The organism is Streptomyces afghaniensis (assembly GCF_044327915.1).
Lineage (GTDB): Bacteria > Actinomycetota > Actinomycetes > Streptomycetales > Streptomycetaceae > Streptomyces > Streptomyces afghaniensis.
The window spans coordinates 1-113736 of record NZ_JBIRGJ010000010.1 but is presented as its reverse complement, the minus strand read 5'-3'; the positions used below and the strand labels follow the sequence as shown (position 1 = coordinate 113736).

General features: G+C 70.6%; 108 protein-coding genes and 1 pseudogene (1 of these 109 only partly in view). 34 read left to right on the top strand and 75 right to left on the bottom strand.

The window, feature by feature from the left end:
• Together ACH4G3_RS34845 and sigE are read right to left on the bottom strand one after the other, a co-directional pair.
• Positions 1-596 carry the 5' portion of an anti-sigma factor family protein gene (locus ACH4G3_RS34845; protein WP_397628237.1) on the bottom strand. 331 nt of this gene lie to the left of the window's left edge, so the window shows 596 of its 927 coding nt (coding positions 1-596); it begins with the start codon at positions 594-596; its stop codon lies off the left edge, out of view.
• A gap of 71 nt (positions 597-667) precedes the next feature.
• A complete protein-coding gene (gene sigE, locus ACH4G3_RS34840; protein ID WP_229875547.1) occupies positions 668-1438 on the bottom strand; it encodes an RNA polymerase sigma factor SigE in 771 nt (256 codons plus the stop codon).
• Between the two features lie 163 nt (positions 1439-1601).
• Between sigE and ACH4G3_RS34835 the strand changes: the two genes are divergently transcribed.
• Positions 1602-2300, top strand: coding sequence for an O-methyltransferase (locus tag ACH4G3_RS34835; RefSeq protein ID WP_397628479.1), 699 nt, complete (start codon positions 1602-1604; stop codon positions 2298-2300).
• 118 nt (positions 2301-2418) lie between these two features.
• Here the strand turns inward: ACH4G3_RS34835 and ACH4G3_RS34830 are convergent, their stop codons facing one another.
• The gene (locus ACH4G3_RS34830) at positions 2419-2586 is read right to left on the bottom strand and encodes a DUF3117 domain-containing protein (RefSeq protein ID WP_003966491.1); all 168 of its coding nucleotides are present in this window, start codon (positions 2584-2586) and stop codon (positions 2419-2421) included.
• A gap of 154 nt (positions 2587-2740) precedes the next feature.
• Positions 2741-2905: a hypothetical protein gene (locus tag ACH4G3_RS34825; RefSeq protein ID WP_397628236.1), complete on the bottom strand. Its 165-nt coding sequence runs from the start codon at positions 2903-2905 to the stop codon at positions 2741-2743.
• 66 nt (positions 2906-2971) lie between these two features.
• On the opposite strand from ACH4G3_RS34825, the gene chcB reads away from it, so the two are divergent.
• Positions 2972-3775, top strand: coding sequence for a 2-cyclohexenylcarbonyl CoA isomerase (gene chcB / locus ACH4G3_RS34820; RefSeq protein WP_020270831.1), 804 nt, complete (start codon positions 2972-2974; stop codon positions 3773-3775).
• Positions 3776-3790: 15 nt separating this feature from the next.
• Here chcB and ACH4G3_RS34815 read toward each other — a convergent pair whose 3' ends face one another.
• Complete coding sequence (locus ACH4G3_RS34815) at positions 3791-4381, bottom strand: DNA-3-methyladenine glycosylase I (protein WP_397628235.1); 591 nt, start codon at positions 4379-4381, stop codon at positions 3791-3793.
• Complete coding sequence (locus tag ACH4G3_RS34810) at positions 4378-4779, bottom strand: DivIVA domain-containing protein (RefSeq protein WP_397628234.1); 402 nt, start codon at positions 4777-4779, stop codon at positions 4378-4380. The genes ACH4G3_RS34815 and ACH4G3_RS34810 overlap by 4 nt, the downstream gene beginning before the upstream one ends.
• 135 nt (positions 4780-4914) lie before the next feature.
• Here ACH4G3_RS34810 and folP point away from each other — a divergent pair, with 135 nt between their 5' ends.
• Positions 4915-5775 (top strand): dihydropteroate synthase, encoded by an 861-nt coding sequence (gene folP, locus ACH4G3_RS34805; protein ID WP_397628233.1) that lies wholly within the window; start codon positions 4915-4917, stop codon positions 5773-5775.
• 72 nt (positions 5776-5847) lie between these two features.
• On the opposite strand, the gene ACH4G3_RS34800 is transcribed toward folP, so the two are convergent.
• The gene (locus ACH4G3_RS34800; RefSeq protein ID WP_397628232.1) at positions 5848-6606 is read right to left on the bottom strand and encodes an LOG family protein; all 759 of its coding nucleotides are present in this window, start codon (positions 6604-6606) and stop codon (positions 5848-5850) included.
• A 118-nt stretch (positions 6607-6724) separates the two neighbouring features.
• Positions 6725-7804, bottom strand: a complete 1080-nt coding sequence (gene dapE / locus ACH4G3_RS34795; RefSeq protein WP_397628231.1) for a succinyl-diaminopimelate desuccinylase — start codon at positions 7802-7804, stop codon at positions 6725-6727.
• A gap of 84 nt (positions 7805-7888) precedes the next feature.
• On the opposite strand from dapE, the gene ACH4G3_RS34790 reads away from it, so the two are divergent.
• A complete protein-coding gene (locus ACH4G3_RS34790) occupies positions 7889-8872 on the top strand; it encodes a VldE C-terminal domain-containing protein (protein ID WP_397628230.1) in 984 nt (327 codons plus the stop codon).
• 344 nt (positions 8873-9216) lie between these two features.
• Positions 9217-9663: an ATP-binding protein gene (locus ACH4G3_RS34785; protein ID WP_397628229.1), complete on the top strand. Its 447-nt coding sequence runs from the start codon at positions 9217-9219 to the stop codon at positions 9661-9663.
• A 67-nt stretch (positions 9664-9730) separates the two neighbouring features.
• Here ACH4G3_RS34785 and ACH4G3_RS34780 read toward each other — a convergent pair whose 3' ends face one another.
• Together ACH4G3_RS34780 and fdxA are read right to left on the bottom strand one after the other, a co-directional pair.
• A complete protein-coding gene (locus ACH4G3_RS34780; protein WP_397628228.1) occupies positions 9731-10828 on the bottom strand; it encodes a bifunctional succinyldiaminopimelate transaminase/glutamate-prephenate aminotransferase in 1098 nt (365 codons plus the stop codon).
• Between the two features lie 127 nt (positions 10829-10955).
• A complete protein-coding gene (fdxA, locus tag ACH4G3_RS34775; protein ID WP_010047804.1) occupies positions 10956-11273 on the bottom strand; it encodes a ferredoxin in 318 nt (105 codons plus the stop codon).
• 140 nt (positions 11274-11413) lie between these two features.
• Here fdxA and ACH4G3_RS34770 point away from each other — a divergent pair, with 140 nt between their 5' ends.
• Complete coding sequence (locus tag ACH4G3_RS34770; RefSeq protein ID WP_397628227.1) at positions 11414-12430, top strand: GNAT family N-acetyltransferase; 1017 nt, start codon at positions 11414-11416, stop codon at positions 12428-12430.
• Between the two features lie 30 nt (positions 12431-12460).
• On the top strand, positions 12461-13312 hold the full coding sequence (locus ACH4G3_RS34765; protein WP_397628226.1) for a transglutaminase family protein: 852 nt from the start codon (positions 12461-12463) through the stop codon (positions 13310-13312).
• A 90-nt stretch (positions 13313-13402) separates the two neighbouring features.
• Here ACH4G3_RS34765 and ACH4G3_RS34760 read toward each other — a convergent pair whose 3' ends face one another.
• The 10 genes from ACH4G3_RS34760 to ACH4G3_RS34715 form a co-directional block, all read right to left on the bottom strand.
• The gene (locus ACH4G3_RS34760; RefSeq protein ID WP_397628225.1) at positions 13403-14017 is read right to left on the bottom strand and encodes a response regulator; all 615 of its coding nucleotides are present in this window, start codon (positions 14015-14017) and stop codon (positions 13403-13405) included.
• Positions 14014-15177, bottom strand: coding sequence for a sensor histidine kinase (locus ACH4G3_RS34755; RefSeq protein ID WP_397628224.1), 1164 nt, complete (start codon positions 15175-15177; stop codon positions 14014-14016). Before ACH4G3_RS34755 ends, ACH4G3_RS34760 begins: the two co-directional genes overlap by 4 nt.
• A complete protein-coding gene (locus ACH4G3_RS34750) occupies positions 15174-15914 on the bottom strand; it encodes an ABC transporter permease (RefSeq protein ID WP_397628223.1) in 741 nt (246 codons plus the stop codon). Before ACH4G3_RS34750 ends, ACH4G3_RS34755 begins: the two co-directional genes overlap by 4 nt.
• On the bottom strand, positions 15911-16822 hold the full coding sequence (locus ACH4G3_RS34745) for an ABC transporter ATP-binding protein (RefSeq protein WP_397628222.1): 912 nt from the start codon (positions 16820-16822) through the stop codon (positions 15911-15913). Before ACH4G3_RS34745 ends, ACH4G3_RS34750 begins: the two co-directional genes overlap by 4 nt.
• A 92-nt stretch (positions 16823-16914) precedes the next feature.
• Complete coding sequence (locus ACH4G3_RS34740) at positions 16915-17712, bottom strand: hypothetical protein (RefSeq protein ID WP_397628221.1); 798 nt, start codon at positions 17710-17712, stop codon at positions 16915-16917.
• A 206-nt stretch (positions 17713-17918) separates the two neighbouring features.
• Entirely contained in the window at positions 17919-18323 is a 405-nt protein-coding gene (locus tag ACH4G3_RS34735) for a peptidase inhibitor family I36 protein (RefSeq protein ID WP_397628220.1), read from the bottom strand.
• Between the two features lie 259 nt (positions 18324-18582).
• A complete protein-coding gene (locus ACH4G3_RS34730; protein WP_397628219.1) occupies positions 18583-21345 on the bottom strand; it encodes a hypothetical protein in 2763 nt (920 codons plus the stop codon).
• 156 nt (positions 21346-21501) lie between these two features.
• Positions 21502-21912, bottom strand: a complete 411-nt coding sequence (locus ACH4G3_RS34725) for a DUF6113 family protein (RefSeq protein ID WP_397628218.1) — start codon at positions 21910-21912, stop codon at positions 21502-21504.
• Positions 21909-22769, bottom strand: a complete 861-nt coding sequence (gene mshB, locus ACH4G3_RS34720) for an N-acetyl-1-D-myo-inositol-2-amino-2-deoxy-alpha-D-glucopyranoside deacetylase (RefSeq protein ID WP_397628217.1) — start codon at positions 22767-22769, stop codon at positions 21909-21911. The genes ACH4G3_RS34725 and mshB overlap by 4 nt, the downstream gene beginning before the upstream one ends.
• A gap of 26 nt (positions 22770-22795) precedes the next feature.
• Positions 22796-22990 (bottom strand): hypothetical protein, encoded by a 195-nt coding sequence (locus ACH4G3_RS34715; protein ID WP_030842840.1) that lies wholly within the window; start codon positions 22988-22990, stop codon positions 22796-22798.
• Positions 22991-23170: 180 nt separating this feature from the next.
• On the opposite strand from ACH4G3_RS34715, the gene ACH4G3_RS34710 reads away from it, so the two are divergent.
• Positions 23171-25294, top strand: coding sequence for a S9 family peptidase (locus ACH4G3_RS34710; RefSeq protein WP_397628216.1), 2124 nt, complete (start codon positions 23171-23173; stop codon positions 25292-25294).
• A 122-nt stretch (positions 25295-25416) separates the two neighbouring features.
• Here the strand turns inward: ACH4G3_RS34710 and ACH4G3_RS34705 are convergent, their stop codons facing one another.
• The 8 genes from ACH4G3_RS34705 to ACH4G3_RS34670 all read right to left on the bottom strand — a co-directional run bounded on the left by ACH4G3_RS34705 (position 25417) and on the right by ACH4G3_RS34670 (position 36574).
• The gene (locus ACH4G3_RS34705; protein WP_397628215.1) at positions 25417-25638 is read right to left on the bottom strand and encodes a VOC family protein; all 222 of its coding nucleotides are present in this window, start codon (positions 25636-25638) and stop codon (positions 25417-25419) included.
• Positions 25639-25784: 146 nt separating this feature from the next.
• Positions 25785-26933: an ABC transporter ATP-binding protein gene (locus ACH4G3_RS34700; protein ID WP_397628214.1), complete on the bottom strand. Its 1149-nt coding sequence runs from the start codon at positions 26931-26933 to the stop codon at positions 25785-25787.
• Positions 26926-27984 (bottom strand): ABC transporter ATP-binding protein, encoded by a 1059-nt coding sequence (locus ACH4G3_RS34695; protein WP_397628213.1) that lies wholly within the window; start codon positions 27982-27984, stop codon positions 26926-26928. Before ACH4G3_RS34695 ends, ACH4G3_RS34700 begins: the two co-directional genes overlap by 8 nt.
• Positions 27985-27995: 11 nt before the next feature.
• Positions 27996-28964 (bottom strand): ABC transporter permease, encoded by a 969-nt coding sequence (locus tag ACH4G3_RS34690; protein ID WP_037667683.1) that lies wholly within the window; start codon positions 28962-28964, stop codon positions 27996-27998.
• Positions 28957-29883, bottom strand: coding sequence for an ABC transporter permease (locus tag ACH4G3_RS34685; RefSeq protein WP_354741216.1), 927 nt, complete (start codon positions 29881-29883; stop codon positions 28957-28959). The genes ACH4G3_RS34690 and ACH4G3_RS34685 overlap by 8 nt, the downstream gene beginning before the upstream one ends.
• A 146-nt stretch (positions 29884-30029) precedes the next feature.
• The gene (locus tag ACH4G3_RS34680) at positions 30030-31670 is read right to left on the bottom strand and encodes a peptide ABC transporter substrate-binding protein (protein ID WP_397628212.1); all 1641 of its coding nucleotides are present in this window, start codon (positions 31668-31670) and stop codon (positions 30030-30032) included.
• 658 nt (positions 31671-32328) lie between these two features.
• The gene (gene typA, locus ACH4G3_RS34675; RefSeq protein ID WP_397628211.1) at positions 32329-34236 is read right to left on the bottom strand and encodes a translational GTPase TypA; all 1908 of its coding nucleotides are present in this window, start codon (positions 34234-34236) and stop codon (positions 32329-32331) included.
• 148 nt (positions 34237-34384) lie between these two features.
• Positions 34385-36574 (bottom strand): ABC transporter family substrate-binding protein, encoded by a 2190-nt coding sequence (locus tag ACH4G3_RS34670; protein WP_397628210.1) that lies wholly within the window; start codon positions 36572-36574, stop codon positions 34385-34387.
• 288 nt (positions 36575-36862) lie between these two features.
• Here ACH4G3_RS34670 and ACH4G3_RS34665 point away from each other — a divergent pair, with 288 nt between their 5' ends.
• From ACH4G3_RS34665 to ACH4G3_RS34650, 4 genes are read left to right on the top strand one after another with little or no spacing between them, the layout of a single operon-like run.
• Entirely contained in the window at positions 36863-37153 is a 291-nt protein-coding gene (locus tag ACH4G3_RS34665) for a hypothetical protein (protein WP_020277543.1), read from the top strand.
• A 54-nt stretch (positions 37154-37207) separates the two neighbouring features.
• The gene (locus ACH4G3_RS34660) at positions 37208-38044 is read left to right on the top strand and encodes a hypothetical protein (protein WP_397628209.1); all 837 of its coding nucleotides are present in this window, start codon (positions 37208-37210) and stop codon (positions 38042-38044) included.
• Positions 38045-38060: 16 nt separating this feature from the next.
• On the top strand, positions 38061-40025 hold the full coding sequence (locus ACH4G3_RS34655) for a fumarate reductase/succinate dehydrogenase flavoprotein subunit (RefSeq protein ID WP_397628208.1): 1965 nt from the start codon (positions 38061-38063) through the stop codon (positions 40023-40025).
• The gene (locus tag ACH4G3_RS34650; protein WP_397628207.1) at positions 40022-40798 is read left to right on the top strand and encodes a succinate dehydrogenase/fumarate reductase iron-sulfur subunit; all 777 of its coding nucleotides are present in this window, start codon (positions 40022-40024) and stop codon (positions 40796-40798) included. Before ACH4G3_RS34655 ends, ACH4G3_RS34650 begins: the two co-directional genes overlap by 4 nt.
• On the opposite strand, the gene ACH4G3_RS34645 is transcribed toward ACH4G3_RS34650, so the two are convergent.
• From ACH4G3_RS34645 to ACH4G3_RS34610, 8 genes are all read right to left on the bottom strand, one after another.
• A complete protein-coding gene (locus tag ACH4G3_RS34645; protein WP_397628206.1) occupies positions 40773-41768 on the bottom strand; it encodes a phosphotransferase family protein in 996 nt (331 codons plus the stop codon). The two genes, ACH4G3_RS34650 and ACH4G3_RS34645, sit on opposite strands and share 26 nt — an antisense overlap.
• Entirely contained in the window at positions 41765-42871 is a 1107-nt protein-coding gene (locus ACH4G3_RS34640; RefSeq protein ID WP_397628205.1) for a glycoside hydrolase family 18 protein, read from the bottom strand. Before ACH4G3_RS34640 ends, ACH4G3_RS34645 begins: the two co-directional genes overlap by 4 nt.
• A gap of 68 nt (positions 42872-42939) precedes the next feature.
• The gene (locus ACH4G3_RS34635) at positions 42940-45576 is read right to left on the bottom strand and encodes a SpoIIE family protein phosphatase (RefSeq protein WP_397628204.1); all 2637 of its coding nucleotides are present in this window, start codon (positions 45574-45576) and stop codon (positions 42940-42942) included.
• Positions 45577-45828: 252 nt separating this feature from the next.
• The gene (locus ACH4G3_RS34630; protein WP_397628203.1) at positions 45829-46287 is read right to left on the bottom strand and encodes an ATP-binding protein; all 459 of its coding nucleotides are present in this window, start codon (positions 46285-46287) and stop codon (positions 45829-45831) included.
• 109 nt (positions 46288-46396) lie between these two features.
• Positions 46397-46834 (bottom strand): (deoxy)nucleoside triphosphate pyrophosphohydrolase, encoded by a 438-nt coding sequence (locus ACH4G3_RS34625; protein ID WP_397628202.1) that lies wholly within the window; start codon positions 46832-46834, stop codon positions 46397-46399.
• 46 nt (positions 46835-46880) lie between these two features.
• A complete protein-coding gene (locus ACH4G3_RS34620; protein WP_243379440.1) occupies positions 46881-47075 on the bottom strand; it encodes an SPOR domain-containing protein in 195 nt (64 codons plus the stop codon).
• A 341-nt stretch (positions 47076-47416) separates the two neighbouring features.
• On the bottom strand, positions 47417-48169 hold the full coding sequence (locus ACH4G3_RS34615; protein ID WP_397628201.1) for a GntR family transcriptional regulator: 753 nt from the start codon (positions 48167-48169) through the stop codon (positions 47417-47419).
• A 147-nt stretch (positions 48170-48316) separates the two neighbouring features.
• Entirely contained in the window at positions 48317-49474 is a 1158-nt protein-coding gene (locus tag ACH4G3_RS34610; RefSeq protein WP_397628200.1) for a DUF4190 domain-containing protein, read from the bottom strand.
• Between the two features lie 329 nt (positions 49475-49803).
• Here ACH4G3_RS34610 and ACH4G3_RS34605 point away from each other — a divergent pair, with 329 nt between their 5' ends.
• Positions 49804-50016, top strand: a complete 213-nt coding sequence (locus ACH4G3_RS34605; protein WP_397628199.1) for a hypothetical protein — start codon at positions 49804-49806, stop codon at positions 50014-50016.
• A 387-nt stretch (positions 50017-50403) separates the two neighbouring features.
• Here ACH4G3_RS34605 and ACH4G3_RS34600 read toward each other — a convergent pair whose 3' ends face one another.
• Positions 50404-51984 (bottom strand): S8 family peptidase, encoded by a 1581-nt coding sequence (locus ACH4G3_RS34600; protein ID WP_397628198.1) that lies wholly within the window; start codon positions 51982-51984, stop codon positions 50404-50406.
• Between the two features lie 173 nt (positions 51985-52157).
• Positions 52158-52310, bottom strand: a complete 153-nt coding sequence (locus tag ACH4G3_RS34595) for a hypothetical protein (protein WP_020277521.1) — start codon at positions 52308-52310, stop codon at positions 52158-52160.
• Positions 52311-52480: 170 nt separating this feature from the next.
• On the opposite strand from ACH4G3_RS34595, the gene ACH4G3_RS34590 reads away from it, so the two are divergent.
• The gene (locus ACH4G3_RS34590) at positions 52481-56185 is read left to right on the top strand and encodes a tetratricopeptide repeat protein (RefSeq protein WP_397628197.1); all 3705 of its coding nucleotides are present in this window, start codon (positions 52481-52483) and stop codon (positions 56183-56185) included.
• 37 nt (positions 56186-56222) lie between these two features.
• Here the strand turns inward: ACH4G3_RS34590 and ACH4G3_RS34585 are convergent, their stop codons facing one another.
• Positions 56223-57053 carry an oxidoreductase gene (locus ACH4G3_RS34585; protein ID WP_397628196.1) on the bottom strand — a complete coding sequence of 277 codons (831 nt, stop codon included), beginning with the start codon at positions 57051-57053 and terminating at the stop codon, positions 56223-56225.
• Positions 57054-57142: 89 nt separating this feature from the next.
• Here ACH4G3_RS34585 and ACH4G3_RS34580 point away from each other — a divergent pair, with 89 nt between their 5' ends.
• Both ACH4G3_RS34580 and ACH4G3_RS34575 read left to right on the top strand, forming a co-directional pair.
• Entirely contained in the window at positions 57143-58048 is a 906-nt protein-coding gene (locus ACH4G3_RS34580; protein ID WP_397628195.1) for a LysR family transcriptional regulator, read from the top strand.
• Between the two features lie 85 nt (positions 58049-58133).
• Positions 58134-58934 (top strand): TSUP family transporter, encoded by an 801-nt coding sequence (locus ACH4G3_RS34575; protein WP_397628194.1) that lies wholly within the window; start codon positions 58134-58136, stop codon positions 58932-58934.
• Positions 58935-59211: 277 nt separating this feature from the next.
• On the opposite strand, the gene ACH4G3_RS34570 is transcribed toward ACH4G3_RS34575, so the two are convergent.
• The 8 genes from ACH4G3_RS34570 to ychF all read right to left on the bottom strand — a co-directional run bounded on the left by ACH4G3_RS34570 (position 59212) and on the right by ychF (position 66075).
• On the bottom strand, positions 59212-60213 hold the full coding sequence (locus ACH4G3_RS34570) for an SMP-30/gluconolactonase/LRE family protein (RefSeq protein ID WP_397628193.1): 1002 nt from the start codon (positions 60211-60213) through the stop codon (positions 59212-59214).
• On the bottom strand, positions 60210-60518 hold the full coding sequence (locus tag ACH4G3_RS34565) for an SDR family NAD(P)-dependent oxidoreductase (RefSeq protein ID WP_397628192.1): 309 nt from the start codon (positions 60516-60518) through the stop codon (positions 60210-60212). The genes ACH4G3_RS34570 and ACH4G3_RS34565 overlap by 4 nt, the downstream gene beginning before the upstream one ends.
• A 36-nt stretch (positions 60519-60554) precedes the next feature.
• Positions 60555-60758: a putative quinol monooxygenase gene (locus ACH4G3_RS34560; RefSeq protein ID WP_397628191.1), complete on the bottom strand. Its 204-nt coding sequence runs from the start codon at positions 60756-60758 to the stop codon at positions 60555-60557.
• 13 nt (positions 60759-60771) lie between these two features.
• A complete protein-coding gene (locus ACH4G3_RS34555; RefSeq protein ID WP_397628190.1) occupies positions 60772-61545 on the bottom strand; it encodes an SDR family NAD(P)-dependent oxidoreductase in 774 nt (257 codons plus the stop codon).
• A gap of 87 nt (positions 61546-61632) precedes the next feature.
• Positions 61633-62613, bottom strand: a complete 981-nt coding sequence (locus ACH4G3_RS34550) for an aldo/keto reductase (RefSeq protein WP_397628189.1) — start codon at positions 62611-62613, stop codon at positions 61633-61635.
• 223 nt (positions 62614-62836) lie between these two features.
• The gene (locus ACH4G3_RS34545; RefSeq protein WP_397628188.1) at positions 62837-63349 is read right to left on the bottom strand and encodes an aldo/keto reductase; all 513 of its coding nucleotides are present in this window, start codon (positions 63347-63349) and stop codon (positions 62837-62839) included.
• A gap of 214 nt (positions 63350-63563) precedes the next feature.
• Positions 63564-64451 carry a helix-turn-helix transcriptional regulator gene (locus ACH4G3_RS34540; RefSeq protein ID WP_397628187.1) on the bottom strand — a complete coding sequence of 296 codons (888 nt, stop codon included), beginning with the start codon at positions 64449-64451 and terminating at the stop codon, positions 63564-63566.
• A gap of 535 nt (positions 64452-64986) precedes the next feature.
• Positions 64987-66075 (bottom strand): redox-regulated ATPase YchF, encoded by a 1089-nt coding sequence (ychF, locus tag ACH4G3_RS34535; protein WP_397628186.1) that lies wholly within the window; start codon positions 66073-66075, stop codon positions 64987-64989.
• Positions 66076-66244: 169 nt separating this feature from the next.
• On the opposite strand from ychF, the gene ACH4G3_RS34530 reads away from it, so the two are divergent.
• Entirely contained in the window at positions 66245-66832 is a 588-nt protein-coding gene (locus ACH4G3_RS34530; protein WP_397628185.1) for a DUF6542 domain-containing protein, read from the top strand.
• A gap of 540 nt (positions 66833-67372) precedes the next feature.
• On the opposite strand, the gene ppgK is transcribed toward ACH4G3_RS34530, so the two are convergent.
• Complete coding sequence (gene ppgK, locus ACH4G3_RS34525) at positions 67373-68119, bottom strand: polyphosphate--glucose phosphotransferase (RefSeq protein ID WP_397628184.1); 747 nt, start codon at positions 68117-68119, stop codon at positions 67373-67375.
• A 69-nt stretch (positions 68120-68188) separates the two neighbouring features.
• Entirely contained in the window at positions 68189-69214 is a 1026-nt protein-coding gene (locus ACH4G3_RS34520; RefSeq protein WP_397628183.1) for a 4-hydroxy-3-methylbut-2-enyl diphosphate reductase, read from the bottom strand.
• A gap of 142 nt (positions 69215-69356) precedes the next feature.
• Between ACH4G3_RS34520 and xseA the strand changes: the two genes are divergently transcribed.
• From xseA to ACH4G3_RS34505, 3 genes are all read left to right on the top strand, one after another.
• Positions 69357-70565, top strand: coding sequence for an exodeoxyribonuclease VII large subunit (gene xseA, locus ACH4G3_RS34515; protein WP_397628182.1), 1209 nt, complete (start codon positions 69357-69359; stop codon positions 70563-70565).
• A gap of 9 nt (positions 70566-70574) precedes the next feature.
• Entirely contained in the window at positions 70575-70820 is a 246-nt protein-coding gene (locus tag ACH4G3_RS34510; protein ID WP_020275876.1) for an exodeoxyribonuclease VII small subunit, read from the top strand.
• Between the two features lie 120 nt (positions 70821-70940).
• Positions 70941-71531, top strand: coding sequence for a malonic semialdehyde reductase (locus tag ACH4G3_RS34505; protein ID WP_397628181.1), 591 nt, complete (start codon positions 70941-70943; stop codon positions 71529-71531).
• 83 nt (positions 71532-71614) lie between these two features.
• Here the strand turns inward: ACH4G3_RS34505 and ACH4G3_RS34500 are convergent, their stop codons facing one another.
• On the bottom strand, positions 71615-72139 hold the full coding sequence (locus ACH4G3_RS34500) for a DUF4245 domain-containing protein (RefSeq protein WP_397628180.1): 525 nt from the start codon (positions 72137-72139) through the stop codon (positions 71615-71617).
• A gap of 126 nt (positions 72140-72265) precedes the next feature.
• Here ACH4G3_RS34500 and glpX point away from each other — a divergent pair, with 126 nt between their 5' ends.
• Positions 72266-73300, top strand: a complete 1035-nt coding sequence (gene glpX, locus ACH4G3_RS34495) for a class II fructose-bisphosphatase (RefSeq protein WP_020275873.1) — start codon at positions 72266-72268, stop codon at positions 73298-73300.
• A 90-nt stretch (positions 73301-73390) separates the two neighbouring features.
• Here glpX and ACH4G3_RS34490 read toward each other — a convergent pair whose 3' ends face one another.
• Together ACH4G3_RS34490 and ACH4G3_RS34485 are read right to left on the bottom strand one after the other, a co-directional pair.
• Entirely contained in the window at positions 73391-73765 is a 375-nt protein-coding gene (locus tag ACH4G3_RS34490) for a WhiB family transcriptional regulator (RefSeq protein ID WP_078945338.1), read from the bottom strand.
• 174 nt (positions 73766-73939) lie between these two features.
• Complete coding sequence (locus ACH4G3_RS34485; RefSeq protein WP_397628179.1) at positions 73940-74626, bottom strand: DUF1707 SHOCT-like domain-containing protein; 687 nt, start codon at positions 74624-74626, stop codon at positions 73940-73942.
• Positions 74627-74801: 175 nt separating this feature from the next.
• Here ACH4G3_RS34485 and ACH4G3_RS34480 point away from each other — a divergent pair, with 175 nt between their 5' ends.
• The 4 genes from ACH4G3_RS34480 (at position 74802) to ACH4G3_RS34465 (ending at position 81170) form a co-directional block, all read left to right on the top strand.
• Complete coding sequence (locus ACH4G3_RS34480; RefSeq protein WP_397628178.1) at positions 74802-76472, top strand: fumarate hydratase; 1671 nt, start codon at positions 74802-74804, stop codon at positions 76470-76472.
• Between the two features lie 78 nt (positions 76473-76550).
• Complete coding sequence (locus ACH4G3_RS34475; RefSeq protein WP_397628177.1) at positions 76551-77954, top strand: class II fumarate hydratase; 1404 nt, start codon at positions 76551-76553, stop codon at positions 77952-77954.
• An 83-nt stretch (positions 77955-78037) separates the two neighbouring features.
• The gene (fomD, locus tag ACH4G3_RS34470; protein ID WP_397617347.1) at positions 78038-78730 is read left to right on the top strand and encodes a cytidylyl-2-hydroxypropylphosphonate hydrolase; all 693 of its coding nucleotides are present in this window, start codon (positions 78038-78040) and stop codon (positions 78728-78730) included.
• A gap of 295 nt (positions 78731-79025) precedes the next feature.
• Positions 79026-81170, top strand: coding sequence for a SpoIIE family protein phosphatase (locus tag ACH4G3_RS34465; RefSeq protein ID WP_397628176.1), 2145 nt, complete (start codon positions 79026-79028; stop codon positions 81168-81170).
• A gap of 101 nt (positions 81171-81271) precedes the next feature.
• On the opposite strand, the gene ACH4G3_RS34460 is transcribed toward ACH4G3_RS34465, so the two are convergent.
• Complete coding sequence (locus ACH4G3_RS34460; RefSeq protein WP_397628175.1) at positions 81272-83572, bottom strand: transglycosylase domain-containing protein; 2301 nt, start codon at positions 83570-83572, stop codon at positions 81272-81274.
• Positions 83573-83833: 261 nt separating this feature from the next.
• Here ACH4G3_RS34460 and ACH4G3_RS34455 point away from each other — a divergent pair, with 261 nt between their 5' ends.
• From ACH4G3_RS34455 to ACH4G3_RS34435, 5 genes are all read left to right on the top strand, one after another.
• Positions 83834-84769, top strand: a complete 936-nt coding sequence (locus ACH4G3_RS34455; protein WP_397628174.1) for an SPFH domain-containing protein — start codon at positions 83834-83836, stop codon at positions 84767-84769.
• Positions 84766-85011: a type II toxin-antitoxin system antitoxin gene (locus ACH4G3_RS34450; protein ID WP_397628173.1), complete on the top strand. Its 246-nt coding sequence runs from the start codon at positions 84766-84768 to the stop codon at positions 85009-85011. Before ACH4G3_RS34455 ends, ACH4G3_RS34450 begins: the two co-directional genes overlap by 4 nt.
• A 111-nt stretch (positions 85012-85122) precedes the next feature.
• Entirely contained in the window at positions 85123-85647 is a 525-nt protein-coding gene (locus ACH4G3_RS34445; RefSeq protein ID WP_010045868.1) for a PadR family transcriptional regulator, read from the top strand.
• A complete protein-coding gene (locus ACH4G3_RS34440; protein ID WP_397628172.1) occupies positions 85644-86333 on the top strand; it encodes an ABC transporter ATP-binding protein in 690 nt (229 codons plus the stop codon). Before ACH4G3_RS34445 ends, ACH4G3_RS34440 begins: the two co-directional genes overlap by 4 nt.
• Entirely contained in the window at positions 86330-88669 is a 2340-nt protein-coding gene (locus tag ACH4G3_RS34435) for an ABC transporter permease (RefSeq protein WP_397628171.1), read from the top strand. Before ACH4G3_RS34440 ends, ACH4G3_RS34435 begins: the two co-directional genes overlap by 4 nt.
• Positions 88670-88685: 16 nt before the next feature.
• Here the strand turns inward: ACH4G3_RS34435 and ACH4G3_RS34430 are convergent, their stop codons facing one another.
• The gene (locus tag ACH4G3_RS34430) at positions 88686-89636 is read right to left on the bottom strand and encodes a LysR substrate-binding domain-containing protein (protein WP_397628170.1); all 951 of its coding nucleotides are present in this window, start codon (positions 89634-89636) and stop codon (positions 88686-88688) included.
• A 133-nt stretch (positions 89637-89769) separates the two neighbouring features.
• On the opposite strand from ACH4G3_RS34430, the gene ACH4G3_RS34425 reads away from it, so the two are divergent.
• Together ACH4G3_RS34425 and ACH4G3_RS34420 are read left to right on the top strand one after the other, a co-directional pair.
• A complete protein-coding gene (locus ACH4G3_RS34425; protein WP_020276563.1) occupies positions 89770-90324 on the top strand; it encodes a peroxiredoxin in 555 nt (184 codons plus the stop codon).
• A gap of 6 nt (positions 90325-90330) precedes the next feature.
• Positions 90331-90864, top strand: a complete 534-nt coding sequence (locus ACH4G3_RS34420) for an alkyl hydroperoxide reductase (protein ID WP_397628169.1) — start codon at positions 90331-90333, stop codon at positions 90862-90864.
• Between the two features lie 95 nt (positions 90865-90959).
• On the opposite strand, the gene ACH4G3_RS34415 is transcribed toward ACH4G3_RS34420, so the two are convergent.
• From ACH4G3_RS34415 to ACH4G3_RS34400, 4 genes are all read right to left on the bottom strand, one after another.
• Positions 90960-92276, bottom strand: a complete 1317-nt coding sequence (locus ACH4G3_RS34415; RefSeq protein ID WP_397628168.1) for an AI-2E family transporter — start codon at positions 92274-92276, stop codon at positions 90960-90962.
• Positions 92277-92413: 137 nt separating this feature from the next.
• Complete coding sequence (locus ACH4G3_RS34410; protein WP_274818989.1) at positions 92414-93115, bottom strand: aggregation-promoting factor C-terminal-like domain-containing protein; 702 nt, start codon at positions 93113-93115, stop codon at positions 92414-92416.
• 417 nt (positions 93116-93532) lie between these two features.
• Positions 93533-94858: a PhoH family protein gene (locus ACH4G3_RS34405; protein ID WP_020276567.1), complete on the bottom strand. Its 1326-nt coding sequence runs from the start codon at positions 94856-94858 to the stop codon at positions 93533-93535.
• Positions 94859-95349: 491 nt separating this feature from the next.
• Positions 95350-96123 carry an isoprenyl transferase gene (locus ACH4G3_RS34400; protein ID WP_010045850.1) on the bottom strand — a complete coding sequence of 258 codons (774 nt, stop codon included), beginning with the start codon at positions 96121-96123 and terminating at the stop codon, positions 95350-95352.
• A 732-nt stretch (positions 96124-96855) separates the two neighbouring features.
• On the opposite strand from ACH4G3_RS34400, the gene ACH4G3_RS34395 reads away from it, so the two are divergent.
• On the top strand, positions 96856-98127 hold the full coding sequence (locus ACH4G3_RS34395; RefSeq protein WP_397628167.1) for a winged helix DNA-binding domain-containing protein: 1272 nt from the start codon (positions 96856-96858) through the stop codon (positions 98125-98127).
• A 23-nt stretch (positions 98128-98150) separates the two neighbouring features.
• Here ACH4G3_RS34395 and ACH4G3_RS34390 read toward each other — a convergent pair whose 3' ends face one another.
• The 9 genes from ACH4G3_RS34390 to ACH4G3_RS34350 all read right to left on the bottom strand — a co-directional run bounded on the left by ACH4G3_RS34390 (position 98151) and on the right by ACH4G3_RS34350 (position 105244).
• Positions 98151-98936 (bottom strand): methyltransferase domain-containing protein, encoded by a 786-nt coding sequence (locus ACH4G3_RS34390; RefSeq protein WP_397628166.1) that lies wholly within the window; start codon positions 98934-98936, stop codon positions 98151-98153.
• A 3-nt stretch (positions 98937-98939) separates the two neighbouring features.
• Entirely contained in the window at positions 98940-99395 is a 456-nt protein-coding gene (locus ACH4G3_RS34385; protein WP_397628165.1) for a GNAT family N-acetyltransferase, read from the bottom strand.
• Between the two features lie 80 nt (positions 99396-99475).
• A complete protein-coding gene (locus ACH4G3_RS34380; protein WP_397628164.1) occupies positions 99476-100354 on the bottom strand; it encodes an LLM class flavin-dependent oxidoreductase in 879 nt (292 codons plus the stop codon).
• A 78-nt stretch (positions 100355-100432) separates the two neighbouring features.
• Positions 100433-101080, bottom strand: coding sequence for a hypothetical protein (locus ACH4G3_RS34375; protein ID WP_397628163.1), 648 nt, complete (start codon positions 101078-101080; stop codon positions 100433-100435).
• A gap of 2 nt (positions 101081-101082) precedes the next feature.
• Entirely contained in the window at positions 101083-101748 is a 666-nt protein-coding gene (locus tag ACH4G3_RS34370) for a malonyl-ACP O-methyltransferase BioC (protein WP_397628162.1), read from the bottom strand.
• Complete coding sequence (locus ACH4G3_RS34365) at positions 101745-103121, bottom strand: hypothetical protein (protein WP_397628161.1); 1377 nt, start codon at positions 103119-103121, stop codon at positions 101745-101747. Before ACH4G3_RS34365 ends, ACH4G3_RS34370 begins: the two co-directional genes overlap by 4 nt.
• A complete protein-coding gene (locus ACH4G3_RS34360) occupies positions 103118-103441 on the bottom strand; it encodes a hypothetical protein (protein ID WP_397628160.1) in 324 nt (107 codons plus the stop codon). Before ACH4G3_RS34360 ends, ACH4G3_RS34365 begins: the two co-directional genes overlap by 4 nt.
• A gap of 127 nt (positions 103442-103568) precedes the next feature.
• A complete protein-coding gene (locus ACH4G3_RS34355) occupies positions 103569-104585 on the bottom strand; it encodes a hypothetical protein (protein WP_397628159.1) in 1017 nt (338 codons plus the stop codon).
• Complete coding sequence (locus ACH4G3_RS34350) at positions 104585-105244, bottom strand: hypothetical protein (protein WP_397628158.1); 660 nt, start codon at positions 105242-105244, stop codon at positions 104585-104587. Before ACH4G3_RS34350 ends, ACH4G3_RS34355 begins: the two co-directional genes overlap by 1 nt.
• 318 nt (positions 105245-105562) lie before the next feature.
• On the opposite strand from ACH4G3_RS34350, the gene ACH4G3_RS34345 reads away from it, so the two are divergent.
• Positions 105563-105931 (top strand): DUF192 domain-containing protein, encoded by a 369-nt coding sequence (locus ACH4G3_RS34345; protein ID WP_397628157.1) that lies wholly within the window; start codon positions 105563-105565, stop codon positions 105929-105931.
• A gap of 230 nt (positions 105932-106161) precedes the next feature.
• On the opposite strand, the gene ACH4G3_RS34340 is transcribed toward ACH4G3_RS34345, so the two are convergent.
• The 8 genes and pseudogenes from ACH4G3_RS34340 to ACH4G3_RS34305 all read right to left on the bottom strand — a co-directional run.
• Positions 106162-106710 (bottom strand): hypothetical protein, encoded by a 549-nt coding sequence (locus tag ACH4G3_RS34340; RefSeq protein ID WP_397628156.1) that lies wholly within the window; start codon positions 106708-106710, stop codon positions 106162-106164.
• Positions 106711-106888: 178 nt separating this feature from the next.
• Positions 106889-107545 (bottom strand): hypothetical protein, encoded by a 657-nt coding sequence (locus ACH4G3_RS34335; protein WP_397628155.1) that lies wholly within the window; start codon positions 107543-107545, stop codon positions 106889-106891.
• 100 nt (positions 107546-107645) lie between these two features.
• The gene (locus tag ACH4G3_RS34330) at positions 107646-108080 is read right to left on the bottom strand and encodes a hypothetical protein (RefSeq protein WP_397628154.1); all 435 of its coding nucleotides are present in this window, start codon (positions 108078-108080) and stop codon (positions 107646-107648) included.
• A gap of 61 nt (positions 108081-108141) precedes the next feature.
• Complete coding sequence (locus tag ACH4G3_RS34325; RefSeq protein ID WP_397628153.1) at positions 108142-108873, bottom strand: hypothetical protein; 732 nt, start codon at positions 108871-108873, stop codon at positions 108142-108144.
• A 15-nt stretch (positions 108874-108888) separates the two neighbouring features.
• Positions 108889-111228 carry a Tox-REase-5 domain-containing protein gene (locus ACH4G3_RS34320; protein WP_397628152.1) on the bottom strand — a complete coding sequence of 780 codons (2340 nt, stop codon included), beginning with the start codon at positions 111226-111228 and terminating at the stop codon, positions 108889-108891.
• 230 nt (positions 111229-111458) lie between these two features.
• Positions 111459-112547 carry a hypothetical protein gene (locus ACH4G3_RS34315; protein WP_397628151.1) on the bottom strand — a complete coding sequence of 363 codons (1089 nt, stop codon included), beginning with the start codon at positions 112545-112547 and terminating at the stop codon, positions 111459-111461.
• Entirely contained in the window at positions 112544-113092 is a 549-nt protein-coding gene (locus ACH4G3_RS34310; protein ID WP_397628150.1) for a hypothetical protein, read from the bottom strand. Before ACH4G3_RS34310 ends, ACH4G3_RS34315 begins: the two co-directional genes overlap by 4 nt.
• Before the next feature lie 329 nt (positions 113093-113421).
• Positions 113422-113736, bottom strand: a pseudogene (locus tag ACH4G3_RS34305) (hypothetical protein); the annotation flags it as partial.

Genomic DNA, 113736 nt, shown 5'->3' with positions numbered 1-113736 from the left:
CGCTGGGACTCGGGCGGCGTCGCGACGCCCGTGCCCTGCGTGCGCATCGGTGTCACGTTGCTTCCCGTGCCGGCGCCGCCTCGGGCCTCCGTGTCGGTCGGGGTGCCGGCGGTGACGCCGCCCAGCGCGATCGCGGCCAGGGACACGGCTCCGGCTGCCGCGAAGGCGAACCGCAGCCGCGAGGAGGATCTGTCGGGCTCATGCCGCCCGACGTCGTGGATACGGAAGCCCCGGCCGACCGGAGGCAGGCCGCCGCCGTCGGACGGCAGCACGGGGACGTGCGGCCGGGCCGGGACGTACCCGAACTCGAACCGGTCGCCGCGCTTGGCTCCGAAGGCCCCGGACGATCCGAACCGTCCGGACAGTCCGCCGGGCAGCCCTCCCCCGCCCGGCGGTGTGGCATCACCGTCCGGGCCGCCGCCCGCGGGTAGTCCCTGCAGGCGGGCCAGGAAGCTCTCGGAGGGGGGCGGCGGGGCCGCCTCCGCGAAGACGTTCTTCAGCCGGCGCTGGGCGTCCACTTCCGCCTTGCACTTCGGGCAGGTGGCCACGTGCGCCAGTACACGCTCACGCGCGTCATGACCGAGCTCTCCGTCCACCAGGGCGGAGAGTCGGTCTCCCAGGTGCTGCTCTGCGAGGTGTCCCTCGGAAGCTTTCGGCCGTGATCCGCTCACGCGCTCGCGCCCCCTCCTCCCAGTGCGGGAACACGGGGCACGAAGGAGCGGCGCTCGGCGCGCGCCTCCGGGGAGCGGTGCGCGAGGGCCTTGCGCAGCTGGGAGCGCCCCCGGTGGATCCGCGAACGGACCGTGCCGAGCTTGACGCCGAGGGTCGCGGCGATCTCCTCGTACGACAGCCCTTCGATGTCGCACAGGACGACCGCGGCGCGGAACTCGGGAGCGAGGGTGTCGAGGGCCTGCTGGACGTCCGCGTCGAAGTGCGCGTCGTTGAAGACCTGCTGCGGCGAGGGCTCCTTGCTGGGCAGCCGCTCGGCCGCGTCCTCGCCGAGCGCGTCGAAGCGGATGCGCTGCTTGCGGCGGACCATGTCCAGGAACAGGTTCGTCGTGATGCGGTGCAGCCAGCCCTCGAAGGTGCCCGGCGTGTACGTCGACAGGGAACGGAAGACACGGACGAAGACCTCCTGCGTGAGGTCCTCGGCGTCGTGCTGGTTGCCGGTCAGGCGGTAGGCGAGCCGGTAGACCCGGCCGCTGTGCGTGCTGACGATCTCCTCCCACGTGGGCGGAGTCCACGCCTGCCCGTCCGCGTCGGTGGTGAAGGTCGCGGTCTGGGCGAAGTCAGCGGCGTGGCTGTGGTCAGCAGTGTCGTTCACGGATGTCGGCCTGCCCGCCGATGTGAAGAAGCGCCGAAGCACTCCTCCCCTATCCACAGGCGCAGCCGCACCTCCCCTGTCAGCTCTGGTGGTGTCCAGTGGAGCCCCTACCATAGCCACCTCGCCCGTTAGGACCGGATAAGCGGTTTTACGAGAATTTGATCTGTGCTGATACGCCTCGTACTGCTGCGTCGGCACTTGCTCGGCGCCTCGATCCACTGCCTGCCCCCCGTCACGACCCGCGCCACTCGCTCGTCCCCTTTAAACGACCGGTCCCATCTGCGGGTTCCCGGGCCCAACGGATACAGTCACGCCCAGGCATTCACGGGGACAGGAGAGGGTCATTACCGGCAACCGGCAGACGAGCTGGGCGTTCGCCGACGCCTATGTCGCCGAGGACGAAGCGCTGCGCTGGGCCCGGGACCGGGCCCGTGAGGCAGGGCTGCGCTCGGTGTCGCCCGGCACGGGCGCCGCGCTGCGGTTGCTGGCCGCCTCCGTCGACGCGAAGGCCGTCGCGGAGATCGGGACCGGCTGCGGTGTCTCCGGGATCCACCTCCTGCACGGTATGCGCCCGGACGGTGTTCTGACCACCGTGGATCCCGAGCCGGAGCACCAGCAGTTCGCCCGCCAGGCCTTCCGCGCCTCCGGCTTCGCCAGCAACCGGGCCCGTTTCATCCCGGGCCGCGCCCTGGACGTGCTGCCCCGCCTCGCGGACGCCGGCTACGACCTCGTCTTCTGCGACGGCGATCGCCAGGAGGTCATGGACTACCTCGCTGAATCGTTGCGGCTGCTGCGCACCGGCGGGCTCGTCGTCTTCGAGGGCGCCTTCGCGAACGGCCGGACGGTGGACTCCGGCCCTCAGCCCACCGAGGTGCTGCGGCTGCGGGAACTGCTGCGCGCGGTGCGCGAGAGCCAGGAGCTGGTGCCGTCCCTGCTGCCGGTGGGCGACGGGCTGCTGTGCGCGGTGAAACGGTAGCCGGTCCGCACGTTAGCCGAGCGGAAGCCGGGGCAATCGAGAGTCGAGGTTGAGAAAACAGCCGCCCCGGCACCTCATGTGATGCCGGGGCAGCTGAAAGGGTATGGTCGCTTGCGCGTCAGCCGACGACCTTCTTGAGGGCGTCGCCCAGGGCGTCGGCCTCGTCCGGGGTCAGCTCGACGACGAGCCGACCGCCGCCTTCGAGCGGAACGCGCATGACGATGCCCCGCCCCTCCTTGGTCACCTCGAGCGGGCCGTCACCCGTCCGCGGCTTCATGGCCGCCATGCTCGTTCCCCTTCCTGAAACCCAGCTCATCGTCAAGGCCGACGGCCCCCTGAAGAAGGGCACAGTGCGGTCCTTGAGGCAGGACACGCGACACCGGCATCGAACACATTGCTTCCAGGCCATTATCCCGCATCTCAGGACCCGATGACCAACATCAGTCGGCATCGCTTGGGCAACGCCCGCGAGCAAAACCACTCAATTCGGCGATGTGACTGCGATACTCCGCCACCGCACACACATCCGCCGAACGGAAACGGACGAGAATTCTTTGACGCAGGTCACACGTCCGGTCCGGTCGGCCGTCGACGATCTCGGTCATGCTGTCCTCAGACCTGGGACGTACCGACCGGTACGTCCCCGAGCAGCGACACGGAGGGGAAACTCCATGGCCGACACCGTGCTCTACGAGGTGAGCGACGGACTCGCGACGATCACGCTGAACCGCCCGGAGGCGATGAACGCGCTGAACGTGGCGGCCAAGGTCGCACTGCGGGACGCGGTCCGGTCCGCGGCGGACGACTCCGCCGTACGGGCGGTGCTGCTGACGGCCGCCGGTGACCGGGCGTTCTGCGTCGGACAGGACCTCAAGGAGCACATCGGGCTGCTGATCGAGGACCGGGAGACCGGTTCGGGGCAGACCATGAGCACCGTGCGGGAGCACTACAACCCGATCGTGCGGGCGCTGACCGAGGCCGCGAAGCCGGTCGTCGCCGCCGTGAACGGAGTGGCGGCCGGGGCGGGCTTCGGCTTCGCGCTCGCGGCGGACTACCGGATCGTGGCGGACACGGCCGCGTTCAACACCTCGTTCGCCGGGGTGGCGCTGACCGCCGACTCGGGGATCTCCTGGACGCTGCCGCGGGTGATCGGCCCCGGACGGGCGGCTGACCTGCTGCTCTTCCCGAGGAGCATCAGTGCGCAGGAGGCGTACGAGCTCGGCATCGCCAACCGGCTGGTGCCGGCCGGCGAGCTGCGCGCGGAGGCCGAGAAGGTGGCCCGTGCCCTGGCCGAGGGGCCGACGGTGGCGTACGCGGCGCTGAAGGAGTCGATGGCCTACGGGCTGACCCACTCCCTGGCGGAGACCCTGGAGAAGGAGGACGAGCTCCAGACCCGGGCGGGCTCCTCCGAGGACCACGCGATCGCGGTGCAGGCCTTCGTCAACAAGGAGAAGCCCCGGTACCTGGGCCGCTGACTCCGTCGCGGCAGGTCAGCTGCCCGGTCGACGCGCGACGCAGTCCTGGAGGTGGTCGTCGACCAGTCCGCAGGCCTGCATCAGCGCGTACGCGGTCGTCGGGCCGACGAAGCGCAGGCCGCGCTTCTTCAGCGCCTTGGACAGGGCCGTCGACTCAGGGGTGACGGCCGGGACGTCGGAGAGCGCCTTCGGGACCGGGCGGTTGCCCGGCCCGGGGGCGTGCGACCAGATCAGCTCGTCCAGTTCGCCCGGGGCCCACTCGGCCAGCACGCGCGCGTTGGCGAGCGTCGCGTCGATCTTGGCGCGGTTGCGGATGATGCCGGCGTCCGCGAGGAGGCGCTCGCGGTCCTCGTCGGTGAAGGCCGCCACCGAGGCGATCTTGAAATCGGCGAAGGCGGCGCGGAAGCCGGGGCGGCGGCGCAGGATCGTGATCCAGGACAGGCCGGACTGGAAGGCCTCCAGGCTGAGGCGCTCGTAGAGCGCGTCGTCGCCGTGGACCGGGCGGCCCCACTCCTCGTCGTGGTACGTCACGTACTCCGGGGCGGACAGGGCCCAGGGGCAGCGCAGCGCGCCGTCCGGGCCGGCGAGGGCGGCGCCGTCGCTCACGGCCGGTCCTCCTGGCGCGGGCTGGGCTTGTCCATGGACACGTGGTTCTCCGCGGAGGTGTGGTTCTCCCGGGACACCTGGCCGTGGCCGGCGGCTGTTCTGGCTCCGGCCAGGGCCGACTCCAGGTCGGCGATGCGGGCGTCACGCTCGGCGAGCTCGGCGCCGAGGCGGCTGAGGGCGTCGTCCACGTCCGCCATGCGGTAGCCACGGGCGGCGAGCGGGAAGCGGAGGCCCTCCACGTCGGCGCGGTCGACCGGGCGGTCCGGGGGCAGCGGGTCCCGCAGCCGCTCGGGGGCGGCCTCGGGCAGCGGGCCGTTCTCGCCGCCGCCCACCACGGCGAGGGTCACCGCGGCGACCACGACGGCTAGCGCGACGACCAGGAACAGGAACATAACCATCGCGGAGCCCCCACGGTCGGATCTGTCGGTGTCTTCGGACACCGATGGTGTCAGGCTCCGATCGTGCCATGCGAGTCCGACAGCTAGGGTCGCAGGCGGCGGAAGACGGCGACGTACCAGGAAAGGTCACAGCGGATGCTCAGGCTGGGCAGGCGGGAATTCGGGCCGCACGAGCCGGTGATCATGGCGATCGTGAACCGGACCCCGGACTCCTTCTACGACCGGGGCGCGACCTTCCGCGACGAGCCGGCCCTCGCGCGCGTGGAGCAGGCGGTGGCCGAGGGAGCCGCGATCATCGACATCGGCGGGGTCAAGGCCGGGCCGGGCGAGGAGGTCACGGCCGCGGAGGAGGCCCGGCGGACGGTCGGTTTCGTCGCGGAGGTGCGGCGGCGGTTCCCGGACGTGGTCATCAGCGTGGACACGTGGCGGGCCGGGGTCGGCGAGGCCGTGTGCGAGGCCGGGGCGGACCTGCTGAACGATGCGTGGGGCGGGGTGGATCCGGGGCTTGCCGAGGTCGCCGGGCGGTACGGGGTGGGGTTGGTGTGCACGCACGCGGGTGGTGCGGAGCCGCGGACCCGGCCGCATCGGGTGGAGTACGACGATGTCATGGCCGACATCCTGGACGTGACGGTCGGGCTGGCGGAGCGGGCGCTGGCGCTGGGCGTGCCGAGGGAGTCGATCATGATCGATCCCGGGCACGACTTCGGGAAGAACACGCGGCACAGTCTGGAGGCCACTCGGCGGCTGGGCGAGATGGTCGCCACGGGGTGGCCGGTGCTGGTGTCGTTGTCCAACAAGGACTTCGTGGGGGAGTCGCTGGACCGGCCCGTGAAGGAGCGGGTGGTGGGGACCTTGGCTACGACTGCGGTGTCCGCGTGGCTGGGGGCGCAGGTGTACCGGGTGCATGAGGTCGCGGAGACGCGGCAGGTGCTGGAGATGGTGGGGGCGATCGCGGGGCATCGGGAGCCCGCGGTTGCCCGGCGTGGGCTGGCCTAGGGCGTTGACCCGAGGTACCAGGGGGCTCCGCCCCCTGGACTCCCGGCTCGTGCCTGGTCTCTTCCTGGCCGTCTACCTGCCCGCTTCCTTCGACACCAGGGCCACCGCCTCGTCCACGTCGTCCGTGACGTGGAACAGGAGGAGGTCCTTCTCCGCGGCCTTGCCCTGGGCGATGACCGTGTGGCGGAGCCAGTCGACCAGGCCGCCCCAGTACTCGCTGCCGAAGAGGACGATGGGGAAACGGGTGACCTTCTGGGTCTGGACGAGGGTGAGGGCCTCGAAGAGTTCGTCGAGGGTGCCGAGGCCGCCGGGCAGGACGACGAAGCCCTGGGCGTACTTGACGAACATCATCTTCCGGACGAAGAAGTAGCGGAAGTTGAGGCCGATGTCGACGTACGGGTTCAGGCCCTGCTCGAACGGCAGCTCGATGCCGAGGCCGACCGAGATGCCCTTGGCCTCCAGGGCGCCCTTGTTGGCCGCCTCCATCGCGCCCGGGCCGCCGCCCGTGATGACGGCGAAGCCCGCGTCCACCAGGCCTCGGCCGAGCCGGACGCCCGCGTCGTACTCGGGCGAGTCCGCCGGCGTCCGGGCCGAGCCGAAGACGCTGATCGCGGGCGGGAGTTCGGCGAGCGTGCCGAAGCCCTCGATGAACTCCGACTGGATGCGCAGCACGCGCCACGGGTCGGTGTGGACCCAGTCGGAGGGTCCGCCCGCGTCCAGCAGCCGCTGGTCGGTGGTGCTCGCCTGTACCTGACCCCGCCGCCGGAGGACCGGGCCCAGGCGCTGTTCCTCCGGCGGCTGCTTCTTCCCCTCGGGGTTGCCGGTCGCCATGTGCGCTCCCTCCGTCGTGCCTGTCTTTCCACCTCAGCGTAGATCTACGCGGGTTACGAACGAGGGACGTGAGCATGTCCGCGATGGAGCGCCGTAAACACGATGACGTCCCGGGCGGTCAGGCCGTGAGCCAGTTCCTCAGGCGCTCCTCGCCCGCGAGGATCTTCGCGGTCTCCACGCGCTCGTCCCGCTTGTGCGCCAAGTGGGGGTTGCCCGGGCCGTAGTTGACCGCGGGGACACCCAGGGCCGAGAAGCGGGACACGTCCGTCCAGCCGTACTTCGGCATCGGCGTGCCGCCCACCGCCTCGATGAACGCCTTCGCCGCGGGGTGGGACAGGCCCGGCATGGCGGCCGAGCTGTGGTCGACCACCTCGAACTCGTCCACGCCGCAGTCCGCGAAGACCTCCCGGACGTGGGCCACGGCCTCCTCGGGCGTGCGGTCGGGCGCGTAGCGGAAGTTGACGGTGACGACGCACTCGTCGGGGATCACATTGCCTGCCACTCCCCCGGTGACACCCACCGCGTTCAGGCCCTCGCGGTACTCCAGGCCGTCGATCACCGGCCAGCGGGGCTCGTAGGAGGCCAGGCGGGTGAGGATCGGGGCGGCCGCGTGGATCGCGTTGGAGCCCATCCAGCCGCGCGCCGAGTGGGCCCGCTCGCCCTTGGTCTTCAGCAGCACCCGCAGCGTGCCCTGGCAGCCGCCCTCGACCTGGCCGTCCGACGGTTCCAGGAGGACCGCGAAGTCCCCCTGGAGCCACTCGGGGTGCGCCTCGGAGACGTGCTTGAGGCCGTTCAGCTCCGCGGCGACCTCCTCGTTGTCGTAGAAGACGAAGGTCAGGTCGCGGTTGGGGGCGGGGACCGTGGCCGCGATGCGCAGCTGCACAGCGACGCCCGACTTCATGTCGCAGGTGCCGCAGCCCCACAGGACGCCGTCCTCGTCGAGCCGGGAGGGGACGTTGTCCGCGATCGGGACGGTGTCGATGTGACCGGCCAGGATCACCCGCTCCGGGCGGCCCAGGTCCGTCCGGGCCACGACGTTGTTGCCGAACCGCTCGACCGACAGGTGGGGCAGCGCGCGCAGCGCGGTCTCGATCGCGTCCGCGAGCGGCTTCTCGGTGCCGCTCTCGGAGCGGAAGTCGACGAGCCGGGCGGTGAGCTCCGCGGCGTCCAGCGTGAGGTCAAGGGAGGTGTCGGCCATGTCGTCGACCCTAACGCGCCAGGCGTGTGCACACTGTCCACACCTGGCACGAGGCACTCCGTACTCTCCAGTACCTTGTACGGCGTGCCAGAGCCGTCCTCTTCCCCCAAGCGTCGCGGCCGCCTCGTCCGATGCGGGTCCGCCTTCGTGGTCCTGCTCGCGATCGCCGGTTACCTCGTGGTGCAGTACGTCACCGGAGGCACCGGCGGACCGGGCTGCAAAGTCGTCTCCGGCAAGGGCGACGGGGCCTCGTACGAGTTCTCGCCCGAGCAGGCGGTGAACGCGGCGACGATCGCCGCCGTGGGCGACGGGCGCGGCCTGCCGGAGCGGGCCGTGACCATCGCGCTGGCGACCGCCCTCCAGGAGTCGGGCCTGCGCAACATCCGCCATGGCGACCGGGACTCGCTCGGCCTGTTCCAGCAGCGGCCCTCGCAGGGCTGGGGCACGCCGAAGGAGATCCTGGACCCGACGTACTCGGCCGGCGAGTTCTACGACCACCTGGTCAAGGTGCCCGGTTACACACGCCTGCCGCTCACGGTCGCCGCGCAGCGCGTGCAGCGCAGCGGTTTCCCCCAGGCCTACGCCAAGCACGAGCCGGACGCGGCGCTGCTCGCCGCGGCTCTCACCGGGCAGTCCGCGGCCACGCTGACCTGCGAGGGCCGCCCGGCCGCGACCCGGGCGACGGGCCCGGACGGGGTGCGTGCCGCGCTCGCGCGGGACTTCGGACGCGATGTGCTGCAGCCGGCCGGTGCGGAGGTGGGCCGCTCGTCCGCGGCCACGCCGACACCGTCTCCGAGCGGTGCGGGCGGGTCCGACGGGCGGACCATGACACTGCCGGTGACCGCCGACACGAGTTCCGCGGGCGGGCGGAGCCTGGAGCAGCGCGGCTGGCAGCTGGCGCACTGGGCCGTGGCCAACGCCTCCGAGCTGCACATCGCCCGTGTCACCTACGCGGGCCGGGAGTGGGTTGCCGGCAACACCGCCAGTGAGTGGCGGGAGGCCGCGGCGAAAGGCACCTCGGGTGCGGAGCGGGACGCGGACGCCGTCCGTATTGTCACGATGCGCTAGATCGGACAGGGGTACGGGAACCCACCCGTGAGGGTTACCCGCGCGGCTCTGCCGCGACGGGGTGCGCAGCTTTCCGCGCCCTCACCCGGGAGTACGCGAAAGCCCTTGGGGTCAAAGGGCCGCAAGGATTCGGCATCCTTCCCGGCGGTGGTCTTTTTGCCCGTTTGTCCGCAGCCGATTATGCGACACATTGCCAAATCTTTACGTTGCGCCGCCGCAACCTTCGGGGGCTTCGAGCGGTAGTCACTGCGTCCGAGCCGGGGCGATCAACAGCCAGTCGATCAACTCCCGGACCCGGTCGGACACTTCAGAACCTCACTGTTCTCTCCCGTCGAAGGAGCACCATGTCCCTCCCCCTGACCCGCCGGATCGCCCGTGCCGCGCTGATCGTCGCTGCGGGAGCGGCTGCCGGGGTCGGTGCGGCCGGCTCCGCCAGTGCGGCCCCCGAGCTGCCGGCCAACCCGAACCTCGGCGGACTGACCGCCCTGGACGGGGCGAACGTCGGCAACACCGTCGACGGCGCGGCTCGGGACGTCACCAAGTCCGCGGGTGACACCGGCAGCAAGACCGTCAAGAAGGCGGTGCCGGCCGCGGGCAAGATCGGCGGCAAGACGGTCAAGAAGACCACGCCCCTCGCGCAGAAGGCGGCCGGTGACGCGGCGGGCTCCGCCGGGCAGCTCGTCGGTGACGCGGCCGGTTCGGCGCCGGGAGGTCTGCCGACGGACTCCCTGACGAAGGGCGGGGTGCCGTCCACGGGCTCGCTGCCGGCGAAGGGCCTGCCGGTCGGCTGACCCGGGCTTCCACGCCGACGGGGTCCAGGGAGCTTCCCTGGACCCCGTCGGTTTCTTACGTGCCCGGTTACTCGCCCAGCCGGTCCACTGCCGCCCGTACCCGCTCGTCCGTCGCCGTCAGGGCCACCCGGACGAACTCGGCGCCTGCCGGGCCGTAGAAGTCGCCCGGGGCCACGAGGATGCCTCGTTCGGCCAGGTGGGCCACCGTGTCCCAGCAGGACTCGCCCCTGGTCGCCCACAGGTAGAGGCTGGCCTCGCTGTGCTCGATGCGGAAGCCGTGGGCGAGGAGCGCCTCGCGCAGGAGGGTGCGGCGGGCGGCGTAGCGCTCGCGCTGGTGCCGGACGTGGTCGTCGTCGCCGAGGGCCGCGACCACCGCTGCCTGGGTGGGTGCCGACGTCATCATGCCGCCGTGCTTGCGGATCTCCAGGAGGGGCGACAGGACCGCGGGGTCGCCGGCCAGGAACGCCGCCCGGTAGCCGGCCAGGTTCGACCGCTTGGAGAGGCTGTGGACGGCGACGATGCCCTCGTACGAGCCACCGTTGACGTCCGGGTGCAGCACCGAGACCGGGTCGGCCTCCCAGCCCAGCTCCAGGTAGCACTCGTCGGAGAAGAGCAGGATGCCGTGCTCCCGGGCCCAGGCGACGATCCGGGTGAGCTCCTCCTTCGGCAGGACCTTGCCCGTCGGGTTGGACGGGGAGTTCAGCCAGAGGAGCTTCAGGCCCTCGGGGTCCAGCTCCGTCGGGTCGTCGTAGGCCTCGTACTCCGCGCGGGCCAGGCGGGCGCCCACCTCGTACGTCGGGTAGGCCAGGCGCGGGAAGGCCACCCGGTCGCCGGGGCCGAGGCCCAGCTGGGTCGGGAGCCAGGCGACGAGCTCCTTGGAGCCGACGATCGGCAGGACGTGGCGGTGGGTGACGTCCCGGGCGCCGAGGCGGCGCTCGACCCAGCCGGTGATCGCGTCGCGCAGCTCGGGCGTGCCCCAGACGGTCGGGTAGCCCGGGGAGTCCGCCGCGGCGACCAGCGCCTTCTGGATCAGCTCGGGCACCGGGTCGACCGGGGTGCCGACCGACAGGTCCACGATGCCGTCCGGATGGGCGGCGGCCGTGGCCTTGAACGGCGTCAGCTTGTCCCAGGGGAAAGTGGGGAGACGGTCGGAGACTGCGGACACGGTTTCTGGCTCACTTTCTGGTACGTACGAGCCGTCGCGGCAAACGCCTCGGCCCCGTACGGCGACCAGGGCGTGATCGGGCCGTACGGGACCGAGGCGGCACGGATGTGCGGGCCGCTTGCGGTGACTAGGCCTGCGGCGGCAGCGCGGCGATGAAGGGGTGGTCGCGCTCGATCAGCCCCAGCTTGCTGGCACCGCCGGGCGAGCCGAGCTCGTCGAAGAACTCGACGTTCGCCTTGTAGTAGTCCTTCCACTCCTCCGGAGTGTCGTCCTCGTAGAAGATCGCCTCGACCGGGCAGACCGGCTCACAGGCACCACAGTCGACGCATTCGTCCGGGTGGATGTACAAGGACCTGGAGCCCTCGTAGATGCAGTCGACCGGGCACTCCTCGATGCACGCCTTGTCCTTGACGTCGACACAAGGCTGCGCGATGACGTAGGTCACGCTGTCGTTCCTCCTCGATAGGGCGCTGGCGGGCCTCCTCAGGCTCCGCCGCCTGGCGCGCGGGAGCGCGGCGTCGTCGATGCCCGCCCCTAGTATCTCCGTTCCTGGGCATGATCCGAACAGGAGGGGTGAACTGACCTGTGGAAATCTCTGCGGCCGGACGGCTCGAGGTCCGTATCACCGCTGCTGACGTGGGCAAACGGGTCTCTGTGCGGAGCTTGATCGAACATGCGGCTCCGGGTGAGAAGTTCACCGACACGGTCGGAGTTCTCACATCATGGGACAAAGGTGTGTTGCTGATCACACGAAAGTCCGGCGAGAGCGTCCGCATAGCGGAATCCGCGCTGGTCGCGGGCAAGGTCGTACCCGACGCGCCGGCGCGTCGCCGCGGTCCGGCGGCCTCCTACGAGGAACTCGCCCGGGTCGCCGCGCGGGCCTGGCGGCCCGTGGAGAGCGAGCGGCTCGGGGACTGGGAGCTGCGGGCGGCGTCCGGGTTCACCCGCCGGGCGAATTCCGTGCTGCCGCTCGGTGACCCGGGCGTGTCCCTGGACGAGGCCCTCGACGCCGTTCGGCGGTGGTACGGCGAGCGCGGCCTGCCCGCCTACGTCCAGACCGCGACCGGCGCCGAGGGCTCGCAGGAGCTGCTGTGCGCGGAGCTGGAGCAGCGGGGCTGGGTGCGGGAGGTGACGGCCGAGTTGTGGGTCGGGCCGCTGGCGCCGGTCGCCGACCTCGCCGAGCCGTCGGAGGTCGTGCTGTCCCGTGAGGCCGACGAGGCGTGGCTGGCCCGGTACCAGCGCAAGGGCGTGAGCGAGGTCGCGCTGCGGGTCCTGGAGGCCGGGCCTTCGGTGTGGTTCGCGACCGTGCCCGGTTCGGCGGAGGCAGCGGCTCCGGCCGCCATCGGGCGGTGTGTCGTCGACGGGCGGTGGGCCGGGTTCGCCGCCGTCGAGGTCGATCCGGATCTGCGGCGGCAGGGGCTGGGGACGGCCGTGATGGCGGCGCTGGCCCGGCGGGCCCTGGAGGAGGGCGCATCGGCCGCATGGCTCCAGGTCGAGGCCGAGAATGAGGGAGCACGGGCGTTGTACGCCGGGATGGGCTTCGCCGCGCACCACGTCTACCACCACTACCGGGAACCGGACGCGCGGGCTCCCGGCCGGTAACCGATCGTCGTGAGAGGGCACGAGCCAGCTATGCGTCCCCCCTACCCCCCGCCCCCCGAGCGTTCCGCCGAGCTGCGGCGGCGGTTCGCCGAAGAGGCCCGGTCCGAGCGGCCCGACCTGTCGACGCTGTGCCTGCTGGTGGGTGCGGTGGCGGACGGAGCGCTGGACGAGGCGGGCATGGACGCCGCGCAGGTCGAGCTGGACCGGCTGGCCGGGCTGCTGCCGTACCGGCCCGGCCGGCCGCAGGCGTGGGCGGTCGCCCTGCGGGAGCTGCTCGGGGACCGGACGGGGTTTCACGGCACCCCGGCCGACTACCAGCGCCTTGAGTCCTCACTGCTGCACGAGGTGCTGCTGCGGCGGCGTGGGCTGCCGATCCTGCTGTCCGTGGTGTGGATGGAGGTGGCCAGGCGGGCCGGGGCGCATGTGTACGGGGTGGCTCTGCCGGGGCATTTCGTCGTCGGTTTCGGGCCTGACGAGGGGCAGGTGCTCGCCGATCCGTTCGACGGGGGGCGAGTGCTGACCGGGGCGGACGCCGAGTTGCTGGTCGCCGGGGCGACGGGGGCGCACCTGGATCCGTCGATGCTGCGGCCGGCCGACCCGCTGGATGTGGTGTTGCGGATCCTGAACAACGTGCGGGCGTGGGCGGCGGCTCGGCCGGAGCGGTCGGATGTGGCGCTGTGGGCGGTCGAGTTGTCGTTGCTGTTGCCCTCGCATCCGGCTCGGTTGCGGTACGAGCGGGCGCAGCTGCTGGTGGGGCGGGGGGATTTTCTGGGTGGGGCGGTGGAGTTGGAGGCCTACGCGGAGGTTCTCGGAGCGGTGGATGAGGGGGCCGCTGAGCGGGTGCGGGGGGAGGCTCACGCGGCCCGGGCGATGCTCAACTGAGGCTTTCTCGCTGTAGGGCTTTGTGTCGTAGGGCGGGTGCGGGCGCGTTGTGGCTGGTCGCGCAGTTCCCCGCGCCCCTAAAGAGTCGGATTACAACCAGCCTTTTTCGCGGGCTGCTCGGACCGCCTCCGCGCGGTTTCTCACGGCCAGTTTCTGGATCGCCGTGGAGAGGTAGTTGCGGACCGTGCCCTGGGAGAGGTGGAGGGTTTTGGCCAGTTCCGCGTTGGTGGAGCCGTCTGCGGCTGCTCTGAGGACTTCTCGTTCCCGGTCCGTCAGCGGGTTGGCGCCTTCCGCCAGGGCCGCTGCCGCGAGGGTGGGGTCGATGACGCGTTCGCCGGTCAGGACCTTGCGGATCGCCTCGGCCAGTTGCGCGGCGGGGGCGTCCTTGACCAGGAAGGCGTCGGCGCCGGACTCCATGGCGCTGCGGAGGTAGCCGGGGCGGCCGAAGGTGGTGAGGATCACCAGCTTGATGTGCGGGAGTTCGGTGTGGAGGCGGGCCGCGGCCTCGATGCCCGTCGCGCCGGGCATCTCGATGTCCAGGAGGGCCACGTCGACGGCGTGTGCGCGGGCCGCGTCCAGGACCTCGTCGCCGCGGGCCACCTGGGCGACGACCTCGATGTCCTCCTCCAGGCCGAGCAGGGCAGCCAGGGCCTCGCGGACCATCGACTGGTCCTCGGCGAGCAGGACCTTGATGGGGCGGCTCATGCCGGGGATCCTACGTCCGCCGGGCCGGCCGAGGGCACGCGGGCGACCAGGCGGAAGCCCTGCCTGGCCGGGCCCGCCTCCAGGGTGCCGCCCGCCTTCGTGAGGCGCTCGTCGAGGCCCGTGAGGCCGTTGCCGTAGCCGTCGCCCGTGCCCGAGCCGTCGTCCTCGACGGTGAGTTCGAGCACCGGGCCGTCGAGGGTCTGGCGGTGCAGGAGCTCCACGGTGCAGCGGCGGGCGCCGCTGTGCCGTACGACATTGGTGACCGCCTCGCGCAGCGCCCAGGCTAGGGCGGACTCGCTCTCCTCGGGGACACCGGTGAGGTCGGGTTCGGCGGGCAGGTCGGCGGCGACACCGGCGGCGGTCAGGGCGACCCGGGCACCGGCGAGTTCGGCGCCGAGGCGGGGGCGGCGGTAGCCGGTGACGGCCTCGCGCACGTCGACGAGGGCCTGGCGGCTGACCTGCTCGATGTCGGCGACCTGCTGGGCCGCCTTGCCGGGGTGGCCGGGCAGCATGCGGCCGGCCAGCTCGCTCTTGAGCGTGATCAGGGAGAGGGAGTGGCCGAGCAGGTCGTGCAGGTCCCTGGCGAGGCGCAGGCGCTCCTCGTTGGCGGCGAGCTGGGCGACGGTGGCGCGGGCCTCGCGCAGCGCGATGGTGGTGCGTACGAGTTCGCGTACGCCGGTCATCGCGAAGCCGCCGAGCAGGGCCGGGATGAGCAGGCCGGCCAGGTAGGAGTGGCCGCCCGGCACCGCGAGCGCGCCGGCGGTCAGCAGCGCGCACGCGGCCGGGATGGTCCAGCGGGCCATACGCAGGGGCAGGGCGGCGCCCGACGCGATCGAGACGTACACGAACAGCACCAGCCACTCGCGGCCCAGGGTGAGGGCGAGGAGCGTGGACTGGGCGGCGAGGACCCCCAGCGAGCCGAGGACCAGGGCGTTGCGCTCGCCGCGGCCGGTGCGGAAGACCAGCAGCATGTACCAGGTGACGAAGGCGGCCAGGCCGATCCAGCCGAGGACGCGGACGCCCGTGCTGTGGCCGCCGTGCAGCAGGTCGGTGACGGGTGCGCTCAGGTAGACCAGCCAGATGCCGGTCCACAGCGCCTTCACCGCCCGCTGCCTGCGGTTCACGGGGCGCTGCCCCATACCGAACCCGACGCCGCTCACGCCTTCAGGGTGTCCTTCCGGTACAGCCATGCGGCGCCGCCCGCGAACAGGGCGAACGACGCCACGAGGACGACGAGGTCCTGGACGTGCGGGGCGCGGCTCTGCTCGATGGCCTGCCCCAGGGCGGCGTACGCGTGCGTGGGGAGCCACTTCACGATGTCCTGCAGCCAGCCCGGGAACGTCGTCGTCGGCATCCACAAGCCGCCGAGCATCGACAGGCCGAAGTAGGTGATCATGGTGATCGGACGGACCGCGTCGCCGCTGGCGAGATAGCCGAGGGCGACGCCGAGCGCGGCGAAGACGAGGCTGCCGGCCCAGATCGCGCCGGTGAGGGCGAGCCACTGCCAGGCGTCCAGGCGTACGTCCTTCACGATCGCCGCGACGGCGAAGACGATGACGATGGACGGCAGGCTGACGACGGCGGCGCTCGCCGTCTTGGCGAGGACGTAGCCGCGGCCCGGCAGCGTGGTCAGGCGCAGCTGCCGTACCCAGCCGCCCTCGCGCTCCTTGGCGATGCGTTCGCTGTTGCCCATGAGGACGGCGGTCAGGGCGCCGAAGGAGGCCATGGAGACCATCATGTAGGTCGGGAGGGTCAGGGCGCTGCCGGGGACCTTCGTGGTGCTGTCGGCGTTGCCCGCGATGATGAGGAACAGGACCGACGGGTAGATCACGGAGAAGAACAGGAACTTGCGGCCCCGCAGGGCGCGGGTGAGTTCCAGCTTGATCAGGCTGTTCACTTCGACTTCGCCTCCTCGGCGGTCGTGATCGCGACGAAGGCCTGCTCCAGGCCGAGCCCGGCGACTTCGAGGTTGCGGGGGTAGACACCGAGGCCGTACAGGGCGTGGACGGTGGCGTCGGCGTCGGCGGACTGGATGCGGACGGTCCGGCCGGAGACCGTCAGGGAGGTCAGGAAGGGCAGGTCGCGCAGGGCGGCCTCGTCGACGGTGCCCGCCAGGTCGAAGGAGATGCGGCGGGCGCCCGCCTTGGCCTTGATCTCGGCGGCCGTGCCGTCGGCGAGGAGCCGGCCGCGGTGCAGGACGAGGACCCGGTCGGCGACGGCGTCGGCCTCTTCGAGGTAGTGGGTGGCGAAGAGGACGGTCCGGCCCTGGTCGGCCTGCTCGCGCATGGTGGCCCAGAAGGCCTGGCGGGTGGTGACGTCCATGCCGGTGGTGGGCTCGTCCAGGACGATCAGGTCGCTGTCGCCGGCGGTGGCGAGGGCGAAGCGGACGCGCTGGGCCTGGCCGCCGGACAGCTTGTTGACCTTGCGGTCGGCGATCTGCTCGATGCCCGCGCGGGACAGGACCTCGGAGGGCCGGTACGGCTTCGGATGCAGGTCGCAGGCGAGCCGCACGAGTTCGGCGACCGTGACCTCGTCCATCAGCCCGCCGCTCTGCAGCATGGCGCCCACCCGCCCGGCGACGATGGCGTCCCGGGGGGCGGTGCCGAAGAGGCGGACCGTGCCGCTGTCGGGCTTCTTGAGGCCGAGGAGCAGGTCGAGGGCGGTGGACTTGCCGGCACCGTTGGGGCCCAGCAGCGCCACGGTCTGCCCCGGGCGCAGGGTCAGGGTCAGTGCGTCCACGGCCCGGACTGCGTCGTACGTCTTGCTCACCTGGTCGAATCCGACCACGGGCGTTGTCGTCGTCATACCGGCCAGAGTGGCTGGGGGCGGGGTGTGCCGGGCAGTGTCGGCGGTCCTGACTCCCGCATGACAGATGTCATGGCGCCGTACGGCGGGGCTCAGCGGAGGACCCCGGCCGCCTTCCGCAGCGCGTCCCGCCGCATCTGCCGGACCTCGCCGAGCTCCTTCTCATTGGCCTTGATGATCTTGTTTTGGTAGGTGGTCTCGACGGACTGCCAGACCGCCACGTAGTCCACCTGCTGCTTGCACTTCACATCGGCCACCGCCGTGGCGATCTCGCGCGCCTTGGTCTTGTTCCGGGCGGCCGTGTCCCCCACGCCCTTCGTCCACCAGGCCGGGTCGCCTGCGGCCGCGTGGGGATTCGCGTACGGGTGGCCGGCCTTCTTCATGCAGGCGCTCCACCGGGCGTTCGCGGCCTTGGCCCGGCTGTCCGCCTCCGTACGCTTCCAGCCCTGCTGCTGCGCCAGGTCGACGGCGTCCAGTGCGTCTGCTTGCGGTGGCAGGCCGAGCTGCCTCAGGGCCTCGCCGCGGCAGCCGCCCGTGCGGCTCGTACCCTTCGTCGTCCCGGCACGGCCCGTGTAGGCCTCGGTGACCTCGTCCGTCATGAGGGTCTTGCGCTTCTTCTCCAGCCGCGCTTCCTCGGCCAGTTGTTCGGGGGTCACACCGGGCGGCGGTGCCAGCTGATAGCCGTACACGCGCACGGCCTCCGGGTCGGTAACGCCGTAGCGCCGCTCGTTGGCCGAGCGCGCCTCGCCGAGCCGCTCGAGGCGAGCGGGCCAGGTGTATCCCTTCGCCTTCATGCACGTCCCGGCCAGCTTGTCGACGGCCCGGTCGAGAACGGCCTGCTGCTCCGCGCTGACGCCATAGGAATCAAGAGGGAGGACCGGTACCGGCACACCGGCGACGGTCCTCGTGGCCGGAGTGGGAGAGACCTCGGGTTCGCTTCTCGTCTGGCCACTCGATTGACATGCCGACAGCAGCACCACGGAAAGGGCGGCAACGCCGGCGGCCACTGAGCTCTTCCGCATCAGGTCGGACGCTTTCTACGATGACGAAACGCCGAACGGGGTGCGCCCCCTGGGCAGGGGGCGCACCGTCACATTCAGTTCGGGCAGGCGGAGTTCGAGCCGAAGCAGTGCGAACTCGCCGTGTTGTCGTTGGACACCTGATTGATGTGCTCACCCGGGGGGATACCGAGGAGTGCACCGGTGTAACCGGAGTACTGGTAGAAGTACACCAGCGTGTCGGGGTCCATGTTCTTCACGGAGGACATGGTGTTGTCGATGGCCGTGCTGGTGCCGTAGTAGGTGCTGCCGCTGTAGGTGCTCTTGCTGTAGAGCGTGTCGTAAAGGCCGCCGCTGTAATTCGCGAGTCTGTACATGCAGACCTCGCCGCCGCCCGAGGACTCGCACACTCCGTTGTAGCTGCCGGCGGAAGCGGTGCCGCTGAACCCGAGGACCAGGGCCGCGCTCGCCAGGCCCACGAGAGCTTTCTTATGTGCGCTCATCCACTCACCCATCCTGTACTCAGACCCGCAGAGGTCGGCAGGGCGCCGAAATGAGCGCATGACGAACCCCCGACCCCATGGGGTGAACTTGGTTCGGCCCATGCGCCGGAGTGATCTTAGGCAGCCTTCATGGGCTCAGAAGGGGTCACTTTCGGTCATTCGAAAGCGGTTTCTGGGCACTCTCGAACACGAGAGGGCGCCCCGGCCGTTCACCGGGGCGCCCTTCGAGCCGCTCGTCGTTAACCGGGATTCGTCTCGATCAACTGGGATTCGTCTCGATCACAGCGACGCGGTCCGCCGCCGTCTTGCCGAGCAGGGCCTGGCGCATGGCGCCGATGACGTCGTCGGGCGTCACCGGGGTCTTCTTGCCGTTGCCCCGGGTGATCAGCACGCTGTCCCATGCGCCGCCGTACAGCTCCTTCAGGGCGGGCTTGTCGTAGTACTCGACCAGCTTGTTGCCGACCGGCTTGACCGCGAGGAACCGCCAGAGGGAGTTCTGGGGACTGAACCTGACCTCCACGCCGCCGGCCTCGACCGTGACGATGCCCGACATCGCCGGCTTGGCGAACTTGTTCATCATCCGGTCGACCTCGGCGTTGGAGATCTTCGGCTGCTGGGTGGTCGTCGGGACGTTGACGGGCGTGGCCGTGCCGGTCTCCACCTGGGCACGGTACGCCTTCTCCACCGCCGCGGTCGACTTGTCGAGGTCGATGCCCTTGCCCGCCTTGCCGTAGACGGCGACGGCCTTACCCGGCTCAAACTTGATCGTGCCCTCGGTGACCGAGCCGGCACCGCCGGCCGCGCTCTCCAGGGAGGCGTGCAGCTTCTCCTCGTCGATGGGCATGACGGGTGTGACGACCCGGTGGTTGCCGAAGAGCGAGCCGATCACGGAGACCGGGTTGTAGTCGCTCTTCGCCGCCGCGTCGGCCGTGGCGTCCATGTCGAACTGGAGCCCCGCCTTGTCCGGGTCGAGGGACACGGTCTTGCCATCGACCGACAGCTTCAGCGGCTTGCCCACACGGCCGTCGAAGGCGTCGTCGAGCTTCTTGACCGCGCCGTCGCGGGTGGTGCCGCCGATGTCGACGCCGAGCACGCTGGTGCCCTTGGGCACGTCGGTGCGGTTCATCAGCAACCCGGCGCCGTAGACGCCACCGGCCACGACCACCAGGCCGGCCGCGAGCAGCACGAGCTTGTTGCGCCCCTTCTTCTTCGGCGCCTTCGAGGAGCTCGCCGGGGGCGGGGAGACCGGCTCGGGCAGCTTCGGGGCCGCGTGGGGCACCGGGGCGTCACCGGGCGCGCCCGGACCGAACGACGAGGCCGCGCCGGGCGGTACGACGGGGATGCCGCTGGTGACGGTGTGCCCCGAGACGTTGTCGTGGCGGGCGGCGTAGCCCTGTCCGTCCGGAGGCTCGGGGGCCGGCTTCTGCGGGGTGAGGATGGCGGTGTCGTCGCTCATCCCGCCACCCGGGCCGTGGCCTGCGGCGCCGTGGCCGGTCGGAGCGGCGGTGCCGGGGCCACCAGGAGCTCCGGGGCCAGGGCCTCCGGGGCCTCCGGGCTTGGCCGTACCGGCGGGTCCGCCGGGGCCGCCCGTGCCGGCGGGGCCGCCTATGGCTCCGGGTCCGGCAGGTGCGCCGGGGCCGCCCGGCCGGCCGGGGTCGTTGAAGGCGCCCGGGGCGCCGGGGCCACCGGACGTGCCCGGGCGACCGGGCTCGTCGAAGGCGCCCGGGCCACCGGGCCTGCCCGGCTCGTTGTAGCTGCCAGGGCCACCCGCACGACCGGGGTCATTGAAGCTGCCGGGCCCACCGGGACCACCCGGCTCACTGAAGCCGCCAGGCCCACCCGGACCACCCGGCTCACTGAAGCCGCCGGGGCCACCGGAGCGGCCAGGCTCATTGAAGCCACCGGGCCCGCCAGAGCCACCCGGATCGTCGAAGCTGCCGGGGCCACCCGCACGACCAGGGTCGTTGAAGCTGCCGGGCCCACCGGGACCACCAGGATCACTGAAGCCGCCAGGGCCACCGGGGCGACCGGGCTCATTGAAGCTGCCGGGCCCGCCAGAGCCACCCGGCTCATTGAAGGCGCCAGGACCGCCGGCGCCGCCGGCCGGTGGGGTCATCGGGCCGTCGCCGGTGACCGGACCGCCCGTCGGGCCGGCCGGGCCGCCGGGGCCGCTGGGAGCGCCCTGGCCGCCGTAGCCGCCCTGGCCGTTCTGGCTGAGGCGGTCGTTCTCGGAGAAGTACGGCAGGTCGTCGCGGCGCGTCTCGCCGCCGTCGCTGCCCGGGGCCGGACGTGAACCGTTGCCGAGCGGGCCGGCCGCCAGTGCCTCGGTGACGTCGAAGGAGCCCGTGCCGCCGCCGTGCCCGGGCGCGACGGGGCCGCCGGTCGCGCCGCCGGGGAGCCCCGCGCCGTTCGTGCCGCCGGGCCGGGAGCCGCCCGGCCTGCTCATGGAACCGACCACGCCTCCGGGCCGCCCGGCACCGGAACCACCCGCACCGGAACCACCCGCAGCCGGGGCGCCTGAACCGCCCGCCGCCGGACCCGAACCGCCCGGCACACCCGCCCCGTTGGTGGAGCCGCCGCCCTGACCGGGCTTGCCCGAGCCGGACTTGCGGGGCGCGAACCAGTCACTGGTCGGCTTGTCCTCGCCGGACTGGCCGGACTGGCCGGGCTCAGCAGCAGGCTCGACCGTGCCGGTGCCCCTGGACGTGGCGGCACCCGGGGCGTTCGCTTCGTTGCCCGCTCCCGCACCGGAACCGGCGCTGGTGTCGCCGGAGCCCTCCGCCTCCGCGACGGGCTTGCGCACCACCACCGGCGGAATGGGCCGTGACCCGGGGATGTTGATCCGGATCCGGGTCGTCAGCGTGGTCTCGGTCTTGCGTTCCTCCGGCCGCGTGGCCGAACGGCCCGCTTCCGTACCGCCGTCGGAGACCGTCGGGGTCCCGTACGGCGGCGTACCCGACGGGTAGGCGGCTCCGCCGCGCCCGTTGGGCCCGGAGGACGGAGTGTCAGTTTCACGACTCAAGGCAGGTTCTCCCGGTTGGCTCCGCCGCCCGACACAACCTCACGCGGGCAGCTCGGCGGCGCGCACCACCATACTGGCCACTTCTCGCCCGTATCTCAGGACCGCTGGGGAAACTCACACCGGACCCCCACGGGCGCGTCCTGGCGAAGTGGTACGTCACTTGCCAAGTCGGACGTGGTCGCCGTCCGGTTGCCGCCCCGGGGCGAGGGTGGCGCAGATCACAGCCACAGCGATGCCTCCGAGCAGGAAGAGATAGGAGCCGCCGCCCGCCGCGAAGAGGAAGTCGCCCTCCGGGCGGCTGGCCGTGAGTAGGACGACGGCGAGCATCCAGCCGGCGGCGGCCGCGACGCTCCCGGCCCGCCCGCGGGTGACCCGCGCGGCACCGAGGACGAGCCCGGCCTCACCAGCGAGGGCGAGCAGCAGCCCGCCCGGGAACCACGCGGGCTGCACCAGTGCCCCGGCGGTGCCGATCACGGCCCCGAGCAGGAAGAACCCCGCATAGGCGGCGGCCCGTCCGGCGGAGGGCGGCCGCATCGGCTGGGCGAGCATCGGAGTCCGGTCGTTCATGAGGCCTCCTCGACACCGGCGAACAGGTCCGTCTCCCGCTCGCCGGGGCCCCGCTCGCCCCGCACCAGCTCGTAGTACTCGGTCGTGAGGATCGGCTGGGCGAGTTCGTTGGACAGCGCGAAGTACGGCCCGGACACGCTGATCTGGGTGGCGTGGGCGCGCATCGCGGCGGCCTTGGCGGCGGCGTGCGCCGTGCCGTCGACCGCGGTGGTGATCCGCTCGTCGGCCACGACGCCCGGTACGTCGTCGACGTCGGCCGCCTTGGCGAAGGGGAGGCCGGGCAGGTCCTCCCGGAGCCGGGCGAAGGATTCCTCGACAACCGGCCGGGGGACCCGGTTCCAGTAGACCTTGGGGATCGTGAGGCCCGACTCGGCGGCCAGCTCCGCGGCGCGCATCGCGACGCGGTGGGCCTGGATGTGGTCGGGGTGGCCGTAGCCGCCGTTGTCGTCGTAGGTGACGAGGACCTGGGGGCGTACCTCGCGGATCACCTCGACGAGGTGGGCGGCGGCCTCGTCGACGTCGGCCTGCCAGAAGCAGCCGGGGTCGTCGTTGTCGGGCAGGCCCGTCATTCCGGAGTCGCTGTAGCGTCCGGCGCCGCCGAGCAGGCGGAAGTCCTCGACGCCGAGCTCGGCCATGGCGGCGGCGAGCTCCCGGCGGCGGTGCTGGCCCAGGGCGGGACCGCTCAGGTGCGCGAGCTCCGGCGGGATGACCTCGCCGCGTTCGCCGAGGGTGCAGGTGACCAGGGTGACGTGGGCACCCTCGGCCGCGTACCTGGCCATGGTCGCGCCGTTGTTGATCGACTCGTCGTCCGGGTGCGCGTGCACCAGCAGCAGACGCCGGTCGGGCAGTTCCGTCATGGGCCCCAGCCTACGAGGTCCCGCGGTCAGAACTTGATGCTGCCGATCATGCCCGCGATGTTGGTCGTCAGCTCGTTGATCGTGGGAGCGACGGTCGAGGAGGCGAGGTAGAAGCCGAGCAGCATGCAGACGATCGCATGCCCCGCCTTCAGACCTGACTTCTTGATGAGCAGGAAGACGATGATCGCCAGCAGCACCACCGCCGAAATCGAGAGTGCCACGGCGGCTCACCTCCAAAGATCCACGAGGGCGCGGGGGGGGGTCGGACTATGGGGGCATCAAATCCGTACAGCAGCCAGCAGGTTCATACCCACTATGCGACATTGATCATAACTATCCGTCTGCGCGCATCGATCGGCGCACGGCCGCACAAGGGGGCGCATGGCCAATATGGTCAGGGCATGACGACCGAGCCTGACTCCTTCCCCCGGCGGCACGCCCGTACCCAGCGCTTCACGCTAGGCGCGCCGCGTTCGTTCACTGTGGCGCCCGACGGTTCACGTGTCGTGTTCCTGCGCTCCGGTTCCGGTACGGACCGGGCGAACTCGCTGTGGGTCCTCGACACCGAGGAGGGCGGGGAGCGCGTGGCCGCCGACCCGCGCGCCCTGCTGGGCGGTGTCTCGGAGGACCTCTCGCCCGAGGAACGCGCCCGGCGTGAGCGCAGCCGCGAGGGTGGCGCCGGCATCGTCGGGTACGCCACCGACACGGCCGTGGAGTTGGCCTCTTTCGCCTTGTCAGGGCGGCTTTTCGCGGCCGAGCTGCGGGCCGGGACGGCGCGTGAACTGCCCACGCCGGGGCCGGTGATCGACCCGCGTCCGTCGCCCGACGGGCGGTATGTCGCCTACGTCGCGCGGGGTGCGCTGCGCGTGGTGGGTGCGGAAGGAGAGAGCGACCGGGCGCTCGCCGAGCCGGAGTCGGAAAATGTCTCATATGGACTGGCCGAGTTCATCGCGGCCGAGGAGATGGGGCGGTCGCGCGGTTTCTGGTGGGCTCCGGAGTCGGACCGGCTGCTCGTGGCGTGCGCGGACGACACGCCGGTGGACCGGTGGTGGATCTCCGACCCGGCGCATCCGGAACGCGAGCCGCAGCGGGTGGCGTACCCGGCGGCAGGTACTGGCAACGCGGACGTACGGCTGTTCGTGATCGGTCTGGACGGGATGCGCACGGAGGTCGCCTGGGACCGGGCGCGGTACCCGTACCTGGCACGTGTGCACTGGTCAGCGGCGGGCGCGCCGCTGCTGCTCGTACAGGCGCGCGACCAGCGCAGCCAGCTGATTCTCGCGGTGGATCCGGAGTCGGGCGCGACCCGGATGGTGCACGCCGACGAAGATCGGATTTGGCTTGATCTTTTCCCCGGGGTGCCGTGCTGGAGTCCGGCCGGGCAGCTGGTGCGGATCGCGGACGAGGGCGGCGCGCGGCTGCTGGCGGTCGGGGACCGGCCACTCACGGGGGCGCAGCTGCACGTGCGGGCCGTGCTGGACGTCTCCGCCGACGACGTGCTGCTCTCGGCGTCGGCGGGTGAGGAGGCCGCCGACGCCGAGACGGGCCAGGTGCATGTGTACCGGGTGAACGAGCTGGGCGTGGAGCGGGTGTCGCAGGAGCCGGGCGTGCACTCGGCGGTGCGGGCCGGGGACGTGACGGTTCTGGTCTCGGCGACGCTGGATCGGCCAGGTGTGCGGGTGCAGGTCCTGCGCGACGGGAAACCGACGGTTGTTGTCCCCTCGTACGCCGAAGATCCTGGTATGTCCCCCCGCGTGACACTGACCGAGGGGGGCGCACGCCGCATCCCGTGCGCCGTGGTTATGCCTCGGGACTACGCCGGTGACACCCCCCTGCCGGTGCTCATGGACCCGTATGGCGGGCCGCACGGGCAGCGGGTCCTCGCGGCCCACAACCCGCACCTCACCTCGCAGTGGTTCGCGGACCAGGGATTCGCGGTGGTCGTCGCGGACGGCCGGGGCACCCCGGGCCGCTCCCCCGCCTGGGAGAAGGGGATCCACCACGACTTCACGCGGTCCCTGGACGACCAGGTGGAGGCCCTGGAGGACCTCGCCAAGAGGTATCCGCTGGACCTGTCCCGGGTGGCGATCCGCGGCTGGTCCTTCGGCGGCTGGCTGGCGGGCCTCGCGGTGCTGCGCCGGCCGGACGTCTTCCACGCGGGGATCGCGGGCGCCCCGGTGACGGACTGGCACCTGTACGACACGCACTACACGGAGCGCTACCTGGGTGATCCGGCCGAACAGCCGGACGCGTACGCGCAGAGCTCCCTCGTCACGGCGGACGGCCTGTCCTCCCCCGCCGAGCCGCACCGCCCCCTGATGATCGTGCACGGCCTCGCCGACGACAACGTCGTCGTCGCCCACGCCCTGCGCCTGTCCTCGGCCCTCCTGGCCGCCGGCCGCCCGCACGAGGTGCTGCCGCTGTCCGGGGTCACCCACATCACCCCCCAGGAACAGGTCGCGGAGAACCTGCTCCTCCTGCAGGTCGACTTCCTGAAGCGGTCCCTGGGCATCACCGGCGTCTGAGCATGGCAACGGGCCGGGGCGACATGGCGCGCCCCGGCCCGTTTACGGCACCCGCACGGCCGTACGCTGTTCAGCCTGACGCGTCCGTATATCGGAATCGGGTCGGTGAAGTTGCCTGCGTGTTAACGCAGTTCGCGGGGGTTTGCGGGCACTTCGGCCACCAGCTCGACCTCGAACCCGTCCGTGTCGCTGAGGTAGGCGGCGTAGTGCCCGGAGCCTCCGGCGTGCGGGTAGCGGTCGGCGAACAGGGGCTCCCAGCCGTGTGCCGGGGCGTCCCGAACCAACGCGTCGACATCGGCCGGCGTCCCGGCATGGAACGCCAAGTGGTTGAGGCCCGGCCTCATGCGCGGGTCGCCCGGGGAAGGTCGGGGATCCAGAGTTCGATGTGATGCAGCATTCCGGACCCTCGAAATTCCAGATCCTCGAACACCGGTTCCCGGCGCCTTCGGTGAGAAGGGCCGGGAACCGGTAGGGATGCCGTGCTGGGGCGTCAGGCCGCGTGGACCACGTCCTTCTCCTCGGCGAAGTGGCAGGCCGACTCGTGGGCCGCCGGGGTGTCCTCGCCCTTGAAGCGCTCGGGGACCGCGAGGAGCGGGACCTCCTGGGCGCACTTGTCCTGGGCCTTCCAGCAGCGGGTGCGGAAACGGCAGCCCGAGGGCGGGTTGGCCGGGGACGGGACGTCGCCGGTGAGGATGATGCGCTCACGGCCCTCCCGGGCCTGCGGGTCGGGGACCGGGACCGCGGAGAGCAGGGCCTGGGTGTAGGGGTGGGTCGGGTGGTCGTAGATCTCCGTGTCCGTACCGATCTCGGCCATCTTGCCCAGGTACATCACACCCACCCGGTCCGAGATGTGCCGGACGATCGACAGGTCGTGCGCGATGAAGAGGTAGGACAGGTTGAACTCGTCCTGGAGCTTCTCCATCAGGTTGATGACCTGCGCCTGGACGGACACGTCCAGTGCGGAGACCGGCTCGTCGCAGATGATGATCTCGGGGTTGAGCGCCAGGCCGCGGGCGATGCCGATGCGCTGGCGCTGACCGCCCGAGAACTGGTGCGGATAGCGGTGGATGTACTCGGGGTTGAGACCGACCACGTCCAGCAGGTCCTGGACCTTGCGGCGGCGGTCGCCCTTCGGTGCCACCTCGGGGTGGATCTCGAAGGTCTCCCCGATGATGTCGCCCACCGTCATGCGGGGGTTGAGCGACGTGTACGGGTCCTGGAAGACCATCTGGATGTTGCGGCGTACGGCCTTCAGCGCGCGCCCGGACAGCTTGGTGATGTCCTGGCCCTTGTAGAAGATCTCGCCCGCGGTCGCCGTCTCCAGCATCATCAGCAGCTTGGCGACCGTGGACTTGCCACAGCCGGACTCGCCGACGATGCCGAGCGTCTCGCCCTGGTAGAGGTCGAAGGAGACCCCGTCCACGGCCTTGACCGCGCCGATCTGACGCTTCAGCAGGATTCCCTGGGTCAGCGGGAAGTGCTTCACCAGGTTGCGGACCTGCAGGATCGGCTCACCGCGATCGACCGGTGCCTCGATCGCGGCCACGGCCTCCTCGTCGGTGGCCGCGTCGACCGTCTCGACCTCGGTGACGTTGGGGGTGGCGTCCATGGACTCGTCCGTCTTCTCCAGGTCAGCCATGGATCGTCTCCTTCCAGAAGTGGCACGCGCTGCCGCGGCCGACCAGCTCGCCGCCGTCCCGCTCGGTGACCGGGTGCAGGGACGGGACGTCCGTACGGCAGATGTCCTGCGCCTTGGGGCAGCGCGGGTTGAAGGCGCAACCGGACGGGATGCGGGTCAGGTTGGGCGGCAGGCCCTTGATCGCGTACAGGTCCTGGCCCTTCTGGTCCAGGCGCGGGATCGACTCGAGCAGACCCTTGGTGTAGGGGTGCGCGGGCCGCTTGTACAGCTCGTGCACGGGGGCGGTCTCCACGATCCGGCCCGCGTACATCACCGCGATCTTGTCCGCGACGTCGGCGACGACGCCGAGGTCGTGGGTGATCAGGATCAGCCCCATGTTGTACTCGCGCTGCAGGTCCGCCAGCAGGTCCATGACCTGGGCCTGGACCGTCACGTCGAGGGCCGTGGTCGGCTCGTCGGCGATGATCAGGTCCGGCTCCAGGGCGAGCGCCATCGCGATCATGATGCGCTGGCGCATACCCCCGGAGAACTGGTGCGGATAGTCGCCGACGCGCTCCTTCGCGGCCGGGATCTTCACGCGGTCCATCAGCTCGATCGCCTTGGCCTTGGCGTCCTTCTTGCTCAGGCCCTGGTGGACGCGGAACATCTCGCCGAGCTGGTAGCCGACGGACAGCACCGGGTTCAGCGCGGAGAGCGCGTCCTGGAAGATCATCGCGATCTTGCTGCCGCGGATCTTGCGCCGGGCGTCGCCCGACATGGTGAGCATGTCCTCCCCCCGGTACAGGATCTGGCCCTTGGGGATCCGCCCGGGCGGCATGTCGAGGATGCCCATGATCGCCTGGGCGGTCACGGACTTGCCGGAGCCGGACTCGCCGAGCACGGCGAGGGTCTCGCCGGAGCTCACGGTGTAGTTGACGCCGTTGACGGCCTTGGCCACGCCGTCACGGGTGTGGAACTCGACGTGCAGGTCGCGCACTTCGAGCAGGGGAACGCCGCCGTCGGCCGCGCCTCGCGGCTCGGGCACGTTACGGGTCTCTTCGATGGTGGTCACGTACGCCCTCCTCAGCGCAGCTTCGGGTCAAGGGCGTCGCGCACCGCGTCGCCGAGCATGATGAACGCGAAGACCGTGAGGCTGAGCATGCCCGCCGGGAACAACAGCGTGTGCGGGTTGTCCCGGATCACCTTGCTGCCCTCGGAGATGTCGATGCCCCACGAGATCGTCGGGTCGCTGAGGCCGAGGCCGAGGAACGACAGGGTCGCCTCCGCGGAGATGTAACCGCCGAGGGCGATCGTGGCCACGACGATGGTCGGCGCGATGGCGTTCGGCATCACGTGGCGGAACAGGATCCGCGTGGTGCCCGCGCCGAGCGCCCGGGCCGCCGTCACGTAGTCCGCCTGCTTGGCCGTGATGACCGAGCTTCGCGTGACGCGCGCGATCGAGGTCCAGCCCAGGCAGGCCAGGGCCAGGATCACCACGTACACCTTGCGCTCGGTGAAGGCGTTCAGGACGACCATCGTGCCGAGCAGGAACGGCAGACCGAAGAAGATGTCGACGATCCGGGAGATCAGCGAGTCGATCCAGCCGCCGAAGTAACCCGCCAGCATGCCGAGCAGACCGCCGAGCAGGGTGACCAGGGCGGTCACTCCGACGCCGACGAGGATGGAGGCGCGGGTGCCGTGGATGACGCGCGAGTAGATGGAGCGGCCCTGCTGGTCGTAGCCGAACCAGTCGGGCTGGAAGAAGTGCCCCAGCTGCGGCTTGCCCAGGTAGTGGTGGACGAGGTCGCCGTCGCGCGGGTCGACGCTGGTGAACCAGCCGGGGAAGGCGGCGATCACCAGCAGCAGGACCAGCAGCACCGAGGAGATCCAGAACATGGGCCGGTGCCGCAGGTCGTACCAGGCGTCGCCCCACAGGGAGCGCGGCTTGTCGCTCTTCTTGCCGCTCTCCTTGGCGGGGGTGTCGACGGCCGGCGGGGCCACGGCGTCCACGGTCGCGGCGTCGGTGGTCTGGGCCTTGGTCACGTCAGGCATACCGGATCCTCGGGTCCAGGACCGCGTACAGCAGGTCGATGAGCAGGTTGATCAGGAGGATGACGAGGACGAGCACCGTCACCACACCCGTGACCGTCGAGCCCTCGCTCGTCTGGATCGCCCTGTAGAGGAGGTTGCCGACACCCTGGATGTTGAAGATGCCCTCGGTGATGACCGCGCCGCCGATGAAGCCGCCGACGTCGGTGCCGACGAAGGTGACGACGGGGATCAGCGAGTTGCGCAGCAGGTGGACACCGATGATGCGGCGTCGGGGCAGGCCCTTGGCGAGGGCGGTGCGCATGTAGTCGGCCCGCAGGTTCTCGGCGAAGGTCGTCCGGGTGAGCCGGGCCACGTACGCCATGGACAGCATGGCGAGGACGAAGGCCGGCAGGAACAACTGCGAGAAGTCCGTGGAGTCCTGGACGTTGGGCGGCAGCCAGCCGAGTTCGTCCGCGAAGATGAACCGGGCGATGAAGCCGAGGACGAACACCGGGATGGAGATCACCGTCAGCGTGAAGACCAGCACACCGGTGTCGGCGGCCTTGCCGGCCCTCAGACCGGCCCAGGCGCCGAGGCCCACACCGATGATGATCTCGATGGTGATGGCCAGCAGCGTCAGCCGCAGAGTCACCGGGAAGGCCTCGGACATGAGATCGATGACCGGGCGGCCGGCGAGGTTCTTGCCGAAGTCTCCCTGGAGGAGATTCCACATGTAGTGGACGTACTGTTCGAGGACGGGCTTGTCGAAGCCGTACTCGCGCTTGATCTGCGCGATCTGTGCGGGATCGGGAGCCTTGTCCCCGTAGATGGCCCGGACCGGGTCGCCCGGCAGGATGTGGACCATCAAGAAGATCAACAGAGTTGTCCCGATGAAGATCGGGATCATCTGGAGCAGTCGCCTGGCGGCGTAGCGCCCCATCTTGCGCCTCCATGCCGTGAGGGGTCGGCGAGGCCTGCGCACTTCATCTACCGCAGGTGAGGGGGTGAGGTGGAGGCCTGTGCCTACGGGCCGGTGCCGCCGCTCCCCTGTTCCGGGAGGGGCGGCACCGGCCTGCGGTCATCTGGTTACTTCTGCTTGACCTGGATCGAGTCGAAGATCGGGTCACCGTCCTGGCCGTACTTGATCTTGCCCAGGATCTTGGTGGACTGACCGCTGTTGACCTTGTAGACCCAGAGCGGGATCGCCGGCATGTCCTTGGCGAGGAGCTGCTCCGCGTCCTGGTACATCTTCACGGTCTCGTCGATCGAGCCGGCCTTGTCCGCCTCGGAGCTCAGCTTGTCGAACTCCTTGTTGGAGTAACCGCTGGTGTTACCGGCCGACGTGGTGCCGTACAGGTCGCGCATGAAGTTCGAGTTGACCGGGTAGTCGAGCACCCAGCCGCCGCGGTACATGGACTTGACCTCGTGGGCGTCACGGGCGTCGAGGTCGGCCTGGAAGGTCGGCTTCGGGTCGCCGGTGCACTCCACGCCGGTGGACTTGCGGATCGAGTTGCAGACCGCGTCGACCCACGGCTTGTGGTCCTGGTCGGCGTTGTACTGGATCTGGATCTTGTTGCCCGGGACGCCGCCACCCTCCTGGATGAGCTTCTTGGCCTGGGCCGGGTCGAACTTGACGATGTCGCCGAGCGCGCCCTTCTTGTAGCCGAGGACGCCCGGGGCGACGTAGGAGTCGGCCGGGGTACGCGTGCCCTGGAGGACGGTCTTGGTGATCGTCTGGCGGTCGATCGCCATGGACAGACCCTGGATGACCTTGGGGTCGATGTCCTTGAACTGCTTGGTGTAGAACGCCGGGACGATCGACTGGACGGCCGAGTACGGCTGGTCGATCGCGCGGTCGCCGAGGTCCGTCTTGTAGCTGGCCAGCGCGGTGGTCGGGACCTGCTCGATCCAGTCCACGTTGTCGGAGCGCAGGTCGGAGTACGCGGCGTCGGCGGTCGTGTAGTTCTTGAAGTCGATGCCGCCGTTCTTGGCCGCGTTCGGACCCTTGTAGTCCGCGAACTTGCGGACCTTGATGAGCTTGTTGTGCTCCCAGGAGACGAACTTGTACGGGCCGTTGCCGACCGGCTTCTCGCCGAACGCCTTCGGGTCCTTGAAGAAGGCCTCGGGCAGCGGCGACCAGACGTCGTAGCCCAGCTTGTACGCGAAGTACGAGACCGGCTGCGTGAGCTTGATGGTGAAGGTGTTGTCGTCGACGACCTTCAGGCCCGACATCTTGTCGCTCTTCGGGTCACCCTTCTCCGGGTGCACGTCCTCGAAGCCGACGATGTCGGAGAACCAGCTGGAGTTGGTCTGGTTGTTCTTGATGTTGGCCGACCAGTTCCAGGAGTCCACGTAGGACTTGGCGGTGACCGGGGTGCCGTCGTGGAACTTCCAGCCCGGCTTGAGCTTCACGGTCCACTCGGACGAGTCGTCGTTCGGCGTGACCGACTCGGCGTTGACGTACTCGAGCTTGCCGGTGCCGGGCTCGTAGTCGACCAGGCCGGCGAAGATCGTGCGCAGGACACGGCTGCCCTGGCTCTCCTTGGCGTTGGCCGGCTGGAGCGGGTTCTGGGGTTCGCTCAGCTGCGCAGTGACGATGCCGTTCGGGTCGGCCTTCCCCTTGTTCATGTCGTCGCCGGCACTGTCGTCGCCGCCGCCGCAGGCGGTGGCGGCCAGGGCGACGACTATCGCCCCCGCGACCCACTTGGCGCTCTTGGCACCGCGCATGGGTTCCTCCTATGAAGTCATTGGTTCACCGCAAAGGGAGCACAGACAGACCACCGCCACCGCCCGTCGCCGGTGCCGGAAATCGTCAGGTGCCCCCGCGCTCGTGAGTCGGCGCCGCCTCCAGCGAGTGACCCGTTCATCCGAGCTCTACGCGCCTAACTATCTGCCATGCGCCAGGAGCGAACCACACTCTCGAGGTCTCGGTTCGATCACAGCTCGCGTATACATCTTCCAAAATCCGGACAAAGGGTTTGGTGAAAGATCCCTGCGAAACGGACTTGTTACACATCTATCGGTGGCGCGTGTCCGCATTCCGGACGCGAGAATGAGATAAACCGCTTGCGGCTACCGTGACTGCCGTGCAGGCTGCCACCGATGGCTGTCGCGCACGCGTCGCGCGCTCAAGAGGCCTCCACCGCAAGGCCGTTGTACGGCCTGTGCGCGGGCAGAGCGCGGCACTTCCGCAGCAGGGTAGTGCGAACGGGGCGCTCCGGACGGCTCTCCCCGGCAAATCGAGGGTTTTCCCTAACCCTTCCCTTCGCGTTCCCTCCGCTTTACGACCCGCTTTACGACGGCACAAGACGACACCGTCGACGGCACCGACGACACCGGGCACCCCGCGAGGCGGGGTGCCCGGTGTCGTCGAACGGCAGGCGGGTCAGCCGTGCTTGGCGCGGCTCGCGGCGCGGGCGCGCTCGCGGGCGTCCAGGTTCACCTTGCGGATGCGCACGGCCTCCGGGGTGACCTCGACGCACTCGTCGTCGCGGCAGAACTCCAGGGACTGCTCCAGCGACAGCTTGCGCGGCGGGACGATCGACTCGGTCACATCGGCCGTGGACGACCGCATGTTGGTGAGCTTCTTCTCCTTGGTGATGTTGACGTCCATGTCGTCGGCGCGGGAGTTCTCGCCGACGATCATGCCCTCGTACACCTCGGTGCCCGGCTCCACGAACAGCACGCCGCGCTCCTGGAGGTTGGTCATCGCGAAGGCGGTGACCGCACCGGCGCGGTCGGCGACCAGGGAGCCGTTGTTGCGGGTCTGGAGGGTGCCGAACCAGGGCTCGAAGCCCTCGTGGATGGAGTGGCCGATGCCCGTGCCGCGGGTCTGGGTCAGGAACTCGGTGCGGAAGCCGATCAGACCGCGCGAGGGCACGACGAACTCCATGCGGACCCAGCCGGAGCCGTGGTTGGACATGTTGTCCATGCGGCCCTTGCGGACGCCCATGAGCTGCGTGACGGCGCCCATGTGCTCCTCGGGCACGTCGATCGTCATGCGCTCGACGGGCTCGTAGACCTTGCCGTCGACGTCCTTCGTGACGACCTGCGGCTTGCCGACGGTCAGCTCGTAGCCCTCGCGGCGCATGGTCTCGACGAGGATGGCCAGCGCCAGCTCGCCGCGGCCCTGCACCTCCCAGGCGTCCGGCCGCTCGGTGTCGAGCACGCGGAGGCTGACGTTACCGATCAGCTCGCGGTCGAGGCGGTCCTTCACCTGGCGGGCGGTGACCTTGCGGTCCTTGACGGCCGCCTTGTTGTCGGCGCCCTTGCCGGTGGCGCCGCGGCCGACCAGCGGGGAGGTGTTGGTGCCGATGACCATGGAGATCGCCGGCTCGTCGACGGTGATCAGCGGCAGCGCGACCGGGTTCTCCGGGTCGGCGAGGGTCTCGCCGATCATGATGTCCGGGATACCGGCGACCGCGCAGATGTCACCGGGGCCGGCCTTCTCCGCCGGCTTGCGGGTGAGCGCCTCGGTCATCATCAGCTCGGAGATCCGCACGTTCTGGACGGACCCGTCGCGCTTCATCCACGCGACCGTCTGCCCCTTCTTCAGCTCGCCCTGCTGGACGCGCAGCAGCGCGATACGGCCGAGGAAGTTGTCGGCGTCCAGGTTGGTGACGTGCGCCTGGAGCGGGGCGGCCTCGTCGTAGGTCGGGGCCGGGATGTGCTCCAGGATCGTCGAGAAGAACGGCTCCAGGCTGGTGGAGTCGCTCGGGACGGTGCCGTCCTCCGGCTTGGTGAGGGAGGCGACGCCGTCGCGGCCGCAGGCGTAGACGATCGGGAACTCGATCTGGTCCTCGTCGGCGTCCAGGTCCAGGAAGAGGTCGTACGCCTCGTTCACGACCTCGTCGATCCGCGAGTCGGGGCGGTCCGTCTTGTTGATGCACAGGATGACGGGCAGCCGCTGCTGGAGCGCCTTGCGCAGCACGAAGCGGGTCTGCGGCAGCGGGCCCTCGGAGGCGTCGACGAGCAGCACCACACCGTCGACCATCGACAGACCGCGCTCGACCTCGCCGCCGAAGTCGGCGTGGCCGGGGGTGTCGATGATGTTGATCGTGATCGGGTCCCCGCCGTCCTTCGGGTGGTACTTCACCGCGGTGTTCTTGGCGAGGATCGTGATGCCCTTCTCACGCTCCAGGTCGTTCGAGTCCATCATGCGGTCGTCGACGGAGTCGAGCTGGTGCGCGGCGAAGCTGCCGGACTGCTTCAGCATGCCGTCGACGATGGTGGTCTTGCCGTGGTCGACGTGGGCGACGATGGCGACGTTGCGGATGTCGTGGCGCGTGGCCATATTGAGGCGTACTCCCGGAGTGGTGAGGAATGCCCTGCGCGTACGTCGGTGGTGCGCGGGCCCTGCCGGGCTCAACATGCCACGGCCTCACCCCATGGTACGGGTCTGCTGTGGATGGGGTTAGCCGGGATACGTCGGTGCAGGTCAGCTACTGTTTCGAGGCACTCGCCGACGGGCCCGAGGCCGGTTTCGCGCCCTTCTTCAGGAAGCCCATGTCCTCGTAGGCGGGGGTGCCGAAGCCGAAGGCGCCGGTGTTCACGAGGTTCTTGCGGGTCGCGATGAGCTGGGGGCGCTGGAAGAGGGGGATGGAGCCGGCCGCCGCCCAGATGCGGGAGTCGGCCTTGCGGATCAGGGAGCGGGACTCGCCCTCGTCGAGGGTGGACACCGCCTCGTCGAAGAGCTGGTCGACCTGGTCGGTGCCGACGCGGGTGTAGTTCTGCTCGACGTTCAGGGAGCCGTCGGCGGCCGGGACGGGCTTGGCGTAGACGGGGCGGGCGTCGGTGGCGGGGAAGGCGGTGGCCGGCCAGGAGTAGAGGGCGAGGTCGTACTGGCCGGACGCGATGTGGTCCTTGAAGTAGGACTCGTCGGAGACCTTGGAGATCTCCGTGCCGATGCCGACGCGCTCCAGCATGCGCGAGATGCGGTCGGCGACCGTGCGCAGCGTCTGGGAGCCGGGCCCGGAGGGGAGTACGAAGCGGAGCGTGAGGGGCTTGCCGTTCTTGGCGAGCGGGGCGGCCCCGCGGTTCGCCGGGGCGGCGGTGCCCTCGGGGGCGTACGCGCCGGGGGCGCCGCCCCGGGCCGGGTGCTTGTACTGCTTGCCGTCGTGGGCGAGGTGGTCGGCGGGGTCCTGCCGGCCGTGCGCCTTGTTGTCCTCGCCGACGACGTACGTGCCTTCGTCGTCCTGCTCGTTCCGGGAGGAACCGGAGGCCTTCTCGCCCTCGGCGCCGGCCGCCTTCTCCCCTTGCTTCTTCTTCTGCTCCTTGACGGGGCCGCCGCGCACCCACCCGGCGTCCGCGAGCAGGGCCTGGGCCTCCTTGGTGTCCTGGCCGCCGAGGGCGCCGCTGTTGTCGGCGTAGTGGGCCTGGCCGGACAGGGCCAGGTGGCTGCCGACCGGGACGGCGGGCAGTCCCAGGGGCTTCAGGACGGCCTCGGCCAGTTTCCTGCGGTCGAGGGCGCGGGCGACGGCCCTGCGCACGCGCTCGTCGGCGAGCGGGCCCTCGGCGCCGTTCAGGGCGAGCTGGGTGAAGGCCGGCTCCAGGGACTTGCGCACCTCGAAGCCGCGCAGGGCCTGCTGCTGACGGGCGTACTTGGCGGCCGCCTTGCGCAGCTTCTTGCGGGCGACGGTCTCCTCGTCGGCGGCGTCCTCGTCGGTGCCGTTGGCGACGGCCCAGGATTTCAGGGCGTCCGCGGCGGACCGGTCGGCGCCGGGGCCCATCAGCGGGCTGCCGGAGCTCTGGGGGCGGGCGGCGACGGTGATGCGGCGGGCGGCGGTGGGGTCGATCTCGGCCACGTCGAGGGTGCCGGCGGCCAGCTCGGCGGCCCGCTTGTCGCGCGGCACGGTGCGCAGCACGATCTCGGAGAGCTTGGCGGGCTTGCCCCACCAGCGTGGATTGCGGGCGAGGGTGATCTCGTCGTCCTCGCGGTCGACCTTCTCCACCGTGAAGGGACCGGCGCTGACCTTGAGCTTCCTGCGCGCCCCGTCGTTGAAGGAGTCCGGGGTGCCCATGACGTCCTTCGGGTACAGCGGCGAGAACAGGGAGCGCCAGTCGGCGTAGGGCCGGCTGAAGGTGACCCTGACCTCCAGCGCGTTGTCTCCGCGCTCGACCTTCTGGATGCGGTCGTAGCCGGCGTTGCGGGCGGTCCAGTAGGCGGTGTCCTTGCCGGACAGGGCGCGCCACTGGGCGGCGAAGTCGGCGGCGCCGATCTCCCGGCCGTCGCTCCAGACGGCCTGCTGGTTCAGCTTGTACAGGACGACCTGCTTGGGCTCGGTCTCGACGACCTCGGCGGACTCCAGGTAGGCGGGGTTGCGCTCGGGACGGCCGCCGGCGTTCATCCGGAACATCGACGGCAGGGCGGCCTGGGCGACTCGCATGGTCGTGGCGTCGGCGTCCGACTGGAAGGTGTTCAGGGTGTCGGGCACGGAGTCGACGGCCCAGCGCAGGGTGCCGCCGTCGGCGATCCGGTCGCGGCCCGCGGGCTGGATGTCCGGTGCCGCGAGCGGCTTGCCCGCCGGGTCCTCGGAGCCGCATCCGGTGAGCGCGGGCACCGCGAGCACACCCGCGGTGAGGAAGGCGACCGAACGCGTGACCGCGCGCGGGCCGACGCCGTGCTGGGACATCTGTGCTACCTCCGGGAAGCCGCGGGCGTTATGATCACTTTTGGCGGTATTTGGAGTTCATCTGATGTATGCGGCCACTGAAGAGGAAAGGGTTCGGCAACACAGGGCGACACGGCGGTCACAGGCGGGAAGCCACCCGTGCGGCGCAACGCACCGCAGGGTGCACCCGCACGCCTCGGCCAATCGATGCACATCCCTTCACAGCACAAGGTGTGACGCGCAACACTCGCAGGCGCATGAACGTTGCCGCCTTGGGCCTCGAAGGACCCGCGGAAGTGAGGGCAAGTCATGTCCGTTCACGACGAACTGACGTCAGTCCAGCGCAGTCTCGACGAGCTGTTCCGCTCGCTGGGACGCCTGGAGAAGCAGCTCGGCACCGGCGGCCTGGAGATGCGCCGCGTCCGTGCCGACGCCAACCACCTGCGCGAGAGCGTCGCCCTGCTGCGCGACGCCGCCGCCACACCGGCCGCACCCAAGCGCCCCGACCTCGTCACCATCTCGGACGCGCCGTACGACCCCTCGCTGTGGGTCGACTCGGACGACGAGGGGCTCGGCGCCCGGGACCGGCGCGCTCCCTGACCGGGAGGGCGTCGAGCGACCGGCACCTCCCCCGAACCCGACCGGAGTCGTCAAGTGGCCACTGGTACGGAACCTCCCGCCACAGAACCCCATCCCCGAAGCGGCGGCGTACGGGCGGGTACGCGCGCCGCGATCGGGGCCCCGCACCTGCGCACCGACCGCTGGTGGCTGGCCCCGGCCGGCACGGTCGCCGGCCTGCTGGCCTTCATCGTCTACTCGACGTGGCGGGCCTTCGCCGACGCCGACTACTACGCGGCGCCGTACGTCTCGCCTTTCTACTCCCCCTGTCTGGCGGAGCGCTGCGAGCCGATGAAGGCCGGCCCCAACTGGGAGATCTTCGGCAGCTGGTGGGGGATCTCCCCCGCGATCATCATCCTGATCTTCCCGCTGGGCTTCCGGCTGACCTGCTACTACTACCGCAAGGCCTACTACCGGGGCTTCTGGGCGTCGCCGCCGGCCTGCGCGGTCGCCGAGCCGCACAAGAAGTACACGGGTGAGACCCGCTTCCCGCTGGTGCTGCAGAACATCCACCGGTACTTCTTCTACGCCGCGATCGTCGTCGCCGGGATCCTCACCTACGACACCGTGCTCGCCTTCCGCGACGAGAACTACGAGTGGGGCCATATGGGCCTCGGCACACTCGTGTTCCTGGTCAACATCGTGCTGATCTGGGCGTACACGATCTCCTGCCACTCGTGCCGGCACATCGTCGGCGGCAAGCTCAAGCACTTCTCCAGGCATCCCGTGCGCTACCGGATGTGGCAGTGGGCGGGCCGGCTCAACGCCCGGCACATGCAGCTCGCCTGGGCGTCGCTGGTGACCGTGGCGCTCGCCGACTTCTACGTCTACCTGGTCGCGTCCGGGGCCTTCGACGATCCGCGGTTCTTCTGATGAGGGGTGCGTTCTGATGTCCGTGGTCGACCGGCAGGAGTGGGACGTCGTCGTGGTGGGGGCGGGCGGCGCCGGACTGCGCGCCGCCATCGAGGCCCGCGAGCGGGGCGCCCGTACGGCCGTGATCTGCAAGTCGCTGTTCGGCAAGGCGCACACGGTGATGGCCGAGGGCGGCATCGCGGCGGCGATGGCCAACGCCAACGAGAACGACAACTGGCGGGTCCACTTCCGCGACACCATGCGCGGCGGCAAGTTCCTCAACCAGTGGCGGATGGCCGAGCTGCACGCGCAGGAGGCGCCGCAGCGGGTGTGGGAGCTGGAGACCTGGGGGGCGCTGTTCGACCGCACCAAGGACGGCCGGATCTCCCAGCGCAACTTCGGCGGCCACGAGTACCCGCGCCTCGCGCACGTCGGCGACCGCACGGGCCTGGAGCTGATCCGCACCCTCCAGCAGAAGATCGTCGCGCTCCAGCAGGAGGACTTCAAGGAGACCGGCGACTACGAGTCCCGGCTGAAGGTCTTCCAGGAGTGCACGGTGACGCGGGTCCTGAAGACTGTGTCCGACAGCGGCTCCGCCGCGGGGCAGCGGGTCAGCGGGGTCTTCGGCTACGAGCGTGAGTCCGGCCGTTTCTTCGTGCTCGAAGCCCCGGCAGTCGTGATCGCGACCGGCGGCATCGGCAAGTCCTTCAAGGTGACGTCGAACTCGTGGGAGTACACCGGCGACGGCCACGCGCTGGCCCTGCTCGCGGGCGCTCCCTTGCTGAACATGGAGTTCGTGCAGTTCCACCCGACGGGCATGGTCTGGCCGCCGTCGGTGAAGGGCATCCTCGTCACCGAGTCGGTGCGCGGTGACGGCGGCGTGCTGCGCAACTCCGACGGCAAGCGGTTCATGTTCGACTACATCCCCGACGTCTTCAAGGACAAGTACGCCGAGACCGAGGACGAGGCCGACCGCTGGTACGACGACCCGGACCACAACCGGCGGCCCCCCGAGCTGCTCCCCCGCGACGAGGTCGCGCGGGCGATCAACAGCGAGGTGAAGGAGGGGCGCGGCTCCCCGCACGGGGGCGTGTTCCTCGACGTGTCGACCCGGATGCCCGCCGAGGTCATCAAACGCCGGCTGCCGTCGATGTACCACCAGTTCAAGGAGCTGGCGGATGTCGACATCACGGCCGAGGCGATGGAGGTCGGGCCCACCTGCCACTACGTGATGGGCGGGGTCGCGGTCGACTCCGACACGGCGGCGGCCCGCGGGGTGCCGGGACTGTTCGCGGCCGGTGAGGTGGCCGGCGGTATGCACGGCTCCAACCGGCTCGGCGGCAACTCGCTGTCCGACCTGCTGGTGTTCGGGCGCCGGGCGGGCTGGCACGCGGCCGAGTACGCGGCGGAACGGGCCGGGGCGCGGCCCGTCGTGGACGACGTCCAGATCGACTCCGCCGCCGCCGAGGCCCTGCGGCCCTTCTCCGCCGAGGCGGAGACCGAGGAGCCGAAGGGCGGCCCGCCGGAGAACCCGTACACCCTGCACCAGGAACTCCAGCAGACGATGAACGACCTGGTCGGCATCATCCGCCGCGAGCCGGAGATGAAGCAGGCCCTGGAGAAGCTGGGCGAGCTGCGGGCACGGGCGCGCCGGGCCGGGGTCGAGGGGCACCGGCAGTTCAACCCGGGCTGGCACCTCGCCCTGGACCTCAGGAACATGCTGCTGGTCAGCGAGTGCGTGGCGCGGGCCGCGCTGGAGCGCACCGAGTCGCGCGGCGGGCACACCCGCGAGGACCATCCGGGGATGGACCGCAAGTGGCGCCGGATCAACCTGCTGTGCTCGCTGACCGACCCGACGGGCGGGCTGGCGGCCACGGACCCGGTCCGCGGCCAGATCACCCTCACCCGCGAGACCACCGAACCCGTCCGTGCCGACCTGCTCGCCCTCTTCGACAAGGAGGAGCTGGTCAAGTACCTGGCCGAAGAGGAGCTGTACGAATGAGCAGCTACGAGGCCCGCTTCAAGGTGTGGCGGGGCGATGTGCAGGGCGGCGGCCTGGAGGATTTCAAGGTCGAGGTGAACGACGGCGAGGTGGTGCTCGACATCATCCACCGCCTCCAGGCCACCCAGGCCCCCGATCTCGCCGTGCGCTGGAACTGCAAGGCGGGCAAGTGCGGTTCGTGCTCCGCCGAGATCAACGGCCGGCCGCGGCTGTTGTGCATGACCCGTATGTCGGTGTTCGACCGGGAGGAGACGATCACGGTGACGCCGCTGCGGGCGTTCCCGGTCGTCCGCGACCTCGTCACCGACGTCGGTTTCAACTACGCCAAGGCCAGGGAGGTCCCGGCCTTCGTGCCGCCGGCGGATCTCGGTCCCGGCGAGTACCGGATGATGCAGGAGGACGTGGACCGCTCGCAGGAGTTCCGCAAGTGCATCGAGTGCTTCCTGTGCCAGGACACGTGCCATGTGGTGCGTGACCACGAGGAGAACAAGCAGGCGTTCGCGGGGCCGCGTTTCCTGATGCGGGTGGCGGAGCTGGACATGCATCCGCTGGACGCGGCGGCGGAATCCGGCCTGGACCGCAAGACCACCGCCCAGGACGAACACGGCCTGGGTTACTGCAACATCACCAAGTGCTGTACGGAGGTCTGCCCGGAGGGCATCAAGATCACGGACAACGCGCTGATCCCGCTGAAGGAACGGGCGATCGACCGCAAGTACGACCCGCTGGTGTGGCTGGGCTCGAAGATCAGGAGGCGCTCTTCAGCAGGCTGAGCGCCTGCTGGAGGTTGTGCTCGGCGATGTCCCGCATCCGCTCCGGGTGCGGGAAGTCGCCCTCGATGAGGGTCAGCGGGCCCGACACCAGGCCGAGGTGCATCGACAGGCGGTACAGACGCAGGCGCGCCTCGTCCAGGCCCGGGGCGCGCAGGGCGTCGTAGTGGGGGCCGAAGCGGAGCCTGAGGAAGACGTGCTCGTGCTCCACGTCGAAGTACATCAGGCCCTCGATGTCGATGAGCGCCGGCTGCCCGTCTGACGTGAGCAGGACGTGGTCCGGCCCGAGTTCGCCGTGGATGAGGGTCTGGCGGTCGCGCGGGCGGACCTCGGCGGCCAGGGCGTGGATCGTGTCCTGCAGTTCCCGGCGTACGGCGGCGGCGCGGGGCTCGCGCCGGGCCGCTTCCGCGAGGCAGCGCAGGGCGCCGTCGGTGATGCGCTGTTCGCAGGAGACGCCGTGGGAGGAACCTCCCTGGTCGACGACGGCGACTTTCCCGAAGCGGGGGCCGGTGCGGGAGTGCAGGGTGGCGAGGAGTTCCGCCATCCGGTCCATGAGCCGAGGTGCCTCGCTCGGGTCCCGGGCGAGGGCGTCCTCCAGGCTGCCGCCGGTCATGTCCTCGACGACGGCCGCGTCGGCCGGGAGGTGGGTGTGCGTGGCGTCCGCGTACAGGAGGCGGGGGGTGCGGACGCCGGAGGCGGCGAGGCGGTCGTGGGCCGCCGTGAACAGGCCGAGCCCGGTGCCGTGGGAGAAGACGTCACTGGGGTCGGGGTCAGGCTGGTCCCAGTAGTCCTCGTCGGCCGACCAGACGTAGGCGATGGCCGTGGAGTCGTCGTCGAGTCTCAGGCGGTAGACGCCCTTCTTGGTGCCGCCGCGCAGGCGTTCCACGGCGGTGAGGGTGCGGCCGGGGCCGAGAGCGGCGCGGGTCAGGGCGGTGAGGTCGGTGCGGGTGAGTTGCCGTCGGGTCGTGGTCACCGCACCCAGTCTTCCTTGTACGCACGCCAGTCCGCATCGGTCGCTGCGAAGTCGATGTACAGCGCGACGCCGAAGCGGGCCCGGTCGGCGTCCGTGCGGGACAGGCCCAGGCGGACGCCCCGGACGGCGGCGGGCACGGTCTCGGCGTGGCCCCAGTGGTCGAAGTTGCTCTCCCAGTAGAAGGGCAGGCCCATCAGGAGGTCGGTCGAGGGCGGGGTGACCTCCAGGGCGAGGGAGGTCTGCTGGGCCACGTAGCCGCCGTAGGTGCTCTCCAGCGGCTGCGCGGTGTCGTACGACATCACGGCGATCTGGTCGACACGGCGGGCGACCTGGCCGAAGAACTCCTGCGACCACCACTTGGGGTGGTCGGTGAACGTCCCGGCCACGGTGTGGAGGGCGGGTAGCGGGTCGATCTGGTGGGCGGCGACGGAGAGCAGGGCGTCCCGGGAGCGGGTCTCGCGGCGCAGGGCGTCGAGGAGGGTGAGGTAGTCGCGGTCGCCGGAGTGCAGGGGTTCCAGGTCGAGATGGATGCCTTCGTAGCCGGTGTCCAGGATCTGGCGGGAGGAGCGGACGACGGCGGCCCGGGTGTCCGGGTCGGCCAGACGCATGCCGTCGGGGCCCTCGGTCGCGAGGACGTCGCCGAGGAAGGCCTGGACGCGGATGCCGGGAAGTTTCTCGTGTACGGCCGCTATGAACCAACGTGCCCGGGGATAGGCCGACTTGGGCAGTGTGCCGTCGTGTTCCAGCGGGCCCGAGTGGACGTACAGGTCGCGGATGCCGGTGCCTTGCAGGCGGCGGGCCAGGGCGGTGACGTCGGCGTCCTTCTTCCGGCCGTCGACCCAGGCGTGGCCGAGCCAGAGGGCGTCGCGGTTTCTGGTGTGGGTGCCGTCCGCCGGGTCGCCCATGTAGTTGATGCGGAGAGCTGCCAGGACGGACAGGGGAGGGACCAGGAGGACCAGGAGCAGGACGAGCACCGTACGTCTGACCCGGCGCCGACGCCGCTTGCTTCTTGCCGTGTCGGGTGCGGGAGCCTCCTGTGGGACTTCCTCGCCGTCGCGGGCCGCGGGGGCCTCGTCCGAGGTCGTGCCCTCCACGCGTTCCATGCCGTCTCCCCCCGGTGGTGCGGTCGGTGTTGCCGGGGAGGACGATCCGTACCGGTGTTCGGTTGCGATCAGAACAGGCTCAGCAGCGCCTCCGCCGGGTCCGTCAGGCTCGTTTCGCCACCCGGCAGGGGCAGTTCGAACCACACCGTCTTGCCGCGGGGCGTGCGGCGGGAGCCCCACGCGGCGCTGAGGAGGCCGACCAGCTGGAGGCCCCGGCCGCCCTCGTCCGTGTCGCGGGCCCGGCGGCGGCGGGGCTGGACCAGGCCGGAGTCCCAGACCTCGCAGACCAGCGTGCGGTCCAGCAGCAGCCGCAGCCGGATCTCGCCCTCGCCGTAGCGCAGGGCGTTGGTGACGAGTTCGCTGACCAGGAGCTCCGTGGTGTCGACCAGGGGTTCCATGTCCCAGCTGAGCAGCTGGGCGCGCGCGTACTCGCGGGCCCGGCCCACGCTGCGCGGCTCACGCGGCAGGGTCCAGTCGCCGACGGACTCCGTGGGCAGGCCCTGTACACGTGCCATCAGCAACGCGATGTCGTCCTCGCCGTGATGGGTGTCGAGGGTGTTGAGGACGTGGTCGCACACGTCCTCCAGGGGCTGGGTGGGGTCGGAGAGGGTGCTGACGAAAGCCTGGAGGCCCTCGTCGAGGGGGTGATCGCGGCTTTCGACCAGTCCATCCGTGTAGAGCGCGAGCAGGGCACCCTCGGGCAGTTCGACCTCGACCTCCTCGAAGGGCTCGCCGCCGACGCCGAGCGGCAGGCCCGGCGGCACGTCGAGCATCAGGGCCGATTCGCCCGGTTCGACCAGGACGGGCGGCAGATGGCCCGCGTTGGCGAAGGTACAGCGCCGGGTGACGGAGTCGTAGACGGCGTAGACGCAGGTGGCGAGGTACACCTCCGACAGGTCCGCCTCCCGGGGGCGGCGGGCCGCCCTGGTCGCCTGCTGGACGCCGCCCGGGGCTCCGAGGCCGCGGGCGATCTCGTCCAACTGGGAGAGCACTTCGGCCGGTTCGAGGTCGAGCTGCGCCAGGGTGCGTACGGCGGTGCGGAGTTCGCCCATGGCGACGGCGGCGCGCAGGCCACGGCCCATGACGTCGCCGACGACCAGCGCGGTGCGGTGCCCGGGGAGTTCGATGACGTCGAACCAGTCGCCGCCGACCTCGCTGGGCCGGCCGGTGTTGGCGTTGCCGGGCAGATAGCGGCAGGCGATGTCGAGGCCGGAGGCCTCCGGGTCGCCGGGCGGGAGCAGGGACCGTTGCAGTATCAACGCGCGTTGGTGCTCGCGCCGGTAGAGGCGGGCGTTGTCGATGCAGACGGCGGCCCGCGCGGCGAGTTCGACGGCCAGGTCCCGGTCGCGGTCGCCGAACGGCTCGCTGCCCTTCGCCCGGGCGAACTGCACGAGCCCGACGACGGTGTCGTGGGCGACCATCGGCACGGCGAGCGTGGACTGCACCAGCCCGCCGTCCTCGCCGGGGACGGTCTGCGGGCGGGCCGTGCGCAGGGCGTCCGCGCAGGGCGAGTTGAACGGGTAGTGGTGGACGGCGCCGACCGCGACGGGCACGCCGGTGCCGGTGAAGGGCGCGTCGGAGACGGCACTGGCGAAGGCCACCCGGCGCAGTTCGGCGCTGCCGTCGGCGAGCCCGGGCGGGGTCTCGTCGCCGACCAGCAGGCCCTGGTAGAGGTCGACGGTGGCCAGGTCGCAGAAGCCGGGCACGACGACGTCGAGGAGCTGCCGGGCCGTGGTCTCCAGGTCGAGGGAGTTGCCGATGCGGGCGCCGGCCTCGTTCAGCAGGGCGAGGTTGCGCCGGGCGGCGGCGGCCTCGCGGGCGGCGGCGCGGCGTGAGGTGATGTCCGTGCCGAGCCAGGCGACGCCGATCGGCCGGCCCGAACCGCTGTGCACGCGATAGAGGTTGACGGACCAGTGGCGGCGCTCGTCGGAGCCCGGCACGAAGCCCGTGACGTGCATGTCCGTGATGGAGTTGCCGGTCTCCAGCACGCGGCGCAGCGTTGCGGCGACCCGCTCCGCCTCGCCGCGCTGGAGGTAGTCGTGGACGCCCTTGCCGCGGTGGTCGTCGGGCTCGCCGCCGAAGACGGACGCGAACCGGTGGTTGGCGCGGCGGACCCGCAGGTCGGCGTCGATCAGCAGGAAACCGAAGGGGGATTGACCGAAAATGGCCTGCGAAGCGGCGAGATCGGTCTCGATGCTGCGCAGCGTGCGGACGTCGACGACGATGCAGACGGCGGCCTTCTCGCCGTCCTCGGTGCGCGTCGGCATGACGTACACCTCGGCGAGCCCCTCGCGTCCGCACTCCCCCTCGGCGTCCTTCGGCATCCGGAAGGGCACCACACCGGTCCACTCGCGGCCGTCGAGGATCTCCGCCATCTTGCGCATGCCCCGCTCGCGCAGGTGCGGGTCGATGAACGTCTCGATGGGGTCCATGCCGACGGCGCGTTCGACGGGGATGCCGAAGAGATGCTCCGCGCGCAGGCTCCACTGGTCGACCAGCCCGTCGGGGCCGATGGAGAAGGACGCGACCTTGATGTAGTCGTAGATGGAGCCGGGAGGACTGCTCTGCCACATGGCGTCCCCGGGCTGCACCCCGTCGGCCGCGAGCGCACCTCCCACCGCGGAGGCCAGGCCGTCCGCGGCCATCGCCCTCGCGCCCGCCGACGGGTCCTCGGACTCCGTGGCCTTCGCTGGTATCTCGCTCACGCGAACCGTCCCCTCCAGCTCACCGCGTCCGGCACCGGTCACCGGGGGCGGCTGCCCGCAGTATCCAGCACTACGGTGCCGCACAACACGGTGTTCACGATCACAGCACGGTCCCGATGGTTTTCGGTCCGGACCGTGAGAACACTTCCAGTCTTCTAACCAGGCGACACCTCGTCGAATCCCGTCCGTCGGCAACCGCCACTGGCCTGAACCATTCGCTCGACAGCGACAGGGCTGACGTACACCGATTTTTCACTCCGGAACCGCGAGTTCGAACCATACGGTCTTGCCCACGCCGCCGGGCCGGGTGCCCCAGCGGCGGCACGAGGTGGCCACCAGGTAGAGCCCGCGGCCGCTCTCGTCCTCGGGCCTGGCGGCGCGCTCGCGCGGCGGGTCCGGGAGCGGGTCGGAGACCTCCACCAGGAGGACGGCGTTCAGTTCGGAGGGGCGGACCAGGCGGACGCCGATGGGACCCGTGGCGTGCCGCAGGGCGTTGGTCACCAACTCGCTGACCAACAACGCCGTGAGGTCGGCGAGGCTGTCGAGGCCCCAGCCGCGGAGTTGGCCGCGGACGGCCTGACGGGCCGTGCGCACGGCGCCCGGCTCGGCGGGAAAGGTCCACGCGGCGCGGTCACCTTCGGTGTCGATCACGCCGATCACTTCCCCGGCAGCGGGCCCAACCCTGTCCCTTTTCGTAGGGTTAATGGGCACATACCCGATATCCGGGGCGGAGTACCGCGCGGGGCAGCGCACAGTGGCTCAAAAGGCGTACGGGGCGCCCGCACGGACGCCTTCTGGTCTCGCACGCCCCCGGTTGGCCTCAGGCGCCGGGCACTTCTCCCGTACGGGGGCCGCCGAGCGGCCCCAGATGCGCCAGTGTCTGCCGTACCGCGGGCACGTCCTGGTCGAGCCAGTCCACGTCCCAGATCTCCTCGGGGCCGAGCCAGCGCAGTGCGTCGTGGTCCTCAAGGGGCTCGGGGGCGGGCGAGCCGGGCCGCAGCCGTGCGGTCCACACCTGCAGCACGTACGGCGACTTCAGCGGCCACTCCCCCGGGACGCGGCCGCCGGCCTCGGCGTCGACGCCGAGTTCCTCGCGCAGCTCCCGCACGAGCGCCGCGTCGGCCGTCTCCCCCGGCTCGACCTTGCCGCCGGGCAGCTCCCAGCGCCCGGCCAACTCGACGGGCGCGCTGCGCCGGGCGGCCAGCAGCCGCCCGTCGTCGACCAGCGCGGCACCCACGACGACGATCCGCTCACTCATGCGGGGAGCCTACGGCCGCGATCCGGTCCGGATGACAGGGCCCGGGTCAGTCGTGCGCGGCCCCCGACCCGTTCTGACCGAGCCGCTCGACCCAGTACAGCTGCTTGTGGCCGCGGCCGTCGAGGCTGTCCGCGATCTGCTGGGCCTCGGCCCGGGTCGCGTACCGGCCGACCCGGTAGCGGTTGCCGTTGTCGTCCTCTCGTATCACGAGCCAGGGAAGAGTGATCGTGCTGTCGTTCATCGCGCCCCTCCACTTCCCGCCCGCGACCTGTGCCGTGCCCCACCCGATAAGGAAACCGCAATGCGCATATGCCCGAGCCTACGCCTAACCTTCACGCAGCGAATACGGCTTTTCACAAAGAGGTACGCAACCGGCCAGAACACAGGGGGCGCACGACGACGAACGCGCCGTCCGCGCGCCTCGACGCACCCGGCCGAAGGCATACCGCATACGCCACCGCCGACCTGGGAGAACGACGGCCGGCTCAGGGATACGGGCCACTCGGGCCGGGGACGGCTGCCGCGGTGATCGTGTGAGCGGGGCGCGCGGGGGGCGCGCCGCGGGGCTGAAGTGAGCGTTCGCTACTTGACCGGAAGGTGGTAGGCGACCCGGTACCGATCGGCCGGGATGACCACGTCGGCCGTCTCGACCGGGCGGCCGGACGCGTAGAACGTGCGCTGGATGACCACGACCACATGGCCGGGGACGCCCCCGAGGACGAGCAGCTCCTCGGCGAGGCCGGGGCGGGCGCCCACCTCCTCGGTGACGTTGTCCACGATCACGTCGATCGCGCGCATGCGCTCGACGACCCCCATGCCGCCGAGCGGCCCCTCCTCCGGCAGCATCACCGGCGTACGGCCCGTGACGGCGAGCGGCTCCCAGGAGGTGGAGAGCATCATCGCCTCGCCGCTCTCGCGGAAGAGATACCTCGTGCACATCACGCGCTCGCCCGGCTCGATGCCCAGCCGCTCGGCGACCGCGACGCTGGCCTCGGCCTGTTCGCTGCTGGACTCCCAGGTGCCGCGCCCCTCGCCGTCGGCCTGCTCCTGACGGAACGGCGTGGCTCCTCCGGTCGGGCGGTACCCGGAGCGGGCGATGCGCCGGGGCACGGGCCGCTCGCGCACATACGTCCCCGAGCCGGAGCGGCCCTCGACCAGGCCCTCCGCCATGAGCACCTTGCGGGCCTCCAGGGCGACGGTGTCCGAGACGCCGTACTCCTGGCGGATCCTGGCCTGGGAGGGGAGCCGGGTGTGCGGTGGCAGCTGACCGTCGACGATCTTCTTGCGGAGATCACCCGCGACGCGCAGGTACGCCGGCTGCTCACCGAATGTCACTGGCCGCTCCCATCAGGTTGTACAGACAGCGACAGCCTGGCAACCGTAGGTTGTGCCATGCAAGCAAAGGCCAGAGAATCACTCGATGTGATGACATGGTGGCCCCGAGGGCTTTACGCAGGCACTTTCTCCCCGCTATAGCCGCCGTCACACCTGGGCTTCGGAGTCACCGCCCTCGGTCTCGCCCGGGGAGGGCGGCGCCGTCGCGAGCCCGAGCGCCTTGCGCGCGGTGACGGTCGCCGGGCCGTCGACGTACTCGTAGGCCTTGTCGTAGTGCGCGTGGTAGGAGTCCGCGTCGTCCGCCCGGCTCGCCCTCGCCCACTCCTCCCGGGCGTCCTCCAGGTCCTTCACCAGGCCGGCGACGGGCTGCCGGGCTTTCGCCGGCCAGGAGTGCCCGCGCAGTGCCTCGATCTGCGCGCCGAGCACGTCGTGCACCTGGGTGGCCCAGGCCCGGTGACCGGCGAGGTCGTCCACGGGGGTGTCCTCGGGCTCCTCGTACAGCGCCGCGTCGACGGCGTTGGCCGCCGACAGGAAGACGACCTGGTCGGTGTCGAGCGTGGTGGGGTCGCCGCGCAGGGAGCCGGTCAGCCCGGCCTTCGCGTCGGTGTTGCCGAAGACGCAGGTGATCGCGCGGTCGCCGTAACGCCAGCTGTCCCGGGACGGCATGAGGTAGTACACGTCGACGTCCGTCGGCATCGCCCAGGAGTCCATGGCGTACTGGTCCTGGAGCGCGTAGCACCGCTCGTCGGCGATGTCGGTGATCTCGGCGTCGCCCGGGAAGGCGCCGCCCGGCAGAGTCACGACCGCGAACACCTCGCCGTCGTGCCCGCCTTCGCAGGACACCGGGTCGACGTCGTAGGTGTCGCCCTCCAGACCGCCGGGGGCGTCGAAGCAGTCGCCCTTCTCCAGCGACAGGCTCTCGTTGCCCCGCGCGCCGTCCTTGAACCCCTCCCAGGCCTCGGACAGCACACCCGTGGACAGCGTCACCGCCCACAGCGCGATCCCGACGGACGACAGCACGGCCCCGGCGATCGCCAGCCCCCGGCCGCTCTGGCCGTTCCGCCTGATCTGCCGCAGCGCGATCAGCCCCAGCACGAGCCCCGCGGCGGGCAGGAAGCAGAGCACGCCGAGCACGAGCGCGGCGACGGCGAGCGCGTTGACGGAGACCGGCGCGCCGTACGGGCGGCCGGTGGGGCCGTAGGGGCCATGAGGGCTGTAACCCTGGGCTCCCTGGGGCCAGTTCGCAGGCGGCGGGCCGTACGGGTCCCGGGGCTGCTGGTTCCCGGGGGGCGGGGGTATCGACACGGGTACGGCGCTCCTGGCTGAGGCGGTGGGAGAGAGCGGCCGTCCGGAACCGACGCACGGCTGGGCGCATCGTATGCGGCGAGGCGACGGGGGCGGAATGCAGACGTTCGCGACATCGATACGTCCGGCGAACCGCCTGACGGCGTTTTGGGCGCCGGGGATCCGCGGGGGCACGGTGTCTGGTGCCGGCGGAGGTGGACGGTCTGGAATCCGCGCTCGGACGGTGGACCGAGCGGCGCAGCTCCCCAGTCGGGGCGCAGGTGTGCTGACGGGGATCCGGCGGCCGGCCGGGGGCCCTGGGCGCGTGGGCCGCGCGGCGGACGGGCGGGGTGATCGACCACATGCCGGCGGAGCTGCGGCCGGACACGGCCCCGGTGCCGGCCACGGCGCTGGTGCTGCCGGCGGACTGGGAGGTGCCGTTCGAGGGGCAGTTCGGCGGCCGGGTGGGCCGTTACGGCTCGGCTGGGCTCGTGCGGGAGTTCCGGACATCGACAGCGTCCCGGTGGCCCGGACAGGTCCGGGAGCCGTCACGCGCGGGGTAAGGGCGTCGACGTCATCTGCTGCTCGGCACGCTGCGGATGGGGCCGAAAGAGGCGCCGGCGGCCGGGACGGGCATGCCGGCGGGCACGCTCGACGCGGTACCGGGAAGCCGCCTGCCGGGGGGCGCCGCCGGTCTCCGTGACACCCCGGGCCCCGCCCCTCCCCCGGGAGTGAGCCCTGCGCCGCTCGTCATGCGCTCCGCGCGGCAGGCCATGACGCCCACGTTCGGCGCGGAGGGCCTCCAGGCGGCGGTCGGCTCGCCGGTCGTCCGCCGCGGGACGAGCCTCGTCCTCTCGGCGGGGCGGGTCACCGACCCGAAGCCCTCCCGGAGGACGAGGACGCCTACGTACGGGGCACGTCAGGAGACTGACGGCCGGTCACGAGCGAGGTCAGAACTGGAGCGCCCAGGCGTCGATCCGCCCGGTGTCGAAGCGGGCGTTGTCGCTCACGCGCAGCTTCCACGTGCCGTTCGCGGCCTCCGAGGAGGCGTTCACGGAGTACGTGGTGTCGATGTTGTCCGCACTGCCGCCGGTGCCGTACGCCTTCAGCGTGTACGCCGTGCCGTCGGGGGCGATCAGCTGGACCTGGAGGTCGCCGATGTACGTGTGGACGATGTGGACCTCGACGGCCAGGGCCGAGGGCGCGTTGCCGGAGACGCCCGAGACGGTCACGGGCGACTCGGCGGTGGCGTTGTCGGCGATGGCCTGGTCGGCGGTGTTCTCGAAGCGCGGGCCGGGCGGGGTGGTCGTACCGCCGCCGACGTTGAGGAGCCGGTTGGGCGAGCCGGTGCCGGGGCTGGTGACGACGCCGGTGGTGGCGGCGGCCGTCAGCGCGGCGGAGACCTGCGCGGGGGTGGCCGCGGGGTTGTCCGCCAGGTGGAGGGCGGCGGCGCCGGCGACGTGCGGGCTCGCCATCGACGTACCGGAGATGGTGTTGGTGGCGGAGTCGCTCGTGTTCCACGCCGAGGTGATGGACGAGCCGGGCGCGAACAGGTCCAGGACCGAACCGTAGTTGGAGTAGCTCGCCTTCGCGTCGCTCGACGTCGTCGCGCCGACGGTGACGGCCTCGGTGACGCGGGCCGGGGACCGGGTGGAGGCGTTGGTGGACTCGTTGCCGGCCGCGACGACGAAGGTGACGCCGGAGGTGATGGCGTTGCGTACGGCCGTGTCGATGGCCGTGTCGCCGGGGCCGCCGAGGGACATGTTGGCGACGGCCGGCTTGACCGCGTTCCGCGCGACCCAGTCGATGCCCGCGACGACCTGGGCGGTGGTGCCCTGGCCGGAGTTGTTCAGCACCCGGACGCCGACGACCTTGGCCTTCTTGGCGACGCCGTAGGCACCGCCGGCGACCGTGCCGGCGACGTGCGTGCCGTGGCCGTGGCCGTCCTGGGCGGTGTTGTCGTTGTCGACGGCGTCGTAGCCGTAGGAGGCGCGGCCGCCGAAGTCGCTGTGCGTGATGCGGACGCCGGTGTCGATGACGTACGCCGTGACGCCCTCCCCGGCCGAGTCGGGATAGGTGTAGGAGCTGTTCAGCGGGAGGTTCTTCTGGTCGATGCGGTCCAGGCCCCAGGACGGCGGGCTGGGCTGCGTCCCGGTGATGCGGAACGTCCTGTTCTGGACGACGGAGGCGACGGCCGGGTCGGCGGCGAGGCGTTTCGCCTCGGTCTCGGAGGCCTCGACCTCGTAGCCGTTCAGGGCCTTGGTGTAGGTGCGCTCGATGTCGGCGCCGTACTTGTGCGCGAGGGCCCGGCCCGCGGCGGAACCGGCCTTCTGCGTCTTCAGGGTGACGATGTAGCTGTCGGCGACGGCGTTCGCCGCGCCCTCGTACTGGATGCGCCCTTCGGAGGCGGCCGGGGCCGCGCCGGCGGGGAGGGCGGAGACGAGGCTCGCGACGAGCGCCGCGGTGGCCGTCGCGCCGAGCGCGGCCAGTCTTCGCCGGGTGGGTCCGTGGGGAGTACGCATCACTGCCATCTGAGGGGTCCTCCTCAATCGGTGGTGCGCTGTGGGGTGTGTGCACGCCCGTCGAAGCCACCCTGGAGTCATGGCCGTAGGTCATGGTCATGTCAATCTCGGACGACTCCTGTGCGTCAGCCGAAAGATTGAGGCCTCCACAGGAATTGCACAAGGGCCCTGCACGCGCAGTCCTACCGCTGCCACCACCACAGCAGCGCGCTGACGGCGCCGGAGCCCAGAGCGGCCGCCGCGCCGCGCACCGCGCTGAACATGACGGCACGGCGGAGGCGACGCCAGTCACGGGCGCGCGAGCGGGTGCGCGTGGGGGTGCGGTCGGCGTCCATCTGCTGCTCCTGCCGTCGTGCTCCGGGGGCGTACGCGCACCAGTTGACGCTCGGTGGGGTGACAACTCCCAGCCAACTCGGAACAGTTCGGAATCCGACTGCGTACCCTGAAGGTCGACGCGGCCTTTCGGATTTCCGAACCGGAAAGCCGACCGTGCCGAGGAGGTGGAGTGGCGTCGCTGGTGCTCGAGGAGCTCGACCGGTTACGCAGGCGGGCCGAGGCACGTCTCGCCGACCGTGAACTCCGCCTCGTACGGAGCAGGCTGGCCGAGGAGTCCGGCGTTTCGGTCAAGACGATCAGCGACTGGTTCAACCACAAGCACGCGCCGCGGAACCTCGACCACCTGCTCGCGGTGGCCCGGATCCTGGCCCGCTGGGCCGAGCTGCCTCCCCCGGTGCCACGCCAGTGGTCCGCGCTGATGGCGGCCGACCGCGCGCCCGAGGCGCCATCGCAGGAGAGGACGCCACCGTCGCCGCCGGCGGTTCCCGGCGTAGGCGACCACGGTCCCGATCCGCTGCCGGGCCCCGAGGGCCGGACCGCTCCCGGGCGGCCCGTCGGCGAACTCGCCGACCCGTTCTCGCTGGAGGTCCACCGGGCGATCGAAGTCCCCCCGGCCGCCGGGCCGTGGGACAACGGCAGGAGCGAGACGCTGCCCCTCCTCCCGGCCTATGTCGAACGCGTACACGACACCCGGCTGCGTGAGGTGGTCCAGCAGGCCGCCGACGGCGTCAGCGGCATGGTCGTCCTGGTCGGCGGCTCCTCCTGCGGCAAGACCCGGGCCTGCTGGGAGGCCGTGCAGGAACTCCCGGCCGGCTGGCGGCTGTGGCACCCGATCGCCCCCGACCGCCCGCAGGCGGTGCTGGCGGACCTGGCCGCGGTGGCTCCGCGGACGGTGGTGTGGCTCAACGAGATGCAGCACTACCTGCTGACGCCCACCGACTCCGTCGGCGAGCGCGTCGCCGCCGGACTGCGTGACCTGCTCGCGGAGCCGGACCGGGCCCCGGTGCTCGTCCTCGGCACGATGTGGCCCGAGTACTGGGCCACCCTCACCGGCACGCCCCAGCCCGGCCTCGCCGATGCCCACCCGCAGGCCCGGGTCCTGCTCAGCGGCGCCGTCGTACCCGTGCCGGACACCTTCAACGGCCCGGCCCTCAAGGCGCTGCGGGTCGCCGCCGGCGGCGACCCCAGGCTGGCCCGGGCCGTCGCCGAGGCCGAACAGGGGCAGATCACCCAGTACCTGGCGGGCGCGCCCTCCCTGCTCGACCGCTACCGGGCCGCCCCCACCGCGGCGCGGGCGCTGATCGAGACGGCGATGGACGCGCGGCGGCTCGGCCACGCCCGGGCGCTCCCGCACGCGCTGCTGGAGGCCGCCGCCCCGGGCTACCTCACCGACGGCCAGTGGGACACGCTCGGCGAGGACTGGCTGGAGCAGGCACTGGCCTACACGGCCGCGCCCTGCCATGGCGCCCGCGGCCCCCTCACCCGGATGCGGCCCCGGCCCGGCGACCCGTATCCGGCCCAGCCGCACTACGTCCTCGCCGACTACCTGGAACAGGAGGGCCGCACCAACCGCCGGACCGCCGGCGTGCCCCCGCAGCTGTGGAACGCGCTCGTCGACCACGCCGCCGTCGGCAGCCACGTCGACATCGCGCGCTCGGCGGGGCTGCGCGGTCTCAAACGGCTCGCGGTCCGCGCCTACTCCGTGGCCGCCGCGCACGGCGACACGTTCGCGCTGCTCCAGGCCGCGAAGGTGCTGCGCGAGGCGGACCGGACCGACGAGGCGATCGCCTGGTACCAGCGGGCCGCCGAGGCCGGCGACTCGTTCGCGCTGCGGCAGACGACCGCCCTGCTGCGCGAGGCGGGCCGCACCGACGAGGCGATCGGCTGGTACCGGCGGGCGGCCGAGACCGGCGACAGCGAAGCCCTCCAGCAGACACTCGGGCTGCTGCGCGAGGCGGGCCGCACCGAGGACGCGATGGGCTGGCTGCTGCGCCGTGCCGAAGCCGGTGACGTCAACGCGATGCGCAGGCTCGCCTACGAGTTGCAGAGCGAGGGACACCCTCAGGACGCGTTGCCCTGGTACCGGCGGGCGGCCGAGGCCGGTGACATCGACGCCATGCGCAGGGCGGCCGGCCTCCTGCGCGAGGCGGGTGCCCCGGACGAGGCGCTGACCTGGTACCGGCGGGCCGCCGAGACGGGCGACACCTACGCGTTGCAGCAGACGGTCGGCCTGCTGCGGGAGGCGGGGCGCACCGAGGAGGCCGTCCGCTGGCTGAGCGCCCGTGCCAAGACCGACGACGCCTTCGCCTTCCAGCAGATGGTCGATCTGCTGTGGACGGCGGGCCGCACCGACGACGCTCTCGACGCCCTGCGCGCCCGGGCCCGGTCCGGGCACGTCTCGGCGCTGCTGCGGGCGGTGTCGCTGCTGCGGGAGGCCGGACGTGCCGACGAGGCGGTGGAGTGGCTGACGGCACAGGTCGAGACGGGGGACGCGGGCCTGCGCCGCCCCTTGGTGGATCTGCTGCTGGAGTCGGGGCGCGGCGAGGAGGCCATAACGTGGCTGCGCGGCTGGGCCGGGACCGGTGACACCAGTGCGCGGCGGCGGGCCGTGGACCTGCTGCTGGAGGCGGACCGCACCGAGGAGGCCGTCGCCTGGCTGCGGGAACGGGCCGAGGCCGGCGACGTGGACGCCCTGTGGCAGGCCGCCTCCCTGCTCCAGCAGGAAGGCCGCACCGACGAGGCGCTGACGTGGTACGCCCGTGCCGCCGACGCCGGGCACACGTCCGCGCTGCTCCAGGCCGGTGACGTCCTGCGGCGCACGGGCCGGGTCGCCCAGGCACTCGAGTGGTACCAGCGGGCGGTCGACGCCGGGGAGACGGACGGCGCCCAGCAGATCGTCGACCTGCTGCTGGAGGCGGACCGCACCGAGGAGGCCGTCGCCTGGCTGCGGGAGCGCGCCGAGGCCGGGGACACGGACGCCCTGGGACAGGCGGCTTCCCTGCTCCAGCAGGAGGGGCGCACCGACGAGGCGCTGGAGTGGTACGAACGCGCCGCCGAAGCGGGTGACGTGGACGCGCTCTGGCAGGGTGCCTTCCTCTCCCAGGAGGAGGGCCGTACGGACGAGGCGCTGACCTGGTACGGCCGCGCCGCGGAGGCGGGCGAGACCAGTGCGCTCAGCCAGGCGGCGAGCCTGTTGCAGGGCGCGGGCCGGACCGACGAGGCGCTGGAGTGGTACGAACGCGCGGCGCGGGCCGGCGACTCCGAGGCACTGTGGCAGGCGGCCTGTCTGCTGCAGGAGGCGGGCCGGCGTGACCAGGCCGTCGCCTGGTACCGGCGCGCGGCGGAGGCGGGTGACGTGGACGCGCTGTGGCAGACGGCGTTCCTGCTGCGGGAGGCCGGCCGCACCGACGAGGCGATCGACTGGCTCCAGGACCGCGCCGAGGCCGGATGCGAGTTCGTCCTGTGGCTGGCCGGCGACCTGCTGAGGGAGACCGGCCGCCCCGCCGAGGCCCTGGCCCGCTACCGGCGGGCGGCGGAGACGGGCGACACCTTCGCGCTGCGCTGGGCCGCGGAACTCTCCCAGGAAGCGGGCCGGACCGACGAGGCGCTGGAGTGGTACGAACGCGCCGCCGAGGCCGGGGACATCAGCGCCCTGCGCCAGGGTGCCGAACTCCTCCAGCGGACCGGTCAGGTCGACGAGGCGCTCGCCTGGTGCCGGCGGGCCGGCGAGTCGGGGACGGTTTTCGCCCTCCACAGCGCGGTCGACCTGCTGCGCAGGGCGGGCCGGGAAGCGGCCGCGGACCAGCTCGCGCGCTACGGCTGGGAGCCGGGCGGGGACATCGCGCAGCCGTGGGAGGCACGGCCGCCGGGGTGACCGCGACCGCGGTCGCCTCCCGTCGGGGTGTGCGGCGTCAGTCGTCGAACCCCGTGGCCCGGGCCCGCTTCTCCCACGCCTGGACCTCGTCGCGCACCTGGTCGAGATGGCCGAGGACCGCGCTGACGCCGTCGTCGCCGAGGGGCAGCCGCAGCGGCGTGGAATCGGCGTCGAGCGCGGCCAGGATGAGGGCGGCGGCCTTGGCCGGGTCGCCGGGCTGGGTGCCGTCACCGCCGGCGACCAGGCCGCGGGTCTCGCTCACCTTGCCGTACACGCCGCTGTCCGCACTGGCACCGGCCCGCCCGGTCTCGAACAGGCCCGTGCGGAACGCGCCCGGCTCGACGATCAGCACCTTGACGCCGAACTCCGCGACCTCGTCCGCGAGCCCCTCGGACATGCCCTCCAGGGCGAACTTCGTGGCGCTGTACGCCGAGAAGCCCGCGAAGGACAGCTGCCCGCCCATGCTGCTCATCTGCACGATCGCGCCCGACCGCCGCTCGCGCATGTACGGCAGCACGGCCCGGGTGAGGGCGGCCGGGCCGAAGACATGCACCTCGAACAACGCCCGCAGCTCCTCCTCGGTGGTCTCCTCGAAGGCACCGACATGTGTCCGGCCGGCGTTGTTGACCAGGACGTCGATCCGCCCGTGCCGCGCCACGACGTCCCCTACGGCGGCCTCGGCGGCGCCGGTGTCGGCGACGTCCAGGCGCAGGGCCTCCACCCGGTCGGGGTGGGCGGCGACCAGATCGTCCAGCGCCTCGGGGCGCCGGGCCGCGCCGACCACCACGTCGCCCGCGGCGAGGGCCGCCTCGGCGATCGCCCGCCCGAAACCACTGCTCGCGCCCGTGATCAGCCACACCTTGTTCATGACAGCTCCCCGTCTCGATGTCGTTACGCCGACCACCCTCTCGCCCGGCCCGATGCCCGGTCCAAGACATTTGGTGATAACCAATGGCTATGACCCTCGACGTTCATGTGCGCGACCTGCGCTACTTCGTGGCGGTGGCCGAGGAACTGCACTTCACCCGAGCCGCCGAGCGCCTGTACGTGTCGCAGCCCGCGCTGAGCAAACAGGTCCGGGCGCTGGAACGGCAGTTGGGCATCGAGCTGTTCCGCCGCGACCGGCACGGCGTGGCCCTCACCGACGCCGGTACGGCACTGCTGCCGCACGCCCGGCGGGTGCTGGCGGACTGGGCGGAGGGGGCGGCCGCGGTGGAGGCGGCCCGGGCGGCGCAGCACAGCACGCTGGTCGTGGGCATGAGCACCAGCCCGGTCCGGGGCGGCCTGCTGCCCGCGATCCGCTCCCGCTTCACGGCCGGGCACCCGGAGGCCGTCATCCGGCTGCGGCAGGTCAACTGGGAGGACCCGAGCGCGGGCCTCGCCGACGGCGCCGCGGACGTGGCCTTCGTCTGGCTGCCGCTGCCCGGCCAGGAGCGCTACGACTGGACGGTCGTCGCCGAGGAACCGCTCATGGTCGCCCTCCCGGACACGCACCCCCTGTCCGACCGCACCGAGGTCGACTTCACGGACCTGCTCGACGAGCCGTTCCTCGCGCTGCCGAAGAGCACGGGCCCGCTGCGCGACTACTGGCTGGCCCTGGACGCCCGCGACGGCCGGCCTCCCCGGATCGGCGCCGAGATCGCGAGCACGGAGGAGACGTACGAGGCCCTGACCGCCGGTCTCGGCGTGTGCCTCGTGGCCGCGGGCAACGTCCCCCTGCTCACGCTGGGCGGCGTGACCGCCCGCCCGGTGCGTGGTGTCAGGCCCAGCCGCTACGTCCTGGCCTGGCGACGGGAGGACGGGCGACGTCCGCTGGTCCGGGCGTATGCGGAGGCCTGCCGACGGGTCACGGGCCGTTCATGAACATCTCGTTGCACGCCACCCCCGTAGCCCTCCGGGCCGCTGATACTGACCGGGCGTTCGAAGGGCCGGGGGAAGCGGGGCGACAGTGGACTGGACCGTGTGGGGCGGGCTGGCCGCCGGGCTGGTGATCGCGACCGTGACCGCCCCGGTCGGAGTGTCCGGCGCGGTGTTCCTGCTCCCGGTCCAGCTGAGCGTCTTCGGCGTGCCCAACCCGGCGGTCACCCCGACCAACCTGCTGTACAACGTGGTGGCCGGACCCGGTGCCCTGTGGCGCTACCGCCACGACGGCGCGCTGCGCGGCGACCTCGCCCGGCGCCTGGTGCTGGGCACGCTGCCCGGCGTCGTCATCGGCGCCACCGTCCGGGTCTTCGCCCTGCCCGGCCCGGGGGCCTTCCGGCTCCTGGCGGCCGCACTGCTGCTGCCGCTCGGCCTGTGGCTGTTCCTGCGCGCCCTCGCCCCGGCCCACCACCGCCCGTCGCCCAGGGGCGAGGTGGTGCCGGGCGAGTTGGCCCCGCACACGCTGACCGGCCTCGCGCTGGCGGTCGGCGTGGTCGGCGGCGTCTACGGCATCGGCGGCGGCTCCCTGCTCGGCCCGATCCTCGTCGGACGCGGCCTGCCCGTCGCCCGCGTCGCCCCGGCCGCGCTCGCCGCCACGTTCGCCACGTCGCTCGTCGGCGCCACCGCCTACGCGCTGTTGTCGCTGATGAGCTCCGGAGAGGTCGCCCCCGACTGGTGGCTCGGCCTCGCCTGCGGCACGGGCGGCCTCATCGGCGGCTACCTCGGCGCCCGCCTCCAGCCCCGCCTGCCCGACCGCGCCCTACGCCTCCTGCTCGGCGCCCTCGCCACGGCCGTCGGCGCTCTGTACGCCGCCCAGACCCTGAACTGAGTTGCTCCGTACACACGGCCTGCCGATTCCTCGAATTCGTCACCCGGGCGACCGGAACCGTGAGCGACTCGTGGCACGCGTCGTGTTGGGGCCGACCGCGCGCCGGACACGTTCGGGTCAGGTCGTCAGTCGGTGAAGACGAGACTGACGTTGTGCCCGCCGAACCCGAACGAGTTGGCCGGCGCCGCGGACCACTGCCCGGTGCGCCGCTCACCGCCCACCACCTGTGGCATCCCTGCAGGCCACGTCCTCTGAATTGCCGGGAACTGCCGGGCGCTCAGTGTGAGAGCAGCGCGCCGAGGTCGATCTTCCCGCTCTGCACTTGCGCTTCATGGGGCTCGTTGAGCCCGCCGTCGGTGATGTACAGCCGCTTGCCGCGCACCGCGGTGGCGGTGGGCGAGGCGAGGCCGTCCGAGGCGGTCAGCACGGTCCTGGTGGTGCCGTTCGGGTAGACGACCGCGATTTTGTTCTGTGAGTTCAGCGCGGCGAACACGACGTTGGAGTGGTCGCTGAGGAAGTTGAAGTCATCGATGCCAGTGAGGCCGCTGGTGACGATGTGGACCCGGCCCGGAGCTCCGGTAGCGGTGACGGGGATCCGCAGCAGGGTGCCCTTGCTGAGGTTGGAGACCCATACGGCGCCGTTGTGGAAACGGAGTCCGTTCGCACCGTACGGCACGGGCGCGGACGCCTTGATCGCGAGGGCGGGGTCGACCAGCCACGCGGTCGCGGGACCGCCGGAGACCGGGACCGCCCAGACGGTGCCCATCTGGCTGTCGGCGACGTACAAGGTGCGGCCGGCCGGATCGATGGCCAGACCGTTGGGGACTCCGCCTGCGGGCAATGCCGCGATGCGGTGAGGAGTGCCGCCGGGCGGCAGCATCCACACCCCGTTCCGGGAGGCGTCGGAGGACCACACGTTGTAGTAGACGGTGCCGTCGTGGCCGCGAGTGTTGCCGGTGATTCCGTCGCCCTTCTGCCCGGTGACCAGCACCGTGCGGTGCCCGGACGGTGCGATCCGCACCAGTGCCGGCCGTTCGCCCGCGGGCGTGCCCACCATCGAGACGGTCAGTGAATTGTCCGGGGCGACGGTGATGTTCTCGGGCACGTCGCCGGTGGCGAAGTCGAAGGCGGCCACGGTCTTCACGTGGGTGACGGCGGGCTGCGCGTCCGCGTGTCCGGTCGCGGCGGACGCGAACGGTGCCGAGACGATGACGGCTGCCGTCGCGGAGATCGCCGCGAGCTTGAACGGCTTCTTCATGGATATTTCTTTGGTGATCATTGGGCTCTTTCCTTCGGGGTGATCAGCGCCGTGAAGCCTCGCCCGTGGTAGCCGACGCCGGCGTTGTGGATGACCGCGTCGAAGGTGCCCAAGTCGTTGACCTGGGTGGCCACATCGCAGGTCCCGGCGATGCTGGAGAGGTCGCCGACGGCGACGCCCGCATTGTCCGGGAGCGCGGCGTGTGCGTCTCGGGCCCGGGTGTTGTTGCGTGCGTGGAGCGCCACCGTGTGGCCCTGCCGCAAGAGCAGTTGGGCGGCCATCAGGCCGAGGCCGTCGGTGGAACCGGTGATGAAGATGCGAGCCATGAGTATGTCCTGAGGGGTTCGGACCCCGGCCAGTCGCTAGTCCGGGTCGCTGACCCGATGGCTCGTGGTGACCTTGAGGGGTACGGCGAGCAGAGGGAGGAGTTGCTCGACGACCTTCGTCACGTTCGGATGCTCGGCGTGTTCCGCGACGGCTTCGGGCGAGGCCCAGCCGTCGACGATGTAGAAGGTGTCGGGCTCGTCCGACATGATGTGGCGCTCCGCCGACTTGGCCGTGGTCATGTGGATTCCTCCGTCAGTTCTGGCCGGCGTAGACGCGGGTCATGCCGCCGTCCACGACGAGGTCGACGCCCGTGATGTAGCGGCTGGTGTCCGAGGCCAGGAAGACGAGGGCGTCGCCGATGTCCTCGGCCGTCCCGACGCGTCCCGCCGGGATCTCCTTCGCGACGCGCTCGACGTAGGCGGCGATGTCTTCGTCGGTCAGCTTCTGTTCGTGGCTGTAGCCCTCGGTGGGCACCACTCCGGGGCTGATCGAGTTGACCCGGATCCCACGGTCCTTGAGGTCCGTCGTCCAGCTGCGGGCGAGGGAGCGTACCGCCGCCTTCGACGACGCGTAGACGGCGAACCCGGGCAGCCCCATGTCGGCGGTGATCGACGCGTTGAGGACGATGGACGCGCCGTCGCGCAGGACGTCCAGCACGCTCTGCACCGTGAGGATGACGCCCTTGATGTTGATGCCGAGCTCGCTGTCGATCTGCTCCTCGGTCAGCTCGGCAAGAGGCGTGGCGTGTCCGCCACCCGCGTTGGCGAAGAGTATGTCGAGGTGGCCGTGCGCCGCCTTGATCGTTTCGGCGACGCGCAGCATGTCGCTCTTGCTCGTGACATCGGCCCGGATCCCGGTGGCGGACGGGCCGAGCTTCTCCGCGGCGGCGTCGAGCACGTCCTTGCGCCGGCCTGTGATGTAGACAGTGGCTCCCTCTTCGATCAGACGCTTGGCGGCGCCGAAGCCGAGTCCGGTCGTGCCGCCGGTGACCAGGGCGATCCGCCCCTTGAGTGCCTGTGATTCCATGTGAACTTCTCCTGATGGGCAGGGCCTTCCTGACGAAGCGCCTCGAAACGACGCTTCGTCAGGAACGGGCCGATGGAGGCCGGTGACCTACCGGTTGATGGTCTTCTGCTGCGCTGCGGTGTACCGCTCGCCCTTGATCTGCACCTGGGCAACGGCCTCTTCGATGCGCCTGAGGTCCTCGGAGGTCAGTTCCACGTTGTCGGCGCCGATGTTCTCTTCGAGGCGGTGCAGCTTCGTCGTGCCCGGGATCGGTACGATCCACGGCTTCTGCGCCAGCAGCCACGCGATGGCGGTCTGAGCCCGGGTCGCCTGCTTGGCGTCCGCGATCTCACCCAGCAGCGCGATCAGTGCGAGGTTGGCCTCACGCGCCTCTTCCTCGAAGCGCGGCAGCACGTTACGGATGTCATTGGCCTCGAACTTCGTGTCCTGACTGATCGCGCCGGTCAGGAAGCCCTTGCCGAGCGGGCTGAACGGCACGAAGCCGATGCCCAGTTCTTCCAGGGTCGGCAGGATGGTCTCCTCGGGCTCGCGCCACCACAGCGAGTACTCGCTCTGCAGGGCCGTGACCGGCTGGACCGCGTGGGCCCTGCGGATGACGTCCTCACCCGCTTCGGACAGGCCGAAGTGCTTGACCTTGCCTTCCTGGATGAGATCCCGGACCGTGCCGGCGACCTCTTCGATCGGCACGTCGGGGTCCACCCGGTGCTGGTAGAACAGATCGATGCGGTCGGTCTGCAGACGCTGCAGGGACTGCTCGGCGACCAGCCGGATCCGCTCCGGCCGACTGTCCAGCCCCGCCGTGGGGTTTCCGTCCTTGAACCCGAACTTCGTGGCGATGGAGACCTGGTCGCGCACCGGCGCCAGTGCCTCGCCCACCAGCCTTTCGTTCGCTTCCCCGTACGCCTCCGCGGTGTCGAAGAGCGTCACACCGCGCTCGGCGGCCGCCCGGATCAGCTTGATGGCCTCACCCGTGTCCGCGGCCGGGCCGTAGCCGAAGGTCATTCCCATGCAGCCGAGCCCGATCGACGACACTTCGAACCCGCTGTTTCCCAGTTCACGCTTCTTCATTTCGTTCTCCTTTCGATTGGCCACGAGCGACGCCAACGCCCTGGCCGGTGTGGGTCCTGATGGTCGTGAGGTGCGCCGGACGTGTGGTCAGTCCGCTTCGTCGCATGGGGTGTTGCTCCAGATGGGTCGCCGCGGGGTCAGCTCGCGTCGGCGCCCTCGACGATGTTCTTCAGCTGGGTGATCGCAGGCCGCGTCGCGGGAGCGGCCGGGTGCCGGCGCTGGTTCAGCCGAAGGAGTCGGCCCTGATGCTGTCCGGGTCGGGACCGCCGCGCAGGCCGGTGTCGAGGGCGTCGACGGCGGCCGTCTCGTCGGCGGTGAGCGCGAAGTCGAAGATGCCGATGTTCTCCAAGATGCGGTGCGGCGTGACGGACTTCGGGATCGCGGACAGGCCGTGCTCGATGTGCCAGCGCAGCACGATCTGCGCGGAGGTCTTGCCGCACCTGGCGGCGATCTCAGTGATGACCGGGTCCTGCAACGGGCTCTTGCCCGCGTGCGGTGCGTCGGGCCAGTACAGGTTCACCGCGCCGAGGGGCGAGCACGCCTGGGTGACGATGCCCTCGCCGACCTCCTTCTCGTTGCCGTAGACGGCGGCGGTGTCGATCAGTCGGTAGCCGTGCTGGAGCGCGGTCGTGACCGCGGTGGCGGTCTCCTCCGGTGGGTTCTGGAAGACGCCGAGGCCGAGCGCGGGCATCTGCACGCCGTTGTTCAGCGTGATCATCGTGCTCTTGCCAGTCATGGTGGTTCCTTGCATGAGCGGGGACGGACCGATACGAGGTTCGATACCGGTCGGCCCCGAAGCGGGGCACTGACCATGCAACCGGGAACGGACACGATGAGGGAGTCTTTGCTGTGAGGGGTAACAGCAGGGACCCCCAGCGGCATATGCGCAGGCCGAAGCCCCGCCCTTGCTGCCGGCGGCAGCCGGAGAAGGCGGGGCTGTGGACGTCGGTTCAGTTCTCGGAGTCCGCCTCGGCGGCCTGCACATCCGCGGCCTCGGCCGTGGCGGACCAGCTCGCCAGCAGGTTCAGCGCGTCCGCGGCGGCGGAGCCGGGGGCCGCGTTGTACAACGCCACGACGAGCCCCGAGCCGTCCGGCAGGTTCATCGATTCGAAGTTGAGCTCCAGCTCGCCGACGACCGGATGCCGGAGGCGTTTCGTCCCGTCATGGAAGACGTGTACGTCGTGGGCGCCCCACATCACGCGGAAGGCGTCGCTGCGCGTCGACAGCTCACCGATCAGGTTCGACAACTCGCGGTCGTACGGGTTCTTGCCCGCCTCGATCCGCAGCGCGCCCACGGCGCCCTTGGCGATGCGTTCCCAGTCAACATAGAACCGCCGGGCCGCGGGGCTGAGGAACACGAACCGCACGGTGTTCGCCCCGCAGACCGGATCGGCGTACATCTCCGAGAACAGTGCGCGACCGAGCGGGTTGGCGACCAGAATGTCGAATCGGTGGTTCTTCACGAACGCCGGCATGCCCGGCATCCCGTCAACGATGCGCTGCACGCTGGGCCGCACAGCCGGCCGGGCAGTCCGGCGCCGCACACGGGCGGGCGTCTTGTTCGCCGCCCGGGCCAGGTCGTACAAGTGCGTGCGCTCCGTGTCGTCGAGCCGCAGAGCCTGGGCCAGCGCCTCCAGGACGCTGTCGGAGACACCGCTGAGATTGCCGCGCTCCAGACGCGTGTAGTACTCGACGCTGACGCCAGCGAGCGTCGCGACCTCGTTCCTGCGGAGCCCGGCCACCCGGCGTTGGCCGTACACGGGCAGACCGGCCTGCTCGGGCGTGATCTTGTCACGGCGAGACTTCAGAAAGGCACTGATTTCGGCGCGGTTGTCCATGAGGCCAGGCTAGGTTCGCCGCTCACGAACTGAGAGACCCTGTCATTACCCCTCACAGCAGTAACCCCCAACACCAGCCCCTTCCAGTAGCGCGGAGCCGCAGGTCAGAGGGGTTCGCCGCTGGATACCTGCCCGCCCCGGGCGGGATGCGGATCACGGGAATCCCCGGGCTGCGCCGCGAGGAGGTCGCCCAGCTCGTCGGCGTGAACACCGCTTACTACACCCGGACGGAACGCAGGAACCTACGCGGCGTCTCCGAGAGCGTCCTGCGCTCACCTCGCCCGCACCCTACGCATGGGCGAAGCCGAGACCCAGCACCAGTTCGACCGCGCCCGCGCCGCCTCCGACGGCACCAGGGCGCGCCGTGCCGCCCACCCCTCACGCAGAAGCGCACACGGTAAACCCAGCGCGGGCATTCTCATCCCATCCCAGCACCATCCCAGCACGGGAAAGAGCAAGGGGCCCGACCTCGAAGAGTCGGACCCCTCCTGAACTGCATGTTTGCCAGATCAGCGAAGTGGTGCTGTGTCAGCCGCTACACATTGAAGCGGAACTCCACGACATCCCCGTCCTGCATCACATAGTCCTTGCCCTCCATGCGGGCCTTGCCCTTCGCGCGGGCCTCCGTCACCGAGCCCGTCTCCACCAGGTCGTCGAAGGAGATGACCTCCGCCTTGATGAAGCCCTTCTGGAAGTCGGTGTGGATCACGCCGGCGGCCTCGGGGGCCGTGGCGCCCTTCTTGATGGTCCAGGCGCGGGATTCCTTGGGGCCGGCCGTCAGGTAGGTCTGGAGGCCGAGCGTGCGGAAGCCGACGTGGGCCAGCGTCGCGAGGCCGGGCTCCTCCTGGCCGACGGACTGGAGGAGCTCGAGGGCCTCGTCCTCGTCGAGCTCGGCGAGGTCCGCCTCCAGCTTGGCGTTGAGGAAGATCGCCTCGGCGGGGGCGACCAGGGCGCGCTGCTCGTTCTTGAAGTCCTCGTCGACCAGTTCGTCCTCGTCGACGTTGAAGACGTAGAGGAAGGGCTTGGTCGTGAGCAGGTGCAGGTCGTGGAGGGGCTCGTTGCGCTCGCTGCCCTGGACGATGCCGTGCGCGAAGAGCGTGTCGCCCTTCTCCAGGATCTCCTTGGCCTCCTCGACCGCCTTGACCTTGGGCTGGATGTCCTTCTTGATCCGCGACTCCTTCTGGAGACGCGGCAGGACCTTCTCGACCGTCTGGAGGTCCGCGAGGATCAGCTCGGTGTTGATCGTCTCGATGTCGTCCTTGGGCGAGATCCTGCCGTCGACGTGCACGACGTTCTCGTCCTTGAAGGCGCGGATGACCTGGCAGATCGCGTCGGACTCGCGGATGTTCGCGAGGAACTTGTTGCCCAGGCCCTCGCCCTCGGACGCGCCGCGCACGATGCCCGCGATGTCGACGAAGTCGACCGTGGCCGGGAGGATCCGCTCCGACTTGAAGATCTCGGCCAGCTTGCCGAGCCGCGGGTCGGGGACGCCGACGACGCCGACGTTGGGTTCGATCGTGGCGAACGGGTAGTTGGCCGCCAGCACGTCGTTCTTGGTCAGGGCGTTGAACAGGGTCGACTTGCCGACATTCGGCAGACCGACGATTCCGATCGTGAGCGACACGTTGCGACTTCCCGTGAGTGGAGAGGGCAGGGGGCCAGGGGACCGGCCGATCCACCAGTCTACGGCGTACCCGGAACCGTCCCGGCGGCGTATCGAACGCTTGGCCAAGCCTGGGTCCACGGCGTGTCTGAAGGCCTATTCGGCATATTGAACGACCTAAGTTGGTGCGGTGGAGCGATACAGGACGCGACCTGCCCAGTACGGACCGCGACACGACCGGCCGAGATCGTCCCTGCCACCGCAGGCGGGACGCGGAGCGGGCGGCGGGGCGGTGCGAGCGGTCCGGCAGCCTGGACCGCAGCGCCGTCCCCCGTCGGTACGGCGACCCGCCCCCGCGCCGGCACCTGCCGCGGCGCGGTTGCCCAACCCCCGGCTGACCGGGCTGGGCAGCGGGTTGTTCTGCGCGCTGGTGATGTTCCTGCTCGGCCTGGTCTGCGCTGTGCTGTTCGGGGCGTCGCTGACGGCGTACGGGGTGTTGTTCCTGCCGGTGTGCGTGCTCACCGCCGTCTGGGTACGGCGCGGGGATCTGATGACCGCGCCCGTCGTCGTGCCGATCGCCTTCGCCGTGGGGCTGCTGCCGATGGCGGACGGCGACGGTGGTGCCGGCGGCAGGCTGATGGGGCTGGTGACGGCGCTCGCGACGCAGGCCGGGTGGCTCTACGGCGGCACACTCGTCGCCGGGCTGATCGTGCTCGTCCGTCGCGTCCGTCTGGTGCACCGGCGACGGACGGCGGGTGGGGGGCGCCCGCCGACGTGACGGCCGGGCGCGTCCGCCGACGTGACAGCCGGGTGCGTCCGCCGACGTGACGGCCGGGTGCGTCCGCCGCGTGACGGCCGGGTGCGTCGGCCTGCGTGACAGCCAGGGCACGTTCCGCCAGATGCGGCAGCCAGCGCCCACCCGCCAGGGCGCCGGCCAACACACGTCCGCCCGGCGTGACAGCCGGGGCGCGTCCGCCGCGTGACAGCCGGGCGCGTCGGCCTGCGTGACAGCCAGGGCCCCTTCCGCCAGGTACGACAGCAGGGCACGTTCCGCCAGATGCGGCAGCCAGCGCCCACCCGCCAGGGCGCCGGCCAACACACGTCCGCCCGGCGTGACAGCCGGGGCGCGTCCGCCGCGTGACAGCCGGGCGCGTCCGCCTGCGTGACAGCCAGGGCCCCTTCCGCCAGATGCGACAGCAGGGCACGTTCCGCCAGATGCGACAGCCAGGGCACGTCCGCCAGGGTGCCGGCCAACACACGTCCGCCCGGCGTGACAGCCGGAGCCGCCCCCCCGGCATGAGCGCCGGGACCGCCCGCTCTAGTGTCCCGCCGCCCGCATCGCCGCCCCCACGATCCCCGCGTTGTTCTGCAGCTGTGCCGGGACGATCTCCGCCTTGATGCCCTCGATGTGCGGCAGGAACTTGTGTGACTTGCGGCTGACACCGCCGCCGATGATGAACAGCTCCGGCGAGAACAGCATCTCGACGTGGGCGAGGTACTTGCGCACGCGGTGCACCGCCCAGTGCTCCCACGTCATGTCGTGGTCCTCCCGGGCCTTGCTGGAGGCCCGCTTCTCCGCGTCGTGCCCGTCGAGCTCCAGGTGGCCCAGCTCGGTGTTGGGGACCAGGACGCCGTCCACGAAGACCGCGCTGCCGATGCCCGTGCCGAACGTGAGCACGATCACCGTGCCGCGGCGGCCGCGGCCGGCGCCGAAGTTCATCTCGGCGACGCCCGCCGCGTCCGCGTCGTTCCCCACCGTCACCGGCAGACCGCCCAGCCGCTCGCCGAGCAGCACGCGCGCGTCGGTGTCGATCCAGCTGTCGTCGACGTTCGCCGCCGTCCGGATCGTCGCTCCGTCGGTGACCACGCCCGGGAACGTGACCCCCACCGGGCCCGTCCAGCCGAAGTGGTCGACGACCTGCTTGACGCCGTCGGCCACCCCGTCGGGCGTGGCCGGCTGCGGCGTGAGGACCTTGTGGCGCTCCTGAGCCAGGTCGCCCTTGTCCAGGTCCACCGGGGCACCCTTGATCCCGGAACCGCCGATGTCCACACCGAAGATCTGCATGGCCCTACGTTACGACGAGGGACCGACAGTCACCGGCCGTACGGCGATCCCCGCCCGGCGGCTCCCCGATCACTCCCCGGAATCCTCACCGGTTCCGGCGCCGCGGCGCTCGGCGACCAGCGCCGTCGCCTCCTCGCGCAGGTCGCGGCGCAGCTCCTTGGGCAGCGAGAAGGTGATGGACTCCTCGGCCGCCTTGACGATCTCGACGTCCTCGAAGCCGCGCTGCGAGAGCCACTCCAGGACCTGCTCGACCAGGACCTCCGGCACGGAGGCGCCCGAGGTGACGCCGACCGTGGAGACACCCTCCAGCCAGGCCTCGTCGATCTCGTCGGCGAAGTCCACGAGGTACGCCTCGCGGGCTCCGGCGATCTTGGCGACCTCCACGAGCCGCTTGGAGTTGGAGGAGTTGCGGGAGCCGACCACGATCACCAGGTCCGACTCGGCGCCCATCTGCTTCACGGCCAGCTGGCGGTTCTGCGTGGCGTAGCAGATGTCGTCGCTGGGCGGCGAGATGAGCTGCGGGAACTTCTCCTTCAGGGCGTCGACGGTCTCCATGGTCTCGTCGACGGACAGCGTGGTCTGGGAGAGCCACACGACCTTGGACGGGTCGCGGACCTCGACCTTCTGCACATCGCCCGGGCCGTCGACGAGCTGGATGTGCTCGGGGGCCTCGCCGGAAGTGCCGATGACCTCCTCGTGCCCCTCGTGGCCGATCAGGAGGATGTCGTAGTCCTCGCTCGCGAAGCGGACGGCTTCCTTGTGGACCTTGGTGACCAGTGGGCAGGTGGCGTCGATGGTGGCGAGGCGGCCGCGCTCGGCCTCCTCGTGGACGACGGGGGCTACGCCGTGCGCCGAGAACATGACGATGTTCCCCGGCGGCACCTCCTCCGTCTGCTCGACGAAGATCGCGCCCTTCTTCTCCAGGGTCTGCACGACGTACTTGTTGTGGACGATCTCGTGCCGGACGTAGACCGGAGCGCCGTACTGCTCCAGCGCTTTCTCGACGGCGATCACGGCGCGGTCCACACCCGCGCAGTAGCCACGGGGGGCGGCGAGCAGGACACGGCGGCCAGGCGAAGCAGACATGCGTCCCATCGTAAGGCCGCGTTCGGCGGGGAGAAGATCGCGCCGCTGTGGAGTCCCTGAGAAGACTGACAGGGCGTGACGTGACTGACGGATCCCGCCCCCCGATGGCGGCTGATCCGCGTTGTCGGTGGTGGCCACTACGCTCGCGTGCATGGCTGTGAACACGTCTCCGGAATCCCCGCTCCCCGTCGGTGAGGTGTCGCGGCTCATCGGGGGGTGGATCGACCGGCTCGGGGCGGTGTGGGTCGAGGGGCAGATCACGCAGTTGTCGCGGCGGCCGGGCGCCGGTGTGGTGTTCCTGACGCTGCGGGACCCCTCGTACGACATCTCGGTCAGCGTCACCTGCTACCGGCAGGTGTTCGACACCGTCGCGGACGTGGTGAGCGAGGGCGCCCGGGTCGTCGTCCTCGCGAAGCCCGAGTGGTACGCCCCCCGGGGGCAGCTGTCGCTGCGGGCGGCCGAGATAAGGCCCGTCGGGGTCGGTGAACTGCTGGCGCGCCTGGAGCAGCTGAAGAAGGCCCTCACGCGCGAAGGCCTGTTCGCGCCGGAGCGCAAGAAGCCGCTGCCGTTCCTGCCGCAGCTCGTCGGGCTGGTCTGCGGGCGGGCCTCGGCCGCCGAGCGGGACGTGCTGGAGAACGCCCGGCACCGCTGGCCCGCCGTGCGCTTCGAGGTGCGCAACGTCGCCGTGCAGGGCGTGCACGCCGTGCCGCAGGTCGTGCAGGCCGTGAAGGAGCTCGACGCGATCGAGGCCGTGGACGTGATCATCGTCGCGCGCGGTGGCGGCAGCGTGGAGGACCTGCTGCCGTTCTCCGACGAGCAGCTGATCCGGACGGTGGCCGAGTGCCGTACGCCCGTGGTGTCCGCGATCGGGCACGAGCCCGACAACCCGCTCCTCGACCACGTCGCCGACCTGCGCGCCTCCACCCCGACCGACGCCGCGAAGAAGGTCGTGCCGGACGTCGGCGAGGAGTACGAGCGGGTGCGGCTGCTGCGGGACCGGGCGCGGCGGTGTGTGGCGGCGCTGGTGGAGCGGGAGGAGCGCGGGCTGGCCCACGCGCTCGCGCGGCCGTCGATAGAGGACCCGCACCGGATGATCGACGAGCGCGCCGACCACGTGGCGGACCTGCTCGACCGGGGCCGGCGCTGTCTGCGGCACCAGCTCGACCGGGCCGACTCGGAGCTGACGCACACGCACGCGCGCGTGGTGGCCCTCTCCCCCGCCGCGACCCTGAAGCGCGGGTATGCCGTCCTGCAGAAGGCGGACGGGCACGCGGTCCGCGACCCCGGCGAGGTGGCGGCCGGCGAGGCCCTGCGCGCGCGGGTCTCCGAGGGTGAGTTCTCCGTACGAGTGGACACATAGGGTGGGTGGATGACCAGCGAGGTTGATGAGACGCCGGGCATGACCGAGGCGCTCGGGTACGAGCAGGCGCGGGACGAGCTGATCGAGGTCGTCCGCCGCCTGGAGGCGGGCGGTACGACGCTGGAGGAGTCCCTCGCGCTCTGGGAGCGCGGCGAGGAGCTGGCCAAGGTGTGCCGGCGCTGGCTGGACGGGGCGCGGGCGCGGCTGGACGCGGCGCTGGCGGAGGAGACCGCGGACGAGGCGGACGCGGAGTAGCACGGGCCGTTCACTGTGAGGTGAGACACGACACCCCAGAGTTGGTTGAACGTTGAACTTCACTCGCGTACGGTCGGAGCCATCAGACGTACCCGCTCGAGAAGGTCCAAAGGTTCATCCATGTCTCTCGCCCTTGACCCCGCCGCGCAGGACCTGCTGTTCCGCGAGGCCCGCACCGCCAACACCTTCACCGACGAGCCGGTGACCGACGAGCAGGTGCAGGCGATCTACGACCTGGTCAAGTACGGCCCGACCGCCTTCAACCAGACCCCGCTGCGCATCACCCTGGTCCGCTCCCCCGAGGCCCGCGAGCGCCTGGTGCGGCACATGGCCGAGGGCAACCGGCCCAAGACGGCCTCCGCCCCGCTGGTCGCGATCCTCTCCGCGGACAACGAGTTCCACGAGGAGCTGCCGCACCTGTTCCCGGCCATGCCGCAGGTGAAGGACCTCTTCTTCGCCGAGCGCCCGGTCCGCGAGAACGCCGCCACGCTGAACGCCGCCCTCCAGGCCGCGTACTTCATCGTCGGCGTCCGCGCCGCCGGTCTCGCCGCCGGCCCGATGACCGGCTTCGACTTCGAGGGCGTGCGCAAGGAGTTCCTGGACGACGACCACACCCCGCTGATGGTCGTCAACATCGGCCGTCCGGGCCCGGACGCCTGGTACCCGCGCTCCCCGCGCCTGGAGTTCGATCAGGTCGTCACGACCGTCTGACCAGCGGACACGAAACGGACACGAGAAAGGCCCCAGGTATTCGCCGGGGGCCTTCTCCATGTGCGCTCCGCGAGTACAGAGCCTCACTCCGTCTTCAGCGCGTCCGCCATCTTGCTCAGCTGCGCGAACGACGCGGTGCCCGTCACGACCGTCGTCGAGCCCTTGGTGCCCTCCAGCACCAGCGCGTCGTACCGGCCGCCCTCGTAGCGGGTCCAGGTCCGGCCGTCGATCCTCTCGGTCTTCCCGGTCTCCCGCGCGCCCTGGGTCGCCTCGTCGACGAAGACGGGGCGCCGCTGAGTGGACTGCTCGACTGCCACGTACTCACCCTCGGGGTCGTGGAAGCCGAGGTGCCAGGCGTCGAACTCGTCGCCCTGGAAACGGACGGAGGTGGCCTTCCACGCGGCGGGCAGGCCCTGCGGCGCGGCGATGGGGTACGAGGCGGCACGGCGTGCCGTGAGCAGCTCGACCCGGTAGTCGACGCGCTTGAGGTCGGGCGGGCTGTCGTCGTGGGGGATGAAGAGGTATATGACGCCCGCCACGAGGACGATGACTCCCATGGAGAGGATCATGTCCCGCGCCGTCTTCTGCTTGCCGTTCGTGCCTGCCACACCCCTATCGTCGCAGGTCTCCAGCGCGCTCATCCGTGGGGGCCCCTGCTCATTTTGCGGTCTCGACGATAGAGTCGGGCAACAACACCCTCATCCGGCCGTCGTCGTACAGAAAGGTGCGCTCCGATGACCGAGCATCATCACTTGCCGTCCGAACTCGATGTGCCCTCCGAGGCCCCCGACCGCAACCTCGCCCTGGAACTGGTCCGGGTCACCGAGGCAGCGGCGATGGCCGCGGGCCGTTGGGTCGGGCGGGGTGACAAGAACGGCGCCGACGGTGCCGCGGTGCGTGCCATGCGGACCCTCGTCTCCACCGTCTCGATGAACGGCGTCGTCGTCATCGGCGAGGGCGAGAAGGACGAAGCCCCGATGCTGTTCAACGGGGAGCGCGTGGGCGACGGGACGGGTCCCGAGTGCGACATCGCCGTCGACCCGATCGACGGCACCACGCTGACCGCGAAGGGCATGACGAACGCGATCGCGGTGCTGGCCGCCGCCGAGCGCGGGTCCATGTTCGACCCGTCCGCCGTCTTCTACATGGACAAGCTCGTCACCGGGCCCGAGGCGGCCGACTTCGTCGACATCAACGCGCCGGTGTCGGTGAACATCCGCCGGGTCGCCAAGGCCAAGCGGTCCGCGCCCGAGGACGTGACGGTGGTGATCCTGGACCGGCCGCGGCACGAGGGCATCATCAAGGAGATCCGGGACACCGGCGCGCGCATCAAGCTGATCTCCGACGGCGACGTGGCCGGCTCCATCCTGGCGCTGCGCGAGGGCACGGGCGTCGACCTGCTGCTCGGCATCGGCGGTACGCCGGAGGGCATCATCTCGGCCTGTGCGGTGAAGTGCCTGGGCGGCACGATCCAGGGCAAGCTGTGGCCCAAGGACGACGAGGAACGGCAGCGGGCGATCGACGCGGGCCATGATCTCGACCGGGTGCTGATGACGGAGGACCTGGTCACCGGGGAGAACGTGTTCTTCGTGGCGACCGGGATCACCGACGGGGAGCTGCTGCGGGGCGTGCGGTACCGGGCCGAGACCGCCACGACCGACTCGATCGTGATGCGGTCGCGGTCGGGGACGGTGCGCAGGATCGATTCGGAGCACCGGCTGAGCAAGCTGCGGGCCTACAGCGCGATCGACTTCGACAAGGGGAAGTAGCGCGCACAGGGGTGGGGCTCGGGCAGCTCACCCCGCGACGAAAGGGCGCCCCCGGTGCGGTGGGGGCGCCCTTTTCGTCGTGCGTGCCGGTCAGCCTGCCGCGGCTATCGTGCTGGCCGAGCGGGCCGCCTTCTTCAACTCCAGGTCCCGGCGGCGGCGTCGGGCCAGGACCACGCGGCGTTCGGCGGCGGTGAGGCCGCCCCAGACGCCGTAGGGCTCGGGCTGGAGCAGGGCGTGCTCGCGGCATTCGACCATCACCGGGCAGCGGGCGCAGACCCGCTTCGCCGCCTCCTCCCGGGAGAGCCGGGCGGCGGTCGGCTCCTTGGAGGGGGCGAAGAACAGGCCCGCCTCGTCACGCCGGCACACCGCCTCGGTGTGCCACGGGGCGTCTTGGTCCCTGTCTCGCGCAGGCACCCGCGGGGCCGGAACGGCAGCTACCAGGGACGAATGCGGCGGTTGCAGCACGGTCTACTCCTGACGACGGCTTCGCGAGCGAGAGACGATGCAGCAAGGCCTACCCGCTGTGCGCGCGCCTATGCACTGAGTTCCGAAGCGCTGGTTTCGCCCCCGTTTTCGGGTTCCGTCGAGCGGCGTCACCGGTGCACCGATTTGCCCCGCACCCCGACGACTTCGCGACTGTCAATGGTTCAGGTGTTTGCGCAAACTCTTGTCGACCTTGCGTTGCACCCGGTCGAGGATGTCCGCGACGACCTTGCCGCGCCGGGGCCGCGCCTCGACACTGCCGAGGACGGCCCAGCCGTCGACGTAGACGACGGGGGCCTCCGGGTCGCCCGAGTCGAGCGTGTCCACCTCGAAGCTGCCGAGGACGCCGCCACCCATACCGCGCAGCGACACGTTCTCCGGGACGCGGATCTCGACGCTGCCGAAGACCGAGAACGCCTTGATCATGACCTGCTGGTGGTCGAAGAGCGCCTCGCTGAGGTCTATCTCGACACTGCCGAAGATCGCGTAGGCGTGGATACGGCGGCCCGTGCGCCAGCGGCCCTTGCGGACGGCGCCGCTGAAGATCGCGACCACGTTGTCGTCCGGGTCGATCGGGAAGGCGCCGGCCGTGGGGCGGTACGGAGCCGGGGCCGGCGAGGGGCCGGGGCCCTGGCGGTGGGCGGCGGGCAGATCCCGTATGAAGACGTCCAGTTCGCCGACCGTCTTGGCGCGCAGCACCCCCTCGACGCGCTCGGCGTGCTCGTCCGCGGTGAGACGGCCCTCGGCGAGGGCGTCGTGCAGGATGTCGGCGATGCGGTCGCGCTCGGCGTCGGAGGCGCGGAGCTCGGAGACGGCGGGCGCGGTCTGCTTCTGAAGGTCCACACCAGCAGCGTACCGAAACACGATAGATCGCGACACCCCCCGCGACGCCCCTGTCGCGGCCGGGTGTGACGAACTGAGCCTTACCTCACGGGCTCAGCGCCGGAGGCAGGTTCTAGGCTGTTGGCGCTCGCCAAAGGAGGCGGGCCGCCGTCCGCCGAGTGAGGAATGGGCTGAGATGCCTGAGTTCGCGTACACCGATCTGCTCCCCCAAGGGGAGGACACCACGCCGTACCGGCTGGTGACCTCCGAGGGCGTCTCCACGGTCGAGGGGCCGGACGGGCGGACCTTCCTCAAGGTGGAGCCGGAGGCGCTGCGCAAGCTCGCCGAGGAGGCCATCCACGACATCCAGCACTACCTGCGCCCGGCCCACCTCGCGCAGCTGCGCCGCATCATCGACGACCCCGAGGCGTCCGGCAACGACAAGTTCGTGGCGCTGGACCTGCTGAAGAACGCGAACATCGCGGCGGCGGGCGTGCTGCCGATGTGCCAGGACACGGGCACGGCGATCGTGATGGGCAAGCGCGGCCAGAACGTGCTGACCGCGGGCCGTGACGAGGAGGCCCTGTCCCGGGGCATCTACGACGCGTACCAGAACCTCAACCTGCGCTACTCGCAGATGGCTCCGCTCACCATGTGGGAGGAGAAGAACACCGGCTCCAACCTGCCCGCGCAGATCGAGCTGTACGCGACCGACGGCGGCGCCTACAAGTTCCTGTTCATGGCGAAGGGCGGCGGCTCCGCCAACAAGTCGTTCCTCTACCAGGAGACGAAGGCCGTCCTGAACGAGGCCTCCATGATGAAGTTCCTGGAGGAGAAGATCCGCTCGCTGGGTACGGCGGCCTGCCCGCCCTACCACCTGGCGATCGTCGTCGGCGGTACGAGCGCCGAGTACGCGCTGAAGACCGCCAAGTACGCCTCCGCGCACTACCTGGACGAGATCCCGGCGGAGGGGTCGGCGCTCGGACACGGCTTCCGGGACAAGGAGCTGGAGCAGCAGGTCTTCGAGCTGACGCAGAAGATCGGGATCGGCGCGCAGTTCGGCGGCAAGTACTTCTGCCACGACGTGCGCGTGGTGCGCCTGCCCCGGCACGGTGCCTCCTGCCCCGTCGCCATCGCCGTGTCCTGCTCCGCCGACCGTCAGGCCGTCGCGAAGATCACGGCCGAGGGCGTCTTCCTGGAGCAGCTGGAGACGGACCCGGCGCGGTTCCTGCCGGAGACCACGGACGAGCACCTGGACGAAGCCGGCGACGTCGTCAAGATCGACCTCAACCAGCCGATGGACACCATCCTGGCCGAGCTGACGAAGTACCCGGTCAAGACCCGCCTCTCCCTCACCGGCCCCCTCGTCGTCGCCCGCGACATCGCGCACGCCAAGATCAAGGAGCGGCTCGACGCGGGCGAGGAGATGCCGCAGTACCTGAAGGACCACCCGGTGTACTACGCGGGTCCGGCCAAGACGCCCGAGGGCTACGCGTCGGGCTCCTTCGGCCCGACGACGGCCGGCCGGATGGACAGCTACGTCGAGCAGTTCCAGGCGGCCGGCGGCTCCAAGGTGATGCTGGCCAAGGGCAACCGCAGCAAGCAGGTCACCGACGCCTGCAACACCCACGGCGGCTTCTACCTGGGCTCCATCGGCGGCCCGGCGGCCCGGCTCGCCCAGGACTGCATCAAGAAGGTCGAGGTCGTCGAGTACGAGGAACTCGGCATGGAGGCCGTCTGGAAGATCGAGGTCGAGGACTTCCCGGCGTTCATCGTCGTGGACGACAAGGGCAACGACTTCTTCCAGGACCCGGCCCCGGCCCCGACGTTCACGTCCATTCCGGTACGGGGTCCCGGACTCGCCTGAGAACGGCGGTGACGGTTCGCCTCCACGGGGAACAGTGGTCGGGGTCGCGGACGCTGTGACACGTGGAGGTGATCGTCGATGACCGACGAGCAGGACAGGACCGAGTACCGCACCGAGCACGACTCGATGGGCGAGGTGCGGGTGCCCGCCCACGCCAAGTGGCGGGCCCAGACCCAGCGGGCGGTGGAGAACTTCCCCGTCTCCGGGCAGCGCATCGAACGCGCGCACATCGAGGCACTGGCCCGGATCAAGGGCGCGGCGGCCAAGGTCAACGCCGAGCTGGGGGTCCTGGACAAGGACGTCGCCGACGCGATCCAGGAGGCCGCCGGTGAGGTCGCCGAGGGGAAGTGGGACGAGCACTTCCCCGTCGACGTGTTCCAGACCGGGTCCGGGACCTCGTCCAACATGAACACCAACGAGGTCATCGCGACCCTCGCGACCGAGCGGCTGGGCAAGAGCGTTCACCCCAACGACCACGTCAACGCCTCCCAGTCGTCCAACGACGTGTTCCCGTCGTCGATCCACATCGCCGCCACCGCGGCCGTCACCCGTGAGCTGATCCCCGCCCTGGACCATCTCGCCGCCTCCCTGGAGCGCAAGTCCGAGGAGTTCTCCGATGTCGTGAAGTCGGGGCGGACCCATCTCATGGACGCCACGCCCGTGACGCTGGGGCAGGAGTTCGGCGGGTACGCCGCCCAGGTGCGGTACGGGATCGAGCGGCTGCAGGCATCCCTGCCCCGGCTCGCCGAACTGCCCCTGGGCGGTACGGCCGTCGGCACCGGCATCAACACCCCGATCGGCTTCTCCGCCGCCGTGATCGAGGAGGTCGCCCGGACCACGGGGCTGCCCCTCACCGAGGCGCGGGACCACTTCGAGGCGCAGGGTGCCCGGGACGGCATCGTCGAGACCAGCGGGCAGCTGCGGACCATCGCGGTCGGGCTGACGAAGATCGCCAACGACCTGCGGTGGATGTCCTCCGGACCGCGCACCGGCCTCGCCGAGATCGCCCTGCCCGACCTCCAGCCCGGCTCCTCGATCATGCCGGGCAAGGTGAATCCGGTCATTCCGGAGGCCGTGCTGATGGTCGCCGCCCAGGTCGTGGGGAACGACGCCACCGTCGCCACCGCCGGTGCCGCCGGGAACTTCGAGCTCAACGTCATGCTGCCCGTCATCGCGAAGAACGTACTGGAGTCCGTGCGGCTGCTCGCCAACGTCACGCGGCTGCTCGCCGACCGGACCGTCGACGGCATCACCGCCGACCGCGAGCGGGCGCGGGAGTACGCCGAGTCCTCCCCGTCCGTCGTCACGCCGCTCAACAAGTACATCGGCTACGAGGAGGCCGCGAAGGTCGCCAAGAAGGCGCTGGCCGAGCGGAAGACCATCCGTCAGGTCGTGCTGGACAGCGGGTACGTGGAGCGCGGGGACCTGACCCAGGAGCAGCTCGACGAGGCGCTGGATGTCCTGCGGATGACACACCCGTGACGGTTCGCCGCCCAGGTGCGTCCGGCGCGTGAACCGTGACACGCGCTGCAGCGTCGTATGCCCAGGGCACCTAATATCTGTGCATGGCAGACGGTGGAGCGGTGAGACGCGTGGAAACGGGTGGTGCGGCAGGCTTCTGGGAGCCCGGGAGCGAGATCCTGTGGCGGTACCGGGAGAACGGCGGCGCGCGTTTCCACATCGCGCGTCCGGTCACCGTCGTACGGGACGACGCGGAGCTGCTCGCCGTGTGGCTGGCGCCGGGCACGGAGTGCGTCAGGCCCGTGCTCGCCGACGGCACCCCGGTGCACCTGGAGCCGCTGGAGTCCCGCTACACCAAGCCGCGGACCGTGCAGCGCGACCGCTGGTTCGGCACGGGCGTGCTGAAGCTGGCACGGCCGGCCGAGCCCTGGTCGGTGTGGCTGTTCTGGGAGCCGGGCTGGCGGTTCAAGAACTGGTACGTGAACCTGGAGGAGCCGCTGGCCCGCTGGGAGGGCGGTGTGGACTCCGTCGACCACTTTCTGGACATCTCCGTGCACCCGGACCGCAGTTGGCACTGGCGCGACGAGGACGAGTTCGCCCAGGCCCTGGGGGACGGGCTGATGGACGACCAGCAGGCCGAGAAGGTACGGGAGGCCGGGCGGGCCGCCGTGGAGGTGATCCGCGCCTGGGGGCCGCCGTTCTCGGATGGCTGGCAGCACTGGCGCCCGGATCCGTCCTGGACGGTACCGTCACTGCCGGAGGACTGGGACCGTACGCCCGCGCATGTGTCCTCATGAGACCCTTGATGCGCCCCCGGGCAAGAAACGTAGGATCGTCCTCCGCAAGGGCGCGCGGCGGCAACTGACGGAGCACGCGCTGGGCTTGACCGATCGTCACCGAGGGGCGGCAGGACGTGAGCGAGGGGTACGAGGGCAACACCGGCGGGGCCTGCGGCCCGCAGGACCGCAGACGGTCCGCCGGTGGCACAGGAACAACCTCTGACCACGCGGGAATTCCGTTCCTGGGGCACGCATTCCGGGTATCGGAGTTTCGGCGGGACCACCTGCACCTCTGGCGTGCAGCCCCGGACGGATGGATGCGACACGCGTGACGGAGCAGCCGACCTCCTTCGAACGCCCGCAGCCGGGCGCCGACCCCGCGGACCCCCGCGGGGCGTTCGTGCACACCTCGACACCGGTGCGTGGGCCCGGCGCGGGCGCCTTACCGGTACAGGGCCGCTGCGGCGGCGACGTCACCGCTCCGCTCACGACGGCGCACACCACGCCGGGCACGTCGGAGCCGGGCACCTCCACGCCGTTCGGCAAGGGCAAGGACACCGTGAGCGACCCCGCCTCCGAGCACTCCCAGCCGGGTACCGAGCAGACCGCCGAGCGCGACACCCCTCGGCCGCGGCCCGCCCCCGAGGGCATCCCGGTCCAGCCGGCCGACGAACAGGACCGGCCGGCGCCCGGCCCCGACGGACAGGAGCGCCGCAGCGGCCAGAGCCTGCCGCCCGGACGGCCCACGCCGATGCGGCGGGACGGCGACCGGCTGCGCTTCGTGGGCGCCGCCACCCGGCGGATCGCCCGCGGTATCGATCTCGACGAGATCGTGATGGGGCTGTGCCGGGCCACCGTGCCCACGTTCTCCGACGCGATCCTGGTCTATCTGCGCGACCCGCTGCCCGTCGGCGACGAGCGGCCCACCGGCCCGCTGGTGCTGCGGCTGCGGCGCACCGACCGGATACCGGCCGAGCGCGACACGGAGAACGGCTTCCTGCCGGCCGCGCAGCCCGAGCCGAACGAGCTCGACACGGTCGGCGCCGAGCTGTGCGAGGTACGGCCCGGCAGCGCGCTCGCCGAGGTGCTGCGGGGTGTGCGCCCGGTGTTCACGGACGCTCCCGCGGCCCGCGCGGCGCTGCCCGAGTTGCTCGGTGAGGGCGGTGTGTTCGCCGTTCCGGACGGGCAGCGGGCCATCCTCGCGCCGCTGCGCGGCCGGCGCCGCGTCATCGGTGCCGCCCTGTTCCTGCGCCGTCCCGAACGCATCGCCTTCGAGCCGGACGACCTGCTGGTGGCCGCCCAGCTCGCCACGCACAGCGCCCTGGGCATCGACAAGGCCGTCCTGTACGGCCGCGAGGCCTACATCGCGGACGAGCTCCAGCGCACGATGCTGCCCGAGACGCTGCCCCGCCCCACGGGCGTGCGGCTCGCCTCCCGTTACCTGCCGGCCGCGGAGACCGCCCGGGTCGGCGGCGACTGGTACGACGCCATCCCGCTGCCCGGCAGCCGGGTCGCCCTGGTCGTCGGCGACGTCATGGGCCACTCCATGACCTCGGCCGCCATCATGGGCCAGCTGCGCACCACCGCCCAGACCCTCGCCGGCCTCGACCTGCCGCCGCAGGAGGTCCTGCACCACCTCGACGAACAGGCGCAGCGCCTCGGCGTGGACCGCATGGCGACCTGCCTCTACGCGGTCTACGACCCGGTGTCGCACCGCATCACCATCGCCAACGCCGGCCATCCGCCGCCCGTCCTGCTCCACCTGGGCGGCCGTGCCGAGGTGCTGCGCGTCCCGGCCGGTGCCCCCATCGGGGTCGGCGGCGTCGACTTCGAGGCCGTGGAGCTGGACGCGCCCGCCGGCGCGACCCTGCTGCTGTACACCGACGGTCTGGTCGAGTCCCGGCTGCGGGACGTGTGGACCGGCATCGAGCAGCTGCGGGAGAAGCTGGCGGCGACGGCGCAGCTCACCGGGCCGGACCATCCGCCGCCCCTGGAAGCGCTGTGCGACGAGGTGCTCGACATGCTCGGCCCGGGCGACCGGGACGACGACATCGCGCTGCTCGCCGCCCGCTTCGACGGCATCGCGCCCAGCGATGTGGCGTACTGGTTCCTGGAGCCGGAGGACGCCGCCCCCGGCCGGGCCCGCCGGCTGGCCCGGCGCGCGTTGCAGCGCTGGGGCCTTGAGGAGCTCAGCGACTCGGTGGAGCTTCTCGTCAGCGAGGTCGTGACGAACGCCGTGCGGTACGCGTCCCGGCCGGTCACGCTCCGGCTGCTGCGGACGGATGTCCTGCGCTGCGAAGTGGGCGACGACGTCCCGCAGCTGCCGCGCCTGCGGCAGGCCCGCGCCACGGACGAGGGCGGACGCGGGCTGTACCTGGTGAACCGGCTGGCCCGGCGCTGGGGCGCGACCCGGCTCAGCACGGGCAAGGTCGTCTGGTTCGAGCTCAACCGCAGCTGAGACGCCGTGGAACGAGCGAAGGGCGCCCGGTGTTCGCCGGGCGCCCTTCGCCGTGCCTCCTGCCAGACCTCGCGTCTGCGGCGTGGTCCAAACGACAGGCCCTAGTCGTCCTGTCCGGTGCCCGGCTTGACCGGGTCGAAGGGGTCGCCGCCGCCGTCGTCCGGCGGTGTCGTCTCCGGGGCCGTCGGCGGGGTGAAGGTGGGCGGTGTCGTCGACGGACTCGGCGGCGGGGAGCTGCTCGGCTCCTCCGTCGTCGGCGGCGGTGACGACGACGACGGTTCCTCGGTCGTCGGCTCCTTCGTGGGCTCCTTGGTCGGCTCCTGCGTGGGCGTCGGCGTCCACGTCGGCTGGACGGCCGCGCCCTGCTGGGTGTCCAGGTCGAACTTGCTGGTGTCGCCCATCACGCCGAAGGTGTACGCCGCCCAGATCTTCGCCGGGAAATCACCGCCGTTGATCCGGGGCTCGCCGGCGGCCTTGTACATCGGGACCTGGGCGTGGGTCTTGGCGTCCTCGCCGAACAGGCCGACGGAGGTGACCAGGTTCGGCGTGTAGCCGGTGAACCAGGCCGACTTGTTGTTGTCGGACGTACCCGTCTTGCCCGCGACCTGCTGGCCGCCGCGCTCGGGGTTGTTGCGTACGGATGCCTGCGCCGTACCGTCGTCGACCACGCCGGTCAGCACCGAGGTCACCGAGTCGGCGGCCCCGCGGCTGACGGCCTGGTCGCCGACCGGGTCGGGCATGGTGACCGTCTTGTTGAGGTGCTCCGCCGACTTCACGAGGGCCGGGGTGACCTTCTTGCCGTGGTTGGCGAGGGTGGCGTAGACACCCGCCATCTCCAGGGGGCTCGCGCCCATGCTGCCCAGGGTCTGGGCGGGCACGGCCTCCATGTTCTTGGTGTCCATGCCGAGTTTGCCGGCGACGTCGACCACGTTGGTCATGCCGACGTCGACGCCCATCTGCGCGAAGACGGAGTTGACGGACTTGTTCATCGCCGTCTGGACGGTGATCTTCCCGTAGTTCTCGTCGTCCTCGTTCTCGGGGGCGAAGCCGACCTTGGTGCCGTTGTCCATGACCTGGCGCCTGCTCGTGCCGTCGTAGATCGTGTTCGCGGTGATCGGCTTGCCGTCCTGCGTCTCGGCCTGCTCCTCCAGGGCGGCGGCGAGGATGACCGGCTTGAACGTGGAGGCGGGCTGGTAGTCGGAGCGGGTGGCGTTGTTGGTGTAGTGATCGAAGTAGTTCACGCCGCCGTACATCGCGACCACGGCGCCCGTCTTCGGGTTCACGGACGCGGCACCGGCCTGGACGTCCCCGTCGACCTTGCGCTTCTCGGGGTCGAGCTTGCTGGTCAACTGCTGCTTGACGGACTTCTCCAGCGCCGCCTGCTTCTTCTTGTCGATGTTGAGGGTGACGGTCCAGCCGCCGGCGTTGACCATCGCCTCGGCTTCCTTGGCGCTGCTCGCGGTGCCCTCGGCGACGAGCTGCTTCTCCAGCGCCGCGTTGGCCGCGTTGACCAGGTAGCCCTTCTGGCCCTCCATGCCGGGAGCGGGCTTGGGCTCCTTCGGCACCGGGAACTTCATGCCGGCACGCTCGGACTGGCTCAGCCAGCCCTCGTCGACCATGTTGTCCAGGACGTAGTTCCAGCGGGCCTTCACCAGTTTCTTACCCGCCGGGGAGGCGACCGCCCAGTCGTACTGGCTCGGGGCCTGGAGCAGCGCGGCGAGGTAGGCGCCCTGCGCGACGGAGAGTTCCTCGGCGTCTTTGTGGTAGTAGGCCTGGGCGGCGGCCTGGATGCCGTAGGCGTTGCGGCCGTAGTAGCTGGTGTTGATGTAGCCGGCGAGGATGTAGTCCTTGGACTTCTCCCGGTCCAGCTTCAGGGAGATGACCAGTTCCTTGAGCTTGCGGGTGACGGTCTGTTCCTGCGTCAGGTAGTAGTTCTTGACGTACTGCTGGGTGATCGTCGAACCGCCCTGCGCGCCCCGGCCCGAGAGCGTGTTGAACAGGCCGCGGGCGGTGCCCTTGAGGTCGACGCCGGCGTCCTTGTAGAAGGTCTTGTTCTCGGCCGCGACGAAGGTGAGCCGCACGCCCTTGGGGACCCTGGACAGATCGACGACCTCGCGGTTGACCTTGCCGTCGCGGGCCATGATCGCGCCGTCGCTGTACTTGTAGATGTTGCTCTGCCGCTTGGCGTCGGCGTTGCCCTCCGGGATGCCGATCATCATGTACAGCACGATGAAGGCGCCCATACCGAGCAGGCACAGGCCGAAGAAGGTGCCGAGGATCTTCTTCCAGGTGAAGAGCCGGCGTATGCCGCTCTTCCCGGCCGCGCCCGACGAACGGCGGCGCTTGGGTGCCGCCCGGCGCCCACCGCGCTGTCTGGCGCGTCTTTCTTCCGCTCGTCCCATGGGTCCGATCCGCTCCGCTTCGTTCGCGTGTGCTCACATGTCACACAGGTTCGCCGCTCAGGTCAGCTCAGAAAGCTAACACCGGGAGATAAGAGAGAGGGCTGCCGATCCGGCCCTTTACGGACGTGACAATCAGCACCCACCCCAACGGAACCGACGTTCGAGACACGCGTAGGGTTGCCAGGACGCGGAAAAGTGATATCACTTAGATAGATGGAAGCTAGGCAGGAAATGCTTCCCGGGAGGAACGGGGGATCATCCATGTCCACACACCAACCGCAGGTCACCACCGATGTGCCCGAGATGCCGGCGCCCCGTGTGCGGGAGTTCGCCGCGCACAGCATCGGCGGCGGACTCGCTCTGCTGCTCGGCCTGGTCGGGCTGCTGGCCGGCGCCGGGCTGATCGCGGCCGCCACGGCGGTCGACGGGGGCGGGGCCAAGGCCGCCCTGATCATCGGCGGCATCCTGGTCGCGCTCGCGGCGTTCCTGGCCATGTGCGGGCTGAACATGGTGGCGCCCGGTGAGGCCCGGGTCGTCCAGCTCTTCGGCCGCTACCGCGGGACGATCCGGCAGGACGGGCTGCGCTGGGTGAACCCGCTCACCTCGCGCACCAAGATCTCGACGCGCGTGCGCAACCACGAGACCGCCGTCCTGAAGGTCAACGACGCGTACGGCAACCCGATCGAGCTCGCCGCGGTCGTGGTGTGGCGGGTCGAGGACACCGCCCAGGCCGTCTTCGAGGTGGACGACTACGTCGAGTTCGTCTCTACGCAGACCGAGGCGGCCGTGCGGCACATCGCCATCGAGTACCCCTACGACGCCCACGAGGAGGACGGCCTCTCGCTGCGCGGCAACGCCGAGGAGATCACCGAGAAGCTCGCCGTCGAACTGCACGCGCGCGTGGAGGCGGCCGGGGTGCAGATCATCGAGTCGCGCTTCACCCACCTCGCGTACGCCCCCGAGATCGCCTCGGCGATGCTCCAGCGGCAGCAGGCCGGAGCGGTCGTCGCGGCCCGGCGGCAGATCGTCGACGGCGCGGTGGGCATGGTCGAGGCCGCGATCGCGCGGATCACCGAGCGGGACATCGTGGAGCTGGACTCCGAGCGGAAGGCGGCGATGGTCTCCAACCTGATGGTGGTGCTGTGCGGGGACCGCGCCGCGCAGCCGGTCCTCAACACCGGGTCCCTGTACCAGTGACCGTGCCGTCCGAAGGTCCGGGCGCGCAGCGCCGGCCGCAGCAGCAGCGCAAGCAGGTGCTGCTGCGGCTGGACCCCGCGGTGTACGAGGCGCTGGCGCGGTGGGCCGGGGACGAACTGCGTTCGGCCAACGCGCAGATCGAGTTCCTGCTGCGGAAGGCGCTGGCCGAGGCGGGGCGGCTGCCGCGGGAGACCGGGCCGATGCCCCGGCGGGGACGACCACCGGGCGGCTCCGAGCAATAGCCTGTTGCGGAACCGTGACAACAGCCCCCGACCTGCGGGGTCGTACGGCACGCCATGAACTGCACACTCGGCGTATACATGCCGCGTATACACCCCGTGTACAGTCCTGGCATGTCCATCGGTCACACCCTCCTGGGGCTCCTGGAGTCCGGCCCGCGCCACGGCTACGACCTGAAGCGGGCCTTCGACGAGAAGTTCGGTCACGACCGGCCGCTGCACTACGGCCAGGTCTATTCGACGATGTCCCGGCTGCTGAAGAACGGGCTCGTCGAAGTCGACGGCATCGAGGCCGGCGGCGGACCCGAGCGCAAGCGGTACGCGATCACCGAGGCCGGCATCACCGATGTCGAGCGCTGGCTCGCGACGCCGGAGAAGCCGGAGCCGTACCTCCAGTCGACCCTCTACACCAAGGTCGTCCTCGCGCTGCTCACCCACCGCGACGCCGCCGACATCCTCGACACGCAGCGCTCGGAGCACCTGCGCAGCATGCGGATCCTCACCGACCGCAAGCGCAAGGGCGATCTGGCCGACCAGCTGATCTGCGACCACGCCCTGTTCCACCTGGAGGCGGACCTGCGCTGGCTGGAACTGACCGCCGCGCGTCTGGACAAGCTCCGTGAGGCGGTGACCCGGTGACCGTTCCCGCTGGTTCGCTGCTCACCGCCCAGGACCTGCGCAAGACGTACGGGCCGACCACCGCGCTCGACGGTGCCGAGTTCTCCATCCACCCGGGCGAGGTCGTCGCCGTGATGGGTCCGTCCGGGTCGGGCAAGTCGACGCTGCTGCACTGCCTCGCCGGGATCGTGACGCCCGACTCGGGCTCGATCACGTACAACGGGCGTGAGGTGACGGCGATGAGCGACGCCGAGCGCAGTGCGCTCAGGCGCTCGGAGTTCGGGTTCGTGTTCCAGTTCGGCCAGCTCGTGCCCGAACTCACCTGCGTGGAGAACGTGGCGCTTCCGCTGCGCCTGAACGGGTCGCCCCGCAAGGAGGCCGAGCGGACCGCACTGGCCTGGATGGAGCGGCTGGAGGTCGACGAGCTGCGCAAGAAGCGGCCCGGCGAGGTGTCCGGCGGTCAGGGACAGCGGGTCGCCGTCGCCCGCGCGCTGGTGACGAACCCTCGTGTGGTGTTCGCCGACGAACCGACCGGCGCGCTCGACTCCTTCAACGGCGAGCGCGTGATGGAACTGCTCACGGACGCCGCCCGGTCCGCCAACACGGCCGTGGTGCTCGTCACCCACGAGGCCAGGGTGGCCGCGTACTCCGACCGCGAGATCGTCGTACGCGACGGCAGGTCCCGGGACATGGAGCGCGTCGTATGAGCGCCGGTCAGTGGGCGCGGGATCTTTCCATGGGGGTCCGGTTCGCCTTCGCGGGCGGACGCGAGGGATGGATCCGGGCGCTGCTGACGGCCGTCGGCGTCGGACTCGGAGTGGCGCTGCTGCTGCTCACCACCGCCCTCCCGAACGCGCTGGCGGAACGGGGCCGGCGCGAGGAGGCGCGCAGCGACCACACCTTCAGCCAGCAGAAGATACCGAAGGCCGACGACACCCTGATCGTCCTGGACTCGGACACCACGTTCCGGGACCAGGACGTGCGCGGCCGGATGCTGGAGGCGGAGGGCCCGCGGGCTCCGCTGCCCCCGGGGGTCGCGCGGTTCCCGGCCGCGGGCGAGATGGTCGTCTCCCCCGCGCTGAAGGAGCTGCTCGCCTCCGACGACGGCAAGCTGCTGCGGGAGCGGCTGAACTACCGGATCGCGGGCACCATCGGCGAGCAGGGGCTCGTCGGCTCGCAGGAACTCGCCTACTTCGCGGGCGGCACGGGGCTCGAGAAGCTGCTGGACGGCCTCGCCAGTGGGGCCCGGATCGACAGCTTCGGAAACGACGGCCTGGCGTCGTCCGATCCCTGGGACCCGGTGCTGCTCCTGCTGGTGCTGGTCGTCTTCGTGGTGCTGCTGATGCCGGTCGCCGTGTTCATCGCCGCGGCCGTGCGCTTCGGCGGCGAGCGGCGCGACCGCCGGCTGGCGGCGCTGCGGCTGGTGGGTTCCGACAGCCGGATGACCCGGCGGATCGCCGCCGGCGAGGCGCTCGCCGGTTCGGTGCTGGGACTCGTCCTCGGAGCCGGCTTCTTCCTGCTGGGGCGGCAACTGGCGGCTTCCGCCGAGGTGTTCCACGTCAGTGTGTTCCCGAGCTATCTGAACCCCTCGCCCGTGCTGGCCCTTCTGGTCGCGCTGGTGGTGCCGGCGGCCGCGGTCGTGGTGACGATCCTCGCCCTGCGCGGGGTGGTCATCGAGCCGCTCGGCGTGGTCCGCACGGCCAAGCCCGCGCGGCGCCGGCTGTGGTGGCGGCTGCTGCTGCCGCTCGGCGGGCTCGCGCTGCTCTTCCCGATGATCGGGCAGGGCGACGACGGCGGGGAGTTCAATCAGTACCTCGTCGTCGGCGGCGTGATGCTCCTCCTGGTCGGCGTCACGGCCCTGCTGCCCTGGGTGGTGGAGACGGTCGTGGCCCGGCTCGGCTCGGGCGGGGTCGCCTGGCAACTGGCGGTGCGCAGGCTTCAGCTGAGCAGCGGTGCGGCGGCCCGGATGGTCAACGGCATCGCGGTGGCGGTGGCCGGGGCGATCGCGCTGCAGATGCTGTTCGCCGGGGTGGAGGGCAACTACACCAGGGCGTCGCAGTACGACGTCTCCCGGGCCCAGATGCAGGTGAACGTGCCGCACGGAGCCGAACCCGCCTCCATCGCCGAGGAGTTCCGCACCACAGAGGGCGTGCGGAGGGTCACCGTACTGTCCGACGGCTACCTCGGCGACCGACGGGGCGAGGGGGACACCTACGTCCGCTTCACCGTCGCCGACTGCGCGTCGCTGCGCGAGGTGGCCACGCTGCCGTCCTGCCGCGACGGTGACGTCTTCGCCGTCCAGGGCGCGGAGGAGGACACCGGAACCGACACGATGGCCAAGCCCGGCACCACCCTGTGGGCCGACCCGGCCGACACCTCCCGCCCCGACGACCGCTGGGTCTCCTGGACCGTGCCGCAGGACATCCGGCAGGCCCAGGCCCGGGAGGATCCCACCGGGTACGAGCGCGGCGGCATCCTGATCACACCCGCCGCGCTGCCCGGGAAGCTCGGTCCGCTCGCCTCCACACAGCTCTACCTGAGCCTCGACCGTTCCGTGCCCGACGCCTACGAGTACGTGCGCAACACGGCCGCGCGGCTCGACCCGACGGCCCAGCCGATGACCTGGAACAGCGTCGAGCGCAACGACCGCTACGCCACCATCCGCACCGGCCTGTCCGTCGGCGCCGCCTGCGTGCTGGCGCTGATCGGCGCGAGCCTGCTGGTCTCGCAGCTGGAGCAGTTGCGCGAACGCCGCAAGCTGCTGTCGTCGCTGGTCGCCTTCGGCACCCGGCGCCGGACCCTCAGCCTGTCGGTGCTGTGGCAGACGGCGATCCCGATCGGACTGGGCCTGCTGCTCGCCGCGACGGTGGGCATGGCCCTGGGCGCGGTCCTGCTGCGGATGACCAGCACGTCGGTCCGGGTGGACTGGCCGAGCGTGCTGTCGATGACCGGCATCGGCGCGGGCGTCGTCCTCGTGGTGACGCTGCTGAGTCTGCCGCCGCTGCTGAGGATGATGCGGCCGGACGGGCTGCGCACGGAGTAGCCGCCCGCACCGTCCGTCAGGCGTCCTGGTCGAGGACCCGTACGGGCAGGGGCCGCAGCGCCTCCCGCAGCGCCGCCGCCAGTTCCTCGTACTCCGCGCCGCGCGCGGCCCCCGCCCGCATCGCCAGAGCGACCCTGCGGGTGGGGGCCGGGTCGGTGAAGTACCCGGTGAGGAGCTGGTCGCTGCGGGAGATCTCGACCTTGAGGGCGGTGCGCGGCAGCAGCGTGACACCGAGCCCGCCCGCGACGAGCTGCACCAGCGTGGACAGCCCGGCGGCGGTCGTGGTGACCGGGGCGTCCTCGCGGCCGGCCTCCCGGCAGATGTCGAGGGCCTGGTCGCGCAGGCAGTGCCCCTCGTCCAGCAGCAGCAGGTTCAGCTCGCGCAGCGCCTCGCGCGCGATGCCCTCGCGTCCGCCGAGCGGGTGGTCGAGCGGCGTGACGAGCACGAAGTCCTCGTCGAACAGCGGCAGTTCGGCGACGCCGGGCACACCCAGCGGGACAGCGAGCAGCAGCAGGTCGAGCCGCCCGCCGGCGAGGCCGTCGAGCAGGCTGGCGGTCTGCTCCTCGTGCACCTGGAGGTCGAGGTGCGGATACCGTTCGTGGACGAGCCGCAGGACGGTGGGCAGCAGATACGGCGCCACGGTCGGGATGACCCCCAGCCGCAGCACGCCGGTGAACGGGGCCCGGACCGCTTCGGCCTCCTCCATGAGGGCCCCTACCTCCGCCAGCACGGCCTTGGCCCGTACGGCGATCCGCTCACCCTCGGGTGAGAGCAGCACCTTGCGCGTCGTACGCTCGAGGAGCGTCACTCCGAGTGTCTCCTCCAGCGCCGAGACGGCGCCCGAGAGAGCGGGCTGGCTCATGCCGATCGCCCCTGCGGCGTCCCGGAAGTGCAGGTGCTCGGCGACGGCTGCGAAGGCCCGCAACTGCGCGAGGGTGGGCTGCCTGCGCTTATTACCCACAGTCACTGATAACCACCTCCGATCAACCCGACCGAGTGTAGCTATTTCCGTAATCAATCGGCCCTGTGCCAACATCAATAACGTCCAACCCATGGGAAACACCCGCAATCCGGGTGTTTCTTCGCTGCAAGGAGAGCGTGTGCTCACTGTCGGTGACAAGTTCCCCGAGTTCGATCTGACCGCCTGCGTCTCGCTGGAGAAGGGCAAGGAGTTCCAGCAGATCAACCACAAGACCTACGAGGGTCAGTGGAAGGTCATCTTCGCGTGGCCCAAGGACTTCACCTTCGTGTGCCCGACCGAGATCGCCGCCTTCGGCAAGCTGAACGACGAGTTCGCCGACCGCGACGCCCAGGTCCTCGGCTTCTCCGGCGACTCCGAGTTCGTCCACCACGCCTGGCGCAAGGACCACGACGACCTGCGTGACCTGCCGTTCCCCATGATGGCCGACTCCAAGCACGAGCTGATGCGCGACCTCGGCATCGAGGGCGAGGACGGCTTCGCCAAGCGCGCGGTGTTCATCGTGGACCAGAACAACGAGATCCAGTTCTCGATGGTGACCGCGGGTTCGGTCGGCCGTAACCCGAAGGAGGTCCTGCGGGTCCTGGACGCCCTCCAGACGGACGAGCTGTGCCCCTGCAACTGGTCGAAGGGCGACGAGACCCTCGACCCGGTCGCGCTGCTCGCCGGAGAGTGATCTGACATGTCCCTCGACGCACTCAAGTCCGCCATACCGGACTACGCCAAGGACCTGAAGCTCAACCTGGGCTCGGTCATCGGCAACTCGGACCTGCCGGCCCAGCAGCTGTGGGGCACGGTGCTGGCGACCGCCATCGCCTCGCGCTCCCCGATCGTGCTGCGCGAGCTGGAGCCCGAGGCCAAGGCGAACCTGTCGCCGGAGGCGTACACGGCCGCCAAGTCCGCGGCCGCGGTGATGGCGATGAACAACGTCTTCTACCGCACGCGGCACCTCCTGTCGGACCACGAGTACGGCAACCTGCGCGCGGGCCTGCGGATGAACGTCATCGGCAACCCGGGCGTCGACAAGGTCGACTTCGAGCTGTGGTCCTTCGCGGTCTCCGCCATCAACGGCTGCGGCATGTGCCTCGACTCCCACGAGCAGGTCCTGCGCAAGGCCGGCCTCGACCGCGAGGTCATCCAGGAGGCGTTCAAGATCGCGTCCGTGATCCAGGCGGTCGGCGTGACGCTGGACGCCGAGGCGGTACTGGCCGAGTAACCCCCGGCCGTACGCACCGCATTGCAGGGCCCCGCCCACCTGACCGGTGGGCGGGGCCCTGTTGCCTTGCGCGCAGGCCGCTCGGGAGGCTCGGACTACTCCGGCGGCGCCTGCCGTTCGGGCTCCGCACTCACCGCTGTCGCACCCCGCGGACGGACCGAATGCCGCAACGCCGACTTGCGCGAGTACGCCCGCAGATACCCCGCCACCGTGTTCGTCACGGCGACCAACGGCACCGCCACCACCGCGCCCCCGATCCCGGCGACCATCCCCCCGCACGCCACGGACAGCACCACGGCCAGCGGGTGCACCCGCACCGCCCGCCCCAGAATGAACGGCTGCAGGATGTGGCCCTCGATCTGCTGCACCGCCAGCACCACCACCAGCGTCATGACAGCCGTGAACACCCCCTGGGTGACCAGCGCGACCACCACCGCCAGCGCCCCGGACACCACCGCACCCACCAGCGGGATGAACGCGAACAGGAAGATGAACACCGCCAGCGGCACGGCCATCGGCACATCGAGGAAGTAGATCCCCAGCCCGATGAAGATCGCGTCGATCAGCGCGACGATCACCGTGCCCCGCACATACGCCGTCAGCGTCCGCCAGGCCGCCGGCCCGGCCCCGGCCACGCCCGGCCGCGCCGCCGCCGGAACCAGCTTCAGCGTCCACTCCCAGATCCGCTTGCCGTCGTAGAGCAGGAACAGCGTCGAGAAGACCGCCAGCAGAATCCCCGTCAGCGACTCGACGACGACCGTCACGCCCTCCAGCCCCGCCGAGGTGATCTGGTCGGTGTTCGCTCCGACCGCCTCCCGCAGGTTCTTGGCGATCTCGTTGATCTGTTTGTCCGTGACGTGGAAGGGGCTGTTCAGCAGCCAGTTCCGCAACTCGTCGATGCCGTCCTGGATCTGGCCCGAGAGGTCGTCGATGTTCTCCATGACCTGCCAGGTCACGAACCAGCCGATGAGCCCCATGACGACGAAGCCGAGGATCGCGGTCAGCGCCGTGGCCGGCCCGCGCGGCACTCCGAGCCGCCGCAGCCGCGCCACGGTCGGCTGGAGGATCGCGGTGATGAGCAGTGCGCTCACGAACGCCAGCACCACCAGCTGGACGGCGCTGATGATCCGCATCAGCACCCACAGCGTGCCCGCGAGGACGAGCAGCCGCCAGCCGGCCTCCGCCGCGACCCGCATCCCCCACGGCACGGCCAGCGCCGGATCGGGCCGGGCGGGCACGTCGGGCGCGTCGGGCGCGTAGTCCGGGGGCGGCGGCACGTGTTCGTCGGAGGATGTCCGGGACTCGGTCTCGTCCCGCTCCCGTTCGGCCTCGGCGCGGCGTTCGTTCCACCGCTCGCTCATCTCGGTCAGTCCGGCACCGAGCCGGCCGAGCCACCCTGGCACTCGCGACATGATCCGTCCTTTTCCCCCGTCTCTCCGCACCACTCCCCCCTGGAGTCGTCCGTCAAGACCGTACATGGCGCGAGCCCCTCACCGTACGACGGTGAGGGGCTCGCGCTGAGGATGGCTGCGACTGAAGGGCCGCGGGCTCAGTACCAGTTGTTGGCCTGCCAGAACGACCAGGCGTCACACGGGCTGCCGTAGCGGTCGTTCATGTAGTTCAGGCCCCACTTGATCTGGGTGGCCGGGTTGGTCCGCCAGTCGGCACCGACGGACGACATCTTGGAACCGGGCAGCGCCTGGAACATGCCGTAGGCCCCGGAGGAAGGGTTGACCGCCTTGTAGTTCCAGTCGGACTCGTGGTCCACGATGTTGCTGAAGCACTGGAACTGACCCGCCGGCACCATCTGCCGCGCCATCGCCTGGATCTGGGCGATGGTGTAGGAGGTCGCGACGGGGAAGTCGGAGATGTCCTTGGAGCGGCTGGCGGCCTCCTTGGCCTCCGCGCGCTCCTTGGCGGCCTTCTCGGCCGCGGCGGCCTTCTCGGCGGCTTCCTTCTTCTTGGCGATGGCCGTCTCGGCGGCAGCCTTGCGGGCGGCCTCCTCGGCGTCCTTCTTCGCGCTCGCGTCGGCGGCGATGGCCTGTGCGTCGGCCTGCTGCGTCAGCGACGCCGTCTGCACCTGGGCCTGCTGGCCCGCGGGAATGTCTGCGAGCAGCGTGGTGCCGCTGGCCGTCGCTTCGGCGTCGTTGTTCTGCGCGGTGCTGCCCGAGGCAACACCGACGACGCTTCCGACAGCGGTGACCGCCGTGGCCGAGGCCACTGCGAATCCCCGGACCGAGATCCGGCTCACACGGTTTCCTTCCAGCATCGCCCGCTTCGGTGACCCTCGCGGACGCAATCGTGCCCCTGGCACTGGCCTCCCCAACTGCGGGGTCACGGGAGGCGCGGGCCCGGTGGGCAACTCCCTACGGGAGTGCCGCGTGATGCTCGGGCGGCATACGACATCGCTATGCAGTTGACGCTGTGCTCTTAGTGGTGCCGTACCGCTGGGGGTACAGGTGTGTCGTATGCGGGGCCTGACAGGAGTGAGACTCTGCCGCAACACGACGGGGCAAGGCAATTCCGAGTTGCGTGTGAAAGCTCACATCCCGTTTGACGCGGGAGATTCACAGAAAAGGCCACACGCGAAGGCGCCGCCCGGCTAGGCTCTTCGCCTTTTCGGACGGCGCCAACTACTGCGTAACCGCCCCCGTTTGGGGCGGGACGGTCAGATGTGTCCGTCTTCGAGCATTTCGGTCACAAGAGCAGCGATCTGCGACCTCTCGGACCGGGTCAGGGTCACGTGCGCGAAAAGCGGATGCCCCTTCAGTTTCTCGACGACGGCGACGACTCCGTCGTACCGACCGACCCTCAGGTTGTCCCGCTGGGCCACGTCGTGGGTGAGAACCACCCGTGAATTGGCTCCGATACGGGACAGAACGGTAAGAAGTACGTTCCGTTCCAGCGACTGTGCCTCGTCGACGATCACGAACGCGTCGTGCAGCGAACGGCCGCGGATGTGGGTGAGCGGCAGCACCTCCAGCATCCCGCGGGCGGTGACCTCCTCGATGACCTCCCGGCTGGTGACCGCCGACAGCGTGTCGAACACCGCCTGCGCCCAGGGGCTCATCTTCTCCGCCTCGGAGCCGGGCAGATAGCCGAGCTCCTGCCCGCCCACCGCGTACAGCGGACGGAAGACCATCACCTTCTGGTGCTGACGGCGCTCCAGCACCGCCTCCAGACCCGCGCACAGCGCCAGCGCCGACTTGCCGGTGCCGGCCCGGCCGCCCATCGAGACGATCCCGACGTCCGGGTCGAGCAGCAGGTCGAGCGCGATCCGCTGCTCGGCGCTGCGGCCCTTGATGCCGAACGCCTCACGATCCCCGCGTACGACACGGATGTCGCCCTCGGCCGTGACCCGCCCGAGCGCCTTGCCGCGCTCCGACTGGATCATCAGGCCCGTGTGCACCGGCAGGCCGGCCGCCTCGGGGACATGGACGTGCCCCTCCTCGAAGAGGACGTCCACCTGCTCGCCGGTCAGGGTCAGTTCGGACATTCCGGTCCAGCCGGAGGAGTCCGTGATGGCGAGCTCCGCGCGGTACTCCTCGGCGAGGAGCCCGACGGAGGACGCCTTGATCCTGAGCGGGAGGTCCTTCGACACGACGGTGACGTCGAACCCCTCGGCCTGGAGGTTGCGGGCGACCGCCAGGATGCGGGAGTCGTTGTCCCCCAGGCGGTAGCCGCTGGGCAGCACGCTGGGGTCCGAGTGATTGAGCTCGACACGGACGGTTCCGCCGAGGTCCCCGGTGGGGATGGGGGCATCGAGGCGGCCGTACCGCACCCGGTAGTCGTCGAGCAGACGCAGGGCCTGCCGTGCGAAGTAGCCGAGTTCGGGATGGTTCCGCTTGGCCTCCAGTTCCGTCACCACGACGATGGGAAGCACGACCTCGTGCTCGTCGAAGCGGCTCAGGGCGTTCGGGTCGGCCAGCAGGACGCTGGTGTCGAGAACATAGGTGCGCCGGTCGGGCTTGTGGCGCTTTGTGCTGGTCACCACGGAAGGACGTACCCCCTCGGATGAGGTCGGGGAGCGACGGAGTGGAGCTGGACCGGTCGTCGGCCGCCCTGCGCGGGCCGAGAACCGGCCCTCCGCCTCTTCGTCCGTGCTGTGACCGCACGATCGGGCTGGTGCAAAGGGCCTCCCGGGCGGACGGCCCCGTGCCGTCCGCTGAGATCCGACACCCGGGGTTCGGGCGTCGACCTGACTGGCTTATGCCCTCGAACGGGCGTCGCCATGCCACGGCATATGACGGCGGGCCGGTTAACTCCGCGTTACGCGCGCCTTGAGAGGGGTACCGGAAAGGTTTGCTACGTGCGGCGACCGCGGTACCGGCGACCTGCGGGATCCCGCGAAGTCCGGCGCCCGGCGGCGTGCGCCGGAGCGCGGTTCAGCCGCCGTGGCCGCCGTTCAGCCGCCGTGACCGCCGGTCACGGCGGTGCAGCGCGGTTCAGCCGCCGTTGCCGCGGTGGCGGGCGGCACAGCGCGGTTCAGCCGCCGTAGCGGCGGTGGCGGGCGGCGTAGTCACGCATGGCGCGCAGGAAGTCCACCTTGCGGAACGCCGGCCAGAACACGTCGCAGAAGTAGTACTCGGAGTGCGCGGTCTGCCAGAGCATGAATCCGGACAGCCGCTGTTCGCCGCTGGTGCGGATCACCAGGTCGGGGTCGGGCTGGTCGCTCGTGTAGAGGTGACGCCCGATCATGTCGATGTCGACGGCCTCGGCGAGCTCCTCCATCGAGGTGCCCCGGTCCTGGGCGTCGAGCAGCATGGAGCGCACGGCGTCGGCGATCTCCTGGCGGCCGCCGTAGCCGATGGCGACGTTGACCAGTATCCCGTCGACGTGCGCGGTGGTCTCCTCGGCCTCCTTCAGCACCGTCTGCATCCCGGAGGGCAGCAGATCGGGCGTGCCCACGTGGTGCACGCGCCAGCGCCCGTCGGCGGCCAGGGTGCGCACGACGTCCTCGATGATGCCGAGCAGGGGGACGAGCTCCTCCTGCGGCCGGTCGAAGTTGTCCGTGGACAGCAGCCAGAGGGTGACGACCTCGACATCCGTCTCGGTGCACCAGCCGAGGAACTCCTCGATCTTCTCGGCACCGGCCCGGTGTCCGTGGACGGTGCTGGAACCGGCGGCCTTCGCCCAGCGCCGGTTGCCGTCCATGATGACGCCGATGTGCTTGGGCACCTGAGCGTGGTCCAGGTGGCCTTCCACCCGGCGTGCGTACAGCCTGACCAGCAGGCCACGCAGCTTGTCGCGCAGGTTCACGTGATCGTCAGCCCCTCCGTACGGATCGGACAGGCCGCGGCGTGCGGCCCGGTCGTGGCCGCGGGCGGTCCCTGCCCGTGTGGCAGTCCCCGGAGGCGAAGCCTACCCCCGCTGCCGCCGTGGGCCGCCCACGGGTGCGGAACGCAGAATTCCGGCCGGTGTTCCGGGCCGGTCCCGGCGCACAAAAAAACGGGCCGGTCCGTGGGGGGGATACGGACCGGCCCGAGGGGGGGTTTCCACCATAACCCTTTGTAAGTGATGCTGCGTGCATCGGCGTGCCACAACTACTCTCCGGAGCCGCCCGGCGACGCGGCGAGGTCCGCGGAACCTCTCGCTCACGGCTTGCTTCTGGCCGAAATGCAGCCCCTACGGCAGCCCCTGAGCAGCCTCTGAGCAGGGGAATCGTGCAGCCTGAGGCGGGATCGGGCGGATCTCCTGCATCTTGGGGCGCACTCGCCGGCTCGTCCCCCGCGTCCCCCCGATGGGCTACGCCGTCCACGAACGCCCGCTTGACCCCTCGCGACGCCGCGACACCGAGGCCCTGGCACCGCGCAGCCCCCTCCACTGCGCGGTACCGCCCGCGCAGCCGTACATCGCTCACCGTACTTTGCTCACGCGAATTACCTTGGTCTGAACTTACGCGAACGGCGGCACGGAGGCGAGCCGCGGGCGATAACGATGTGAGTCCCATATAGGTCAATATCTGTCCTCCTTCGGGTCTAGCGTCGTGCCATGACGACGATCTCGAAGATCACGTGGGACGCGGCGAGCGCACGGCGGACCCGACGGCAATTCCTGGCCGGACCGGCCGGGGGCGGGACGCCGGTCGCCGAGGTGGTCGGGGCGATGATGGGGGCGCACGCGCAGGTGCTCTCCGCTGCCGAGGTGTCGGTGGGGGTGCGGACGTCCGGGCTGACCCGGGCGGACGTCCGGACGGCACTCTGGGACGAACGATCGCTGGTCAAGACGTACGGGCCGCGCGGAACGGTACATCTCCTCCCGGCGCGGGAACTCCCCCTCTGGTCGGCCGCCTTGACCGCGGTCCCGACCGGGCCGAGCCCTTTCCCGCCCGACGTGCGGCTCACCGAGGAACAGGCCGCCCAAGTCGTGGCGGCGATCGGGGAAGCGCTCGAAGACACCTGCCTGACGCTCGACGAACTGACCGAGGAGATCGTCGCGCGGACGGGCCCGTGGGCCGGCGACCGCGTGATGCCGGCCTTCCAGGACCTGTGGCCGCGCTGGCGGCAGGTGCTGCACCGGGCGGGCTGGGCGGGCACGCTGTGCTTCGGCCCGAACCGCGGCCGGAAGGCGACGTACACGCGCCCGCCGGTCGCGGGGGCGGCGGCCGGGGGGACGGGCGGGGCGTCGGGAACCGGCGAGGCGTTGGGGACCGGCGAGGCGTCGGGAACCGGCGAGGCGTCGGGAACCGGCGAGGCCTTGGGGACCGGCGAAGCCTTGGGGGCCGGCGAGGCGTTGGGGGCGTTCGTACGCCGCTATCTGTATGCGTACGGGCCGGCGACCCCGCAGCACTTCGCGAAATGGCTGGCGGCGCCGACCGGCTGGGCCGGAACCGTGTTCCGGGAGCTGGCCGCGGCGGGCGGCATCGAGGAGGTCGACTTCGGGGGCACGCGGGCGTGGGTGGCCGCGGGTGACACCGACTTCCCGGACGGGCCCGTGCGGGGCGTGCGACTGCTGCCGTACTTCGACGCGTACGTCATCGCCGCGCAGCCCCGCGAACGGCTGTTCCCCGGTGCGGCCTACGAGCGTGCCCTGGCGGGCGGTCAGGCGGGCAACCATCCCGTGCTGCTGGTCGACGGTGTGGTGGCGGGCGTCTGGCACCAGCGGCGCCAGGGCCGTCGTACGACCGTCACCGTCGAGCCGCTCGTCCGGCTGACGGCGCGGCAGGAACGGGAACTGGGTGAGCAGGTGGAGCGGGTGGGTGAGGTGCTGGAGGCGAGGCCCGAGTTGGTGGTCGGGGAGGTGAGGGTGGGGCCGCATGCGTGAGCAGGCTTGTGGTGCGTGCCCGATCAGAGCTGGTGGGTTCCCGGCTTCCGTGCCTCGAAGAGGTGGCGGGTGCTGTGGGCCACGAAGGGCCCTTCGTCCTGGATCCGCCGATGCAACGCACGGAGCTGCGGCTCGTACGCCTCGACCGTGAAGCCGGGCACCATCCACACCACCTTCCGCAGGAAGTGCACGACCGCGCCGATGTCGTGGAACTCCATGCGAAGCCGCTCCGCCCGCAGATCGACGACGTCGAGCCCCGCGGCCTCGGCGTCGGCCCGCTCACGCTCGGGGTGACGACCACCGCGCACCCCGTCCGGCTGGGGTCCGAGGAAGTGCTCGACGAGTTCGAAGACGCTGGCCGGCCCCACGTGCTGGGCGAAATACGTCCCGGAGGGCTGGAGGACGCGGGCGATCTCGTCCCAGTGCGGACGGACGGGATGCCGGCTCACGACCAGGTCGAAGGCACCGTCGGCGAAGGGCAGCGGGGAATGCTCGGGCACGGCGACGACCGCGACTCCGCGCGGACGGAGCAGGGCGGTCGCCTTGGCGGCGTTCGGCGGCCAGCCCTCGGTGGCGACGGCGAGCAGGGGCCGCTTCGGGGCCTTGGCGAGAGCGAAGTCCAGCACTTCCCCGCCGCCGGTCTGGACGTCGAGCACGGCACTCGCCCGTCCCAGCCGCGCGGCCATCGACGTCGCGTACCCCCAGGAGGGCCGCGCCTCGGTGGCCCGCCCCTCGAACCAGGAGAAGTCCCAGCCTTCGGTGGGGACGGAGGCGCCTTCGGCGACGAGGTCCTCGAAGGTGCGGTGCATCTGTTACGCCAGAACGAGCAGGACATGCTCGTTCTCTCCGTGCTGGACCGTGCCGGCGGGACGGAAGCCGTGCTTCTCGAGGAGACGTACGGAACCGGTGTTACCGATGAAGGGATCGGCGTACAGGGGCCGGTTCTTCTCCCGCTCCAGGAAGAGTTCCAGAGCCCGGGTGCCGATGCCGCGTCCCCAGTACGCGCGCCCGAGCCAGTACCCCAGGAAGCGGCGGTCCTCCTCCCACCAGGCGACGAAGCTGCCGGCGACGTCCCCGTCCACGGTCACGGTCTGCACGCAGTTGGCGTCGTCCCCGAGGACCCGCTGCTTCCAGTGCGCCATGAAGGCATCCCGCGGCCGGGGCGTGAACCTCGACAGCCGGGCTGCCTCCGGATCCTGCTCGAAGGCGCAGAACGCCTCGAGATCGTCTTCCACGACATCACGCAGCCGCACGTCTTCGGTAGTCATGCCGATGAGTGTGGCACCGGCCACTGACAACGGCACCGCGGAAGCCGTCGCACCCAAGGCGCCAGGGACCCCGGGGTCGGCTACGGAACGAGCGGCCGTACTTCCTCCGCGACGAACCGCACGAAACCCTCGGGGTCCGGTTCGTCGCCGGTGGGCTGGAGGACCACGGTGTCGGCCCCGGCCTCGGCCAACCGCCCGACGGCCTTGGCGACGGCTCCGGCGTCCCCGGCGACACCAAGATCCGGAACGGATTCGTCCCCCTCGGCGACCAGCTCGGCACGCAACCGTTCGGCGGCGCCGGCCCCGGTGGCGGCGAGCAGATACACGACGACAGGGTGCGGCCCTGCCCCGCGACCGGCCGTCTCCCGCCCCTCGTCGATGAGCTGCCGCGCCTTGCGCACGCCCTCCGGATTGGTGGAGGCGGTGAGAATGGTCCCGTCGGCGGCCTCCCCCGTGAGCCGCAGCGAACGCGGCCCGGTGGCCCCGGCCAGCACCCCGCCCCCGCCACCCTCCGGCGGCCAGTCGAGGGCGACGTCGTCGAGCCTGACGTACCGCCCGTCGGTGGTCACCCGCTCCCCGCCCAGCAGAGCGCGCAGCGCGACGAGATGCTCCCGCAACAAGGTCACCGGCGACTTGACCCGCGCCCCCACCTGCCCCATCCAGTCCTGCACGCCATGCCCCACACCGACGATGGCCCGCCCCGGGAACATCCGGTGCAGCGAGGCCACTTCCATGGCGGTGATGGCAACGTTCCGCAACGGCACGGGCAACAGCCCGACCCCGACCCGCACACGCCCGGTCCAGGCGAGGGCAGCGGCGGCGGTGGAGATACCACCCTCTCTGAAACAGTCTTCCCAGAGCCAGAGCTCTTCGAGGCCTGCGCTGTCCGCCACTTCACAGACCGAACGCAGGCGCTCGGGGGCGAGTTGAGGTCGGAAGACGGCGCCGAGTGTGGTCATGGGGCCCTTCATACCCAGTCCGGGAAGCGACGAACAACACCTGTATGAGCTGAGTAAATGGTCCGGTGAACGCCGACGTCAGGTGGGGAGACGGACTCCGGCACGGCGGGCCCGCTCCAGTGCTTCGGGAGAAGCGCTCCGCTCCCCGTCTGTACGGACGTTCAGCCCGGCGAGCTGGTAAAGCACGAACAGGCGTTTGGGACCGGGTACCGCGATGACTCCGGCGAATCGTGGGTCGCCCGCGAACCAGATCTCGGCCACCTGGGCGGTCTTCTCGGTCTCATAACCCCGTCCGAGACGACGACGCCACCATGCGGACCGCGCATGACCGTGAAGGATGATGTGAACACCATCGTCAGGCCGGTCCGGGTTGGGGAACGCCAGCCAGACGTCACCGAGCTTCGCTCCGGGAATCTGCCCGATCCCACTCTCCGGGGTCTTGTGCGTCTGCCAGGGATACACCTTCAGGATGCGGCGTGCCTGCACAGCCGCAACGATGTACTGGCGCTGAAGAAAAGATCGGTAAAGGGCATACACGACGACGGGCAGCATGACCCACATCGCCCAACGCCCCACGAGAATCATGAGAACGAAGGCGCCGATGCATACCGCAGGCCAGAGAATCTGACCGACAACGGCGAAGGTGAACAGCTTCTGCCAAGCACTCTGGGTGGCGGAATCGTCCCAGGCAGAAGCCGAACCTGTGGGGTGATGCACGGTATCCATTTTCACGCCTCGCCATGTTCCATCGGCAACGGGTTGTCAAAAGTGACCATGCGGGCCGTTTCCCGAAGTAGGTCCCGATAATGGCCAGAACGGTGGACGGCAATCGTCGACAGCGTCAGGATGGCCAGTTTGCGGGCATCCGGAAACGGCACATAGACGACGTCCTGCAGCAGTTCCTGCGACGCATCGGCAACCTGAGGGCTGGTACGGATCTCCACGAGCGTCGCAGGGCCGCACGGGAGATCGAGGGCCTCCACATGACTGGCGTCTGCCATTCCCGCGGCGGCACGAGCAGCCATCACGCCACGCGGCGCCCAGGATGTCTCCCGCCAGCCGAGGGTGAACAGGGACAGCAGGAGGCTTCCATCGCCCTCGTCGTCCCGATGCAACCCCACAGAGCAATGGATGACACCGCTGTAGGCCAGCACATGAGCCAAGCGCCGGACCGGCGCCAACAGTTCCAGGAGCTGCCGACTGTTCTCGGGGCCGGTCAGCATCGCGGCAAGCGCCTCGGGTGAGTGCCGCTGGCCCTCGGCGCTTGACGGCACTTCCTCCGCCGCAACCAGTTCCGTGAGTGGGACCGGCACGAAGCCCGCGGGCAGCGCGAACCAGATGTCCGCGTCCGGCATCCTGGCGGACGGGTCGATGACGAACGTGTCCGAGCTCATGAGGCGGCAGCCACTCCCGTGAACAGGTACTTGAGTACCCCGGCGGTCGCCGCCCCGTCGATCACGCCGGTCCTCACTCCGTCCATCGCGCCTGTCACAGCTTTGGCTCCGTCGGAATCCAGCGTGTCGTAGAGGCTGCCCGCGATCCCGTACGCAGCTGTGCCGGCTCCCAACCACGTCGCCCCGACCTCCACCTTGGGCAGCACCTGGTCGGTATGGGCTCCGAAGACGCGCACTCGCTCCAAAAGGCTCGGCGCGTCGGAGATGGCCACGGCTTCCTCGCGGATCGAAGCACCGACAGTGGCTGCCCTCTGCCCGAAGGTCAGGGCCTCGTCCGCGGTACGAGCAGCGGCGCTCAGTGCCTCCGGTGCCTTCATCAGCCCCTTGGTCACCGCGCCGAGTCCTGGCACGATTCCAAGCGCGTCGCCGGCGACTGAGATGGCATTGCTCCAGAAGTCCAGGTCGAGTTCGCCGTTCTTGATTCCGTCATTCAGGGAAGCCCACACCTCGTCGTCCTGCAATCGCAGAGTGAGGGCCGTCCCACTCAGCAGCCCCGCGCCCAGCAAGAGGAGTGGAACCGCGAGCGGGCCTGTGGCGAACAAGGCAATCACGCCCAGAACCGCCGCGATGCCACTGAGAATGTCCGGCAGGTTGTCACCCAGCCAGTCCGTGAACTTGTCCCAGGCGCCCGGCTCGTGCGGGGCCAGCTTCGTCGTGGCGTCGCCGATCTTGCCGGCGCGGTACCGGGCCTTCTGTTCGTGCTCCTCGGCAAGACTCTTCGCCTTGCCGATGATCTTGTCGAGTTCGGCCTGGGCCTCTTCCACCGCGGTGTTCGCGTGGGTGAGCGCCTTCTGGGCCTCGTCGTGACGAGCGCCCTTCTTGTCCAGCTCCGGGGCGTCCTCCGCCTTGCTCGCACGGCCCTTCGCGGCGTCCAGGGCTGCCTGGGCGTCCTTCGCGTCCTTTTCCAGGCGTCGGGCGCGGCGCTGGAAGTCGTCGAGTTCGCCCTCCCAGCGATCCAGCTGCCGGGCGGCCTTGCGGATCGAGTGCGCGGCGTTCTTGAGGTTCAGGGGCAGCGTCCCGCCGTCCAGTTCCTCCCGGAAGGCGACGGCCGCGTCGCCTTTCCAGTAACTGCCATCCATCAACTTGGTGACCAGGCCGTGGCTTTCCTCCAGGACTTTGGCGCAGTTCACCAGCTTCTTGTGCAGTTCGCGGACGGTGTCCGTGCTGCCCGGCGCGGGGTTGAAGCCCAGGTGCGGGTAGTCGGGATTCGGGATGCGCCTGCCCGACTGGAGTCCTTGCGGCTTGTCGAGGTCCGTGTTGTACCGCGGATCGGCAGCAGTGCCCGGACGTTCGGAACCAGAGGTGTAAGTCATTTCGAACCCGCCGACCCGCCCTTGCCGCTCCGGGCCTTCTTCAGCGCCTCCTCCAGCGCCTTGTCCACCTCGTTGTAGCTGTCCTTGCTCTGCCCGATGATCTTGGCGAGGTCCTCGGTCTGCTCGCCGATCTGCTCGGTGCCGTACTTCCAGTCCTCCTGGAAGCTCTCGCACGCGGCGTCCAGGTCGTCCGTGCCCAGGCCGGTCACCGACGCGTCACTCAACGCACTGTGCAGCCCTTTCAAGGAACTGCCCGATCTCTTCAGCAGTTTCATGAAGTGCGCGAGCTCATCGTCATCAACGGCCAGCCGCTCCGCCATGCAGCCGCTTCCTCTCCACGCAGCCTGCTGCTTCCACGAGCAAGTGACTCTATCTGTTCCGCTTGTGAAGCAGACCGGGCGGCCACTCGTGCGAGTGGCCGCCCGTCAGTCGGAGTTGTGGCAGGCGTCAGCGGTTGACGGCCTGGACTTCCTGTACGACCACGTTCTGCGTGGCGCCGAACGTGCCGTCGGGGAGGTCGCCGCCCGCGCCGCCGGTGCCGGTCCACTGGATCTTCCAGGTGATGGTGGCCTGGAGCGGGTACGTGCCGTCGCCCGAGGAGCGCAGGTACTTCACACCGCAGGGCGGGGTCTGGTCCGCCTTGCCCTTGGCGTAGGGCTCGCCGATGCGGCCGTTGTCGATTTCGCAGACGCCGGAGGCCGGATAGGTCACGGCGTCCTTGGTGCCCGGTTCGATCCTGAGCGACACCGGTTCCGCCGTCGCGGTCGCCTGGATGTCGAGCACCGGTACGGACGCGGTCACGGAGACCGGCTTGAACTCGGCGCCGTCCAGCCATGCCCAGGTCGGCAGGTTGACCTTGGTCGCCTGGGCGGGGGCCAGCGTCACCTTGGTGCTGGGGACGCGGATCTCCGCGTAGGCGAGTTCGGCGAGGATCTCGGGGGTGACGGCGTTCTCGATGTTCGCGGGCGGGGGGTCGCCCTGGTCCACCCAGAAGATGGGTTCGTCGCAGGAGTCCCAGCCCGCGGGGAAGTCCTTGTTGACGAAGGAGTCCCAGAAGTAGCCCTTGCCGGCCTTCTCCTTGTTGAAGTCCTTGTAGGGATGCCCGTTGACATAACGGTCCCGCTGCTTGGCGTCCCACTCGTAACCCGTCGAACCGGCCTCCCAGGTCGGCTCCAGGTACTTCTGCAGCTGTTCCGGGGTGTACTTCGGTGCGTACCAGCACGGAGGCGGCGTCCAGGACGTGGACGACGTGAGCGCGCCCGTGGAGTTACCACTCCCGTTCTTCGAGCGGTCGAAGACGACGCCGCCGACGGTGACGGAGACGGTGCCGTTCTTGTCCGCGTTGGCGTCCTGGTTCGATTGACCGTCCGTGCCGCCGAACCCCTTTTCCGCGTAGGCAGGGCTCGTGGCAGCCAGCGCGAGGGCCAGAAGACCCGAGACGAGAAGCAGGCGATTGGTCCGCATCAAGGCTGGCACTTTGCGCTCCCCCGCTCCGAGATCAGTCGCTCGGTGACCCAGACGCCGTTGTCGTTCTTGCGCAGAGTGCCGGCGTAGACGACGTAACTGTCCTTCGTCACCGGCGTGACGTCGGTCTTACCGGTCTTCAGGAACTTGTTGAACGCCTTGCTCTGGTCCTCGCAGTAGACGATGGCGGCGGTTCCGTCGTCCTTGAGGTCAACGCTCTCGTTGTAGTACCGGGTCAGGCCGGTCGTTCGCGCCTTGTGGTCCACGAACTCCTGGATGTACTCCTGGCTTCCAGCGGCGGCCGTGCCCTCCGAGTAGAAGCGGTAGGCCTTGTCCAGTGGGTCCTGCTTGGCGATCGCCATGTCCACGGCTTTGATGCGCTGCTCGGCATCGTTGAGTACGGCGTCCTTCTGCGGGTCGCCGGTTTTCTTCCACTCGAACTTGTACGTGACGTCCGACGGCAACTCGATCTTCGGCCGGCCCGCGGAGGCCGGGGCCGACGTACTCGGGGAGGCCGACTTCTCAGCACCCGTGTCGGCTCCCGCGATCTTGTCGTTGTCCTTGCCCTTGGAGCTGTCATCGCTCCCGCACGCGGACAGCGTCAGGGCCGCAGCGGCGGTCAGCGTGAGCGCTGCGAGGAGGGTGGGGCGGCGGTTCACGGTCGGCTCCCGGTAAGAGGCGAGGCTTCTCTTGAGCGAACCAAAGCTATACAGCGGTGTGGGGCCGCACCAGGGTGAAGGTTGTCAACTCGCGGGGTGTATGGGGAGGAATCGGCGTTTCGCCGACCAGTTCGAGCCGTAACGGTTGCATAACGCGCCATTCCGTCCGTCAGGGGTGACGGCGTGCCGGGCGTTTCAGTCACGAACCAGCAAAGGGCTTGGGCCCGTGGGCCCATGTGGGGCCCACGCCTCTACGGATACGTTCGGGCTCGTACAGCCGGTGGCAAGTGGCAGGTGGCGTGGTCGGAGGTGGCCCGTATGGGGCGGCGGTGGCGGGACGGACGCGGGGAGCTGGTCGTGCACGGGGGTGGTGAAGGGCCGTCTGTCACTGTTCCGTTGGAGATCGCCACGTCCTATCGAGCCCGGACGAAGGGGCTGTTGGGGCGGGATTCCGTCGAGGGGGCGATCCTGCTCTCCCCCGCCAGCAGCGTGCACACCTTTCGGATGCGTATGCCGATCGATGTCGCCTATCTCGACCGTCGCCTTCGCGTCATCGACGTGTGCACCATGCGGCCGGGACGGTTGGGGATGCCGCGGCTGCGTGCCCGGCATGTGGTGGAGGCGGAGGCAGGGGTGATGGCGGGGTGGGGGGTGCGGGGAGGTGTGTCGGTCGAGGTCATCACTTAGCACTTCACCCCCAGCCGGGCGCGGACAGACTCTCCTGTTGACCAGGGCGTCCTCCACGTAGATGTCGAGTTTCAACCTTCTTGGCCGGGGCTTGCTCCGACACAGCCCGGGCCCCGGGACAGATCTGGCCTGGGGCCCGGCGGCCCACCCGACGCGTACGTTCGACCGCCCGGCAGCTCAGGCCGGCAGGGCCTTCAGCATGAAGCCATGAAGCGCGGAAAGCCGCGCGGTCATCGGTCCGACACAAGTTGGAGGACGGCCGTACCGTCCTCCCCGGTCGCCGCCTGGATCACCACCGCGTCCGGCTGGGGACTCGGCCGCCCGGCGGTTCCCACGCCACCGCACGAGTTTCCGCTGCCGTTGCTGCGCAGGACGGTGATGCAGCCCCGCCCCGGGCCGCTCGCGCTGCCCTTGGACTGGCCGTTGCCCGACTTCACCGTGTACGCGATGGCGTTCGGGCCGACCTCGGTGACGGACAGGGTGGCCGGGCCGCGCGGACCCTTGAAGGGGATTTTCACCGGCTCGGAGACCACGATTTCGCAGTTGCCGTCCGCGCAGGCGGTGATGTCCCGGCCGTCCGCGGCGGACACCGAGGGCTTGGGCGTGCGCTCGGGTCGTTTCGCGGGATCGGTCTTTGACGGCCGCTCACCGGGTGCGGACGACGATGCCTTCGCGGGCTCGTCCGAGTCGCTTCCGCAGCCGGCCGCCGCCGTCAAGGCGATCAGTGCGGCGAGTACAACTCCACTTCTGCGCAGTCCGCGTGCTGCCGTCGCGGCCATGGACTTCCCCCGTGTGCTGTGCTCCGGCGTGCTTGCCTCGGCTCTGGTGTTCGGCAGGCAGTATTCCCTCGTGTCGCTGGCGCCATGCGCCCGGCAGCCGCGGCTACCTCATCGGCGAACTGGGCGAGGAACGGAGTCGTCCTGGGTCAGACCCCCAGGCCTCCGAGCGCGCTCCGCTTCACTTCAGGCACTGCTTCGCTCCTGCGGTCGAAACGATGCGCGTGGTCTGCCAGACCCCGTCGCTGGTTTTCTCCAACCGCGTGTTGTAAAGGATGAAGTCCTCATCGGAGGGCGTGGTGACCTTCGGCTTGTTCGTCTTGAGGTCCTTGGCGTAGCCCTTGCTCTCATCGGCGCAGAACACGACCGAGGCCGCCTTGCTGCCATCGAGTGTCACGGTCCGGTCGTAGTACCGGATGGTGCCCGTGATGCCCAGATCGGCCTTCTTGAACTTGTCCACCCAGACCGCGGCCGCCTCCAGCGCCCTGCCGGTGTTGTAGAAGTTCAGCGCCTCGGCCTTGGGGTCCGTTCCCGCAATCGCCGCGTTGACCGAGCGCATACGCTCGGCGTTGTCAGCGAGTACGGCGTCCTTGACGGCGTCATCCGTCTTGCCGCCTTCGAAGGTCATGGTCAGGTCGGACGGCAGCTTGATCTCCGGGCGACCGGCGGCCTGCTGGACCGATGCGCTGGGCGAGGCGTTGCCGGCACCGGTATCGGATCCCGCGATCTTGTCGTTGTCCTTGCCCTGGGAGCTGTCATCGCTCCCGCACGCGGACAGCGTCAGGGCCGCGGCGGCGGTCAGCGTGAGCGCTGCGAGGAAAGTGGGGCGGCGGTTCACGGTCGGCTCCCGGTGAGAGGCGAGGCTTGGCTTCAACGAACGAACCAAAGCTATCCGGCGATGGGAGCAACGCCGCGATGGAAAAGCCCTCGTGGGCGTCCTAGTCAGGGAACCCCTCATCGGAACCGGTCACCCCGGCGAACAGTACGACCGGCTCCTCTTTGTCCTCATGGCCGACGCTCGCAGCGACCAGACGGTCGCCGACCCGCCAGTACAGGAGGTCTCCGAAGTAGCCGCTCTCGCACAGTTCCCGGAAGAAGGGCGGGATCTCGTCGTCGTCCATGTCCAGGAAGGCGCTGGCGTAATCCTCCATGGACATGGACCCGTGCGGACCCCACCGGGCGTCCAACGCCGCTGCCAGGTCTTGCAGCTCCCTCTCGAACTCCTCGCCGGCCCGCATGAGTTCGTCCCAGTCGTCGTTCGGCGGAGCGAAGTCGCGGCTCTCGTGCAGGGTCACGAGGTGGTAGGCGTCGTCGCCGGTCAGCGGGCGGGCCAGGAGTTCGTCGATGCGGGCGATGTACTGCTGCACGCTCATCGAGGAGCACTCACCGTTTCGTCGTTCACCGAGATCCTGAACCGCTCACCGACCCGCACCGTCACAGCTTCGCCTCCGTGGCGGGGACCGGCAGGGGGTCCAGAGCACCGGTCCCGGCAAGCGTCTTGTGAGCGGCGAGCACCGCCTGGGTGGACGGCGTTCCGCCGGAGCTGTCCGCGATCTGAAGCACAAGTCCGCCGTGCCTGCCGGGCAGGCGCCGCAGAGCGGAGAAGTCGTCCGGGACGCGCGCGGCGCGGCTCTCCGACAGGTAGACCGCCCACCCCGAGCGTGGGTGGGAGGCCCGCAGGCCATAGGCCGACCTGAGCTCGTTGTACAGCGGCCGGTCGTAAGTCAGCCCATGGTCCGCGTCCCACACGTCCGCCAGCAGCGCCAGCACCTCGGTGAACCGGCCCGTCAGGGGTACGGCCGCCGAACCGGACGCGGGGAACAGGTGCAGCACCGCCGTGAACGGGGAGTATTCGTTCGAGCCTCCCGCGATCACCCTGGCCCGCACGTATGCGCCGTCCGACTGAGTGGCCACAACGTTGGCTGTGTAGCCGAGGATGTCCCGGTCGTCCTGTGTATTGGCCGCCTCCAGTGCCGCCGCGAAATCCGCGGAGTCCACGGGTACGGGCTGCCCCGGGCCGGAATCCTCCTCCCAGCGCCATTCGGCCAGCGCCCCCTCCGACAACTCCGACAGCCCGGTCAGGAGCTCCAGCCATCGCTGAGCCAATTGCAGAGGTGTCTCCGGCCTGGGACCCCAGGAGACCTTCACGACCACTTCGCCCGACATACGCGCTCCTCTTTCCTACTTCTCCGGCGGGATGTGCTTGACCACCACGTCCAGGTCGGCGTCGTCGAACGCCTTCTGTGCGGCCTCGGCCACCCGTTTGTTGGAGAAGTTCCATTCGACGGGCTTTCCGTTCGCAGCCCGCAGCTGGCGCTGCGCCTGCTCGATGAACTTGTCCGCCTGGGCCTTCTGGAGAGTCCCGTCCTTGCCGACCTTCTTGCCGTATCCGAACTTCGCCTCGATGTAAGTCTGCCGTGACGAGTCCCAGCCATCGAAGTCGACGTCCCTGCCCGTCCTCGGATCCTTGACAGCGTATTCCTTGCCGCGCTTCACATTGGTGACCTGCTCCTGGTAGCGCATCCAGCGTTCCATGCTCGGCCAGTACGCCACCGCCTTCTTGGCCTTCCACTGGCCGTCGCCGCCGTCCTTGGAGCCCTTCCGCGGGTTCTTCAGGTCGTCGTACCAGGACGGCTTCTTCCACTTGGCGACCTTCTTGCGGCTTTCTTCCTTCTTCGCCTCTTTCCCGGCCGCCTCGGCCGCCTCGGCCTGCTTGCGGGCTTCCTCCGCCTGCTTTTTGGCCTCCTCGTCGCAGCCGCCTTCGGCCAGTACGACATAGGGGGCGCGGTACCCGCCGCTGGCGAGGACCGTGGTGCCGCTGCCGGTGGACCCGGTCAGGCCCGGGATGTCGCCGTACGGGACGCGGCGGCCGGGAGCAGAGGCAATGGTGCAGCCGGATTTCCTCGCCCTCTCCTCGGCCGCGTCCGCCGCCTCGTCGGCCTCCTTCGCCGCCTTCGCTGCGGCGTCGGCGTCACCGGCCTTGGCCGCTTTCTTGGCGTCCTCCGCCGCCTTCGCGGCTTTCTCGGTGAGCTTGCCGACTTTGCCAAGTTTCCCGAGTTTGCCGAGTTTCTGAACGATCTTGGCTTCGCCGTAACCGGGGATGAAGAGCGAGCCGATGTTCCAGGCGACGTTGGTGACCGCGCGGGTTTTCTCCCCGTTGTTCCACTGGTCTCGGACTTCGTCGCCCACGAACGTGTCGTCCAGGACCTTGACACCCGTGTTCCACGACGCGCCGCCCCAGTCGGTGAGGGCGTCGAAGTAGTCGCCGTTCTCCCACTTCTCGCCCGCGTCCTTGGCGTCCTCGGACCACTGGTCGCCCAGCGAGTCGCCGTAGTCCTTCAGGCCTTCCCATGCCTCACCCGGGTTGGTGACCGTGTCCCAGATGCCCGTGACGTCACCCCAGATGCCGTCGACGAACAGGCCCTGTCCCACCTGCTTGAACTGGTCCCCCACACAGCCGAAGAAGGCCCCGACGCCGGAGGTGCAGCCGTCGTCGCCGTCGTCGCCGCTGCCGCCGTCCCCAGCGGCCTGCTCGTCCTCCTCCCATCCAGGCTCGCCCGCAGCTGCGTCGTTCTTCTCCTCGTCGGTCTCCTCGGGGTACGAGACGGTGGTGTCCTCGCGGCCCTGCGAGGCAGAGCCGTTATCGACGCCCTCATCACCGGTCTGGCCGCCCGAGCCGGACCCGGAGGTGTCCTGGCCTCCGGGATCCGCTCCGCCGGGCCCGTTTCCGCCGGCGCCGTCGTTCCCGGCGTCGCCGTTGCCTGGGCCGCCGCTCCCGGCGCCGCCGTCAGCGGATCCGCCGTTCTCGGCGCCTTGGCCGCCCTGGCCCTGACCGCCCTCGGCTTGACCGTCCTGGCCTTGGCCGCCCTCGCCTTGACCGGCTGCGTCGTCACCGTCTGTCCCGTCCGCGCTGTCACCGGCCTGAACCTCCTCCCCGCCGTTTCCCGTTTCCGCCGGGCACGACGTTCCGGTGACCTTGCACACCGCCGACTGAATGCCGGTGAATATCTGCGTTCCCAGCCCGCTGACCAGCAGAGCGACGATGATCGCCGCGACCACGGCCACCAGCCCCGCGTACTCCACCGCCGTCTGGCCCTCGTCCCGGCGCCAGCGGATCATCCGGGCCAGGGAGAAGGGGCGGCGTTCGCCCCTGGCCGACTCGGGGAGGCGGTACCAGTCGCGGCTGTCCCCACGGGTGAGGAAGTAGAGGATCAGCGCGGGGAGGAAGAGCTGGGTGTAGCCGCGCGGTGATCCGTCGGTGATGTTGGATATCGAGCCGAGGATCAGCCATATCTGTACGGCGATCAGCCCGCCCCTGATCCTGGCTCCGCCCTCCCAGGTACGCCGGGCCAACCACCAGCCGACTGCGCCTGGGGCGGCGGCATAGGCGGTCAGGGCGAGTACTCCGCCGTCCAGGGCGTCGTACGAGGCCGCGGTGAGCAGGAGGCCGAGGCCACCGACGACCGTGATCACGAAGAGGGTATGGACGAGGACCAGCGCCGTCGCGAGCGAGCCCGGCATGTCCCTCCGCCGGCCAGGCCCCGACGGCCACCCGGCCCCGAACTCCGGCGCTCCCCCGATCGAGGCCATGTCCCCCCCACCTTCGCTCTACGACACGGCCCGAGGGTAGGAAGGGGCCGGCGGGACGGGATGGGCCCGTGGCCCCAAAACGGGGCCCAAATGACGGGGCTGAATGGCGGGGGCTATCGAGGCACTCGCGCCACGCCTCGTTGCTGGCCCGAAGGGGCGGGTCAGCTGTAGGAGCGTCCCAGGCCCGTCAGCCAGGTGTCGGGGGTCCGGCCCGTCCTGAGGCTCACCTGTTCCGCTCCGGCGGCGCGGATGTCCATCCACATCCGCCCGCGTTCGTCCCGCTCCGCCGGTCTGACGCTGATCAGGGAGCTGCGGTCGATCGCCAGCGCCTCGCAGGCTGGAGGTTCCCTGTCCTCCAGGAAGAGCAGGCGTCGGTCGGTCAGGACGAGGCACCCGTAATGGTCCGGCCGTGCCGGGTCGTAGGGCATGCGCAGGGCGGAGTGCCGTACGTGTTCCACCACCTCGCCGTCGCGCAGTACCGCGACCACGAGGGGCGCGAACACGTCGGCGAAGCCGGGCCTCGAATGATCGGAGTCGCGCTCGACGTAGCCGGGGCCGTACTCGCGGGCCGCCTCGGCAGCCGCCTCGTGCAGCTTCCCCGGGATGTCCAGGTGCGCTCGGGCCGCCGCTGCTCCGGACGTGTTCCCGGAGTCCTGGAGGAGTCGCGCGAGGAACGCGGACGGTCCCTTGTCGCTCACCTCCGTGCCGAAGCGCAGCGCCGTGCGGCACAGTTCGATCGCCTCATCGGCGTCGTCGGTCACCTCGGCGAGTTCGTGGGCGGCTTTGCCCGACGTACTGCCCTCCCGTTCGTCGATGACCGCCCGGTAGTCGCGGCGGGCGCCGGCGAGGTCGCCCCGTTCGCGGGACCGGCGGGCTCGGTCGAGAAGTGCCTGCGCCACATCGGCCCGGGCGCGGGACAGATTCGTCTGGGTAACGGCGGGCCGGGCGGGGTCATGGCTCGCTGCTTCCCGCAGGACACGGTGGGTCCCCTCGGTCGCCGTCAGCCGCAGATCCACCTGCTCGTAGCCGTAGGTGGCGGCGAGGTGGTAGCCGAAGAGAGCCCGGTCGGGTTTGTGTCTGCTCTCCTGCCTGGCCGACCACTCCAGGATCCCGCGCAACTGGGCACGCTTCCCGTGGTCCACGGCAGCCCGGGCGAGGAGGGAGTGCAACCGGAACACCCGTACGTTCGGCCGCCGGGCGGCCCAGACCAGCAGGGCCTTCAGCATGAAGTGCGGAAGGCGTACGGTCATCGGTCCGACACGAGCTGGAGGACGGCCGTTCCGTCCTCCCCGCCCGCCGCCTGGATCACCACCGCGTCCGGCTGGGGACTCGGCCGCCCGGCGGCTCCGAGGCCACCGCACGAGTTTCCGCTGCCGTTGCTGCGGAGGACGGTGATGCAGCCCTGCCCCGGGCCGCTCGCGCTGCCCTTGGACTGGCCGTTGCCCGACTTCACCGTGTACGCGATGGCGTTCGGGCCGACCTCGGTGACGGACAGGGTGGCCGGGCCGCGCGGGCCCTTGAAGGGGATTTTCACCGGCTCGGAGACCACGATTTCGCAGTTGCCGTCCGCGCAGGCGGTGATGTCCCGGCCGTCCGCGGCGGACACCGAGGGCTTGGGCGTGGGCTCGGGTCGCTTCGGGGGATCGGACTTTGACGGCCGCTCACCGGGTGCGGACGACGACGCCTTCGCGGGCTCGTCCGAGTCGCTGCCGCAGCCGGCCGCCGCCGTCAGGGCGATCAGTGCGGCGAGTACAACTCCGCTTCTGCGCAGTCCGCGTGCTGTCGTCGCGGCCATGGTGTTCCCCCGTGTGCTGTGCTCCGGCGTGCGTGCCTCGGTTCCGGTGTTCGGCAGGCAGTATTCCCTCGAGTCGCTGTCGTCACTCGCCGACACCCGCAGCTACTCGGGAAACCCGGGGTGAACGCTCATCGGGCACATCAGGACGGGCCAGGCCGACCACCTGCTGCAGGCCCCCACTGGGAACCTGCCTCCGACGCCTCGGAGAGCAGTCGCGTGGCTTCGGCCACGGCGACGTTCCGGTCGATGTAGCGCCTGGCGAGGTCAAGGGCCCAGGGGCAGAAATGTTCTGGCAAGGGCGTGCCGCGCTCCTTCTCGTCCTCGCGGGCTCACCATGGAACATGCCTTGGACGCCGACACCACCACCAGCGCTCGGTCTTCTCGTCGTTCCCGGGCTCGGTGCATGCACGGAAGATGCCGTCCAATCGCGTCACAGCGGATCTCAGGCCGCCGGCGTATACGTCGTCGACCTCGCGCAAGAGACGCGCCAAAGTGTCCCGGGCCTCCAGATCACGCCGGAAGAGGTCTTCCCGGTACCGGCCAGAAGGGCTCCAGTCGGACTCCAACCGGCGCACCAACCTCTCCCACACGCGCAGGCTGTAGTGAACGCGCCCTTCGACGCTCGCCGCCGTGTCCGTCGGATA

Bases quoted from the DNA above. Each gene is read 5' to 3' on its own strand.
- sigE (WP_229875547.1), bottom strand. From the start codon at position 1,438: ATGGTAGGGGCTCCACTGGACACCACCAGAGCTGACAGGGGAGGTGCG.
- ACH4G3_RS34830 (WP_003966491.1), bottom strand. From the start codon at position 2,586: ATGGCGGCCATGAAGCCGCGGACGGGTGACGGCCCGCTCGAGGTGACC.
- ACH4G3_RS34825 (WP_397628236.1), bottom strand. From the start codon at position 2,905: ATGACCGAGATCGTCGACGGCCGACCGGACCGGACGTGTGACCTGCGT.
- chcB (WP_020270831.1), top strand. From the start codon at position 2,972: ATGGCCGACACCGTGCTCTACGAGGTGAGCGACGGACTCGCGACGATC.
- ACH4G3_RS34810 (WP_397628234.1), bottom strand. From the start codon at position 4,779: ATGGTTATGTTCCTGTTCCTGGTCGTCGCGCTAGCCGTCGTGGTCGCC.
- folP (WP_397628233.1), top strand. From the start codon at position 4,915: ATGCTCAGGCTGGGCAGGCGGGAATTCGGGCCGCACGAGCCGGTGATC.
- ACH4G3_RS34800 (WP_397628232.1), bottom strand. From the start codon at position 6,606: ATGGCGACCGGCAACCCCGAGGGGAAGAAGCAGCCGCCGGAGGAACAG.
- dapE (WP_397628231.1), bottom strand. From the start codon at position 7,804: ATGGCCGACACCTCCCTTGACCTCACGCTGGACGCCGCGGAGCTCACC.
- ACH4G3_RS34785 (WP_397628229.1), top strand. From the start codon at position 9,217: ATGTCCCTCCCCCTGACCCGCCGGATCGCCCGTGCCGCGCTGATCGTC.
- ACH4G3_RS34765 (WP_397628226.1), top strand. From the start codon at position 12,461: ATGCGTCCCCCCTACCCCCCGCCCCCCGAGCGTTCCGCCGAGCTGCGG.
- ACH4G3_RS34760 (WP_397628225.1), bottom strand. From the start codon at position 14,017: ATGAGCCGCCCCATCAAGGTCCTGCTCGCCGAGGACCAGTCGATGGTC.
- ACH4G3_RS34745 (WP_397628222.1), bottom strand. From the start codon at position 16,822: ATGACGACGACAACGCCCGTGGTCGGATTCGACCAGGTGAGCAAGACG.
- ACH4G3_RS34735 (WP_397628220.1), bottom strand. From the start codon at position 18,323: ATGAGCGCACATAAGAAAGCTCTCGTGGGCCTGGCGAGCGCGGCCCTG.
- ACH4G3_RS34725 (WP_397628218.1), bottom strand. From the start codon at position 21,912: ATGAACGACCGGACTCCGATGCTCGCCCAGCCGATGCGGCCGCCCTCC.
- mshB (WP_397628217.1), bottom strand. From the start codon at position 22,769: ATGACGGAACTGCCCGACCGGCGTCTGCTGCTGGTGCACGCGCACCCG.
- ACH4G3_RS34710 (WP_397628216.1), top strand. From the start codon at position 23,171: ATGACGACCGAGCCTGACTCCTTCCCCCGGCGGCACGCCCGTACCCAG.
- ACH4G3_RS34705 (WP_397628215.1), bottom strand. From the start codon at position 25,638: ATGAGGCCGGGCCTCAACCACTTGGCGTTCCATGCCGGGACGCCGGCC.
- ACH4G3_RS34700 (WP_397628214.1), bottom strand. From the start codon at position 26,933: ATGGCTGACCTGGAGAAGACGGACGAGTCCATGGACGCCACCCCCAAC.
- ACH4G3_RS34690 (WP_037667683.1), bottom strand. From the start codon at position 28,964: ATGCCTGACGTGACCAAGGCCCAGACCACCGACGCCGCGACCGTGGAC.
- ACH4G3_RS34685 (WP_354741216.1), bottom strand. From the start codon at position 29,883: ATGGGGCGCTACGCCGCCAGGCGACTGCTCCAGATGATCCCGATCTTC.
- ACH4G3_RS34680 (WP_397628212.1), bottom strand. From the start codon at position 31,670: ATGCGCGGTGCCAAGAGCGCCAAGTGGGTCGCGGGGGCGATAGTCGTC.
- typA (WP_397628211.1), bottom strand. From the start codon at position 34,236: ATGGCCACGCGCCACGACATCCGCAACGTCGCCATCGTCGCCCACGTC.
- ACH4G3_RS34670 (WP_397628210.1), bottom strand. From the start codon at position 36,574: ATGTCCCAGCACGGCGTCGGCCCGCGCGCGGTCACGCGTTCGGTCGCC.
- ACH4G3_RS34665 (WP_020277543.1), top strand. From the start codon at position 36,863: ATGTCCGTTCACGACGAACTGACGTCAGTCCAGCGCAGTCTCGACGAG.
- ACH4G3_RS34655 (WP_397628208.1), top strand. From the start codon at position 38,061: ATGTCCGTGGTCGACCGGCAGGAGTGGGACGTCGTCGTGGTGGGGGCG.
- ACH4G3_RS34650 (WP_397628207.1), top strand. From the start codon at position 40,022: ATGAGCAGCTACGAGGCCCGCTTCAAGGTGTGGCGGGGCGATGTGCAG.
- ACH4G3_RS34640 (WP_397628205.1), bottom strand. From the start codon at position 42,871: ATGGAACGCGTGGAGGGCACGACCTCGGACGAGGCCCCCGCGGCCCGC.
- ACH4G3_RS34625 (WP_397628202.1), bottom strand. From the start codon at position 46,834: ATGAGTGAGCGGATCGTCGTCGTGGGTGCCGCGCTGGTCGACGACGGG.
- ACH4G3_RS34620 (WP_243379440.1), bottom strand. From the start codon at position 47,075: ATGAACGACAGCACGATCACTCTTCCCTGGCTCGTGATACGAGAGGAC.
- ACH4G3_RS34600 (WP_397628198.1), bottom strand. From the start codon at position 51,984: ATGGCAGTGATGCGTACTCCCCACGGACCCACCCGGCGAAGACTGGCC.
- ACH4G3_RS34595 (WP_020277521.1), bottom strand. From the start codon at position 52,310: ATGGACGCCGACCGCACCCCCACGCGCACCCGCTCGCGCGCCCGTGAC.
- ACH4G3_RS34585 (WP_397628196.1), bottom strand. From the start codon at position 57,053: ATGAACAAGGTGTGGCTGATCACGGGCGCGAGCAGTGGTTTCGGGCGG.
- ACH4G3_RS34580 (WP_397628195.1), top strand. From the start codon at position 57,143: ATGACCCTCGACGTTCATGTGCGCGACCTGCGCTACTTCGTGGCGGTG.
- ACH4G3_RS34570 (WP_397628193.1), bottom strand. From the start codon at position 60,213: ATGATCACCAAAGAAATATCCATGAAGAAGCCGTTCAAGCTCGCGGCG.
- ACH4G3_RS34565 (WP_397628192.1), bottom strand. From the start codon at position 60,518: ATGGCTCGCATCTTCATCACCGGTTCCACCGACGGCCTCGGCCTGATG.
- ACH4G3_RS34560 (WP_397628191.1), bottom strand. From the start codon at position 60,758: ATGACCACGGCCAAGTCGGCGGAGCGCCACATCATGTCGGACGAGCCC.
- ACH4G3_RS34555 (WP_397628190.1), bottom strand. From the start codon at position 61,545: ATGGAATCACAGGCACTCAAGGGGCGGATCGCCCTGGTCACCGGCGGC.
- ACH4G3_RS34550 (WP_397628189.1), bottom strand. From the start codon at position 62,613: ATGAAGAAGCGTGAACTGGGAAACAGCGGGTTCGAAGTGTCGTCGATC.
- ACH4G3_RS34545 (WP_397628188.1), bottom strand. From the start codon at position 63,349: ATGACTGGCAAGAGCACGATGATCACGCTGAACAACGGCGTGCAGATG.
- ACH4G3_RS34540 (WP_397628187.1), bottom strand. From the start codon at position 64,451: ATGGACAACCGCGCCGAAATCAGTGCCTTTCTGAAGTCTCGCCGTGAC.
- ppgK (WP_397628184.1), bottom strand. From the start codon at position 68,119: ATGCAGATCTTCGGTGTGGACATCGGCGGTTCCGGGATCAAGGGTGCC.
- ACH4G3_RS34520 (WP_397628183.1), bottom strand. From the start codon at position 69,214: ATGGGACGCATGTCTGCTTCGCCTGGCCGCCGTGTCCTGCTCGCCGCC.
- xseA (WP_397628182.1), top strand. From the start codon at position 69,357: ATGGCTGTGAACACGTCTCCGGAATCCCCGCTCCCCGTCGGTGAGGTG.
- ACH4G3_RS34510 (WP_020275876.1), top strand. From the start codon at position 70,575: ATGACCAGCGAGGTTGATGAGACGCCGGGCATGACCGAGGCGCTCGGG.
- ACH4G3_RS34505 (WP_397628181.1), top strand. From the start codon at position 70,941: ATGTCTCTCGCCCTTGACCCCGCCGCGCAGGACCTGCTGTTCCGCGAG.
- glpX (WP_020275873.1), top strand. From the start codon at position 72,266: ATGACCGAGCATCATCACTTGCCGTCCGAACTCGATGTGCCCTCCGAG.
- ACH4G3_RS34480 (WP_397628178.1), top strand. From the start codon at position 74,802: ATGCCTGAGTTCGCGTACACCGATCTGCTCCCCCAAGGGGAGGACACC.
- ACH4G3_RS34475 (WP_397628177.1), top strand. From the start codon at position 76,551: ATGACCGACGAGCAGGACAGGACCGAGTACCGCACCGAGCACGACTCG.
- fomD (WP_397617347.1), top strand. From the start codon at position 78,038: ATGGCAGACGGTGGAGCGGTGAGACGCGTGGAAACGGGTGGTGCGGCA.
- ACH4G3_RS34465 (WP_397628176.1), top strand. From the start codon at position 79,026: ATGGATGCGACACGCGTGACGGAGCAGCCGACCTCCTTCGAACGCCCG.
- ACH4G3_RS34460 (WP_397628175.1), bottom strand. From the start codon at position 83,572: ATGGGACGAGCGGAAGAAAGACGCGCCAGACAGCGCGGTGGGCGCCGG.
- ACH4G3_RS34455 (WP_397628174.1), top strand. From the start codon at position 83,834: ATGTCCACACACCAACCGCAGGTCACCACCGATGTGCCCGAGATGCCG.
- ACH4G3_RS34445 (WP_010045868.1), top strand. From the start codon at position 85,123: ATGTCCATCGGTCACACCCTCCTGGGGCTCCTGGAGTCCGGCCCGCGC.
- ACH4G3_RS34435 (WP_397628171.1), top strand. From the start codon at position 86,330: ATGAGCGCCGGTCAGTGGGCGCGGGATCTTTCCATGGGGGTCCGGTTC.
- ACH4G3_RS34420 (WP_397628169.1), top strand. From the start codon at position 90,331: ATGTCCCTCGACGCACTCAAGTCCGCCATACCGGACTACGCCAAGGAC.
- ACH4G3_RS34415 (WP_397628168.1), bottom strand. From the start codon at position 92,276: ATGTCGCGAGTGCCAGGGTGGCTCGGCCGGCTCGGTGCCGGACTGACC.
- ACH4G3_RS34395 (WP_397628167.1), top strand. From the start codon at position 96,856: ATGACGACGATCTCGAAGATCACGTGGGACGCGGCGAGCGCACGGCGG.
- ACH4G3_RS34390 (WP_397628166.1), bottom strand. From the start codon at position 98,936: ATGCACCGCACCTTCGAGGACCTCGTCGCCGAAGGCGCCTCCGTCCCC.
- ACH4G3_RS34385 (WP_397628165.1), bottom strand. From the start codon at position 99,395: ATGACTACCGAAGACGTGCGGCTGCGTGATGTCGTGGAAGACGATCTC.
- ACH4G3_RS34380 (WP_397628164.1), bottom strand. From the start codon at position 100,354: ATGACCACACTCGGCGCCGTCTTCCGACCTCAACTCGCCCCCGAGCGC.
- ACH4G3_RS34375 (WP_397628163.1), bottom strand. From the start codon at position 101,080: ATGGATACCGTGCATCACCCCACAGGTTCGGCTTCTGCCTGGGACGAT.
- ACH4G3_RS34370 (WP_397628162.1), bottom strand. From the start codon at position 101,748: ATGAGCTCGGACACGTTCGTCATCGACCCGTCCGCCAGGATGCCGGAC.
- ACH4G3_RS34365 (WP_397628161.1), bottom strand. From the start codon at position 103,121: ATGACTTACACCTCTGGTTCCGAACGTCCGGGCACTGCTGCCGATCCG.
- ACH4G3_RS34360 (WP_397628160.1), bottom strand. From the start codon at position 103,441: ATGGCGGAGCGGCTGGCCGTTGATGACGATGAGCTCGCGCACTTCATG.
- ACH4G3_RS34355 (WP_397628159.1), bottom strand. From the start codon at position 104,585: ATGCGGACCAATCGCCTGCTTCTCGTCTCGGGTCTTCTGGCCCTCGCG.
- ACH4G3_RS34345 (WP_397628157.1), top strand. From the start codon at position 105,563: ATGGGGCGGCGGTGGCGGGACGGACGCGGGGAGCTGGTCGTGCACGGG.
- ACH4G3_RS34340 (WP_397628156.1), bottom strand. From the start codon at position 106,710: ATGGCCGCGACGGCAGCACGCGGACTGCGCAGAAGTGGAGTTGTACTC.
- ACH4G3_RS34330 (WP_397628154.1), bottom strand. From the start codon at position 108,080: ATGAGCGTGCAGCAGTACATCGCCCGCATCGACGAACTCCTGGCCCGC.
- ACH4G3_RS34325 (WP_397628153.1), bottom strand. From the start codon at position 108,873: ATGTCGGGCGAAGTGGTCGTGAAGGTCTCCTGGGGTCCCAGGCCGGAG.
- ACH4G3_RS34320 (WP_397628152.1), bottom strand. From the start codon at position 111,228: ATGCCGGGCTCGCTCGCGACGGCGCTGGTCCTCGTCCATACCCTCTTC.
- ACH4G3_RS34315 (WP_397628151.1), bottom strand. From the start codon at position 112,547: ATGACCGTACGCCTTCCGCACTTCATGCTGAAGGCCCTGCTGGTCTGG.
- ACH4G3_RS34310 (WP_397628150.1), bottom strand. From the start codon at position 113,092: ATGGCCGCGACGACAGCACGCGGACTGCGCAGAAGCGGAGTTGTACTC.